The organism is Carboxylicivirga fragile, from assembly GCF_050589805.1.
Classification (GTDB): Bacteria; Bacteroidota; Bacteroidia; order Bacteroidales; family Marinilabiliaceae; genus Carboxylicivirga; species Carboxylicivirga fragile.
The window spans coordinates 1-86,053 of sequence record NZ_JBNGOY010000023.1 but is presented as its reverse complement, the minus strand read 5'-3'; the positions used below and the strand labels follow the sequence as shown (position 1 = coordinate 86,053).

Below are 86,053 nucleotides of genomic sequence, written 5' to 3'. Positions count from 1 at the left end.
TTGATAAATCATTTTGCTAATTACAATGGTTAATGCCGATACAAAAGCACAGATTGATTTTTTTATCAATCGTTTTGGTTTGTAAACGGTATTATATGCAATTCCAACAAACTAGCCCTCGGCTATGCTCGGTCACTAACTTGGATGATAATACCGTTAGTATATTGAAGTGAGCCTTATCTGCGTTTCACTTGAAATGCTCAATCATTATTACAACGGCATTAACCATTGTTATTTTTAAAAATCGTTTAAGAAGGCTCATTTTAAAATACAATTGGTATAACTGATCATCGAGCAACTTATATTGCCTCCACAATATTTGTAATTGATCCCCCTTTCCATACCAGCTTTTTTAAACAAAAAAGCGACCTAAATTAGATCGCTTTCAAATATCTTAGAGAATAGTAATTACTTAATCAAATGTTTGATTTGAGTTGGATGAGATCTGAATCATACGATCGTACTGCTCTGCTGTAAAGTCCTCCTTGAAATAATAATGTTGAGGGTTTACTTTTCTGTTTTTCTCAATCACCTCATAGTGCAAATGCGGTGCAGTACTTGTACCTGTATTTCCAACAAAACCAATCACCTCACCACGCTTTACCTTCTGCCCTTTTTTCACATTAAAGGCATTTAAATGGGCATATAAGGTTTTGTAACCAAAGCCATGATCAACTTCAATACGCTTACCGTAACCACGTACTTCATTAGTTATCTTAGAAACAACACCATCACCAGTAGAATAAATCTCAGTTCCTGTTGGTGCCGTAAAGTCCATACCATAATGAAACTTACGAATTTTATGAATCGGGTGTATACGATAGCCCCAACCTGATGCGGTTCTTCTTAAATCAGAATTTGATATTGGCATAATGGCAGGAACAGATCTTAACATTTCATCCTTGCGTTTGGCTAATTCAATCACCTCATCAAACGATGTTGATTGCACATACAGTTGTTTCATCACCACATCTAATCGCTTGGCTGTTTCCATCACCAATTCGGAATTATCCATATCCTCAAGATGCGTGTAGCGGTTGACTCCACCAAAACCTGCACGTCGGATACTATTCGGAATACTATCGGCCTGAAAAATTGTACGATATATGTTTTCATCGCGTAATTCAATATCATCCAAAACAAGCTCAAGCTGATCAAGCTTTTTATTCATGATATCGTATTGTGACAATAGCTGCTGATTCTCTCTGGTAAGCCTTTTTTCTTTAGGGCTTTCAAAAACATATGGATAGATAAAATACAATACGAAACCCAACAAGAACAGACTCATCAAATAGATTGAGACACGGGCCGAATAGTACTTATAGCCTTTCTCGATTTTATCGTAGCTAAGCGTTTCCGGATTATAACGATACTTAACCTTTGACATACTATATTTCTTTTGCTTCTAAATTTAGAAATTTTTTGCTCGAATCGTCCAAAATTAGGTAAATAATCTAACTTTGCAAGGAATTTTTCTGTTTAGTACCGCTCTGAGCAACGGTTTAAACAAAAATGAAGACCTATAATTGATAAAAATTTAAACAGATATACTATGATGACGGCCTCTGAAGTAAGAAAGAGCTTTTGGGAGTTTTTCAGATCGAAACAACACAAAATTGTTCCTTCAGCTCCTATGGTAGTGAAGAATGATCCCACTCTAATGTTTACCAATGCTGGAATGAACCAGTTTAAAGATATCTTTCTGGGCAACAGTGCCGCCGAAAGTGTGCGTGTTTCAAATTCGCAAAAATGTTTGCGTGTTTCTGGGAAACATAATGACTTAGGAGAAGTTGGACATGACACCTACCATCATACTATGTTTGAGATGTTAGGAAACTGGTCGTTTGGCGATTACTTTAAAAAAGAGGCCATTGCCTGGGCTTGGGAATATCTGACCGAAGTTCTTAAAGTTGACAAGGATCGTTTGTATGTGAGCATTTTTGAAGGTAGCAAAGAAGATAATGTAGGTCGTGATGAGGAAGCTGCTGACAACTGGAAAGAGTGGATTGATGAATCGCGCATCGTTAATGGCAACAAAGCGGATAACTTTTGGGAGATGGGTGAGTCAGGGCCATGCGGACCTTGCTCAGAGATTCACATTGATATGCGTAGCGATGATGAGCGTGCTAAAGTTGACGGAAAATCATTGGTGAATGAAGATCATCCGCAAGTTATTGAGATCTGGAATTTGGTATTCATACAGTACAATAGAAAAGCCAATGGCGAATTAGTGCCATTGCCAAATAAACATGTGGATACAGGAATGGGCTTTGAGCGCTTGTGTCGTGTTATTCAAAAGAAATCGTCGAACTACGATACTGATGTATTCCAGCCACTCTTAAAAAAGATTGGAGAATTATCGGGCTTTGAATATGGCAAAAACGAAGAGGTTGATATTGCCATGCGCGTTATTGCCGATCATGTGCGTACCATTTCATTCTCTATTACCGATGGTCAATTACCATCAAACAATAAAGCGGGTTATGTGATTCGTCGCATATTGCGTCGCGCCGTTCGTTATAGCTACACCTTCTTACAAAGCAAAGAAGCTTTTATGTATAAGCTGATCGACACCCTAATTTTGACTATGGGTGATGCTTATCCTGAATTACAAGCTCAAAAAACTTTGATCGAGAAAGTTATTAAAGAAGAGGAAGAGTCGTTTTTAAGAACGCTTGCTACAGGAATCAATCTACTTGATAAAATTATAGTTGAGACAAAAGCTAAAGATTACAATGTTGTAAGCGGTACTGTTGCTTTTGAACTGTACGACACCTTTGGTTTTCCTTTGGATTTGACGGAACTCATTTTAGAAGAAAACAACCTGGTTGTTAATCGTCAAGAGTTTGAAGCTGAAATGGAGAAACAAAAACAACGTGCAAGAAATGCCACCTCCATCGAAACGGATGATTGGGTTGTGCTTCAACACGATGATAGAGAAGAATTCATCGGCTACGATTACTTAGAATCAGATGTATTTATTACACGCTACAGAAAGATAAAAACCAAAAACAAGGAGCTATACCAATTAGTCTTCAACATCACGCCTTTCTATGCCGAAAGTGGTGGACAGGTTGGCGATACCGGTTATATCCAGCAAGGTGAAGATAAACTTTCCATCATCGACACCAAGAAGGAAAACAACCTGATTGTGCACCTTGCTAAAAAATTACCAGCTAATTTAAATGGTACTTTCAAGGCCATTGTGAATACAACAAACCGTCAGAACATTGCCAACAACCATACAGCAACTCACCTGCTTCACCATGCTTTGCGCCAGGTATTAGGCACACATGTTGAACAAAAGGGTTCGTTGGTACATCCTGATTATTTACGATTTGACTTTGCGCACTTCCAAAAAGTAAGCGAAGAAGAAATTGCTGAAGTTGAAGCCATCGTTAATCAGAAGATTCGAAACAACATTGCTTTGGAAGAAATGCGTGACATTCCGAATTCTAAAGCTGTTGAAATGGGTGCCATGGCACTATTTGGAGAAAAATACGGCGATTTGGTTCGTGCCATTAAGTTTGGAGATTCGGTTGAGTTGTGCGGTGGAACACACGTACAAGCAACTGGTGAATTGGGTTTCTTTAAGATCATATCAGAATCTTCGATAGCAGCGGGCGTTCGTCGTATCGAAGCGCTTTCGGGTGTGAAAACAGAGGAATTCATCCACCAACAATCAATGTTGATTAAGGAATTGCAGAGTATGTTTAAAAACCCTGCTAACCTTAAAAAGAACATTGAAAACCTGTTTGATGAAAATAGCAATATGAACACCCAAGTGCAGGGTATGAAGAAAAATTTCATAGCCATTGAAAAGCGTAACCTAATTGATGGTGCCCACGATGTAAGTGGTGTTAAAATTATTGCTTCTCAAGTCAAGCCTATTCTTGCCGAAGAATTGAAAGATTTAGCTTTTCAGATTAAGACTGAGCTGGATGATTGCATTGCCATACTAGGAGCTGAATTAAAAGGTAAACCGCAATTATCCATCATGATATCGGAAAATCTGATTAAGGAATATGATTTGAATGCTGGAACCATTGTACGCGAGGCAGCTAAGAAGATGCAAGGTGGTGGCGGTGGTCAGCCATTTTTCGCAACTGCTGGTGGTAAAAAGTTAGATGGCCTGGATACTGCCATTCAAGAAGCTTTAGCGATTGTAAAGAATACGATTAACGCGTAAATCAAGATAAATACTAAAAGGAGCGGCTCTTTATTTATGATCTATAAATAAAGAGCCGCTCCTTTTATTTCACACCCTTCAGCTTACTTCGACAGGACCTGGTATTCACCTCGTTTCCCTTCGCATTACTTCGACAAGCTCAGCAAGCGCTCAGGAGCAACTATCATTTAATGCCCTCTGGGGCATCCATATATATCTTCTCCAAACCTTTACTTTCGAGCTTAATTGCCGGCAAAATAAACTTACGTTCTTCAATACCCACATTATTCTTAAAAACAGCTCTGGCCTCTCCTATGTATTCATTCATTCGCTTGCGAGCAACAGCATCTGGCCAATAAGCGGCTTTGGAATAACGCGCGGCAGGCAATACATAAAAACGCTTTTTACCATTCTCGTTTGGTGTATGCACCCATGTTAATTGAAAATCGGCTCCCGACACATAGGTCGAGTCAGCCTCCCTAGTCAGTTCTACCATAGCAATCACCCCTCCATCACACGGTGCCTTTCGTTGATTAGACACAAAATTACCGAGGCTATAAGCCACCATCTTACTCTGCTTATCATCCTGTTTCCAAACCATGGGCTGAACCACGTGCGGATGTGAGCCAATCACCACATTAATGCCCTTGTTCCATAATAATTGTGTTAACTTTTTCTGTTCCGGATTCGGCTTCGTCTGGTATTCCCAGCCCCAGTGCATACAAACAATTATTTCATCCACATCCATTGTTTGGGCTAAGGCAATATCACGCGACATCAAAGCCGTATCAATCTGGTTCACAATATTAGGAGATGAAACTCGAATGCCATTGGTTCCATAGGTATAATTCAACAAAGCCAATCGGAATCCCTTTTTTTCAATAATGAGTGGATTGTTCTTCACACGATCCAAACTATCCTTAAAAACCCCAGTGCGCGGAATCCCTTTTTGATCCAACACTTTTAATGTGCGCTCAAGACCTTTTTTTCGACGATCCACACAATGATTATTTGCCATCACAAAAGCATCAACCCCAGCATCAAGCAAAGCATCGACTAAAGTATCGGGAGATGAAAATTGCGGATAACCCTTATGAGGGGGGCCGGCCAGCGTTACTTCCAGGTTAGCGATGAGTATATCAGCCGCTTTCAAATCTTCTTTAATGTATTTAAAAACGGAGTAATAGTCATATTCACCCGTTGAATCAATACGTGCCGAATTAATCTGCGTATCGTGCCCCATCACATCGCCCACAAAGGCAATTTGTATTTTTTGTTGAGCAAAGACTGATAAGGAACATAGAAATAGAACAAGAAGAATATAACGCATGATTTATTTTTCGATAAAAATACGAAATACGGATAAACTATTTCCTTATTTAATTGTAATAAGGTCAGTAAATTTTAGTGAGTCGTTTATCAATTTGAATTATGGAAAGAAAAATTGCAATAGTATCCCTTTTATCAATCATTGCTATTTTAGCATTATTATCAGTAATATTCAGCAGCTATGGCTATACAACATTTGCTTTAATCCTCTTTCCATACCTCCTATACATTATGGGTAAGCGATATCCTAATTTCAATTGGGTTATTCTGGTCACTGGATTGTTTTTAATCACCACCAGTTCAGTTAACATCATGGCTAACCTTACTGGACACCTTCTGTTTTACTACGAATTTGCAGCCTGCTGTTTTATCTTCTTAATGTCATTTCAGTTCACAGCTGATCCTAAGAAATCGGAAGCACCAGAATAACAAAAAAGCTTATAATCGAAGCTATCGTTAATTTACATGTTTTATTAATCTGGATATAGTCACTTCGTTTAGTTCAACATCTGCTTCAATGTTAAGCGTGTGCAAGCAACCCTTTATTGAAGGCTAATTGTTGTATACTGTGGATTATCCAAATAGCTCTTTTATAGTTTTCATAGATAAAAACATCTTTCCACTATCAGGTAGTTTTATGAATCCATATTTATAATAATACCTTTCTGCATCTTTATCTAATGGATCTACAATTACAGCAAATGCTCCAATACTATCAGATGTGTCAAAACACCTTTTCAATGAATCAATCAAAAGGATTTTTCCAATTCCTTTACCTTGAAAGTTCTTATCAATAGCTAATCGGCCTAAAAGTATTGTCGGTATCGATGAATATGATTTTGGTAATTTCTTCTTGAATGAATCTGGAATCAAATCATTTGAAATACTATTGCTCGACAAAGTGTAATATCCTGTAATCTTTTCTGTTGCTTTATCAACTAATACAAAACAAGCTGAAAGTTTTCTTTTGACATCCTGTTTCGCCTGCTTCCAAAAATAATTATCTAATAAGTCTTTTCCACATGAGAAATCATCTCTGTTGTGCTTGGAATCAAGCGGTTCAGTTAGATAACTCATTAAGAAGTCAATTTGTTATATTCATCTTTAGCAGAAAGCAAATCTTCATTTGGTTTCTGAGGTTTTATCAAAGAATCAAAGAAAATCTCTTTATCGTTTTGTGAGGCAATGACAGTCTCTCTTTCTTCAATAATCTCCTTTGCCTTGTTCTGAACGGTTAATATGACAAAATCAGTCAGATTTCTGTATCCACCTAGTGTCGCTGCTCTCTCAAATAATTGCTTTTGCTCTAATGACAATCTTGTATCAAATCGCGCTTTATCCTGTTTTAAGACTCCCATAATCTAATATTTTAAACAAAGGTACGGAAAATATCCGCAAAAACAGAATAGGTACGGAAATAAACAGTACGATTGATTCTGGTGAGCATTGTGTACAACGTTTGGCTAGATGAAGCGTATGAAATGGCACAAACTACCCTTCCAGAACACCACTGAGCCAAAGATTTGTATTTGTTTTTAACTTTTCATTTCCGAAGCCAAACGATAGTTCATGAGCACCAATTTAAATATAGTCTAGCGAATAATTGACAATCATGAACACCATAAAAATAACGACTCATTGTTTATAAATCAAAGATTTGGCGGTGCTTGCCAACATTACGAATCAACAAAAATCAGATGGCTCACTTATGCTTTATTAGCCATCATTGGTTCCTGGTGTTTATTTATTGGTTCCGTATTTTATACGAATTGTGCATTAAAATGCGCTGAAAGCCATTTTGCTCGTTACTATGGTAAATGCCGTTACATAATCAAAGCGCCTTGATTTTAAGGCGCATTTTGATTAGTAAACGGTATTAATCCTGTTTCTAGACGTTCCAAAATTCGTTTTCTGCTTAAAACAATAATTGTATCTTTTTCATATGTGACTCTCAATCGTTCGTCTATTAATAGATTAAATAACTTTTTTAATCTGCTCTTTTGAGAATATTGAGTGGAGGTGTTGTCATTAAAGTTTTTTTCATAATTCATTTCGTCCAATAAACTTTCAATTATTTTCCTTTCTGATACAATTCCATCTTTATTCTCTATAGTTATAACACCATTACGATTCACAAATGATTGGGTAAGGCCGATAATTATCGGGTATATTAATAGATATAGCAATGTTGATAAAGATAATTCATCAAATGATTTGTCCATTATTACTATTGTAATTAGAAAAAAGAAGCTGCTTATTATAATAAAGTTGAACAAAAACAATTTCATCATATCTTTTAACGAGGCTTTAAAAAGTTTTATATCTTTATTCATAGTTTATTGCTTTTTGCTATCCACTTGTTGCCACGGCCTGCCGTATGGTGTTGTAAGGCGATTTAATCTTACAATCTTTCCATATTGCGCTATTGAAGCGTGTTGTACACTGGGCTTTTTACCAAATCTTCCACCAACGTTTTTTCTTTTCATCATGCTGTTTTTCCTTTATCAGTCCAGTTTTATTAACTTCTAAATGAGGGTTGTTTTTTAAAGTCTCTTGAAATGACCCTCCATGGATTTCTTTAGAGTTTAAGTCAACCGAGAAATCAGCCCATGGTTTTATTGAATTTGTCGGGTCAAATGATTGTCCTTGCACTATATTCTCATCAAGTTTTAAGTCACGAATTCCGTCCCAAGAGATTCTGTCGCTTTCCCAAAATTCACCCGATTGATAATCCAACAACAAAATATGAGTATCATCTGCACAAATTAAACTGCCATCGTTTCTTTGAATCACATTATTAATTGCAATTCCAAATGAGGATTTTGGAGTTTCATTCTCAGTTGACATTACATAGCCCTGTCCTCCTGCAATTACTATTATTGTATCATTGTCTGGGTAATCAAAGATGCCATAATAGTTAGACCAGCCAGGCTTGAAATTTGCAACCCAATCAGTTCCGTCAGACTTGAAAAAACGTACAACATATCCTTCTGAAAAAAATAATTCATTATCAGTCGTTATTGGAATATACATAGGTCCATAAGGTGGTAATCCTTCTAATATTTCAAATCTTTTTTCTCTCATGTTTATTTTACGTGCTGCTGTTTTTGGCTTGTGGCCAACTATGGGATATAAAGCGTACCCCGTCTATCCCTTTTAAAGAATTCGATATCATAGACGTCTTACAACTTTTTGATATACGCCATACATCAGAACCCTTTGACTGCATTAAAACTAAACAAAACATTAGAAATGATTAACACATTGCATTCAATCTAGAATAATTCCAAACAAAAAGCTTAACCGAATAGGCTAAGCTTTTTGTTTGGAATTAACTATCAAACCCTATGCTTCCATACTTTCTTCGCTCGCACTTTTATGGGCTTTTAAGTCAACTATAACACGAGCTGCCTTATAAGTTTGGTAAACTTTAGCATGAGTCATTTCCATCAGCAACATTAGCTTATCTAGCTTATTCTTCACCACATCATCAGCCTGACTAAATAAAATTTTCAGTTCGCGAGTGGCCTGTGAGCGAGTCACTATTTCTCCTCGGGGTGAGCCAATCAATACGGCAAAATCATTTATTTCACTCTCCAATCGAGTTAAGCTCTCGCCACTAACACCATAATCGCCCAAAAAATCAACTACTCCTCTGGCTAATTCCAATATGTTTCGACACACCGACACCAATTCATGATCGGGCATACCTTGTAAACCACTCGGACTTACCGATACTTTTTTCACCAAATCAGGCATCTTATTACTATGCGCATAAACATACACGGCAGCTGCCACCTGCACACATGCTTGTATCATCTCAGCTTCTTCCTTCGTTTTTAACTCGCTCGAAGAAGCAGAATACCCACTTTGAACCTGATGAACTTGCTGAATGTACTTAACAATAGGTTCAAATTCATTGATGCTCTCTACCAGAGCCGGAACGGTACTTAGCTCGGTACGATAAGTACCAAACACCTGATTAATGGCTATGTACATAGCCAGTCGATTACGCTGTTTTGCAGTCATAATAAAAAAGCTTAGTTAATATTTGGGCCTTTAGTCTTTAAAAGCCCTTTTCATCAGTTAATACCATAAAACGGTATTCGTAACACCTATTTAAAATGAAATTTAAAAATTAGTGACTAACAGCTATTTTCTAGAGACTAACGCGGAAATATTGGTGGTTAATTTCAAGTATATTTCTTAACGCGAGTGATTACACCCATCTAATGCATAGCAAATCATCCATTTGGCAACAGGCATCATAGCACTTGGCATGGTCAGCACTAATTTGGGCATCGACAGCATCAATTTGGAAACAGACAGCGCTCTATTTGAGATCGACAGACATCAAAAAGATTTGATTAGCGCGGCACTTGCTTCGATTAGCATCGATTTTTTAATTGACAGCACTAATTTGGGGATCGACAGCATCGATTTGGAAGCAGACTGCGGTCTACTTGAGACTGACTGACATCAAAAAGATACGCTTAGTTTGGTACTGGCTTCGATTAGCATCGTTCTTTTAAAGGACAGCACTAATCTTGGAAATGACAGCATCGATTTGGGAAAGGGCAGCGCCCTATTTGAGACCGACAGACATCAAAAGATATGGTTAGCGCGGCACTGGGTGCATACAGACATTTTATCGCCTTTATTTAGAAAGCAGATATTTGATATCTATTTAACAATTAAACCATGCTCTTTTTATTATCTTCGCCGCTTAATCCATAATCTTAGCATTCATTGAGAAAGCACATTACTCTTACATTCTTTTTTGTTCTACTTTGTATCAGCAGTAAAGGTCAGACAACACAGCAAACCGACGACACCTCATCGAAGCACACTTACCTTACAACCCGATTTCATGGTGGCTTGGTTATACCTCATCATGTTAACATGATGTATTTCCTCGATGACTTTTCGAGCGGCGTAGAAATCAATTATGGCAGAAGCAATTTCTCCGAAGATAGTTGGGAAGGCTTTTTCAATTACCCGGAACTAGGTCTTGGTTTTTACTATGGCACCTTTGGCAACAAAGACATTTACGGTGCTGGCTTAGCCCTGTTCCCATACATTAACTACAATATTTATCGAAACTCCAAGCTATCTATTCAAAATAAGGTTTCGCTTGGTTTAGGTTATGCAACCAAACCTTTCGATATTGAAACCAATACCTACAACACTGTTTTCAGCTCACACCTCAATGCCTATATTGGTCTGGCCTTATTAATGGACTACCGGGTTAGCAAGCACTTTTCGGTCGCCTTAAGCGGATCGCTCACCCACTTATCAAACGGAGCAGCCAGCAAACCAAATCATGGCATCAATACTCTTACAGCAAGTCTAGGTGCGAAGTATCACTTTAACGAAGCTTTAACACCCGATATTGAACGAACTAAACCACCCAAGAGCAAGCAACGTGAAGTGATTATTGTTGGAAGTGTTGGTCGCAGTCAAAGTACCTATTACAATCAAAATTTATATTGGAACGCCAGCTTAAGCATTAATCACTTGTGGCACCTCAACGCTAAAAGAGCAGTGGGTATTGGATACGATCAATTTTATTCAGAAGTAGCCCCGTATGTGTGGACATCAAAAGATGAATATGCTGAAATAGTTGATTATTCAACCAAGGATTACATCTTCAACGGATTGTTCGCCTCCTACAATGTGTTTTTGGGCAATACCACTTTATTTGCCAATGTAGGCGTATACCTACACACCAATATAAAACCACCGCAACCCATTTATCCTCGACTTGGCGTTCGACAAACTTTTGCAAAAAACTTTATTGCTAACTTTAGCGTGAAAGCCAGTTTTTTTCGATCCGAATTTCTGGAGTTTGGCCTGGGTTATCGAATCCCGTATACACGTATTAAAAAATAGTAATGAAAGCAATAAAGCATTATAAAAACATAACACTATTCGCACTCATTCTTTTTTGTTACTCTTGCGAATACATCGATTCACTCACTCAGGATGGTACGTTTATTACGACTCATCAAGATGTGGGAGACATTAAACACATCGTTGTGAACTCCCCCATTCGCATTGCATTACACAATGAACAGAGTGACATTGTAGATATTAGTGGTTACGACAACTTAATTAATGAACTAAAAATAACCTACCGAAACGATTCATTAATCATTGACCACAACAAAAAGGATTATCTGCGGAAAAGCCAACTCATTGAACTGACGGTCTCGGCCAAACACCTGCAACGCGTAACTGCAGAAATGCCAATGGAATTAACTAGTAATCTTACAATTAACTTCAACAACTTTTCAATTGTGATTAATGGGGGTGCGAAATTCTCGGAAGTTAAATTAGACCTAAGTGCTAGTAATGTAAGTTTGAATGTCTATGGGAACAACATTGGCAATTTCTTATTATCCGGCACCAGCCAATCGTCCTCATTTATTCTGGAGGGAAGTGTTAACATCGATGCGCTTGACTTAGTCTGTGAGTTATCAAATATTACACATAAATCAATTGGTGATTGTAAAATCACAGCCAACACAAAATTAGATGTAAAAAGTTATGCTTCCGGAAACATCTATTACAGCGGTGATGCTGAAGTTAAGCACGAACGCCTGCATGTTCCCTATTTGCAATCAACTGGCAATGTTATTAAAATAGACTAAATTGCGCCTATGTCATTTCCAAATGTAAGCTTATTCTTAACCACCTATAATTGGCCCGAAGCACTTTCGCTATGTTTGCAGAGCATAGCTCAGCAAAGCATGCTTCCCGATGAAGTAATTATTGCCGACGATGGTTCCAAATCAGACACAAAAGAATTAGTTGATCTTATTAGCAAAGACTTCCCCTGCCCCATTGTTCATGTTTGGCAAGAAGATGAAGGCTTTCGCATTAACACCATTCGCAACAGAGCCATTAAGGCTGCGAAATACCCTTACATTATTCAAATTGATGGGGATGTTATTCTTGATCCTGATTTTGTGAAAGATCATTTGAGTTTTGCCAAAGAAAATCGTTTTGTCGCAGGGCGAAGACAAGGCATATCCGAAGATGACACCAAGCAATTTTGTAAAACACTCGTTTACCCAAAACTTAAAGCCAAGCGTAGTAAGCTAGTTGCTATGTTGCATCAACAACTGCTTTACAACTCAAAATCGGTACGTGGCGTTAGAGGCTGCAACATGGCCTATTGGAAAAAAGATGCAGAACAAGTGAATGGATTTGATGCCAGTTGGGAAGGCAAGGGACCCGACGATAAAGAATTTGCCATACGATTGACGCATGCCAATGTGAAAATCTACAACCTTAAATACTACGCCATACAACACCACCTTTACCATGGCGAAGAAGGCTTGCTCGATAACTATAAAAAAAACCAAGGGTATTTTGCCGAGACCATAAATCAAAAGCTTATTCATGCAAAGAATGGACTAAAAGAATTGGCCTAAATCAACCTTAAATTTAAAAACTATGATTTTTTTTAACAAAGAAATATTGGGTATAAAAATGAAATACTTAATAATTATTGCTTTGGTATTTCTTATCTCTAAGAATATTTTTGACAATTGGGATAATTTCAAGAGAGGTCTAAATGGAGATACTGAAGTTTCCACTATTGAATAAGTTCTAGAACTTTTAAAAAAATAAGAAGAAAATCACAATTCAACCACTTTGCGGTTGTTATTCATTTGATTTTTTCCCCGGATTCCATCCGAGACTAATCAAATTAATCCCCGCAGGGGATTCAAATCTGTTACTCTATCGTCTCACAAAAATCATTATATTTGTGTAACAACAAGGATTCAGCTATCCTTTTTTATTCAAGTTTATGGAAATTAAAAGAACTTTTGATCTTCTTGATAATCTCAAGCAAGAATTCAACAAGCCGGATATATTGTGCGCCAAAAGAAATGGCGAATGGGTAAAGTTTAGTGTTACTGAATACAGTGAGCAAGCACGACTTTTCAGCCTTGGGCTTTTGGCACTTGGCTTGCAAAAGGGAGACAAAATTGCAACTGTTTCAAACAACCGCCCTGAATGGAACTTTGTAGACATGGGCATGTCAATGGTTGGGGTGGTTCACGTTCCAATCTATCCAACTATCTCCGACGAAGAATACCGATTCATATTAGAACACAGCGATGCGAAAATCCTCATCGTATCGGACCTTAGTTTGTATAAGCGCCTTAAGGTTATTGCATCCGAAGTTGAATCCATCACAGACATTTATACTTTTAATGAAGTGGAAGGTGCCAAAAACTGGAATGATATTGTTCATCTGGGCGAAACAGAAAAAGTAAGGTGGAAAGATGAATTTAACGATCGAAAAAATAGCATTCAAGAAAGTGACTTGGTATCGATCATTTACACATCAGGCACAACAGGAAACCCTAAAGGTGTGATGCTTAGCCATGAAAACTTCATGAGTAACATGAAAGCCTCTATTCCACTTTTCCCACTTAGTCCAAGAGACAATATATTGAGTTTTTTACCACTATGCCACGTTTACGAACGCATGATAAACTACCTCTACCAGGCCAATGGTTGTAGTATTTATTATGCCGAAAACCTGGCCACCATTGCTCAGAACCTAGTTGAAATAAAAGCAACCGCATTTGTGACGGTTCCAAGGGTGATTGAACGCATCTATGATAAGTTGGTTTCTAAAGGTGAGGATTTATCAGGTATAAAACGCTCCATCTTTTTCTGGGCGATGCGACTTGGCGAGCGCTATAGAACCAATGGTAATAACTATCCGCTGTATGCACTTGAATTAAAAATCGCGCGTAAACTGGTTTTCTCGAAATGGCAAAAAGCCTTTGGTGGTAACCTAAGGTTTGTAGTGAGTGGTGGCGCTGCCCTACAACCGCGCTTAAGCCGTTTATTTTTTGCAGCGGGCATTCCTCTTATGGAAGGTTATGGCTTGACTGAAACAGCTCCAGTACTAGCTGCCAACAACACCAGTGCATCGGGCAATCTGATGATTGGAACCGTTGGGCCTGTTCTTAGCAATGTAGAAGTGAAGTTTGAGGAAGATGGTGAAATATTAGCCAAAGGCCCCAATGTGATGCTTGGTTATTACAAGGATCAAAAAATGACAGATGAGGTAATCGACAAGGATGGCTGGTTCCATACCGGAGATATTGGTTGCCTGGTGAAAGATAGATTCCTGAAGATTACCGATCGTAAAAAGGAAATGTTTAAGCTTTCGAGTGGTAAATACATTGCTCCTCAAGCCATCGAAAACCAATTGAAAGAATCCAACTTCATCGAACAAGCCATGATCGTTGGAGAATCAGAGAAATTTGCAGGCTCATTATTGGCGCCTAACTTTGATTACCTTCACATGTGGGCACACGAGCACAAAGTTCACTTTCGCGATAATAAAGAACTGGTGCAAGATGATAAGGTGCAGTCCCTATTCAGAAAAGAAGTAATAAAATTCAACAAGCAACTTGGTGCACACGAGCAAATAAAACGTTTCCGCTTGGTTTGTGAGAACTGGACTTCGGCGTCAGGCGAATTATCTCCTACGCTTAAATTGCGACGTAGAATTATCTATAAAAAATATGCAGATCTCTTACGTGACATGTATGCCTACGATGATGGCGAAGAAAACCGAGGGTCTATTAAATTTGATTAAAATTATTAATCCCGAAGGGATTCAACACAAATAGCCACGGGTACAACCCGTGGTAAATGAGTGGAATAATAGATGAACCCCGAAGTGAGTTCAACCTTGATTCATATAAATTATAAAATACGCATTCAAACCGCAACTTCTTTAGTTGCGGTTTTTATTTCCCCTTATCAAGCAAAGTAAACCGATAAAAGTTATCAGCCCATTAAGCATCAATTTTTCAAAGCCCATCGCCGAGCCAAACCATAGTTTTGAATTATAATCAATGATACCGGTTAATATTGGCGCTAGAATAACAACCAGTGGCACCCACTTATCATTTACCTCAAATTTCGTGAACAGTCCAAATGCATATAAGCCAAGCAAAGGCCCATAGGTATACCCGGCAATATTAAAAATGGTACTAATAATACTATCGTCGTTATAAGCTTTAAAAAGTAAAATCACTAAAGCCAATAATAAACTAAAAGCAATGTGCACTCTCAACCTGGTTCGCTTAGCCTGCTTTTCCGACTTGGCTTGTACATCAAGAATATCTATGGAAAATGAAGTCGTTAATGAGGTTAATGCAGAATCAGCACTTGAGTAGGCAGCTGCAACCAAACCTAAAATAAAAAATACACCTACCGTAGCAGGCAAATGCCCTTTGGTGGCAATAATTGGGAATAAGTCGTCAGCATTTTCAGGAAGAGCTATACCCATTTTAGCAGCAAATAGAAACAACAAAACACCCAGGCTTAAAAACAATAAATTAACCGGCACAAATGAGAATCCGTACCAATACATATTTCTTTTTGCCTCTTTTAGGTTACGACAGGTCAGATTCTTTTGCATCATATCCTGATCCAAACCAGTCATTACAATGGTAATAAATGCACCTGATAAAAACTGTTTCACAAAATGTTGCTTTGATGACCAATCATCAAATTCAAAAAGCTTTGAATATTCACTACTCGCAATGGCATCAACCATACCCACAAAACTCAAATCCAATGCTCGTGTTATCATGACTACCGCAATACCAACACTCAACAACATGAAGAGCGTTTGCAAAGTATCAGTCCATATAATTGTTTTAATACCCCCACGAAAGGTATATAACCAGATTAAGAAAATGGTTAATAGCACCGTTACTTCAAAAGGCACATTGAATGCTTCGAACACTGCAATTTGAAGCACATTGGCCATAAGATATAATCGGGCTGAAGCACCTATGGTACGAGATAACAAAAACAATATGGAACCCGATTTGTACGACCAGAAACCAAAACGTTGATCAAGGTAAGTATATATTGAGGTCAGATTTAATCGATAATACAATGGCAACAAAACATGCGCAATAACCAGGTAACCGAGAAAATACCCCATTACCATTTGCATATAACTTAGCCCCGTAGAACCAACCCATCCCGGAACCGAAATAAAAGTGACTCCCGATAATGAAGCGCCGATCATTCCTATCGATACAATGTACCAGGGCGATTGCTTATTACCTCTAAAAAAGGTTTCATTATCAGCCTTTCGTCCAGTTAGAAAAGATATTAAAATTAACAATGCAAAATAAGCAGCGATAATACCTGCAATCAATAAGGGATTCATGATAAATAAATTTTAAATCCAAATATACATCTTTATCCTTAGCAGCAAACATGCATAGAAGGCAACATCATTTTGAATAATGCTAAAAACAAAAGCAAGAATATCCTGTTCTCTATTTTTATTACCTTTGTTGGGTTTATAAACGACATCTTTTTATGACATCATCATTCCCATCTCGACTTCTTGAAAATGCTGTTGACGAGTTTTCTAAACTTCCGGGCATTGGCAAAAAATCGGCTTTACGACTTGTGCTTCATCTTCTTAAACAAGAGAAAGAGTCGGTATTCAAGTTTTCTGAGTCCATGCGTAGTATGCGTGAAGAAATTGTTTACTGCAAGAGTTGTCATAATATCTCAGATGAGGAAATATGTCATATTTGTGCCAACACCAACCGAAATCACGGCTTAATTTGTGTGGTAGAAAGCATTCGTGATGTAATGGCCATTGAAAACACGCAGCAATTTAATGGCATTTACCATGTTCTGGGTGGCGTAATCTCGCCAATGGATGGCATCGGCCCTGATGATTTAAGCATTGGCCCACTTGAAGAAAAGATTAAATCAGGCGATGTTGAAGAGTTAATTTTTGCCTTGAGCACCACCATGGAAGGTGACACAACTAATTTTTACCTTTTCAAAAAATTTGAAAAACATCAAGTTAAAATGACTACCATTGCCAGAGGCGTTTCGATTGGTGACGAATTAGAATACACCGATGAAGTAACATTAGGCCGATCATTGGTTAATCGCTTACCCTTTGAAAACACTTTATAAGATGAATCCACTGAAATCGATAAATCAAATTAGATTAATATACTTTGTCATCGTAGCTCTTCTGAGCATGTTTGCCATATTCTCGATCTATTTTGTGATAACGTTTGGGCAATTCTATGAAACAGATGGCACCAGCATCAACAATTTAAAAGCACTTTCAATTATACTGGCATTGGCTGGGATTCCTGCCAGTTACATGTTTCACAAACGAAAAGTTGCACACATTGATCGGAGTTTACCTGCCCACAAAAAATTACTTCATTACCGTAATTCTTTTTTCATTAAAATAATTACACTTGAGGGAGTTTCATTAATTAGCTTATTAATTTACTTGATAACAATCCACATCAATCAATTAATTATTTTTGGTTTAATATTCTTATTTCTCTTGCTCAACTATCCAAGAAGGCAAGTTATATTGGATGAACTTGAAATAGACGAATCAGAACTAAAACTTTAAAAACTACTAAAATGCTTATAGCCGTTGACTTTGATGGTACCATCGTTGAACATAGATACCCAGCCATAGGAAAAGAAAAGACATTTGCCTTTGAGACCTTAAAAAGATTGCAAAAACAAGGTCACCTGCTTGTACTTTGGACCATCCGTTCGGGCAAATATCTCGACGATGCCGTGGATTATTGCCGGAGAAACGGCGTTGAGTTTTACGCCATAAATAAAACTTATCCCGAAGAAGTGATTGATCATAGCATGAGCCGTAAAGTTAATGCCGACATCTTTATTGATGATCGCAACGTTGGAGGATTTCTTGGATGGGGTGAAATTTGGCAAGCATTGAATAAAAACGCATCGAAAGAAGAGCGCGACGAATACAATATGCTCTACGAAAAAGCCGAACGAAAAACGTTTTGTGGCTTTATTAAATCAATTTTTTGCAAGTAATTTCATTGCCGACACAATATTCATACCTTTTTGTCTGTTTATACAAAAGCCTATCTGCCCCATATTGTATAATAACACATTACAAAAAATAAATAATGAATATTTCCTTTATCATACCACCATCATTTGATGATAACATGCCAGCTGAACGTTCAGCTGGATGTACTCGGATGGTATATCCAATGCCCAACATATATGAGTTAACCATTGCAGCCATTTTTGAGCGCGAAGGACACTCGGTTACCTATCACGATTATGTCGCTAAAAATAGCTCTAAAGACGAGTTCGAAAAAGACATCAAATCCTTATCAGCAGATGTGTTTTGTTTTTGGAGTGTTAACTTATCAATAAGTACCGATCTTACAGCAATTGAGATAATTCGTCAATTCCATGCGGATAACTGGATTCTTTTTATGGGACCGGCAGGCACTTATTTTACTTCCAAACTTTTAATTGATAATAAAATTGCCATCATTAGGGGCGAACCAGATGTGTCAGCCTTAAATACCATTATTGCAATTGAGAAAGAGCTTCCTTTATCTGAAGTTAAAGGCATATCATTTTTAGATTCGAAAAAAGAAATCGTAAATAATGCGCCTCAACCTTTACTTAAAGACCTGGATAGTTTACCTATTCCTGCCAGGCATTTTATCGAAGATAGAACCTTTCGAAATCCTAAATTAAAAAACTCACCTTATACATCGGTTGTAACTTCGCGCAATTGCCCTTACCAATGTATTTATTGTGTACCTAGCTCCTTAACTTTTGCGAGAGAAATAGAATCGAAAAACAATAGAGGCAGTAAGCCCCCCATCTATTTTCGAACGCCTGAAAATGTAGCTGAGGAATTAAAACAACTTGCTGATAAAGGTTATAAGAGTATTGCCTTTGTTGACGACAACTTCATTTTTAATACCAATCGATTAAAGGCAATTGTTGAAGAATTAAATAAATATGATTTCCATTGGGGATGCCAGGCCAGAGCTGATGCAATTGATGAAGAGGTCGCATCAATATTAGGTAACTCAAAGTGTGACTATATCGATTTAGGCGTAGAATCATTCAATGATGATATTCTGAAGTTTATTCGAAAAGGAATGAATAGCGAACAGATATATGATGCCATAAATTTGCTAAACAAATATAAGGTGCCGGTTAAGCTAAATATTCTAATTGGAACAAGTCCACTCGAAACCGAAGAAACAATTAAAGAAACAGTTAAAGAAGCAAAGAAACTTAAGGTTAGTCAAGTCATGTTCAACATAGTTTCACCATTTCCAGGCACCAAGTTTTATAGCATCGCCAAAGAAAATGGTTGGTTGAAAGAAGGCGAATACCGACCAACAGATGTTCAGCGTCATTCCATATTGGAATATCCGCACATCACAGCAGAAGAAATGGAACGCATATTATTCAAATCAAATTTAAGCTTCTTTCTTCGACCATCAGTCATTTGGAGGCACATTAGCCAATTTAGATCGCTTGCAGATGTCATTAGTGCTTTTAAAGCTTTCAAAATAAAAATGTTTGGATAATGACTTTATCAATAGTCATATTAACCCTGAACTCCGAGAAAATCATTCTCAATTGTCTAAATGCAATAGAGCCATCATGCCCAAATTACGACTATGAAATAATCATTGTTGACAATGGCTCCAACGATTCCACACTCACGTTAATTGAAAGCAATTATCCAGAATGTAAACTCTTAAAAAACAAGAGCAATCTGGGAGTTGCTAAGGCACGTAACATTGGCATTCAAGAAGCAGAAGGTAATTTTCTGTTAATCCTTGATGACGATGTTGTGATGCACCCATTATCCTTAGACAAATTGATAAGGCGCATTTCTCATGACAGCACAATTGGAATGATCGCTCCACAATTATTAAATCCCGACGATACCATCCAGTACAATGGTTTACCCTTTCCTTCAATACTGGTTAAGACTAGGAGAATAATCAGTAAACTATTAGGTAAAAGTATCAACAACCCATACTCTGATTTTATAAATAAGAAGGAACCTTACGAACCCGATTATTTAATTGGTGCTGTTCAATTAATTCGAAAGGAATTATTTGATAAAGTTGGTTTATTAGACGAAACCATTTTTTATGGACCAGAAGATGCCGATTTATGCGTGCGAATACATCAAGCCCACTATAGAGTTATTTGTATTCCAAGCATAAATATGACACATAACTATCAAAGAAGATCGTACAAACTCAAACAGCTGCCACTATTAATAAAACATCTACAATCACTTATCTATTTTTGGTTCAAACATCCTGGCCTCAGGAAGACTTCAAGCAAATAAGCATCATACGACTTGAAAAAATGCAATTCCGTATTCGTAATTTATTTACTAACTTGTAGCAGTTTAAATCCGATTGCCAAATAATTATCAGCCTAAAAATATCTATGAAAGTAGTTGTATTTATTTTTGCATTAGTATTATCAAGTCAACTTGTACAGGCTCAAAAAAATAAGCCTGGCCGAAAGGAGCTTTTGAGTATTTCAAATAACATTCAGCTTGATAATTATTCAGAAGCTGCTCAGCAACTGAAAGATTTACTTCTACAATTTCCTGATGATCCCTACTTAAGTATGCAATATGGTTTATGCTTGTTGAACATTGATTACAAAACAGACGATGCGATTCCACATCTTGAGATAGCAAAAAACTACTATTCGCTTGATGATCGCAAAAATGATAAGGCCATAGAAACACGTTTTTATTTGGCGCAAGCCTATCATCTCAACTATCGTTTCGAAGAAGCACTTGAAGAGTTGATGCGATTGAAAGATATGATTCCGGCAAAGCAAAAATCCTTACTCAAGCAAATTGAACAGGAAATAGCTTACAACGAAAACGCCATCGAATTAAAAAAGAATGCAGTTGACTTTAGAATTAGTAACCTCGGACAAGCCATAAACAGTGAATACGATGAACATAGCCCCGTAATTTCGGCTGATGAATCAACTATTGTTTTCACATCAAACCGACAAGGAACAGGAAGTTACACCTCAGGAGACGGCCTGTTTTATGAAGATATTCATCAAGCTATCTGGCGTGAGGGCAAATGGATACCGGCCATGAATATTGGCGCAAAAATTAATACAGATGGGAACGATGCCACCTGTAGTTTAAGCGCAGATGGACGTACACTTATTATTTATCGTAATGATGGTTTATCGGGTAACTTGTATTTCTCGAATTACACAAAGGATGGATGGAGTACGCCCGAGAAATTTCCAAAACCAATAAATACCGATCATGCCGAAACGCATGGTTCACTTTCGTACGATGGTAATACTTTGGTTTTTGCCAGTGATCGGCCAAAAGGATTTGGTGGAAGCGACATCTACATAAGCAGAAAACTACCTAATGGTCAGTGGGGAAAAGTAATGAATGCCGGACCAACTATCAATACGGTTGAAAATGAAGAAAGTCCATTTTTATCGCATGATGAAAGAACTTTATTTTTCGCCTCGATGGGTCACAAATCAATGGGAGGATACGACATCTTCAAATCAAAAATACTGAACGAAGAAGACAAAAAATGGAGTGAACCACAAAACATTGGTTACCCCATTAACACGCCTGCCGATGATCTTTTCTACAGCCCAACAAGCGATGGACAACGTGTTTATTTTGCTTCGGAACGTGCTGGCGGATTTGGTCGGTCAGACATCTACCTCATTGAATTTCCAGAAACCGACGAACGCACTTTATCCGTTGTAGCAGGTTTTATTTTTACAGAAGAAGGATTGCCCTCTCACGAATCGAGAATTACACTTAGCAAGGCTGATACAGGTGAAGAAATAGGTTACTATCGACCACATCCTGAGAATGGTAAATATGTATTAATTGTGCCAACAGGCGTTGAATACAAAATGACCATAGAAACGTTTAACAAAGTAACACTCACTAAATCATTTAAGGTTTCGGGCCGATTAGATTACTCGAGCCAAGGCAATGCCACATACCTTGATCCGATAATAGTTGAGAACAACAAAATGAAAGACTAAGCGATGGAAAGCTTGTTTTCATCAAAAACAAGCAAGAGATTGTTATAAAAAGATCATAATTAATTATTTTGCGAGATATTATTAAAAAAAGTCATATAAATAGCCAACCCGGTATGATAAAACGAATACTTATTACAGCATTAGCAGTGCTTTTTGTTGCCCAAATAACAAAGGCACAATCCACAACACGCGAAGACAATAAAAAATTTAAGGAAGCAGTTGGACTTTTCCAGGACGAAGCATACGGCGAGGCCATTGATATATTCTCAGAACTTTTAGTCAACGATCCTGAAAATATCAATATCCTTTATAACCTTGGATTCTGCCAATTAAATGCGCAGCAATATGAAGAGGCAATCGTTAATCTTCAAAAAATCTACACTGGCCTTGAGGGAGAAGAGAAAATCAGCGATCTTGGAGTAGATGTTCAAATGATGATTGGTGAAGCAGAGCAATTACTCACCAAACCGGAAGAAGCCATTAAAACCTACGAGGAATTAATCAGTCAATTGGGTAATGAAGACGAACCTTTAATTAATGGTGCGCGTCGTCAAATTGAAATCTGCGAAAATGCCATCGAACTAATGGCCAAGCCAGTCAAATTAGAAGTTCATAATCTTGGTGCTGATATTAATTCAAAATATGACGATCACAGTCCGTTGATTTCTGCGGATGAATCTTTATTAATGTTTACATCAAAAAGAGCATCGAGCTACAGCGAATTACTTCCAAATGGGCAATATGCCGAACGCATTTATTCTTCGGTAATTAAAGATGAAGCCTGGACAAAAGCCAAGTCATCGAAAGAACTGTTTCGCAAACCGGGACACGAGGCTGGCGTTTGCTTATCATCTGACGAAACCGAATTGTATATCTTCAGAAACGACATTAATGGCTCAAACCTATATGTAAGCATGAATGATGGAAGCAATTGGGGAGAACCAGTAAAACTTCCGGCTCCGATCAATTCTCGTTACAACGAAACGCATGCTTCTATTTCTCCGGATAAATCAACACTATATTTCACAAGTAATCGTGAAGGAGGCATAGGTGGGAAAGATATTTATCGCGTTCGTCGCTTACCAAATGGAGAATGGGGAAAAGCCGAAAACCTGGAAAGTTTAAATACGCCATACGATGATGACACACCAATCATCCACCCTGATGGACGTACTTTATATTTTAGTTCAGAAGGACATAATAGCATGGGTAAATTCGACATTTTCTATACTCAATTACTCGAAGATGATACTTGGACTGCCCCAACCAATATGGGTTATCCAATTAATACGCCTGATGATGACTTCTTCTTTGTACCAACAGCAACTCAGAACATAGCTTATTATGCTTCTTCGGGCTACGAAGATAACCTAGGTGGTTCTGACTTATATTTAATTGAATATGAGGAGCCGGAAATTAATCGCTTGGCTGTATTTAAGGGACAAGTAACTAGCGAAGGTGATGCACCACTGGAAAATGTACGTATTTTTGTCACTAAATTATCAACTGACGAAGCCGTTGGCGAATACAGACCTCATCCAGGTACAGGTAATTATGTATTAATACTTGAAGCTGAAGAATCGTACAAAGTAAGATTTGCTGGAGAAGGTTATGAAGCAGTGGAGACAAAAGTGAATGTTGAACGTGAAATGGCTTATAAGAAAAGCACCAAAACAACTACTCTTGAACCAACCGAGCTGACTTATTTATTGGCAGCAAAAGCTGAAGACAAAGAAGCTCCAGGCCAAACTGACATGACTGCACTTGATGTCAGCGATGGTATACCTTATTATACTGTTCAAATTCTTTCGTCTAAAAAACAATTAGGCTCATTTGATATATTTGAGGGATTAGAGCACAACTTGATCAAGGAGTACGATTGTAAGGATGGCTGGTTCCGATATGCTTATAGCATCATTAAAGGTTATAAATCTACCCTCAAAGCCAAACAAAAAGTATTAGACACGGAGCAATGGCAAGATGCCTTCATCAGAGACATCAAGCAATATGATGATATGGTTAAACCTAGCGAAACAAAGAATTAATGAAAAACGATGAGCTTATATTAAGAGCTCTTGAACCCGAAGATATCGATCTACTATATCAATGGGAAAATAACATGGAATTATGGGAGGTGAGCAATACGCTCACCCCTTTTTCTAAGCACCAACTTGTAAAATACATTGAACAAGCACAACTAGACGTTTTTCAAACTAAGCAATTACGTCTGATCATTGAACTTGAAGAAAGCAAAGAAGCTGTGGGCATGATTGACCTGTTCGACTTTGATGGTTTCCATCAACGTGCGGGGGTGGGTATAGTAATCCATTCTAAACAAAGAGAAAAAGGATATGCAGCTGAGGCACTTCAGTTATTTGCAGACTACTGTTTCAACAACCTTGGATTAAATCAACTATACGCGAATATTTCGTCTAATAACCTTGCAAGCATTGCCTTATTTGAGAAAGTAGGATTCAACTTAGCAGGCACAAAAAAAGCCTGGCAGAAAACGAAAAATGGCTTCGTTGATGAGCACCTCTACCAGCTAATCAGGAAGAAGCATTAATATCATCCACATCAGGAATCTTACTCAACAATTGATACTGACCTTTGTCTCCGGTTAATTCTGCACAAAAATGCTGCAGGCCATTTGTAACCAACATGTATTGTACTCTTAAGGGCATATTATATCTGGCAGCCTGATCAAAAACAGCCTTATTAATTGCAACCGATGGAGCTTTGCATTCAATAATCATAGCTGCTCTTCCTTGTCTATCATGTACCACAATGTCCGCACGCTGACTCAAACCATTCACATTAACTGGTAATTCAATAGCTATATGTCCTGCAGAAATTTTTTGCTGTGATATTAGGAAGTGAACAAAGTGCTGACGTACCCACTCTTCAGGTGTTAGTGCGACAAACTTTTTTCGAACGGCATCAAATATTTGTTTCTTATTCCCTTGTTCCTTTAGTCTGAACTGACAAATTGGAAGATTAAGCTTTTGCATCAACGCCTTTTTTTGAACAAAGTAAATCAAATTAGAGAGAAAAAGTTACCTTAGCAGACCAAAATAAAAAATCCCTGGTTTTTCTTCATCAGGAACAACACACCTTACCTGAAGAAAATCCATAATCACATCTTTTAATTCAATGCCTATGAAAACAAAAAAAGAGATTGTTGATAACTGGCTACCCCGTTATACAGGAAGAAAGCTTGAAGATTTTGACGACTACATCCTACTTACCAACTTCAACCATTACGTTGAATTATTCTCAGAATGGTACGATGCACCTATAGTGGGTCAAGGTGGTAATATGCCAAACTGTTCGGCCAATGGCATAACCATTATCAACTTTGGAATGGGAAGTCCCAATGCAGCTACCATGATGGACTTACTAAGTGCCATTATGCCCAAAGCGGTATTGTTTTTAGGTAAATGTGGTGGCTTGAAAAAGAAAAACAAATTAGGTGATTTAGTTTTACCAATTGCAGCTATCAGAAGCGACGGTACCTCTGATGACTATTTACCACCTGAAGTACCTGCCCTACCAGCATTTAGCTTACAACGTGCGGTTTCCAGTACCATCCGTGATAAGGAACGTGACTATTGGACAGGTACCGTATTTACAACCAATAAGCGTGTTTGGGAATACGATGAGCGCTTCAAGAAATATCTTGGCAAGACCCGTGCCATGGCCATTGATATGGAAACGGCTACTATCTTTACCGTTGGTTTTTGCAATATGATTCCAACTGGCGCCTTATTATTAGTTTCTGATCAACCAATGATCTCAACAGGTGTTAAAACAGACGAAAGTGACAAAGTTGTGACTGAGAATTATGTGCATGAACATTTGAAAATCGGAATCAAAGCAATGGGCACAATTCAGAACAATGGTAAATCGGTGAAACACCTTAAGTTTGACAACTAATCATTAAGACTAAGGAAGCTGCGCTTTGTGCTAAACAAAAATTGGAGAATAGCCTTTGCTAAGGTTTACAAAATAGTTAGCAGAATTATTTCATTTAGCTTCTGTCTACTGCCTATCCCGATAGCTATCGGGACTAACAAACTATTAGAATGACTTTTGAGCAGATAATACAAGATTTAAAACAGAAGAAGTACAAGCCCATCTATTTTTTGATGGGCGATGAGGGATATTATATTGATGAAATCACCAATTATATTTCCAATAATGTACTAAGTGAAGAGGAAAAAGGCTTCAACCAAACCACATTGTATGGTAAGGATATAGAAGCCGAAGATGTAATCATGGCTGCGCGCCGTTATCCAATGATGGCGCAACACCAGGTTATTATTGTAAAGGAAGCTCAAAACATTGCGCGCATAGAAGATCTTTTGGTTTATAGTGAAAATCCGCTTAATTCAACTGTTTTAGTTATCAACTATCGATACAAAACACTTGATAAGCGGAAAAAACTCTATAAAAGCATCGCGAAAAACGGCATTCTATTTGAATCGAAAAAACTGCGCGATTACGAAGTACCAAAGTGGGTTAATAGTTATTTACAGTCGAAAGGTAAAACCATTGATGCCAAAGCATCTGCACTTTTGGCTGAGTTTTTAGGAACTGACTTATCAAAAATCACACACGAATTAGATAAGTTGGAATTGGCAATTGGTGCGTCGGTTAAACAAATTACTTCAGCACATATTGAAAAAAACATTGGAGTAAGTAAAGACTATAACAATTTTGAATTACAAAAAGCAGTGCTTGCCAAAGATGTATCCAAGGCCAATAAAATAATTCTGGCCTTTGGTAGAAATCCCAAAGCTTACCCGATACAAGTAACCACGGTTACGCTTTTCTCTTGTTTTCAAAAGCTACTTTCATACTATTATCTGCCAGATAAGTCGAAGCACAGTGTGGCATCAGCCCTTAAGATAAATCCGTTTTTTGTACAGGATTATACCACTGGAGCGCGTCATTATCCGGCGAAAAAAGTAATACAAGTAATTAGCCTGCTAAGAGAATACGACATGAAGTCGAAAGGTTTCAATAGCTCAACCACCGAACCAGGTGAACTATTGAAAGAACTTGTTTTTAAAATAATGCACTAAACACGATAAATGATTAGTGATAAGAGATTATATAAATTGATTAATCCTTAATCTCTAATCGTTAATCTTATAAATAATAGAATGGATATTTCAATCATCATCATCATAGTTGTATGCGCACTGAGTATAGCAGGTTTTAGCCAACTGGAGTTAATTCACAAATACCGATTTAACGCCTATCAGATTAAGCACAAAAAGGAATACATCCGTTTAATTAGTCATGGTTTCTTTCATGGAAGCTGGGGACATTTATTAATCAACATGTTTGTCCTTTGGTCATTCGGAAGGTCGGTTATATATTATTTTCAGCAAAGCTTACCTGGCAATAGTAGCATCGTGTTTTTATTCTTTTTCCTATCTGCACTTGTTATTTCAAGTCTGTACTCGTACATGAAGGAGAAAGATAATTATTACTACAATGCCATTGGTGCATCAGGCGCTGTTTCTGCCTTAGTTTTTGCAAGCATTTTATACGATCCATACGGAATTATTTATCTTTATTTCATCCCCGTTCCAGGCATATTATTGGGAGTAGGTTACTTGATTTATTCCCGAATAATGTCGAAACGAAACATGGATAACATTGGCCACGACGCGCACTTTTGGGGAGCTGTTTATGGGATGTTTTTTCCTGTTATTTTTAATCCTTCGTTGTTGACTCGCTTCTTTCAGGAGTTATTAGCCATCTTCTAAATTCATAAATATGCACAAAGCCGTTTTTATCGATCGTGATGGTGTAATTAATAATGATGAAGGGCATTATTATATTTTTAGACCTGAGGACTTTAAAATAAACAAGGATGTTTTCGAAGGTTTAAGAAGCCTTATTGATGGCGCTTACAAACTCATTATTGTGACCAATCAAGGTGGTGTTGCTAAGGGAGAATATTCGGAAGATGATGTTAAGAAGGTGCATGCTTATTTGCAGGATGAGCTTCAAAAAAACAACATTGAACTAACGGCTATCTACTATTGCCCACATCACAATAGTGTATCAGAATGCGAGTGCAGAAAACCAAAACCAGGAATGATTCTTCGTGCCATTGAAGAACATCAAATCGATGTAAATAAATCCTTTTTAATTGGAGACTCACCTCGTGATATTGAAGCAGGAAAATCGGCTGGATTGAAACAATGTTTTAAAATTGAAGCTAATGCATCCATAATACCAGCCTGTAAATCTATCTTAAACCAAGCAAATGAATAAGCAACAATACATTTGCCTGAATGGCCTTAAAATAAAGGCTGACGAACCTGTCATCTCTGCTTCGAACAGAGCCTTCAGATACGGCGATGCCATTTTTGAAACCATTCGCTGCATACAGCAAGAAGCCCTATTTTTTGAAGATCACTACAGACGCTTATTAAACGCGATGGCGCAGCTTAAAATGAACTGCCATAGCCTACCTCCTCTTGATGTACTTAATTCGCAAATTTCGTCCTTAATAAGTAAAAATAGGATTTTTGGAGATGCCCGAATACGCCTAACTGTTTTCAGAGAAGATGGTGGTTTATACACACCAGAGGGAAACAACACCAATTACCTAATTGAGGCTACGCCTTTAAATACAAATAACTACACTTTAAATAGCAAAGGCATTCTTCTTGACGTATATAAAGAAGATAAAAAACCGACAACGCGCTTTTCTCGTTTCAAATCGGCCAACTCGCTTTTGTTTGTAATGGCAGGCTTGTATAAAAAGGAACAGAATCTTGATGATGTTTTAATTGTGAACGATCAGAATTTGATAATTGAAAGTTTAGCATCGAATCTATATTGGATAAAAGATCAGGTAGTTTATACGCCATCCAGAACATCGGGATGTGTTGAAGGTATTATGCGCGCTCAATTAATTGAAATAATGAAGCAAGCAGACTGGCAAGTACAAGAAGTAGCTGGCGCTTCGTTGGATGAGCTATTAGCGGCGGACGAACTATTTTTAAGCAATGCTATTCAAGGAATTCAATGGGTGGTGGGCATTCAACAAAAACGTTACTTTTGCCAGCTTAGCAAAAAACTAAACCTTTTACTAAACGAGCATGTCACTAATTATTTGATGGATTCTCAGGGAAATTAGTCCATACTTTGTGTATGTCACCAAGACTTTCCATGGATAGTCGCCAGAAATCATCAATTTCACAATTCATAATTACATCGTCGTCTAAATTTGATACGATCCATGAGTTTGATTCAATCTCTTCTTCGAGTTGGCCAGGAGACCAACCAGAATAACCTGCAAAAAACTTCACATCCTTATAGTCGGCCAATCCTGAATTAATTAATTCTTTGATTTTTTCAAAATCGCCACCCCAATACAACTTATCACTAATCTGCACTGAATCTGGCACCTTATCTCCTAGCGTATGTAAAAAATGTAAGGTGTTTGATGAAACCGGTCCTCCAATAAACATCTCTCCTTTAAAGTTAAATAAATCTTCAATCACCTCATCGGGATATAAATCTGATGACTTATTCAAAACAAAACCAACGGCTCCATCTTCACCATGTTCAGTTATGATAATAATGGAACGATTAAAATACGGTCCTTGCAAAAACGGTTCCGCAATCAATATCCTTCCTTTAGCCGGTTTAAGCTTTGGAAGGTGTGTATCAAAAATATTAAAATCTAAACTTTTCATTCCCAATTCCTCCTTATTCTATTATCAGAAAATTAAGATTATTGCTTACAAGCCCCCGCTAAGAATTGAACATCAGATATCTTAAATATGTTCAAACACCTTAATTTTAACATTAATTTACAAATTATTCTGCTTTCCATCAATACCTTGACCTAAATTAATTATTAAATTTCTTTGATTCTTTTATAAATTGAATGTTTCTTGTAATACATTATCTCAATTTTCTATGCTAAAATTCAGTAAAGCCCGGTTTCTATTTCTATTAACATTTACCCTTGTAAGTAGCCTTTCCTTCTCAGGTTTCGCACATAACAAAAAACTAGAGATCAAGCTTCCTCCTGCTGTAATGAAAGGTTTGAAAACCGAAATACGCTTAGAAGGTACGGTAAATGAAAAATTCACACCACAACTCTTAATAAATGGTGTTCGAATTGATTTAAATGAGGATGAAAAAGGCCTATTTGTTGATCATGTATTTGAACAAAAATCAGAAATCCAACTCATCGACACCCATGTTATTACACAAAAGAAAATAAATCCCATTCCTTTGTGGCTATCAATTCTACCGCCTCTTATCGCCATTATTATGGCTTTACTAACTAAAGAGGTTTTTTCATCGCTTTTTGTAGGCCTGTTATTTGGGAGTGCTTGCCTATTTAAATACGCGGGTGCCAACTTTTTTATTGCGATAGCTAAGGGTGGTTTTGCCGTTGTTGATACCTACCTAATGCATGCTTTATTGGATAAAGATCATTTATCAATCATTATTTTTTGCATGTTGATTGGAGGAATGGTGACGCTCATCTCGATGAATGGAGGCATGAAAGGCATTGTAAATATTCTATCAAAATATGCCAAAAGCAGACGATCGGGTCAATTCATAACTTATCTGATGGGTTTGTTAATATTCTTTGATGATTATGCCAACACCCTAGTAGTTGGTAATACTATGCGACCGGTAACTGACAAATTAAAAATATCGCGCGAAAAATTAGCTTACATTGTTGATTCAACATCTGCCCCAATCGCGGCTATTGCATTTATTACAACATGGATTGGTGCTGAATTAAGTTACATTCAAGAAGGTATCACCAGCATTGGGCTACAAACAACGGCCTATGCTGTTTTTCTACAATCCCTCAAGTATTCGTTTTATCCCATTCTAACACTTGCATTTGTTGGGATACTTATTTGGCAAAGACGCGATTTTGGCCCAATGTTAAAATCGGAGAAGCAAGCTGTACAAAACAAGCTTTCATTTAATAAATCGGATAAACAACACAGTCCGCAAATAATGAAAGAGCTTTCGGTATCCGATAACATTCAAGCTCGATGGTTTAATGCGCTAATTCCCGTTTTAGTTGTTATTATTGGCACCATTAGTGGCTTAATTTATACTGGATGGGAAGATAGTGTTTGGAACAGTCATTCCTATTCTTTTACAGGTAAACTGTCACAAACCATTGGCAATGCAGATATTTTTACCGCTTTAATATGGTCTTCGTTAGCAGGTGTTTTTGCAGCACTCGTTCTTACTTCGGCTCAACGCCTTTTATCCTTGAAGGAAAGCATAGAAGGACTTATCAATGGTTTTAAAACCATGTTTCATGCGCTACTGATTCTTTCATTGGCATGGTCCTTAGCTCTTTTAACAAAACACCTGCATACGGCTGATTTCATAACCAACATTTTAGTTGGCATTGAAATAAATCCGATGTTTATTCCAGCACTGACTTTTTTATTTTCAGCGTTCATAGCATTCAGCACAGGTTCAAGCTGGGGAACCATGGCCATTATATACCCATTGATGTTACCAGCAGTCTATAAAATCGGACAGGAAGCTGGTTTGGGTTCAGCCGAAATAAATGCCATATTCTACAATGTGGTGTCCTGCGTATTAGCAGGATCTGTGCTTGGAGATCACTGCTCTCCAATATCTGACACAACCATATTAAGTTCACTTGCCTGCTCATGTAACCACATTCATCACGTGCGAACACAAATGCCATATGCAATAACTGTCGCTCTAATCGCCATACTAGGCGGCACCATTCCGACCGCGTTCGGATTTCCGATATGGATATCCTATCTATTGTGTTTCGGAGCTTTGTTTATGGTGATAAAGTTGATGGGAAAAAGAGTATAATACCAAATGTATTACAAAATGCGCTATAAGCCATTTTGCTAATTATCCCGAGTAATTCGGAACCGATATAACTTTCATACTTCTCACCAACATTAGATAAGCACATAGTGTACTACTTATTTGTGAACTCGCAATTTCAAAATTAAATTTGTGTAATTTCAAAATTTAGTTTATGTAATTTCAAAATTCGCTTGTCTAATATCCTCATTTTATATACTTTTACTAAAGTATGGTAATTAAAAGAAAAATAGCCGCATCGATTCGAAACATGCTGAGTAAATACCCGGTAATTGCGCTTACGGGTCCAAGACAAGCTGGTAAAACAACCGTGCTAAAAAATGCCTTTGCCGACTATCGCTATATTAACCTTGAAAACCCGGACAACAGACATTTTGCAGAAAGTGATCCAAATGCATTTTTAGCACAATTCTCATCAAAAGTCATACTTGATGAGGTTCAGCGGGTACCTTCATTATTTTCATACATCCAAACATTGGTAGATGAAAGTGGTACGATGGGACAATTTATCTTATCTGGCTCTCAAAACTTTCATTTGATGGAAAAAATTACACAAAGCTTAGCCGGACGTGTTGCTATATTAAAGTTATTTCCATTTGATCATTCAGAGTTAAAAAAAGAAAACCTATTAAATGAAGATTATCTATACAACTCAATTAAAGGTTACTACCCTGCTATTTATGATCGAAACATTCCCTCTCGCACATTTTATTCCAACTACATTCAAACCTATTTACTAAGAGATGTTAGCGAACTTGTATCCATTAGAAACATGCGGGCATTTAAACGCTTTATTGCATTATGTGCCACTAGAGCCGGACAGTTATTAAACCTTAACAACATTGCCAATGAATGTGACATCACTCAACCAACAGCAAAATCATGGCTATCGGCCTTAGAGCACAGTTATATTGTTTTTACTTTAAATCCTTATTATAAAAATTTCAAAAAAAGAATCGTAAAAACACCTAAACTCTATTTTTACGATACCGGATTATTGTGCCACCTACTTAAAATACATTCTTCTGAGCAAGTGCACACACACCCATTAAAAGGTATCTTATTTGAAAACATGATGATCGCAGAATATCACAAACAAATGTATCATAACGATACTTTTCATGATACTTGGTTTTGGAGGGATTCTGGAGGGCACGAAGTAGACTTTATAACTGACGAAACTAATCACCTAAAAGCATATGAGCTAAAGTCAACACAAACCATTATGTCCGATTTATTTAAAGGGCTACTCTTTTTTGAAAATATTGCAAAGGATGAGCGTATTGAGAAATATCTGGTATACGGTGGAAATCAAGAGCAAAAAAGAAGTGTGGCAAACATAGTACCATGGAATAAATTTGGCAATCTTTAACACGGTCTATACTTATTATACTGAGGATGACCAAAAACTCTGAAAGCATCCGTTCACTGAGCTAAGTCGAAGTGATTATTAGTTGATAATCAGAATTAATAAAATTTCATCTCGACTACGCTCGATGAGCGAGCTTACTTTTTGGACACCCTCAGCTTTTTTCTTTAATATATCGCTGGAAATTTCTTCGGATCTGACTCCGCCATTATTTCATAAATACACTCATACACATCCTCAGCATTCGGATTACTAAAATAATCACCATCGGTACCATAGGCTGGCCGATGATCCTTAGCTGTAATAGTTCGAGGAGCAGCATCTAGGTTATAGAAAGCTTTTTGCTCTTCAACCACTTTATGCATCATAAAGGCTGTAGCCCCACCCGGCACATCTTCATCGAAGAATACAACCCGATTGGTTTTCTTAACCGATTCGCCAATTATTCCATGTATATCAAAAGGTAATAAAGTCTGTACGTCAATCAATTCAACCGACACTCCAATTTCTTTTAATTGCTTCACAGCTTCCTGAGCAATACGTACACATGATCCATAGGTCACCAGTGTAACATCATTACCTTCAGAGATAATTTCAGGCACGCCTAAAGGTATATTAAACTCACCAATGTTATTTGGTTGCGGTTCGCGCAAGCGGTAACCATTTAAAGGCTCAATAACTAAAGCTGGATCATCACCCGCTAAAAGTGTATTATAGAAACCTGCTGCACGCGTCATATCGCGAGGCACACAAACATATATTCCACGGATGGAATTAATAACCATGCTAAGAGGAGAGCCACTGTGCCAGATTCCTTCTAAGCGATGGCCTCTGGTTCTTACAATAACAGGGGCTTTCTGACCATTCTTAGTACGATAACGGGTTGTTGCCAAATCATCACTCATGGTTTGCAAAGCATACAAGAGATAGTCAAAATATTGAATCTCAGCGATTGGACGTAATCCACGCAATGCCATTCCAATGCCTTTACCCATTATAGTCGTTTCGCGAATACCCGTATCACGAATGCGGAGCTCACCATATTTAGCTTGCATGCCTTCAAGCGTTTGATTTACGCCTCCAAGAAATCCAGTATCTTCACCAAAAGTCACCACCTTTGGATTATGCTCAAAAATATAATCGAAGTTGTCACGAAGAATCTCCCTGCCCGGTACGTTCACCACATTCTTGTCGAAAGCTGGTTTAACAACCGGCACCTTTAGAGCAGAATATTCATCCTCACTATACAACCACGCGCTATAATCCTCACGACCTTGTTCGCTGTATTTTTTCACCCAAGCCTTCAGCTCTACTTTCATACTACTCGGCTTGGTACAGGCCGAACAAAAGTAGCGCAACACCTTTCGAGCAGCACTTAATATTTCTTTGCGACTCAAGGCTAATGATGCTTTTAAGCCAGCAACTATTTTATCAATCTCAGCTTGCTTGATGTCGTTACAGACACAGTCCTTACGTGTAATAATATCCAAAAGCTCTCGACGTTCAGTCTTAAAGGCGTCATTAAATTCGGTGTAAGCTTCCTTTTGAGCCGCCCTCACTTCTTTTAGAGCTTCTCCTTCAACTTTCACTAACTCCTCATCTGTAGCCAGATTGCTTTCTATCATCCACTTACGCATCTGCGCCAAACCATCGTATTCTTTTTCCCACTCAAGTCGTTCTTTGCTTTTATAACGCTCGTGCGACCCACTTGTAGAATGCCCAACTGGCTGTGTCAGATCCTCAACATGAAATAAAACTGGTACATGTTGCTCACGACATTTTTTAATGCCTTCCTCGTACATCTGACAAAGACCAGCATAATCCCAACCTTTCGCATTGTAGATAAGCATACCAGTAGTATCCTTAGGCCCTTTCTCAAAGCCCTTCATCGCTTTACTAATGCTTTCTTTTGTTGTTTGAAACTTTTTAGGAACAGATATGCCATAACCATCGTCCCATACAGAAACAGCCATTGGTATTTGTAGTACACCTGCAGCATTCAAAGTTTCAAAAAAGTGTCCCTCCGATGTACTGGCATCTCCTATGGTTCCAAAAGCCACCTCGTTACCTCCATTGCTAAACTCAGTAAAATCAGCTAATCCAGGATTGTTACGATACAGTTTAGAAGCCATAGCCAAACCAACCAAACGGGGCATCTGTCCAGCTGTTGGAGAAATATCAGAAGCCGTACATTTCATTTCTGAAATACGCTTCCAATTACCTTTTTCATCTATAGTGCGCGTTCCAAAGTGATTATTAAACGAGCGACCACCATTATCAGGGTTTAACTCGGTGCGTGTTTCACCATATAATAAAGCAAAAAACTCCTTTGGCGTTGTCATGCCGGCGGCCAAAATAAAAGTCTGATCGCGGTAATATCCCGAGCGCCAATCTCCTTTTTTAAATTGCTTGGCCATGGCAATTTGTGGAATCTCTTTTCCATCGCCAAAAATACCAAACTTTGCCTTACCTCCCAGCACTTCTTTGCGGGCTAACAAACTCATGTTACGACTTACACAAGCTATTTTATAATCTTCGTTTACTTCTTTCTTAAAATCTTCAAAGCTCAATTCAGCTCCTTTCACAGACATATAATCGAATTTCAATTTGTTACAGTAATCAATTTCTTAATTAACAAAGGTTTGACCTTCGTTAATTATTTTGGGCACTAATCAAACATATGAGATCGTAAGTTTGTTTTCAGAAAACTTGATTTGTTTAATAATGCATCGCTCTATTGTTATTTCAATGCATCTTCGTTTAATTAGGCGATATTATGCTATTTTCTATTAACTACAAAAATAGAGCAAGTTGATGAAAATATTCGAATAGATGCATGAATAATTATTAATTGTTAAAACTGCATTGGTAACTTTTTGCTTACTATTTTGCACCAAGCATGGTAATATTACAGCGTATATTTAGAGGTTGTTTTTTCACCTGTTATGCATAGAATGGAGGCCGTGAGAAACAAATGGTATTTCTTTGATGTTTATCTTATTATGCCACTATTGAACAATTAGTATCTTTACCTTATTACCAAATAAACACAAATAGAAAATATGAAGCGCACTGGTATTCTTATTGCACTATTTATCTTTTGCATGTCGCCCTTTGCACAGCAAAACACCTTCGACAGCCTTAATGTGTTGATTGAAGAGTTGGGTAATTCCTCATCAGATCAGAAACAATTTAAGAAAGCCCAATTATACATTGAGCTGGCTGATGAATATGAAGAACAGAAAGAATTCGAAACAGCGGCGGACAACTATTTAAGCAGTCTGAATATTTTAAACGCCCTTAATGACCAGAGTAAAGATTCTGTCTATCTAGTAAAGCAAGCCTATTGTTACCACCAATTAGGCTCCATGATGTTTGATTTGTACAACTACGACGAGGCCATCGACTATTACACCACTGGAAAAGAATACTCAGCACTTATCAACGATACGCTTCAGCAAGCCAAAGCTAACCTTAACATAGGGCTCATTCACCGTCGCCAAGGTGCTTTTGCAAAAGCCGTACAAGGCTACTACGATGCATTGTCCGTATTTGAATCGATGAACGACAAAAAAGGAATTGCTATTTGCTACTTAAGTATTGGAAGCATCCATCGAGTTTCGTTCCAAGAGGAAAGTGCCATTAAAGCTTACGAAGAGGCTTTGGAAATATTTAAAGAGCTAGGCGACGAATATGGTATTGATGCTTGCAACACCAACCTGGGAATAACCTATAAAAAAGCGGGTAACTATACCAAAGCGCTCGAATTTTACACCAAAGTATTTGACTACTGTGAAAAAAACGGTAACCGTTTACAATTGGGTAGAGCCTATAGTAACATTGGCATGGTGTACGACAGTCTTGATCGACGAATAGCCTATGATTTTCATGAGAAAGGACTTAATATTGGTTTGGAGCTGAACGATTACCCAAACGTTGCCACATCTGCCACCAGTATGGCGTATTGGCATTTGCATGAGTACGATTTAACGAAGGCGAGCAAACACCTTCAGAAAAGCATCGACATGGGGCGCACGGCACTCCAAGCAACCGATTCGATAGAACAACCGTTTAAACGCATTTCTATCTTAGAGGGCTTAATGGAAGCTCATGGGCTTAAAGGTGAGTATAAAGCGGCCTATCAGTATGCACAAATGCGCATGGAGATTAAAGAAACCCTTTATAACAAAGAAAAAGCGGAGGCCATGGAAGAGATCGCCACACGCTATCAAACCGAGAAAAAAGAGGTGCAAATTCAGCTTCAAGAACAAACAATTGCCGCTCAGGATCTACATTTGGAACAAGAGAAAAAGCTTCGAAATGTTTTACTTATTGGGGCTTCTATCCTTTTGATTTTGGCTGTTATCATTTTTAGAGGTTTGCTTCAAAAACGACGTGCTAATGCAGTATTGGCTCAGCAGAAAGAAGAGATTGAGACCATCAATAGCAAATTAGTTGAGTTAGATCGTTTTAAAGAAACCATGACGGGTATGATTGTACACGACTTGAAGAATCCGCTTAATACCATAATCAATCAGGCTTCGAACGTAAAAATTAAGCAGCAAGCCATGCAGATGTTGAATATGGTGCTAAACATCTTGGATATTCAAAAATTTGAAGATGCCTCGATGAATATACAGCCGGAAACAAACCTTCTTTCACAAGCGATTAATAAAGCCATCGACCAAATTATTTTACCTGCCAAAGAAAAAAACATCGCCATTGAAAACACCATACGAACCGATCTAACAATTCTGGCTGATAATGACCTTGTAGAACGTGTGTTAATTAACTTATTGAGCAATGCCATTAAGTACACGCCCAACAATGGGAAAGTGCATTTGATAGCTAAAGAAGAAGGTGGCGAATACCTTAAAATAAAAGTAGAAGACTCGGGAAGGGGTATACCAAAAAAACAGCAATTTAAGATATTCGAAAAATTCGGACAGGTAGAAGCGAAAGATTTAGGCTACAACCGTTCCACTGGCTTGGGACTTACCTTTTGTAAGATGGCCATTGAAGGGCATGGTGGAAAAATTGGCGTTGAATCGGATGGCGAACATGGTTCTGCTTTTTGGTTTACGCTCAAGAAAACGCATACTGAAATAAGTGAGCACCTAGCTGATGAAAGCCAAGATAAAGTGGTTGCTGAAACAAGCATTAATGCCGAACTAATTGCTGAGTATATTGAGGTGCTAAAAACGTTGAAGTATTACGAAGTGAGTAAAATACGAAAAGTAATTGCTGAGATTACAAGCAACGATCCTTCCGTTTTAGAATGGAAAGATAAGCTTAACCAAGCCGTATTGGCTGGTAACGAAGAGTTGTATAATGAGTTGCTAAGTATTTAATTTAATTGGCAGTACCATGGAACAGATTAGAATATTAGTTGTTGATGATGCCTTTGAAAATATCAAAGTTATAGTATCTATTTACGAGAAGTTTTTTCCGAAGTATGAGTTGCTTCAAACAACTGATCCTAAATATGCCCTTGAAATTGCTAAAAATAAAATTCCAAACTTAATTATCACCGATTGGAATATGCCTAATATATCGGGCATTGAGTTGATAAAGCGATTTAAGGATTCGCCAGAGTTAAAGGATATTCCCATCATTATGGCCAGTGGTGTTATGATTAGCAACGATGATTTAAAAACTGCTCTAGATGCTGGAGCAGTTGATTTTATTCGTAAGCCGGTTGATGCCACCGAACTTATTGCACGAACAAATGCAACCTTAAGAATGGACTCATATTACAAGGAATTGTTGGAACATCGGAATAGAGAGTTAACTGAAAACGCCATTACTCTGGTTCAGAATCAAGAAAGCAAACAAAAACTACTCCGAACACTAAAGCTTTTGGGGAATAAAGTTCATAAAACACCTCACATCGCCGAGAATTTGGTTAAGGAACTATACACAAATTTAGAACAAGAAATTGAAGAGGATAATTGGACACGTTTTGATATTTCTTTTTCTAGAGTACACGCCAATTTTTTCAAAAAACTAATTGAATTGCATCCTAACATCTCACCTTCGGAGTTAAAAACATGTGCGCTTATACGTCTGAGTATGCCTATTAAAGAAGTTGCGGCAGCATTAAATCAATCGCCCGACAGTATTAAAACACAGCGACATAGAATTCGCAAAAAGTTAAACCTCGAAAAAGGAAGCTTGGAGACTTATTTGGCAGGATTGTAGAAAGCTTGTTTATATACAAAAAGCAGATAGCACTTATCGCGTTAAATAAAAAAGGATGTAGTATATTTATGGTGCGACAGTTAAAAAAGTAATCATGACCTATAAAATTCTAATCGTTGATGATCAATCGAGTAACCTTGAAACGATTGTTCAACATATTGAGGAGTCGAACGAGCCCTTTGATATTCTGCAAGCTTTACAAGCACAAACAGCCTTAATAATTGCGCAAAACGAATTACCAGACATTATTATTACAGATTGGGAAATGCCTGTAATGGATGGTATTGAGCTCATTAGGGAGTTACGAAAAATTGAACAAACTAAAGATATTCCGGTAATTATGTGCACCGGAGTTATGACTTCATCACATAACCTAAACACAGCATTAGAAGCTGGAGCGGTTGATTATATAAGAAAGCCCATCGATAAAATAGAGCTTATTGCTCGCATAAAGGCTAACCTGCATCTATCGGATAAATACAAGCAAATACAAGCTTTAAATCAGAAGCTTATTAAGCTATCGCAATTTAAAGAAGATATGACCAAAATGCTTATTCATGATCTAAAAAATCCTTTGGTAACCATTTTAAACAGCGAAATTATACCTGAAGACGAACGTGTAGAAATCACCAAATACTCAGGTTATAAAATGCTGAATCTAATACACAATGTACTCGATGTTTATCGCTACGAAACAACTTCGTTTAATTTAGAGAAACAACGACTTATTATACGAGACCTTATTGATAGTGCTCAGAAGGAAGTTAAGTATATATTAAGCGCACGCAATATTAGTTTTGATGTAGATCAAATCTGCGATTGTTCTGTGGAAGCAGATGGAAATATGCTGATTCGCGTATTCTCTAATATTTTATCCAATGCGGTTAAATATGCTCCCGAAAAAAGTGCAATAACTATCAAGTGCTACGAGCTTGATAATGACTTTCTAAAAATTTCTGTTCATAATGCGGGCGATCATATACCCGAAGAGTTGCAAGAAACTATTTTTGAACGCTTTGGTCAGGGCGAAGGCCAACAGCATGAAAATATTTCTTCGTCGGGCTTAGGGCTAACATTTTGTAAATTGGCAATTGAGGCTCACGGAGGTGTAATAGGTGTGGATTCGTCGGAAGGTAATGGAGCAACTTTTTGGTTGACTTTACCTATAAGTGTAAGTGATAAAACAAGTAACAATATTACTTTAAGCGATGATGATAAAGCTGTATTAAAAGAAAATTTACCAGCTCTTCTGAAACTCTCGGTATTTGAGCTATCATCAACAAAAAAAGTATTGCGTGATTTAGAGTCAAAGCTGTCGGGTAATTGTATATGGCTTAAAAAGGCATACTCCGCCATTGATGAATGCAATCAGGAAGCCTTTCTACAGCTTCTAGATAGTATTCGATAATAAATTTTAGTACTTTTATACCGAATTTAATTGAGATAGATTATGTGGCCAGTTTTAATATTAACAATAGTTTTAATGGGAATTGTTTTTGCACTTATGTCGATACGCATTTTACTGCAAAAAAATGGCAAGTTCCCCAACTCTCATATCGGTGGAAATAAGGCTTTGAATGACAAAGGCATTTATTGCGCTACCACTCAGGACAAGATGGCTCGTAAACAGGCTATTACCTTCAAATCACTTAAACTAGATACCGAATACGAAAGCAATACAACTAGTTGTTAACAATTTAATTTGAAAATGATTCAATTTGGAAATATGACAATTATTTCATCTTCAAATTAGCACATCTTCAAATTAACTCATTGACTAATCACTTTACCAAAGCCAGCACTCATTTCTATTTTATAATCTTCGCCATTTTCACCTGCTGATATAAAATAAGCTTCTAAGTTAGCATCTGCTTCTACAATTTGCATGCTCTTTTCAACGCCTAATACCATAAATGCAGTGGCATAAGCATCAGCACTCATGCAGTCAGAGGCCAAAACCGATACACCTAGTAATTGATGATCGACAGGATAGCCTGTGAACGGGCTAATAGTGTGTGCATACTTTTTACCATCTTTCATATAGAAATTACGATAGTTACCAGATGTAGCAAGGGCAATGTCTGAAACACTAATGATCTCCTGTAAATCGCGCTGTAATACCTCAGGATCATCAATTGGTTTATCAATACCAACCTTCCAAAACGTACCTTTCGTATTTTTTCCTTCAACGCGCATTTCTCCACCAATCTCCACCATGAAGTTTTCAATACCTAAGGCTTGCAAATAATCGGCAACAACATCTACTGCATAACCTTTAGCTATGGCACTTCCATCCAGCATTATTCCTTCACGTTCTTTCACCACTTGCTGATCAACCAAGCTTATCGCATCCATTCCAACATCCATCAACAAAGCGTCTATCAATTCTGGTGTAATACTATCTTTTTTAGAGAAACCAAAACCCCAGGCATTAACCAGTGGCGCAACCGTCATATCAAAAGCACCCTCGGTTACTGCTGTTATTTCTTTAGCTTTGTTAAAGACATTTCGGAAATAAACATCCGTATCGGCAGACTCATTTCTATTGATCTTACTTATTACAGAAGTATCTTTATAAGTCGACATAGACCAATCAAAGGCATTCAACTTTTGAGTGATGCCAGCAGATACATCCTCATGATGTTCATAAGTAATGTGATAAATGGTGCCAAAAATTAAGCCTTCGCTTTTGATATATTGCTTTTGCGGTTGGCAAGCTGTAAATATTAGAACTACCGCTAATAATGAAAGTAAACGCATTTTAAAGATTCTTTTGTTTGAACAAATTTACAATATCCGAGAGCATATCCCTTTACAAACGAGCAAAAAAAATCCCGCCGAAGCGGGATTTATATATTTATTCCAAATAATTAGAAATTATTTTTGCCTTCAGCAACGACTTAGTTTCTCTAAAACTTTTATCAAAGTTTTAGAGAAACTATGTCGGGACTAGCCAAATTCAGCTAGGATCCGAAATCATCAAAGTCAACCATCTCATCTGGCACACCAAGATCGTACAGCATTTTAGTTACTGCATCGTTCATCATTGGAGGTCCACATAAGTAGTACTCGATATCTTCTGGCTCTTCATGCTTATTTAAGTATTCGTCATGAATAACCTGGTGGATAAAGCCTGTTGCTCCTTCCCAATTATCTTCTGGCAATGGCTCAGAAAGGGCAATTGTAAATTTAAAGTTCGGGAATTCCTTCTCAATCGCACGGAAATGATCTTCGTAGAAAATCTCTTTCTTCGAACGCGCACCATACCAGAAAGTAGCCTTACGACCCGTTTTCAATGTATGGAATAAGTGGAAGATGTGAGAACGCATTGGCGCCATACCAGCACCACCACCAATAAACATCATCTCACGTTCCGTTTCCTTAATAAAGAATTCACCATATGGTCCGGATACTGTTACCTTATCTCCTGGCTTACGCGAGAAAATATAAGATGAACAAATACCAGGGTTTACGTTTTGGAATTTACCTGCAACACGATCCCATGGTGGAGTAGCAATACGGATGTTCAACATCACAATGTTTCCTTCAGCAGGGTGGTTAGCCATAGAGTAGGCACGATAAGTCGCTTCAGGGTTTTTCATCTTAAGATCGTACATGCCGAATTTTTCCCATTCGCCTTTGTACTCATCTTCAATGATCATATCCTTGAAGTCAACTTCAATCTTAGGCACATCAATCTGAATGTATCCACCCGATTTAAAGTCTAAGATCTCACCATCAGGTAATTTAACCACAAACTCCTTAATAAATGTAGCCTGACCGTCGTTAGAAACAACTTCACACTCCCATTTTTTAATGCCCATTACCTCTGCAGGAATAGCCATCTCCATGTCTTCCTTCACTTTTACCTGACAAGCCAAACGCCAATCGTTCATGGCTTCTTTACGGGTAAAATAACCTGTTTCGGTTGGCAAGATTGAACCTGCTCCACTCTCAACCTGACAGCGACACATGGCACAAGTACCACCTCCACCACAAGCCGATGGAAGGAATATTTTGTTACTACCTAAGGCCGAAAGTAATGTTTGCCCCGGCTCAACTACCAACTCGCGCTCTCCACTATTAATATTAATAGTTACTTCGCCAGAAGGCATCAGCTTTTTCTTAGCGTACAGCAATATCGACACCAACAATAGCACCACAATAAGGAAGATGGCGATACTGGTAAAGATTACTGTACTATCAATTGCTAATAATATCATTTCTTAATCTTTTATCTTTTTACAATTGAATTCCCATGAAACTCATAAACGCAACACCCATCAATCCGGTTACAATAAATGTGATACCTAAACCACGCAATGGAGCAGGAATATCCGAATATTGAATCTTCTCACGAATGGCTGCAATACCCACAATGGCTAATAACCAACCAATACCAGAACCAAGTCCGAATACAGTAGCTTCACCAAGATTAGCATAGTCGCGCTCTTGCATAAATAACGAACCACCTAAGATGGCACAGTTAACCGCAATCAAAGGCAAGAATATACCTAATTGGGAATACAAAGCAGGTGCAAATTTCTCTACTATCATCTCAACCAACTGCACCATGGATGCAATTACAGCGATAAACATGATAAAGCTTAAGAAGCTTAAATCATAAGTAGCAAATTGATTTTCTAAACCAAACAAAGTATCTAACCAAGCCAAAGCGCCTTCGCTCAATACATATTGATTTAACAGGTAGTTGACAGGAACAGTAATACCTAGTACGAAGGTTACTGCCAGTCCAAGTCCAAGTGATGTATTCACCGTTTTTGATACAGCAAGGTACGAGCACATTCCGAAGAAGTAGGCAAATACCATGTTATCAATAAAGATGGACTTGATGAATATATTTATATAATCCATTTTTCTCTTCTTTTAAGGTTACGATTCAATCAAATCTTTATCACGTGAACGCTGCACCCAGATAATGATACCTACAACAATCAAAGCCATTGGAGGTAAAATCATAAATCCATTGTTAGCATATCCCCACTGATAGAAGATATCCGGTACAATCTGAATCGCTCCAAGTCCAGGTAAGGTTAAGAAACCAGTTCCTAACAATTCGCGGAAGAAAGCAACAATAATCAAGATAAATCCATATCCTGCTCCATTACCAATTCCATCGAGTACAGCTGGCCAAGGTTTATTACCTAAGGCAAATGCTTCCAAACGTCCCATGATAATACAGTTGGTAATAATCAAACCTACGAATACCGACAACTGCAAACTCACTTCATAAGCAAAAGCTTTGAGCACCTGGTCAACAATAATTACCAAAGAGGCTACCACTACCAATTGCACAATAATTCGAATACGTGCAGGAATGGTGTTACGTAATAGCGATATAATCAAGTTTGAAAATACTGTTACAAACATCACAGAGATCGACAATACAATGGCGGGCTCCATTTTAACTGTCACCGCCAAAGCAGAACAGATACCCAATACCTGAATGGTAATGGGGTTTTGTGCTCCCAGAGGAGTCGTTATCAGCTTAAGATTCTTAGCTGAGAACAATGGTTCTTTTTCACTACTCATCGTCACAATATTTTAGTTCTTTAAAAACTTTTCATATCCACTTAGGCAGTCTTGTAACATAGCGCCTACTCCAACACTGGTAATAGTACCTCCTGAGATACCATCCACTTTGTGAAGATCGCCTTGTGACTGTCCTTTTTTAACCACTTCAATAGATGCAAACGATCCGCTTTGGTCAAACAGTTTCTTACCTTTAAAAGGATCTTGAAACATAGCAGTTGCAATTTCAGCACCTAAACCTGGTGTTTCACCTTTGTGACCAAAAATAGCACCATAAACAGTGTTCTTATCGTCCTCTAATGAAACATAGCCCCAAATCGGTCCCCATAGTCCTTTACCTCGAACGGGTATTACATATTTAACCGAACCGTCATCCATTTTACATTCGTAAATTGGAAAGGCACGATCAGAATCAGCTTTTTTTACCTCTTTGGCTAAATCAACCGTAAAAGCTTCAGCTCCCAATTTTTTTTCACCATTGTTATTTAATACATAGGCATTCTCACCAATGTATTTCTCATATTTTGCTTCAGCATCTGCTGCTGTACTTTCAATCTGCACCGACATCAGGATGTCCATCTTTTTGGCGATGGCTTCATTTTTATCCTGCATTGGTTTTAACGATTGTGCTAGAAAGGCTAATATTGCCGCTACCACAATCACCATAACAGATGCGTACAGAAATGTGTATGTATTTCCTTGTCTATCCATTTTTCTAATTATTTAGGCAGCTATTTTAGCTCTTTTTAAACGACGTTTAATATTTCCTTGAACCACATAGTGGTCAATCAATGGCGCAAATGTATTCATCAATAAGATGGCTAACATTACTCCTTCAGGATAAGCCGGGTTAAACACTCGAACCATAATGGCCAAGAATCCGATCAAGAATCCATAAATCCACTTACCTTTTTCGGTACGCGTTGCCGATACAGGGTCCGTTGCCATAAACACAGCACCAAAGGCGAATCCACCTAAACAAAGGTGATGTAAAGCGCCTACTTCCATTAAAGGATTAGCTCCCCAAAGGTTGAATAGTAATCCCATTACATAACCACCTGCAAAGACCGAAACCATAATTTTCCAGCTTCCAATACCAGTATATATAAGGATTAAAGCACCAATTAAAATAGCTAAGGTAGAAGTCTCTCCAATGGATCCTGGTATTAAACCAATAAAGCTTTCCATGAGTGAAGCACTAGGTGCACTTCCTGCAGCAGCTTCACCCAAAGCGGTTGCTCCAGAAAAACCATCAACAACACCTTCTCCTTTAGTCAAACCTGATATCCAAACCTGATCACCCGACATTTTTGATGGGTAAGCAAAGAATAGGAATGCACGAGCTACAAGGGCTGGATTCCAGATATTCATACCGGTACCACCAAACACCTCTTTACCAATCACTACAGCAAAGATAGTTGCAACTGCAACCATCCATAGTGGCACATCAACAGGAACAATTAAAGGAATAAGCATACCCGAAACCAAGAATCCTTCTTGAACTTCGTGGCCTCTGATTTGAGCAAACATAAATTCAACACCCAAACCAACACCATATGAAACAACTACAATTGGCAATACTTTAAGAGCACCGTGCCCTACTTGCATCCAAAATGTAGCATCAACTCCCAATGCTATGAAATGTTGGTAACCAACATTCCAAATACCAAACAGCAAAGCAGGAATTAAAGCTTTCACCACCAATGCCATGGTACGTTTCAAATCAACCGCATCACGCACATGAACGCCATTTTTATTTGTGTGATTAGGCACAAAAAACAGTGTTTCAAGAGCATCAAAGGTCGAATGAAATTTCTCAAACTTCGCGCCCTTCTGAACGTGAGGTTTGATGTTATCTAATAAATTTCTTAACGCTTTCAATGTATTCTAGTTTTTAGTTATTAGTCAGTAGTTATTAGTTAGTTTATATTTCTACTGCCTACTGACTTTCGTCTACTGACTATATTAACTTAACTCCTTAATCATCAAATCAATTCCGCCTCGCAATATCGACTGCAATTTTTGCTTCGATGTACAAACGAACTCACAAAGAGCAACATCCTCTTCGGCCAACTCGTAAATACCCAATTGCTCCATTTTGTCAATGTCTTCAACTAAAATGGCACGGAATAAAAATTCAGGAAGAATATCCATTGGCAATACACGATCGTATTCGCCCGACACAACAAATGAGCGTAAACCTCCATGCATATTTGCATCCAGGCGATATTCTTTTTTAGGACACAGCCAACTAAAGTAGCTACGTGATACACTAAACTTGTTAAAGCCTGGTGTTGCCCATCCCATAAACTCGTAATAGTCTCCTTCTGGAATAACTGTTACTTGCGAATGGTAGGATCCAATGTAACCATCATCTTCAATCTGAGTTCCTGTAAGTACATTTCCGCTGATGTATCGTAAATTACCGTCTTTCACATTGTCTTTCACTAAGGTTGAGATTGAAGCTCCCAACTTAGTACGGAAATATCCTTTTTTCTCAACTTCACTACCTGCAAGTACTATCACTCTATTGGCATCGTACTTACCCTCAGTAAATAATTTACCAATGGCAACTACCTCCTGTGGTTGAGTAACCCAAACAACCTCGCCCTTGTTAATAGGCATAGCATTATGAATTTGCACACCAACATTACCTGCTGGATGCGGACCTTCAACAGCATGAACAGTCACACCATTCAAGCCCTTAAATACTTTTGAAGCAGCATCGTTACGAACGCCTATGTGCACATTGTCGCACAAGCGTTTGATAGCATCAATACCAGCTTGGAAAGCTTCTTCCTGACCTGATAAAACAAAATCGTAATCGGGTGCTAATGGCGATGAATCAAATCCTGAAATGAAAAATGCTTTAGGTGTTTCTTCTGGATTAGCGATAACATCGTAGGGACGTTTACGGATAAACGGCCATAAACCAGCTGCTTGAAGTTTTTCAACTACTTGCTCCTTTGATAACTCACCTACCTTGGCAGTTTCAAATTGCTCAGCAGCATCTGCTCCATCTGATTTCACTACAACTTCCAGAATTCTACGGCGTTCGCCACGGTTAACCGCAAGCAACTCACCACTCACAGGTGACACAAATTTTATTTCAGGACGATTCTTGTCGTAAAACAAAACTGTACCCGCTTTCACCTTGTCCCCAACTTTAGCAGCCATTTTTGGTACCACACCATGAAAATCGGTGGGCTTAACTGCAAAATGCTCGGGTAAATTTGCTTGCCCGAATACATTATCAGCTTTACCTTCAAGCTGAATATTCAGACCTTTTTTAATTTTTATTACCTCTGACATGTTTGAAAAACGGTTTTTTATATTTTTAGCTGCAAAAATAGGTAAAATATTGAGTTTTCCACATATATTACAGCCGCAAAAAGAAGTTAAATCATGCTATATTTTTATAATGAACCCTTTTTAAACCTCTTCAATAGGAGAAATGTTTCAGTATTTAGGCAAAACATGTCTCAAATGCTGAAAACATGCTTTTTAATTCTTCTTGGCTTACAAAGTTTACAACTCGAAAGTAAAAATCCTGTAAGAACTTCATCAAACGCGCATACGGTTCAATTGCATAAAAAAGGCTGGGCAATGTCGCAACCAATTATCAACCTAAGAGGCACCGAACAACTCACTCTATCATTTGATGATTTTGCCTACGAAAGTAAAAATTACCAATACACCATTACACATTGCGATTCTGATTGGGAAGTTTCTGATCTAATGCAAACCGAGTATATACAAGGCTTCATGCCCAACCCTCTTCTTGATTATCAGTATTCGTTTAATACCACACACGATTACATTCATTACGAACTCGATTTCCCAAACGATGAAATAAAACTTAAACTATCAGGCAATTACATTATAAGCGTTTACGAATCTGGCAATGAAGACAATCCAATTATAACACGACCTTTTTATGTGGTGGAGTCAGTGGTTCAAATTATCCCACGCATTAAATACACGGCCAATTCAAGCCTGAGATCATCCATGCAGGAGGTGAATTTTAAATTAGTTCACCCCAACTTCTCCATCAACAATCCGCGCGACGATATTAAAGTAATCATTCAGCAAAATGGACGATGGGATAGCCGTAATACGGAGTTGAAACCACTTTTTGTTCGAGCAAATGAACTGGTGTATGAATACAACCGTGAAAACTTATTTGATGGTGGAAACGAATACCGTTGGTTAGATCTGCGTAGCACCCGCTTTGCTGCGGAACATGTTGAAGGCATTAGTTTTCATGATCCTCATTATCATTTTACCTTATTCAAAGATAAAAACAGAGGAGAAAGATCTTACTTTTTCAAAGAAGATTTTAATGGAAAATACTACATTGATGTACGCGAAAACCGCGATCCATACATAGAAGCTGATTATGTATATGTTCATTTTAAGCTACCTGTAGAGACTCCTTTTATTGATGGGGATATGTATGTATCCGGCGGTTTAAGCGATTGGCAAATGAATGCCACAAATAAAATGGAATATAATTTCCAGACACGCATGTATGAACTTACCCTATTATTAAAACAAGGCTTTTATAACTACCAATACTTGTTTTTCGAAAAGGGAAAACCTTATGCCGAAGTAGAGCGTTTTGAGGGAAATTACGGACAAACCGAAAATGACTATACCATATTTGTGTATTATCGCGATATAAGTGAGAGTTACCAACGATTGATTGGTGTTAATATTTCCAATTCGTTGAAGTATACGATGCAGAGTGATTTTTAAATAGCTACTGGCCACTAGCCCCCGATAGCTATCGGGTTAGCTGATAGCTTTTTTTCAAGGCGCATTAACTAACTGACACATTAAGTATTTGATAGATTGACTTTCAATTTTCGGACATCGGACTTTATCAACTAATCATCAATGGTTCTGCAAGCTCAGCGCGCGACTCTTTGCTTTAGCTACTAGCTATTAGCACATCTTCAAATTGACATATTGGTTAATCATTGTACAACAACTCTACCTCTTCGGACTTCGAACGGCGGACTTCAGACTTGATTATCACACCTGAAATTAAGGATCGCACCTTTCCTAAAAGACATAAGTAAAGATGCGATCCGTAAAAGCAAACAACAGACTTCAAATTTCGGACTTCGAACCTTATTGGCTAACAATCACATCAGCCAAATTACAAATCATGACGAAATTCATATAAAAATATTTCGAACACTGATTTTTTTCATACAAACGAATACCTAATTTGCATAGATTTGCTTTTGATGTCGGAGTGATAACTGACAAAAAGCTCATTGCATTTATTTTTAGTAGATAATGTTGTAACTTTTCGAAAGAATAAGACATTGGGCAGAAACAATAGTTAAGTACAATCCTGACAACAAAATAATAACCTTTTATAAAAAACAATAAAGCTATGCCAAAAGGAATTTTTAAGGTGCCTACAGCTACTAATGAACCCATCAAAAGCTATGCACCAGGATCACCTGAACGTGACGAACTAAAAAAAGAACTTGAGTTACTACGTTCGCAAGAATTGGACATCCCTATGTTCATTGGCGGTGAAGAAATCAGAACTGGAAACAAAAAACGCATTCACCCACCACACGAAATTGCACACACACTAGGTCATTATCACCAAGGCGACGAAACACATGTTCACATGGCCATTGATGCTGCTTTAAAAGCACGTCAGGCATGGACAGAATTAAGCTGGGAGCACCGCGCTGCTATCTTCTTAAAAGCTGCTGATTTGTTAGCTGGACCTTACCGTCAGGTTATCAACGCTGCTACTATGTTGGGACAGTCAAAAAATGCGTTCCAAGCCGAGATTGATTCAGCTTGTGAATTAGCTGACTTCTTCCGTTTCAATGTGCAGTACATGACTGAAATTTATGCTGGACAACCAGAATCGGCTGCTGGTATTTGGGATAGAGTTGAATACCGTCCGCTAGAAGGATTCGTATTTGCTTTAACACCATTCAACTTTACTTCTATTGCTGGTAACTTACAAACTGCACCTGCAATGATGGGTAACGTTACTGTTTGGAAACCATCTAAAACAGCAGTATACTCGGCTTACTTCTTGATGAAATTATTCAAAGAAGCCGGTGTACCTGATGGCGTTATCAACTTGGTATATGCTTCGGGCCCTGTTGCTGCAAAAGAAATTTTCTCTCACCCTGATTTCGCTGGTTTCCACTTTACTGGTTCAACTGGTGTATTCCAAAGTACTTGGAAAGCTATTGGTGACAACATTGAAAAATACAAGACTTACCCACGTATCGTTGGTGAAACAGGTGGTAAAGATTACATCATGGCACACAAATCGTGTGATGCCAAAGCTGTTGCTACTGCAATTGTTCGTGGTGCTTTCGAATACCAGGGACAGAAATGTTCAGCCGCTTCGCGTGCTTACATGCCAGCTAGCCGTTGGAATGAAATCAAAGGTTACGTTGAAGCACAAATGAAAGAAGTGAAAATGGGACCTCCTGAGGATTTCAGCAACTTTGTAAACGCTGTTATCGACGAGACTTCATTTGATATTCTTGCAGGTGCTATTGACGAAGCTAAAGCAAGCAACGAAGCAGAAGTAATTATTGGTGGTGGTCATGATAAATCAGTGGGTTATTTTATTGAGCCTACAATTATTCAAACGACTAACCCAATGTACCGCACAATGGAAGAAGAGCTATTTGGCCCTGTTCTTACCATTTATGTGTACGAAGACAACAAGTTTGAGGAAACATTAGACATCCTTGACAAGACATCTATCTATGCCTTAACAGGATGTATCTTCGCGCAAGATCGTTATGTTGTTGAAAGTGCTACTAAGCGCTTAGTTAACACAGCAGGTAACTTCTACATCAACGATAAGCCAACAGGTGCCGTTGTTGGACAGCAACCATTTGGTGGATCGCGTGGATCAGGTACAAACGACAAGGCTGGATCGGCTATTAACTTGATGCGTTGGGTTAGCCCTCGTACTATCAAGGAATGTTTTGTTCCGCCACATGATTTTAAGTACCCATTCTTAGCTGAGTAAATAAAAAGCTTCTAGCTGCTGGCTTATAGCTAACAGCTAGATGAGTTATTTCAATGGTATTAAAGAACAAAATATCCCGCTTCGGCGGGATTTTTTTTGTCTAAGCTAATCTTCAAGGCTTCAAATTTATTACATTTGCACAAAAGCAAAGCAATGAATTGGGCCGGATTTAAAAAATACATACAACCTTTAATAAGCAACAAGTACTTTCTTGCGCTTGTACTTTTTGTGGTTTGGATTGGTGTTTTTGATCAAAACAATTTGCTCGATCGCTTTCGATTGGCCTCACGCATTAACAAACTAGAGCAGCAAAAAGAACATTATCTTACTGAGATTGAGCAAAACAATCGCAAAATGGAGGAACTTCAAAGTAACACTGAGAACCTTGAGAAGTTTGCACGTGAAGAATACCTCATGAAGAAAAAAGATGAAGTTATTTTTGTGGTTGAAGAGGAATAATGATTAATGGTGAGTGATTACTAAAACCTATCACCTAAAACCTAACTCCTAATAGCTAGCGGCTTTAAAACTAAAAAAAATGGAACTGAAAAAGATATTGAGTATTACCTATTACATCGGTATGGCATTGGTTTTTCTGGGTGTATTAATGGGGGTTGCTCATGTTGAGAACCATTACATTGTGCTTCTGGTTGGTAGTATTCCCATTATTGGTGTACGCGTGTACAACCTTATTGTTGGGCGAGTTGAAAATCGTCGCGTTTTTACCATTCTTGTTTATAGCTCTGCTTTTCTTTTACCAGCCGTATGGGCCTTAGCTACAGATAGAGGTTACTGGATCATTTTCATCATGCTAACTGCGGTTATCGACAGCTATGCAAGTTTCAGGCGTTTTAAAAAATAGCTATTCTTTTTCTATTTGACGAAAATACAACAATAATGACTGGGTATCATCGAGTCCTTCTGTCTCCTTACCACTCGACTCTAAAAAATCCAAAGCAAGATCAAATACAGGCACTTTCTCGAAGAAATGAACATGTACGTAGTTTAAGTATTTCACAACCTTAAACGCGTTAAAAATGGCAAAGAATCGCTTGTTGAATACTTCGATGGATGAACAATTCTGATTTAAAGATTCCAATTCAGAATAAAAATCTGAATTCAATAAATAACTTCGTAGCGGGCCACTTAAGTCATTCAATAAGTCTGTATAGCTTTCGTTGGAGATTCGATACATCTTCTCTTTTTCGCAGAAGAAAGCTTTTAAATCAACAAACGCCTGCCAATTATAGCTATAATACTCCTCATTCGCTTCCATCAATGTTGCTACCGATGGACCTGTACCAAAAGGCACCCTTTCAGAAGTTCTTGAAGAAGGATACACACATGTGGTATTTAATTCCGTAAAATGCCCCATTGGGATAACTTTTTGCAAGAAATAGAAATCTTCGCCAGCTTGCTTTCGCGGCATGCCACCTGCCCTAATATAATATTCTGCACTTACAGCAAAACATGACCCTACCGTATGATAAGCATAAGGAAATTCGGTCCATTGCAAAGCTTGCTTATAATAACGCAAATGCAATTCATATTGCATGATGGCTTCACTCTGGGCTGAACTTAAATCATCAATGGGGTGCTCAAAATAAATAGTGCATGCTTTCGTCTTATTCTGCTTGAAAACCTTCAATACTTCCGTAAAGTAATTGGACTCTACCTTACAATCGGCATCGAGAGAAATAATTGGTCCCGTAAAATTAGCTGCATTCACAAAAGTATATGCTGCATAATCCATCCCAATCTTGCGAGCTAAACCAGCACCAGCGCGTTTGTCAGGCAAATTAAAGGCTTTTATTAGAGATAATGTATAACTCTCCGAAAACTGGTCTTTCTGTGATTTTATTGACTCATATAATGCGGCCTGTCTTGTTTTTATTGACACAGGAGCACTTGAAGCATAATTAAAAACCAACACCACTTCAATAAACTCCGCCACGGATGAGGCAGCCACTTCCAATGATTTTAACGTATCAAATAGGTAGTCCTCCTCCAAATAAACGGGTATCACCACCCGTAAATCCATTGCTGTACGCAATTCATTATCACTTTTATAAAGCGGATGTTTCGAAAAGTATTTGTCAAAAATTTTGCTGGACATGATTTTAATTAACAAAAAAAGGCAGAGACTCGCAAGAGCTCTGCCTTTATATCAATAAAAATAAATTTATTTTTTCGATTCAGCGTGACGAGCATTCAAACCTTCAATGATTTGATCAGTAACATCAACACCCTTCGCACCATAAAGTACATTATCTCCTAAAGTGTTACTTAAAATCATCTTATACGGCTTACCTGTCGCAAAAATATCCAAATAGTTAATTAGGGTATCGCGTAACTGACGATTCAATTTTTCCTGCTCACCCATTAACTCATTCGTTAAGCGTTGGTTCAATTCCTGCAATGAACGCTCAGCTTTTGCCAATCTTTCTTGCTCTTGTTCTGCTCTTTCTCTACTTAAGAAACCATTATTTTGAACCTTATTTTGAAAAGCCATTGCATCTTGTTGAAAAATTTTCGCTTTTTCATTGAAATCAGCACGAGAAGACTCTTCTTTATTCATTAACTGCTCATTAACTTCTTTTGCAAAGGTATAATTCAATAAAAGTGAATCGGTATTTATATAAGCTACTGGATATGCACTTCCTTCGGCAACAGCTTGACCCTCTCCATCAGCTTCCACACTTGCTTTCTGACCTGAAAAATGTAATACAAATAATACAATAACTGCGATTAACAATACGCCATTTAAAACTGTCGATAGTTGTTTCATACTTCTCCCTAGTGAATTTTAAATCTTATTTTTTATGGACAACAAATATAATTGATTACCCATCATATAAAAATATTTGTGCTTTTTTTTTGACAATGCTTAGTGGTTCATGAAGCAATATCAATCAAGTTTACACCAGTACACACTTTATCTTTATGAATATTTAGAAAATCTTACGTGAACGGCGCTTATATTTCGAACCGCCACCACCGGTATAAGTTGGTGCACTGCATGGAATGGCTCCACGACTGCTCTTACGTTTAAATATTTGATTAAACCTGTAAATTAAACTCATTTCATTAGCTCCATTACTAAATCCACTGAGTTCTGATAAGGTTAAATCGTAGCTATAAGCAAAACGAACAGGTCCTAGGTTAATACCTAACAGAAAAATTAAGCCATCGTTATTCTGCAGACCACCTTGCGATGCAAAAGGAAGACCTCGATACCATACACCCAACTCCATTGGATTAATATACCAGTAGGTTCCAATATCTAGTTGGTTAAAGCCTTGTTGCAAGCGATAGTTGAATGCCAAGGTTAAACTTTGAGGTTCACGTTTACTACGACCAGCCAAATAACTGTACTTATATCCTCCATAAATGGATGTTTTAACCGGATTGTAGGTCTCAATATCAGTTTGTGAAATATCGTTACGTATGATATTATCCACTGCAACACCAAACCAAAAATAATCGCTATAAATCATACCAGATGCAGCTGCATCAAAGTATTTTTTATTATAATTCTCAGCATCACTACCACTGCCAGGTATATAAACACCATCACTACCTTGATTAGATGGCAAAACAGCATCTACCAGATTCATATTTCGCTCAGCGTATTTAAATTGAATTCCTGGCCGAACGAATATATCACGAAAAACCTCAAATTCATATGCATATAATACGCTAATATCTTGCTTCACCAATTTACCACCACCACTATCATCACGTAATAACATTACACCAACACCACTGCTATAATCTTCAAAAAAATGATCCGCAGCAACAGCAAATGTCCGATAGGTGTTTGGAATACCCGGCCATTGGTCGCGATAACTTAAACTCAATCGACTACCATTGGACAGTCCCGTAAAAGACGGACTTAGATATAACGGATTTGCATAAACCTGAGAAAAAGACACATCCTGTGCCTTAGTTTGTATGCTAAACATACAAACCAAGGCCACGATGAATATTTTAATATATTTTGAGTACCTACTCATAAAAATGCAATTCACTACTTTAGGTTAAAATTAGCTTATCTTATTAATAATATACTACCTGTTTCCTGGAATTCACGACCATTAACAAATCTACCAGAAGCCTTAAATACATAAACGGCTTGCGGCGCTAATTTATTCTGATACATACCATCCCAACCTTCATCAACATCATGACTTTCAAAGATTAATTGTCCCCATCTGTTGAATATCTGAATGTGATACTCTTCCACATCCCTATACTTAGGTTTAAAGATAGCATCATTTCTTTCACCAATGTCACCTGAACTACCATTTCCTCCCGGACGAGGAGCAAAAGCATCTGGGAAACTAACAAATCCACTCATCTTAGCTTCAACAATATCTTCCTGAATAAAGGTATCCTCACAACCATATTGGCTTTCTACCCTTAAAGTGATATCGTAAAAACCAGGATCCTGATATTCGTAAGATGGATTGTGCTCCTCTGAGCTACTTCCGTCGCCAAACTCCCAGAACCACTTAACAGCATCAATTGATAAGTCGTAACATTTAACAGACTCTCCAGGAATATAAACTACTTCTGGTCCAACACTAAAGTTAGCCGTAGGATGATCATGCACAGTAATCATTTCACTATATACTGCATCGTTACCATCTGGCCCTTGCACAGTTAAAATAGCTGTATATCTTCCTGGATCTTCATAAGTATAACTTGGATTACGCTGATCAGATACGCCACCATCACCAAATTCCCATGACCATACGCTTCCACCTACCGAATAGTTCGTGAATTTAACATCCAAAGGATAACATCCTTCACTCACATCAACAGTAAATCCTGCTTCAGGCACCTCTCTATAATCAATGGTTACCTCATCATAAGCTGAACAACCATCCGTTTCAATTGTCCAACGGAATGTACTCTTACCTACTGGTAAATCACGAACAGTTGAATTGAAAAAGTTAACATCATCAAAGGTACCACCTCCGGCAACTATGGTCCATGTACCAGTCAGGCTAGAGCCAGGATTGGCCGCCTGCATCGCATATTCCGGTTCATAGGTAACATCATCTTCTCCGGCAAATGGATTAGCCAGGTTACTTGTAATCTTCACCTCATCTTCTGTTGTACACTCTCCTGATTCGCCATAAGAAATAGTCCATTTGAACACATTCTCACCAAATCCAAGATTGTTTACTAATGTATTGTACTTAGTAGCGTCTTCGAAATCACCTGATCCACTAATCACGGTCCATATTCCTGTTCCTGAAACTGGATTATTCGCGTTCAATACAATGTAGTCATCACATGTATTTCTATCAGAACCAGCTTCAGATTGATCAGGTACCTTATTGGTAATTATAACTTGGTCGGTAGAGAAACAACTACCATTTTGAATTGACCACATTAGGATATTCTCATCAAAACCAAGATTACGCACTGTAGTTTTTGGATCAGTTACATCTTCAAAATCACCGCGCCCGGAAACAACCGTCCAGGAACCAACACCATACTCTGGTGCATTAGCATCCAATTGTGACCAGTCCCTGCAATCAAATACATCAGGCCCTGCATTAGCAATACTAGGTGAATTATTCTCTACGATAATTTCATCCATTAATGTACACTGACCTTGTGTTAATGTCCATCTTAGAACATTCGTGCCAGGATTTAAATTGGTCACTAATGCTGATTCGCTTGTAGGATCATCAAAATTACCAGCACCAGATTCAATTGTCCATAAACCAGTAACCCCTGGATAAGCATCAATTGGATTCGCTTTAAGCCTTAATTGAGGTGTACACAACTCTTCATCTTTACCTGCATAAGGTTCCGGAGGTCTATTATTAATTACAAGTACCTCATCAGACAATGAACAAATACCATTCTGTACCGTCCATCTGAATACATTATCTTTTGATAAACCAGTAACTTCAGTTTTAGGATCATTAATATCGGCAATCGTACCCGATCCGGACAAAACTTCCCAACGACCAACACCAATTGAAACAGCGGTGGCATCTAAAGTCGTCACATCCTCACAAATAGTTTGACTATTGCCTGCATAAGCATCACTTGGTGAATTATTCGTTATGGTAACTTCAGCAGAAGTTTCACATCCCTTATTAAGAATCGTCCATAACAAGCGATTATCACCTTTAGCTAAATTTCTAACCGTTGTATTTGGATTATTCTGATCATCAAATACCGCTTGACTAGATCCACCAATTACAGTCCATGTACCAACACCAGGACTCGCATTATTAGCTTCCAGAATTGTTTCATCACTACAAATTGGTTGATCAGGCCCAACAGCAGCATCAATTCGATTAAAGCTTATTTGAACATCATCAATTGACACACAACTCTGATGCGTAATTGTCCAACGGAAAATATTATCACCAAATGCCAGATTACTAACAGCACTCGAAGGATCGGTAATATCTGTAAATCCACCAGAACCTTCGCGAACCGACCATGCTCCCTCACCAATTGTAGGTGCATTACCTGCTAATACTGCATTTTCGATACACAAGGCTTGATCTGGCCCAGCCAATGATTTAGTTGGGTTATTATTAGTAATTGTAATATTACTTACCGAATTACATCCATCATAACTGATTGTCCATGTTAAGACGTTATCTCCCTGGTCAAGGTTTCGAACCTTCGAATAAGGATTATGTGGCTCGTCAAAATAAGCTGAACCAGAACCTCCAACAACTCCCCATGTGCCTTCACCAGGGAATGCTGTATTGGCTTCTAATAATGCAGTATCAGCACAATTAATCTGATCGAAACCAGCTACGGACTGAATGTAATTATTAGCAATCTCAACATCATCAGACGATGTACAACCATTATTATCAATGGTCCAACGGAAACGGTTTTTACCAGAGCCTATACCAGTTACATTCGAATTTGGATCGCTAACATCCGTTATAATACCAGATCCGCTTATTAACTCCCAGGTTCCAACACCATATTGTGGAATATTAGCTGATAAATTAACATTATCAACACAAATAATTCTATCCTGCCCAGCAAAAGCAGTAGATGGTTGATTATTAATTATAATCACATCATCACTAGAAACACAGCTACCGGATGTTATCACCCATGTAAGCACGTTTCGACCTGGTGCCAGATTTTTCGCCCAGTTTCCTACGAAATCAGCAGATCCTTCACTTACTCTCCATTCTCCAACACCAAAAGTTGGGGTATTTGGTCGTAACTCCATTGAATCGGTACAGATCACCTCATCCTCACCAGCATAAGCAGTTGTAGGCAACATATTAGTAATCCGAACGGTATCTACTGAGCGACAAGTTAATTGTGCTATCTCATATTTCAACACATTCTCACCTTGTGCTAAACCACGCACGAAGGTATTCGGATCCTTTTCATCGTCAAAAGTACCGCTTCCACTAATTATCGACCACGTGGCTCCACCTGTAGCAGGAATGGCAGGAATATTAGCTTCTAACTGATAGCTATCACCACAAATTTCTCTGTCCGGACCAGCATTGGCAGTGGTTACCTTATTATTAGTAATGATTACGTCATCAGTTGAAGAACTGTTGGTATAATAAATAGTCCAACGGAATACATTGGCCCCAGGACCAAGGTCATATACTCTTGTTTTTTGATTGTGAATTGATTCGATCTTACCCGAACCAGTTACAACAGACCATTCTCCAATACCTACATCAGGATCGTTAGCCTGTAAGATGGTATAATCTTCACAGATTTCCTGGTCAAGGCCTGCATCGGCATCAATAGTCTCTCCGTTAGTAATAATCACATCATCAAACTCGGTACAACCAGCGTTATCAACCGTCCAACGGAAGACATTGTCACCACGTCGCAATCCTGACACTTCACTATATGGATCTGTAGCATCAGCAATGGCACCACCTCCTGAAATTAGACTCCAAGTTCCAACTCCAGCTGTAACCGGTGTTGCATTAAGGAAAGTGGTACCTCCAAAGATAATTTGATCAGTACCTGCATTTACCGGATAAGGTGTATTGTTGTTTATAATAACCGTATCTCTCGACTCACATGAGCTATATGTTATCTTCCAAATAAAACCGTTGGCTCCATTCTGAAGGCCTCCAACAAGTGAATGTGGATCATTAATATCAGAGAAGGTTGCTCCTCCAACTCCAGGTAAGACACTCCATTCACCTGTACCTATAGTAGGCGTATTTGCTTTCAATGTTGTAGTTCTACCGCAGATAACAGAATCCTTACCAGCATTTACATATACATGCAGGTTAGTGATCATTATGTCTGCACTTGAAGTACATCCATTTTTAATAATACTCCAACGGAATACATTATCGCCTTCTTGTAATTTACGAACAGTGGTAATTGGATCATTTACATCATCAAACTCTCCTGATCCTGATACAATCGACCAGAAACCTGTTCCTTCACTAGGTAAATTACCAGAAAGCACAGCATCATCAGAACATAATACTTGATTACTACCTACCGTAGCTTCAGTTGGTTCATTGTTAGTGATTATTATTTCATCAGTACTTATACAACCATCTTGGGTTAATTCCCAAACCAATCTATTAATACCGTAATCAAGACCTGATACCGTCGCGGTTGGTGAAAATGCATCATCAAATGAGCCTGCACCTTCTCCAAGTGGAATATACCAACGTCCGGTAACTCCAGATGGAGGCACTGTAGCATCTAATAACAATGTTCCGTCACAAACCGTTTGATCTGGACCCGCATCTACTTGTAAAGTATTATTACGAACAGTTATGTCAGCGTATTTGCCACAACCATTCTTATCTACCGTATATCTAAATACATTATCACCGTAATCCAAGCCAGTTATTAATGTAGATGGCGTATTAGGTGAATCAATAACACCAGAGCCACTAACCAAAGTCCATTTGCCACTTCCTTCAACAGGAGGCACAGCATCTAAGGTCACCTGATTATCACAAACTGCAAGAGAAGCACCTTGTGTAATTATCACATCTGACGGTTCATTATTAATCACTTCAACTTCGCCATAGCTTTCACAACCATTCTGAATCAATGTCCATCGGAATACATTTCTATCCGGCATCATATTAGTTACAGTCGTATTAGCCTGATCAGTCACCGAGAACGAAGCTGTAGAACCAACCGGGAACACTGCTTCCCAAAGTCCAGTTGTATTTGCTGTTGATATTATCGTTCCAGATAAAGAGGTTGAACCATTACATACATTGGTGCTAGCTGCTGTTGCTGTTACCGATAAAGTATTATTTCGAATGGTTACCTCATCGTATACATCACAATCATTAAGCCCTCCGGTACTATTGTTGGTAACTGTCCAACGGAAAGTAACATCGCCCCTGCTCATATTGGTAACATTACTATTATGTGCATTTACATTTGCAATTACAGCATATCCGGCAACAACTTCCCATTGTCCCGACCAAGCAGCATTGATACTAGTTGGATCAGTCGCATTTAATGTATATGAATTTCCACAGTGACTTGGATCATCCGTTCCTGCATCAGCCGTAGGTAATGGATAAACATTAACCACTTGAGTAGCTGTATTAGGTCCATCGCCACAATTATTAACCGCGGTTACCTTAACATCACCAGTAATCACATCCAACATAGGATCTAAATTAACTAAGATGCTTGCTGCTGAGTCATCACCTTGAATAATGAAGCCTGTAGGTAATTCCCAACGGTAACTAGTTGCATTAGCAACAGGATCAACACTAAAGGTAATATCCGTTGATCCTTGACAGAATTCGTTTGGCCCAGTAATGGCTCCAACCGCTTCTGGTAATAATTTAGCTGGGATCCAACGTTCTACTACTTTTCCATCACCACATGCATTTGTAGGATATACGTTTAGATAACCTCCTGTAAAGTTGACATCAAAGTTTAATGCAACGGCCATTGTTCCATTACCCGAAATAATGGTGCTATTGGCTGGAGCTGTCCAAACATATCCTCCATCAGCATCACTTACCGGATCGATGGTATAGGTAACACCAGTTGCCGATTGACAAACTCCGTCTGTATCGTCTGTACTATTAATAGCAGTAATATCCCCTGGTAAGAGGTTAACCGTTACGACAGCCTGAATTAAGGCTCCAGTAGGCATAACACAACCCTTAGCATCAACCACGTTGGTAATTACATAAGTTGTAGTTTCAGTTGGTGAAACAGTCCAATTATAAGTAGAACCACTACTTGGACTCACGCCCATTAGCTTCTCTTCCCCATTTTCTTCGTAAGTAATGGTATAAGGCGTTTCATTTGTTACTAGATCAATAACCAGAACAGCATTATCTCCAATACAAATATCCTGACTTCCTGATAAGCTTACAGAAGGGTTTGGATTCAGAATAACATCTACAACACCGACTCCTGCATTATCGCAAGTATTATCATCTGTTACATTACTAATACGGTAACTTGCATCAGCTATTGGTGTATCAGTAAAAGTAAATGGACTTGTAAGAATACCTGATTCAGTAAAGGTTGTTCCATTATTATCGTCCACCCATGTGATCGTCCATGGTGCTTTACCTGTAAGCGCCACACTTAACTGCACTTCTCCACCATCACAAACCTCGCTTGATCCTGTTATAGTAGCCGTAGCCAAACCATTTACAGTAAGCGCAACTATACCACTTCCTGTACCTTTCAAGCAAGTCGACGTTATCGGATCAGCCACCTTAGTCACTTCGTAATTTCTAGAAGTGTTTGGAGAAACGGTATGTATAAATGGTGTTTGATCAACAGTTACTTCAGTATAAGTGAAACCATCGTAAACAGTTACTAGCAAATCACCTTGTGTTGCGTAATCCCAATTTGTTGTTGTTAAGGCCAAATTAAAATTATCACCATCACAAATGGCAGAGCTACCATCCTGCGAGTTAATGGCCACTTCAGCAACTGGCTGAAGTATTAACTTAACATCGCTCGCCTGACAAGAACCACGATTCGGTGCTTTAGTGTCAAAGTCGGCAGCATGGTCAGTAACAGTAATTGTATAATTACCTACTGGCAAATTAGAAAAGCTAAAGGCTGTATTCTCTAACACATCAGCTTTAGAGTTGTAATAACCTTCAGCACTTACTATCTCGACTAAGTAATATCCCGAAGCGTTTGGACTACCTCCACCAACTAAGACATTTATTTCACCAGTTGATGTTCCATAACAATTCACATCACTTACTTTAGTTGTAGTAATTGTTAATGGTGGATATTCGTTAACTGTAATATTTCTCGAAACTGTTGGAGAGCTAGCATCATCAACAGTTACAGTATAAACACCTGGTAATCTATCAACCAACTCAATACGTGTATTACGCGTATCGATATTTGTACCTGGCCCATTTATTTGAATGCGATAATCTGTATCATCAATTTTAAAACCACCAAAAGGCACTATTATTAATTCTCCATTATCTAAGCCATTACAAGGACTAACATGCATCACCGTTTCAACAAAACCAAGCGCTTCTCCCGGTTCTGAAACCTTAATACCGGTATAATCGAAACTACAGTTATTTTGATCGAAAGCAATTACATTATAGGTTCCTGAACCTAATCCAGTAGCTGGATTGGTTGTGCTAACCACCGTTGCTAAATCACTTTGTTCGTACCATTCGAAGGTATAAGGTGATGCGCCACCTGTTACAGTTACCGCTATTTCACCATCAGTAAACCCAGGTGCTGTAGCATTTGTTACATCAGGGTTAGTCACGGTTACATGTGTAGCAGGTTCACCCACATCAATATCTCCTGAAGAAAGCACACACCCATTTTCATCGGTTATTGAAAGCGTATATGTTCCAGCCAATAAATTTGTAGGATTCGTTCCTGTTGCAGGACTTGGTCCCGTCCAGAAATAAGTATATGGAGCTGTTCCTCCAGTAACCAATACCTCTATTTCACCCAGGGCTTCATCTTTACAAAGATTATCTATGATATTAACTACATTAATATTAATACCATCAGTTGGTTGAGTTATCGTATAAACGTTGGTATAAGTACAACCCAATGTCAGATCTTCTACTACAAGTGTATAGATACCTGCAGGTACATTATTAATTGCAGCTGTAGTATATACTCCACCATTCCAATCGTAACTATAAGAACCGCTACCTCCATTTACAACGGCAGATAAACTACCCGTAGATGCGCCATTACATTTCACATGGTCAATAGCTACATTAACCGATAATCCAGTAGCATCATCAATGGTAAATGATCGTGTAATTTCACAGTCAGTTCCACCGGATATTCTTCCGTCGCGAATTACCACCGTATATGTTCCAGCTGTTAAACCATTTTGATTTTGAACACCAGGTGTAATATAAGCCGGGTTACCATCAGCAGTTGACCAGGTGTAAGTATAATTACTATCACCACCAACTACATCAAAGGTAATACTACCATCGTTATTGCCAGCACATGTAACATCTGTCACCACTACGTTAATCACATCAATGGCCTGGGTTAAAGTAGCTGATAATGTTGTTTGACAACCTGACCTCGCTGGATCGGCATCTGTAATTACAACGGTGTAAGTACCACCCGTTAAGCCACTTTGATCTTTGGCTCCAGCCACTATATTAGAAGCATCACCATCACTTGTGCTCCAGCTATATAAATAAGTACCTGACCCACCACTTGGCGTTAAAACAATAGCTCCATTTGTTCCATCACATTGCGTATCAGTTATCGCTAATGTTCCAGATATAACATCAGGTTCTACAATTGTTACATTCTGAGATGCCGTACATAAGTTAGCATCAGTAACTGTAATTGTATATGTACCTCCAATTAAACCACTTTGATTTTTATCGCCTTGGATGATACCACCACCAGCTGGATTCCAATTGTATGTATATGGCGCAGCTCCACCTTGGATATCTATATTCACATATCCATCACCATCACCATTACAGGTCACATCGCCCTTATCGTCGACACTAATGACAATTGGTTGAGGCTCATTTACATTAATTGTATATGTACGACTACAAGCCGTTCCGTCCGACTCAATGTTATCTGTAATAGTTAAGACATATTCTCCAGCTGTTAATCCACTTAAGTTTGGTGTCGATTCAGAGAATCCTGCATCACCAGTTTTCGTCCAATCATAAGTAAACGAACCACTACCACCTGTTAAATTAATGGCAATAGCGCCTGTTGTACCAGCATTACATTTCACATCGGTAACAACTGGCGCAATAAATACTTCATTTGGTATTGTAATCTCATATGAAGTAGAACAATCATTTTTATCCAATACTTGTACGGTATAAGTACCACCCATACCAACGTCAAATCTTAGATAATCAGCTGGATCAACGGTAATAACCCCTGGTCCGGAAACATTGTATTTGAAATCTCCGCTGGCCGGATCCTGATTACCCGTTCCACCAACTAAATTAAATATCTCGATGGTTCGGATATAAGGATCACAACTCCTAATCAGGTATCGTAAATTAAAGTTAAGTGCTTCACTTGCTTGGTTCACTGTAAATGTTTCAACAGCATAACACATTTGCATATTTATAGCATCACTTACCTGAACTGTATAATCACCAGCAACCAGGGCGGTAAGATCTTTATCCGTTTCATTGGCTGGCGTTATACCAGGGCCAGTCCACAAATAATTTACAGTCGCTCCAACGCCAGTAACATCAAGCGTAATTGATCCAGTAGCATCACCAAAACACTCAACATCAATAATGCTTGCGTCAACTAATATTTCGTTGGCATAGCCTATTACAAAGTCATGCGACACAACACAGCCTCTTCCAGCCGTATCATCAATGGTTAAACGATAGGTTCCTACCGATAAACCATCTTGATCTAATGTATTCGGATCAAAACCTACACCACCATCAGGAGATGTCCAGGTATAAGTATATGTAGGTGAAGCTCCAGTAATGCTAACTCCTGTAATTTTACCATCAGCAACACCTTCACATGTAGCATCCTGCTCATTCCCACTTATATCTATCAACTCTAAAGTGAACGGATAAGTATAAATACACTTGTCAACACTTTGAGAATTTTGATCGTAAACCTTAAGTACATAATCGTCTGGCAATAAACCACTAAACGTTTCCCTTAATGTATTACCAGCCAAATTACTTACGGAACGCACAATAGCTGCTCCACTTGAAGGCTCAAGGGTAATCATGTAGAAATGACTACCTACCACAACTCTACCTCCTGTAATATCGATTTCTAATTCACCATCTGGCCAACCTGCTCCGTCGGCTTCACAAGAAATAGTTTCCGTTATTACCGCCACATTAAGTGCTGCAGGTTGCTTAATCTCATTATTAATAACAGAGATGGTACAATTATTATTATCAGTAACAATTACATCGTAAAATCCTGCATTTAAATTTTCAATTACATCGTTGGTTTGGCCAACTGGTAAGACCACATCTCCTGAACCGTAATTGTAACGATATGGCTGAACACCACCATCAATAACTAATGATAATTCACCAGTATTGTCACCATTGCATGTAACAACATCTATCGGCGCTACGGTTAACGTTAAAGCATCAGGTTCAACAATTGTGTATTCTAATTCAACCGGACACGAGGTACTTAATAAGGTTGCTGTTACACGGTAACGACCTGCATCACGACCTGTAATAATAGGATTGGTTTCACCCGCTATATCAGCAAAGGCTGCACCATTCCACTTAGCCCATTGATAGCTATATCCAAAACCACCTGTCACACTAACTCCGATTTGTCCATCGATGCCACCATTACATGATACATCATTGGTTTGAGCAGGGACCAGACTTATCGTTAACTCGTCAGGCTCACTTAATATGATATCTGTCGAAACAGTGCATGTTCCATTATAGCTTACAGTTGCAGTGTATGTTCCTTGTAAAGCTAAACCACTAATAGTTGAATTAGCTCCAACCGTACCACTTAAGCTATAACCTCCAGGCCCTGTCCAATAGATTGGATAAGCACTAACATCAGTAATACCTTGAACCACGTTTACTTGCAAGCTACCATCGGCAGCCCCAAAACATGAAATTGGTGAATTAACACCTTCAATTACGGTTACTTCTTCAGCTTGTCCTACTACAATTACTTTCGACAATTCTGAACTATTTCCATCCGTAATCTTTATGGTATAACTTCCCGCGTATAGATCTTTAATCTCGTAATTGCTTGCGATAGCTGCATCATTATCAGTAACGGTGCTTCCATCGAATAAAGTACCATCCCATTCAATATCAAAAGGAGCTTTTCCTCCATTGATAATAACTGAAATCGTACCAGTATTACCACCATAGCAGTTAATTACATTGGCAGAAACTGAATAATCCAATGCTTGTAATTCATCAATATCTAAAGTATTTGATGCAGAACATGTAGCTGAATTATCTCTAACCGTATATGTGTAAGAACCTGGCACTAAATTATCGCGTGTCCATAAGCCATCAAATGCAGCTCCATCAGCCCAAGTTATGGTATATGGCGCAACTCCACCAGTAGGTGGATTATCAACCACTATCATTCCATCATTCGCTCCTACAACTGAAATTTGCGTCACAGTCTCTGAAATAACAATAGACGTTGGTTCATCAATAACATAAGTCTCAGACACATTACATGTACTGTTATAATTTACTGTAACCGTATAGTTTCCTGGTAACACGAGATTAGGTTGATCACTTGTTGTTCCTGCTGGTCCCGAAACAGAGAATCCACCTGGGCCAATCCAGGTCATGGTATAATTATTTATATCCGCTGGAAGATGTCCACTCAAGCTTACTTGGAGATGCCCATCTCCTGCACCAGCACATGAAATATCATCCTGAACGATATTATTAATCACTAATTCACCAGGTTGAGCAACAACTATTGAATAAGCTATCTCTGCTCCTTTTGAATCAGATATTTTAACATTATAAGTTCCTGCATATAGATTATTTATTTCGTGATTCGTGTTAATACCAGCACTCGTTCCGCTATCCGTACTTCCATCGAACAACACAGCATCCCACTGAAGATCATAAGGACCAACTCCACCCGTTAATACCAATGCTATCGTTCCGGTTTGGTCGGAATAACAATTTACATCGATAACTGTATATGTATAATCCAAGGCATCAACATCAAGGATAGTTGCCGTGTATGATTCAGAACAACCAGCACCAGCATTATCAGTTATAGTGAAATCATAAGATCCTGGAGCCAGAAGTGATCTGGTCCACATTCCATCAAATGCACCTGCTCCATCAGACCAAGAAATGGTATAAGGAGCAACACCACCTGTTGGAGGGTTGGTCACAATAATCTGTCCATCATTTGCTCCTGCAGAAGATATATGAATCTCTGTAAACGTTGTAGTTACAGCACTTGGCTCATTAATCGTATATGTTTCTGATACCGCACATGTTCCATTATAATTAACAGTAACCGTATAATCACCAGGTAGTACCAAGTTAGGCTGATCACTAACTGCACTGGCCAAACCAGCAACCGCAAATCCACCCGGCCCAGTCCAGCTCATGTTGTAATTGGCCATGTCAGCTGGTAAATGTCCTGCCAACTCAACCTGGATACGACCATCACCTGCACCATTACAAGAGATATCGTCCAATACAAGTTGATTAATAACTAACTCATCAGGCTGAGTAATGACAATATTAGTTTTTGTCATTGTAGCCCCGTTATCATCCGTAATTGTAACAGAATATGTTCCTGCGTATAATGGTTTTATCTCATAATTTGTTGTAATATCTGTATTCGAACCTGTATCTGTACTTCCATCATACAGCGTTCCTGACCAAGCTATATCTAAAGGTGCTTTACCACCAGAAACAGTTACTGCTAAAATACCTGTTTGAGCAGCAAAACAATTAATTGTATTTGGCACCACTACAAAATCAAGTGCCGCCACATCTAATATGGTAACTGGCTGAACAAAAGTACAAGTATTAGCATCAGTAATTGTGTATGTATAAGTTCCGGGACTTAAATTAGTTCTTGTCCATAAGTCATCAAAAGCAGCTCCATCATCCCAAGTAATTGAATAAGGTGCAAGCCCTCCAGATGGTGGATTATCCACAACAATCTGACCATCATTTAATCCCGCTACAGAAATATGTGTCTCGGTATGAGTCGCAGCAATAGCAGTTGGTTCGTCAATTGCTAATGTTAACGATACATTACATGAGCTATTGTAATTAACAGTGACAATATAGTTACCTGGTAATACCAGATTTGGCTGATCACTTGTTGTACTTGCCGGACCTGAAGCGGAGAATCCTCCAGGGCCTGACCAAGTCATGGTATAATTATCCATATCAGCAGGCACATGTCCACTCAGGCTTACTTGCAAGTGACCATCAGCAGCCCCATTACAACTTATATCATCCTGTGTCACTGTATTTATAACCAACTCATTAGGTTGAGTAACTACGATCGGATAAGTAATTACTGCACCTTTCGAATCAGTAACTTTTACATTATATGTACCTGCAAACAATGGCTTAAGCTCATAATTTGTAGTTATGTTATTGCTCGTTCCATTATCGGTTGATCCATCGAATAAAACGGCATCCCATTCAAGATCAAACGGTCCAGTTCCACCCGTCACAACCATCGCTATAACACCTGCCTGATCAGCATAACAGTTAACAGGAGTAACAGTGTATGTGAAATCTAATGCATTGGCATCTAATATTGTAGCTGAATAGGAAACTGAACATCCAGTTCCTGCATTATCAGTTATTGTGAAATCATAAGGTCCAGGAACTAAGTTCGTTCTCGTCCACATGCCATCAAATGCACCGGCGCCATCAGCCCAAGCAATAGTGTAAGGAGCAACTCCACCCGTAGGTGGATTGGTCACAATAATTTGACCGTCGTTAGCACCAGCTGAGGAGATATGATTTTCAATAAATGTAGTTGTTATCGCACTTGGCTCACTTATCGTAAAAGTTTGCGAAACTGCACATGTGCCATTATAATTAACCGTTACAGTATAATCACCTGGTAAAACCAAATTTGGTTGATCACTTACAGCGCTGGCCAAACCAGCAACTGCATATCCACCAGGGCCAGTCCAACTCATGTTGTAATTGGCCATATCAGCTGGTAAATGTCCAGCTAGTTCAACCTGAATACGACCATCGCCAGCCGCATTGCATGAAATATCATCCAATACAAGTTGATTAATAACTAACTCGTTAGGTTGAGAAATAATTGCGTTAGTTATGGTCTGTGATATGCTATTATCATCAGTTATTGTTACAGAATAAGTTCCTGCATATAATGGTTTTATCTCATAATTAGTTGCGACATTGGTATCTGTACCGCTATCAGTACTTCCATCATAAAGCGTTCCAGTCCATGAAATATCATAAGGCGCCGTACCTCCGTTAATATTAACCGCTAAAATTCCTGTTTGGTCGGCATAGCAATTTATAGTATTAGGCACTACACTCACATCAAGTGCCAAATTAGCCAATACAATTACATCCTGAACAAAGGTACATCCTCTACTATCTTCAATAGTAAATGTATAAGTTCCTTGAGATAAGTTATCGCGTGTCCATAAACCATCAGTTGCTGGAGCACCATCAGCCCAAGTTATTGTATATGGGGCAGTTCCTCCTATTGGAGGATTAGCGACAACAATTCGACCATCAGTTAATCCGACAACTGTTATATGATCTACCGAATAGGTAGTGGTCAAAACAGCAGGTTGTGTTACCGTGTAAAGAGGTGATACCAAACTACACAGATTGGCATCCATTATAGTAACCTGATAATCTCCCGCTGTTAAATTAATAGCTTTTGCTTGATCGCCATTTTGAGCTGGAGGCACATCCACACCAGTAGTCATATTTCGCCACTGATAAGTATAAACAGGCGTTCCGCCACTTACAATTACTTCGACTGTTCCATTGGCATTACCATTACAATCAACATGTGTAAGTATCGAATTATCAATATTAATAGCAGCTAGAGGCTCAGTTACAACCTCATCAGGAATGACTTTTATACAGCCATTACTCACATCCCGAACTTTAATACTATATGTTCCTGGTGCAAGGTTTTTAATAGGCGATGCCAACCAAGGCCCACCATCTAATGAATATTGATAAGTTCCCGTTGCAGGAATCGTAGCGAATGTTAATTCCCCATCATTTGCTCCATTACATGTAATATGTGTAACCGTAGCTGTTGTTGTAAAATCAACTGGCTCAGTTATTACTACTGGAGATGAGAGGGCCGATTCGCATGTTGGATTTATGCGATCTCTTACTTTAAAATGGTAAGTACCTGCATTTAATAAAGTAAAATCTGGCGAAGTTTGCCATGTTCCAATTTCCTGACAGTAATAATCGTAATCGGTAACAAGAGTACGGCCAACACCTGTTATGGTAATGGCTCCATCACCTGTTCCGTTACAAGTTAAATGCGTAATTGAAGATGCAAATAAATCAAGCTCAGCTGGTTGAATTAAATTAACCGAAACCACGTCAGTGGAAACACATGTTGCCAATGCAGCATCACGAACTTGAATATTATAAGTTCCTGCTCCAATAGCATTTATAGTATAAGTACCAGCAGGTCCTAATACCCATGCTCCACCATTATAACTATACTCATAAGTTCCAGATCCACCAACAGCGTTAACTGTAATGGTTCCATCAATTGCACCATAACATGTTGGATCTTGAGAAGTAGCCAAAGTGAGCTGAATTTCAGCAATTTCGCCAACCGTATAAGTATTGCTTAAACTACAGATACTATTTGCATCTGTAATATCAACACGGTAATCACCTGCAATTAAATTAATTGCATTGGCCGACTGTCCGCCATCAGCAAGAGAAACTGGCGTATTACTTGGCACATGCGTCCATTGGTAATTATACCCAGGTGTTCCTCCGCCCACTGTAATACTCACCGAACCACTCGCTGTTCCATAACAAGGGGCATCAGTCACAATTGCTGAAGTAATTGCTAATGCAGCTGCTGGCTGACTTATTGTTACAGATAATATTCTATCCTTTTCACACCATTGTACTGGAGCTGCATTAACTCTATCACGCACAGATACTTCATAAGTACCTTCGCTTAGATTAGAGAATACAGGATTAGCATCCCAAGCAGTAATATAATTTGTACCATCGTGCAAACGGAATTGTTTTAATCCAACTCCTCCTACAGCGAGTACTTCAAATTCACCATCGTTACCTCCATTACAACTAACATTGATATGACTTGCCAAAACTTCACTAATATTAAAATCAGCTGGTTGAGTTAAAGTCACACTCAGAATATTTACGCGCTGACATCCGACAGGATCTGCACTTTCAGCAATACTAAATTGGTAAGTGCCTTCGCTTAATCCAGAAAATACATTACTTGCTTGCCAAGCACCACCATCAATTGAGTAAACATAATTACCGCTTCCTCCTGCTCCTAAAAGCTCTATCTGCCCATCATTACCCAAATGACAAGTCACATTTTGAACGATTGGTGCGGTTAAACTTAACTGAACAACCTGACTAACATTCACCACGATTGTTGAACCAGTACATGTTGGGTTATCACGATCGCGTACCCAAACAGAATGATTACCAGCTACTACACCAGCAACTGTAAACTCATTTGTTCCATTATCAATCCAGTCTGCTGGTAAAGCTATTGAAGGATTAACACTTGAAAATTCATAAAATCCGTTTCCACCAAAAGCCTGTACAGTGAAAGAACCGTCTGATCCTCCATAGCAACTCACCTGATTATTAAGTGTTTCTACTAAACTTAATCCTGCAGCAGGTTCAGTAATAATAACATCAGTTCCTATCGTAAAGTTACATCTTGGATTAACAAGATCGCGTAAGTATACCGTGTAAGTTCCTGCAGCTAAACCAGAGAAAGTATGTAAAGTAGGATCCGTTGCATGGTTACTTGGGTAATAATTTGTTCCATCAATACTGAATAAATATTGACCTGAACCTTCCGAAGCTTGCACCATGAATGAACCGTCATTTCCTCCAAAGCATACATTATCAATATGATTCGTTGCCGGATCGTATTCAACTACGGCTAAAGGATTATCCGCAGATATGGTAATATTTATTAATTGAACACAGCCATTGGCATCTGTTACCGTAACACTATGTGTATCAACATCAAGTTCAACAGCTGTAATGGTAGTTTGATTATTCGCCGAAGCTGACCATGTAATATCGTAACCACTTGGGTAAGTCACTAAATCCGTAAAAGGCGTTCCACCTGTAATAATAAGTGTTGCACTTCCTTCACAAGTACCAGGACTTGAACAAGGCACACAACCAACATTAATTCGTTTACTTGCATCTTCACTTACAGAAAGTGCTAACGCAGGTTCAGTAATGTCAACTGAAAGTAAACTTGTTTTCTCACATAGCGATGGAATTGATAAGTCTCTAACTGAGAATACATAAGTATCATCTTCTAGTCCTGAGAAAACAGGATTAGCTGTCCATGCTCCAAGTACCGGACTTTCCATACGATACTGATATGAGCCACTACCGCCTCCTGCTAATAAAGTAATAGAACCATCGTTATCGTCCTTACATGAAACAGGTGTTACGTTTGAGGTCGTCAGCGTCAATTCATATTGTTCAACAGAAACGTCGCCGCTCATTATCGCAGAGCAACCTACTAAAATAGCTCTTACAGTATATGTACCTGTTGCTGTAAAATATCTATCTGCTCCTGTAGTTGTATTATCATCGGTAAAATTAAATGCTCCACTTGCAACAGGCGTATAAGTTGCTGCAGGAATTACCGGATTATTATTTAGTAACAATTCATATTGAACACCAACGGTTGCAGAACCCAGGCCAATAAATACGCCAGGGATGGCCGCATCATTACAATAGGCTCCACCTCCCGTAACTACATGAGTAGTAGCAGGTGCGTCCGAAATAATAATAGATTTTTCGAAATAGGTATCACAGGCATCTGGATTTGTATAATCGTAACGAATCGTGTACGTTCCAGGTGTCATCAACGAAGGATCCAATGTAGCTATTCCATCATCCGCTACACCATTATCTAATCCTGGTCCGCCACCTAATAGAATATAGTTCCCAACTCCAGCTCCAACAACCGGACTAGCAACTAAATTAATTATTGCCGAAGAACTACAAACATTGTCACCATCGTTATACCCTGAAAAAGTAACAGGTGTACTTGCTAGAACCGTAACCGTTTGAATCAAGATACGTTCACATAAATCTCCTGATTTAATAAACTCTACTTGCACCTCATAAACACCCGGCCCAACACCTGGGTCGAGAGTAGCGGTATTGTCTCCATTATCTGTAATAAATAATGAAGGATTGCTATTGTTTGTTGATGAGAATGTTGCAGTACCCGTTGCAGCATCTGCACCATTCAAACTAATAATACTTGTTCCAACATTTTCGCAATAAGTATTATTTAATCCACTAAACGAAATATCTACTTCGGCAACAGTCGCATTACGCGTTGAAGTGGTTGTACATGTAAATCCATTTACCGTATTTGTAACCTGATGAGAAATTGGGTTTTGAGCTGGAGAAAATACAACGTTTGGATCAGAAGGAATAAAGAATGAACCTGCTACTCCATTTCCACTAAAGAAGCTTGTGATATTTGCTGGAGCGACTACTCCATTAGGCGTTAACAAAGCATTCGCATCATTAACACAGAAAGTTGTCTGCTCTACACCACCATTAATTGGGAAGGTAAATGTTGCATCAATTGACTCAACAATCTGGAAGTCCGTTATTAAGGTATTGATACATCCCGCATTATTGTATGTATATATCAAACGATAGGTTCCATCTCCATAGGCATCGAAGTAGGTCTTAGGATTTAGCTTATCATTATTTCCATTAGGAATACCCGATTCAATAGGTGTAACAAAATCACTCGGTTCATAAATTGAGAATGTTCCACCAGCTTGATTAGCTGTTAATGTCTTATACGTATTATCGTTACTACAATAGTTAGCACCAAAACCAACCATGTTCAAAGGTGTACCTATCGTAATAGTAATATTTGCATTACCTGTACAATTGCTTACAGGGTCAACATAAGTAAAAGTAATATTATGAACTCCGTTACCAGCATCGAATGGATTAAACAGAACTGTACCATTAGCCACATCTGGTGTGTTAAGCGCAGCAGGTGTTGAACATGTGAATGTACCTCCCACATTACCACCTGATAAAAGACCTTCTAACAAATAATCAGTATTGTCATCTTGACAAGGATTAGCAGGAACTGCACTATTTATAGTAATTGCTCCATTAGCTAAATCATAAACAATTGTTGTTTCAACATCCTCTGCCACACAACCATTACCATCGGTGTATTCATAACGAATCGTGTAAATATTATTAAACGCACAGTTGGCAGGATTGAATGATAGTGTACCTGCATTTATATCTGTTGTATGTCCAGGGTCAAAACCGGCTCCACCAATTATTGTATACAATCCTGTACTTGAACCAGCTACAACAGGAGGCCAACCCGAAATAGTTTGTGCCCCTTGGTCAGAACAGAAACTTGATGGAATATTGGCATTTGGTGTTGTAACCGCATACTCTACTATTAATATCCCTGTGCGTAAAACCAATGTACAAGAGTTATTCACTACTCGCACCTCGTAATTACCCGCCAGTACATTATTAAAAGTAACACCACTTGCATTAATGGCAGTAATAGTCTGATCAACAGTACTTGTCCCCAGGTTATAAAGTTCATAATCAAGGTTGGCTTGCGAGGCAGCTACAATTATACTTATACCTGTTTCGTTTGAACAATAGTTATCATCAGGAATATTTACTACTTGTGGTAATGGTTGTGTTTCAACCTCTAAGAAGTCAGTTAAAAACTTACTACATGTTCCCACTTCGGCATAAACAGTATAATAACCAGGGCCTAGTGTATTAAAGGCAACTGGATTTGTTCCATTACCAAGCAAACTCAAACCCGTAGAAACGGCAGGTGCCCCTTCATACAAAGTATAGGTTACACCAGCTTCGCCAACAGGAATAATAACATCACCCGTTCCGCAAACCTGACCACTGGTTGTAAATGCCAAATCATCCGGTTCTTTATGTATAGTAATTGAACCTGCTAACCAATCTTCACAAGTATTAAGAGCCGTTACTCTAACAGTATAGAGTCCGTCTGCCAATGTAGTATTTAGATTAAAGAAATTTTTTGTACCAGCAGTACCATCTCCCACTATGGATGCAATCGGTATAGCTACATTTCCATCCAATATTAAATCATAGGTTACACCAGCTTCGTTGGCATTGATTCCAATATTTCTCAACTCATTACTACAACCATCACCACCAACAATATTAATTCCAGTGACAATAGGCGCTTGATCAATATTGAATGAACCAGTCATATATTGTTCACATGCTCTACGTGTCGCCCAAACCTGATAAGCCCCAGGAGCAGTAACCCCTGTAAAAGATATGGCAGTACCTGATACATTCCCATCAACGGGAGCAACAGTAGTGTGAGGTGCTCCGTTAAAATACAAGGTGTAAGTGACACCATCTTCAGAAGCATCTAAACCAAACACATGAGTCACATTGGAACATCCAGCTCCGGTAATACGAGTCATATTCTGGAGATTTGGCATATTATCAATATAAACGATGCCATCCATCAATACAGGTGTAGCAGCATCACAAGGATCAACAGCATATACCTGATAAAAACCTACAGTACTCACATTCCATGTTAAAGTTGTACCATCACCAGTTTGTCGTGATGAAGGTGCCACTTCAACGCCATTGCGTGTCAAATAGTATTCTATATTATTTTGCGAAGCAGGTACATTAACTGTTGTAGCAGTAGGTGTACAAACATCTGTTCCATTTATTGTTAAAACAGAAGGTGTAGCAGCAGGTGTAAAGGTAAAATTAGCCGCCATAGGTAAAACGGAAGATGTTATACAACCATTCGCATCTGTTACTTCCGTTAATTCAATAATGGTATTGGCATTACGTGAACCGCCTAAACTTGTTGTTAAATTACTATTATCACTAACTGTAATAAAACGATCAGGTCGCCCAGATTCTTCAAGTTTTAATGTGTAATTCAATGTTCCACCTGTAATTTGTCTTCTAATGGTAGGTGCATAAGTTGTTAAGCATGTACCTGGTTGAACTGCTTCGAAAACATTAACAATAGGACTTGTTGTGCCAACTACATGTGTGTTTGAAAGTTTCCAACACTGATCATCTGCTGAGGAAGTCATTTTCAATTCATAGGCTCCAACTGCATCCGTAGTTGTAGGATTTATTGTACCCATGAGTGGATCTTCGGCACCATTCCTTATCCAAGATAGATCATAAGCTCCTATATTTCCTCCACTAAATGTTGCACTCAGGGTAGTAGTTCCTCCAACAGGATTTTCACAAATATCTCCACCAACTAACAGCGCATCAGGCAATATATTTTCAGTTACCTGTACTGTATTCGAAATATAAGTGGATCCACAACCATCAACTTCTACATAGTAATCACCTACCTGAGTAATTGGAAAAGTACCAACATCTGTGGCTACCAATCCTCCATTTCTGTACCATCGATATGTATAATTTGTAACATCAAATGGTAATACTTCCAAACTAAGACCAAGTGTATGAACCGCAGCTTGACATGCGGAAGCACCGCCTTGAACACGCACCTGAGTACCTGCAATATCAGAGATCATAATCTCATTTGTCCTTATTTGGCAACCATCATCATCAACAATAACAGCCCAAACAAGATCTAGATTATCATATTCATTCGTCTTTATTTCACTTTCCGACCCTCCTGGTGGCCAACTTCGGTTAGGAACATTAGCAGCCCATACCTCAGAAGTACCATCGGAATCATGAGTTACCCAATAATCAAATGTCTCTAGTCCAAAATCACCATCCCATGGAATCTCAAATAAATGATCCGATTTCCCACAAAGTACCACCCCGTTAGAATTTCCTGATTCATTTAAAAGTGACCAAACACCAACATCCGCAGTTACTGGCGTGTTTACAGTTAAAACATAATCATTTCCTCCCTGGTGATGCCACGTTATGGTATATGTATTCCCCAAAACAAAACCAGAAACAATAGCTAAAGGATCATTGACATTTGTAAAAGTTAGTGCTGGACTTGAACTCCAATAACCTTTATTCCGATGACCATTAACAGGTACCGGCACCATATCGTCAAAAGTATTACCCAATTGTAATACCCCATCAGCACACGCATTAATCTGCGCACTACTATTCGGTATAAAAGCCACAAACAACAATAAGATTAACATCAAAGATGCAATCTTTCCACTTAATCTATTTTTGATTAACGCTTGGGTATATATGCCCATTATATTATTCTTATTGATTAAACTAGTCCCTTTTCGAATTTTTCCTTAAGCCGTTCTACGCAAATCTAACAAAAATTGTTTGCTCAAGCGGCCGTTTTTTTAACAAAAAAACAGAATGTTTCGTACTAAGTAATTAAAATACTACAGCAACCTAAATGCATTACCTGGCAAACATTTTATCAATCCTGCAAACTCAAGTGATAACATACTAGCACTCACCTTACTTATCGGTAAGGAACTTTGCATACTTAGCTCATTAGCTGTTAACTCCTTGCTCGTTAGCAATAGCTTGTATAAAATTTCTTCTTCTTCGCTTTTAAAATCATTAAACAGTCTAGCTTGCTGCGGTTTCGTTTTAGCAACACTCTCCCACCCCAATGCATATTCCAAATCATCAACTCCCTCGATAAGCGCAGCAATATTTCGCTTGATTAAATAATTTCCTCCTTTACTTAACTCAGCATTTACATCTCCCGGAAATGCCAATACATCCCGATTGTAGGATTGAGCAATTCGTGCTGTAATGATCGCTCCACCCTTAATCCCCGACTCAAGAACCAACAAGGCATCAACCATACCAGCTACAATACGGTTTCGACGCACAAAATTTGGCCTATCCGGATTGGTATCAGACATAAATTCAGTTATCAGACCTCCATTCTCTAACATTTGCTTCGCCGTATTGCGATGCAAGCTGGGATAAATCCGATCCAAACCATGTGCCAGCACACCATAAGTACTTAAATTATTCTGCACCGCAGCCCTGTGAGCACAAACGTCAATACCATAAGCCAAACCACTAACAATAACAACATCTGAATAGCGCTTTGCAATATCTGCAACCAATGTTTCACAGTTTATCTTAGCCTGTTCAGAAGCCTTTCTTGTTCCAACAACCCCAATAACCTTAGTCCTATCCCAACAATTAACACCTTTTGTATATATCAACAATGGTGCATCTTCACAATAAGCAAGGCGTTTGGGAAAGCTTTCGGAGGTAAAGAAATGAGCATCAATTGCATGTTTATCAATAAATTCCAATTCCTTTTCGGCACGCTCAATAACGTCTGACTTACGAATTGCACTAGCCGTAATTGAACCAATTCCTGGTATTTTTAAAAGGGAGGAAACACTCTGTTTAAACACATCTTGCTCGTTACCAACATAAGCTATCAAGTTCCTTGCTAACTTAGGGCCGATCCCTTTTATTAGGCTAATGGCAATCTGATATTTTAAACAATCGGTCAAGTTTGTGTATTTATCCGATTAAGATATTGATAAATACACAAACGACAAAGAATTTTCGTCGGAAATAATTAATAATAAGCCAAATATACCTTAAAACTGCCAGGAAAGTCCGGTGGTAACTAAACCAAGATTTGTTCTTCCTACTTCAACCAACATGCAAAAGTCATCGGTCAAGAAGTAACGAACGCCAATAGCTGGTCGGATGCGAAAGCTCAAATCAGATGTTTCAGAACTCTTAAATACTTTCCTTTCTTCATCCCACACGTTCTCTTCACTATTTCTATCCAATTCCAGTAAAAAACCAGCATTTAAGTAGAAATCCCAATCTCCCAGAAAAACAGAATAATTGCTCCACTTTTCAATAAGCCCGGCAAAATGAAAGGATCCAATTCCACCAAAAGCGAGAGTTGAAAATCGATGTACATTTGAATTTAATGTGTCGTTGGTAAATTTATCATGACTAAAACCCAAGGTAACACCAGTGCTCAAGTACTGATTCAAACCATATTCGAGTGTCATGGATATGGGTGGAACTTTAGAGATACTATACCCCGACCAATCGTCTTTATCGCTATAATCAGCAAAGGAAATTTTTGGGCTCAGATACCAATCTCCAACCTTATATTGAGCACTTATACAATGACACATAAGCAATAAACCAACAAGAAGAAGCGAGCGCATCATTACTCTTTAATTTGAGTGTTTAATACTTTTAATATAGGCATTTAATTTGTCGATCTGCTGCGCATTACATGCTCCTAAACCAACAGATGGAAACAAAGCCAACCTTCCATTAACAACCCCACTAATTACCAAGCGTCTTCCAATTGGACCTATACCCTTCGCCAATTTAATTTTCTTTATCTTATCAACGGGTAATAATATGCGCTTATACTGTCTACCGAATGGAAATAAGTTATAGTACTTCACATCTATTCGCTGTTCCGAAGCTTCCACTTCAACATAACAGAATCCCCCAAAATAGAAAACAAGCCCGGAAAGAAGTAAATAAATCCATGCACCTATCTCCAAACTTTGAATGCGTTCATCTAAAATTAAATAATACAAACCGATACATACCACGGCACTTAGAAAGATAAAAGACAAGAGCAAACCAACTGGTGACACTTGTTTTTTATTATTGAATTGAAGATTCATAAACTTTTCTTATTTGTTAAACAAAACAGCATTAGTGACTGAAAATAGTTCAAACATAAATCATTAGCAACTAACGATTCAACATCAGAACAAATACCTCACTAATAAACTGCAACTTATACTTAATCACAACTAAAAACTTATTCTCAATTGGCAAATTTAACTAAATTTGCAGTTCATTTTTAAAAGCAGGTCAATGTTTCCATTACTTTCTAAAGAATCCAATGTTTTCATTGTTGAAAATCTTAAACGAGATATCGAACATCTTATTGAAGGGTTTCCAAAAGACAAAGTCTTTTTATTATCTGATCAGAAGGCCTTTGAACATTGTTTTTCAAAAATTGAAAACGTTAAAGGTTTATCAAAGGATCGAATGGTGATCATTCCTGATGGAGACGACAACAAAGGGCTCCAGACCATTGAAAAAGTTTGGCACATGCTAAGCCATGGTGGTGCCGACAGGAAATCTGCACTGGTAACACTTGGAGGAGGCATGCCTTGCGACCTTGGAGGATTTGCAGCTTCAACCTTCAAACGAGGTATTCAATTCATAAATATCCCAACCACATTGCTTGCTCAGGTCGATGCCTCAATAGGCGGAAAAACGGGGATTAACTTTGAAGGATTTAAGAATGAGATTGGCGTATTTAATCAAGCCAGTGCAGTATTAATTGATACAGATTTTCTTGAAACGCTTGATAATACCAATATTATTTCCGGCTTTGCCGAAATGATTAAACATGCCTTTATTTACTCTTCGAAACGATGGGAGCAATTGAAACAATACGACATCAGCAATCCTGATCTTGCTGCCTTAAAAGATTTAGTGGCTGATTCCATCCGCATAAAAGATCACTTCGTACAGAATGATCCAACCGAAAATCACATTCGCAAAGCCCTTAATTTCGGGCATACTTTCGGACATGCTTTTGAAAGTCTTGCCATGCATCAGAACCGCCCAATCCTCCATGGCTATGCAGTTGCCTTTGGTATGATTTGCGAATTATACCTATCGCACATACGACTAGGATTCCCAATGGCACAAGTCATTGAAATTGCTGATCAATTAGAAAAAATATACGGTCACTTTGAATTTGGCAAAGACGACTATGATGAGTTGTATAAATTGATGACACACGACAAAAAGAACGAAGACAACAGAATTAACTTTACACTTTTAGAGGAAATTGGCAAAATACAGATTAACTGCAGTGCTTCAAACAAAGAAGTAATGGATGCACTCTATTTCTACAATAACCTCAAATAAGAAACACACCTACAATGGCATACCTGTTAAGCAAATCGAACCAGCCAGAACAAATTAACATTTCGCTACCGGCATCTAAAAGCATAAGCAACCGCTTACTTTTACTAAACGCACTTAGCTATAGCGCTCTGGAAATAAAAAACCTATCTGATAGCGACGACACCAGAGTTATGCTCAATGCACTTAATGCGGATAGCAACCATTTTGATGTTGGTGCCGCTGGTACATCCATGCGCTTTTTAACCGCTTTTTTATCAAAGATAGTTGGCGAGTGGACTATTACCGGATCTGAGCGAATGAAACAGCGCCCAATTAAAACCTTAGTTGATGCCCTTAATCAACTTGGTGCCAAAATTGAATACATCGAAAAAGAAGGTTACCCTCCATTACGCATTTTTGGAAGCGCATTAGAAGGTTGCGACCTGGAATTACCTGGCGATGTTAGTAGTCAGTATATCTCAGCCCTGCTTATGGTTGCACCTACTATGAAAAACGGTTTAAACCTGACCTTAACGGGAGACATTATTTCGAAGCCATACCTAAACATGACTTTGGCCTTGATGAAAGAATTTGGCATAACAGCAAACTGGTCGGGTAATACCATCAAAATACCTCAAGCCGACTACAAACCATTAAAAACAAGTGTTGAATCAGATTGGAGTGCTTCAAGTTATTGGTACGAAATTGCAGCTCTTTGCCCTGACATGGAAATAACACTTAAAGGATTAAAGAAACAAAGCTTACAAGGCGACTCAAACGTTCAATTCATATTTGACTCCCTAGGTGTAAAAACACGTTTCTCACAAAAAGGAGTTACGCTTAGCCAACATGGCTCAATGGTTAAAAAACTAAAGTACGATTTTGTAAACGAACCTGATTTGGCACAAACAGTGGCCGTTACATGCTGCTTGTTGAATATACCATTTCACTTTACAGGTTTACAAACCCTAAAAATTAAAGAAACAGATCGTATCTCAGCCCTCATTGCCGAATTAGCGAAATTAGGCTTTGAGCTCACATCAAACAATATCGACAACTTGATTTGGGATGGTAAAAAGAGTAAACTTGAAAATAAAGAGATTTCGATAGACACCTACAAAGATCACCGTATGGCAATGGCTTTTGCACCTGCAATACTAAAAGAGAACAATGTGCTTATTAACGACCCAATGGTTGTTACCAAGTCCTACCCTCTTTACTGGCAAGACCTTGAAACCATTGGAATCAAACACGAAACTAAATAAAAAGCTCTGCGAACAAAACAAGGATGACATCTTTCCCGCTATAACTTAAGAAAGATGTCATCCTTGCTTTCATCATCACTTAACAAAAGCATATAACAAAAAGCTCCGTCAACTTAATGCTGACGGAGCTTTTTAGTATCCATTATCTTATTTTTTAACTTCCGGTATTACTATAGGCATACCCTCATTTAATGAAGCTGTTACCATAGTGTTAATGTATTGGTCCAGTTGATAAAACTGTGCTGCCACCTTAACACCCATTTTCTTCTTATAAAGCTTATAATACTTTATACGTACATCACGACGCTTTTTCTGAAGCTTAATGGCTTCCATTATTTTTGTATGCATTTCGTCCTCACTTAAAACACCTTCAGACTTAATAATCTCGCGCATCAGCTTAATACGTGCATCTGAACTTGGCTTCAACTCATTCTCATAGGCATCGTATATCTCCCAAAAAGGGGCAGCCTCACTTGTGGTCAGCTCTATATTCTGAGCGAAATACACCTTTACCTCCGACTTCAGAATCGATCTCATCAAGCCAACTTCTTCATCTGACATTTGAGCCACAGAAGAGGCAATACTAAACATCCCAACTATGGCGGCTAAAACTAATTTTCTCATTTTAATACGTTTTATTTTTAAGTTTGATTTATAAACAAAAGTAGCAGAGAAATGTTGTACTTTCGTACTTTGACAAGGAAAAAATCACTATTTTCCAGTAATTTTTAAAATAATAAACCTTAATATAACATTTAAACTTATGAAACGAGCCAAGGTATAATATAGACTTGGCGAGTTACATCTGAACTAAAAAAGCAAAACAGATGAGAACAAAAATGAATTTTTTAGCGATAGCAGCCCTAATCTTTATGGTTAATGCATGCTATCCTGGAGGAGCTGAGTATGTTGATGAACTAGACACAACAATCTCAAAGTTTGACCCAAACTACAAGTGGAATACATTAGATGTTAAAACCTACATCATGCCTGAGGCGATTCTTCACCTTAAGGATGGTGATCCTGTTGACGATCCTAATGATGAGTACGATGCTGAAATAATGAAGCAGGTACGCGAAAATATGAACGCACAAGGCCTCGAAGAATACGAAGGAGAAGATCCATCGCAGGCAAATTTAATTGTTGCACTAACTTTGATAGAGCAAAACAACACTGGAGCAGCCTGGTATCCTGGCGGTGGCTGGTGGGGCGGTTGGTACCCTGGCTATCCCGGTTGGGGATGGGGAGGCTACTACCCATGGTACCCTGTTTACTACAACTACAAAACAGGCTCATTCATGATGGAATTAGGCAACATGGAAGCTGCTGAAGATGATGAAGTACCAAGTATTTACATTGGAGCTGTAGATGGATTATTGCAAGGTAGCACTGAATACTTGCAAAACAGAATTGATCGCGGAATCGATGAATTATTCAATCAAGATCCTTTTAACTAGTCACTTAACCTCTTTAAAATAATTACAATGAAAGCTATTAAATATATATTTATTATAGCACTTACCATGGTGACGTTTGGGGCAAGTGCACAGAACAAGACAAACCTACACTACAGTATGGCTGTACCGATGGGAGATACAAAGGATTTCATCGAGAAAACCAGCTTTAGAGGTATGCTTCTTGAATTTGAAAAATTAATTCAGCCAAACATTGGTGTGGGTGTTCAATTAGGATGGAATACTTTTTACGAAGCAAAACCTAGAGCAACTTACCCTCTCGACAATGGAGCAATAACAAGTAATCAATATCGCTACCTGAACACCATTCCAATTCACATCACAGGTAAATACTATTTTGCTGGAGATGATGCTACCATTCGTCCATTTGTTGGATTAGGTGCAGGTACAAACTACACCGAACAACGTAATGACAATGGTCTATTCAGTGTAAAAGATAATGGTTGGGTAATGGCAGTAGCTCCCAAAGCAGGCGCTCTTATTCCGATGAGCTATAGCACCAGTTTATCAGTAAGTTTTGACTACAATATGTCATTTAAATCTTCGAAAGTACCACAACAAAGTTGGTTAGGTATTAATGTGGGGCTTAGTTTCGACTACTAGGAAATATAAATAATGGATGAGCTGTCTCAAAAGTGAATTTTAAATCCAGACAACTTATAGATTAAAACTTAACCTTTATTTCTACCCCTCCAAACCTCCCCTAAAGTGGAGGCTTAAGTCCCCTTCAGGGGATTTA

61 protein-coding genes are annotated in these 86,053 nt (G+C 38.3%); 35 read left to right on the top strand and 26 right to left on the bottom strand.

Features of this window, described 5'->3' with window-relative positions; all coding sequences use genetic code 11:
• Window positions 1-412: 412 nt before the first annotated feature.
• Complete coding sequence (locus ACRD7B_RS11780) at window positions 413-1,387, bottom strand: M23 family metallopeptidase (RefSeq protein ID WP_430824763.1); 975 nt, start codon at window positions 1,385-1,387, stop codon at window positions 413-415.
• A 165-nt stretch (window positions 1,388-1,552) separates the two neighbouring features.
• On the opposite strand from ACRD7B_RS11780, the gene alaS reads away from it, so the two are divergent.
• The gene (alaS, locus tag ACRD7B_RS11775; protein WP_430824762.1) at window positions 1,553-4,189 is read left to right on the top strand and encodes an alanine--tRNA ligase; all 2,637 of its coding nucleotides are present in this window, start codon (window positions 1,553-1,555) and stop codon (window positions 4,187-4,189) included.
• 163 nt (window positions 4,190-4,352) lie between these two features.
• On the opposite strand, the gene ACRD7B_RS11770 is transcribed toward alaS, so the two are convergent.
• Window positions 4,353-5,498 carry a CapA family protein gene (locus ACRD7B_RS11770; protein WP_430824761.1) on the bottom strand — a complete coding sequence of 382 codons (1,146 nt, stop codon included), beginning with the start codon at window positions 5,496-5,498 and terminating at the stop codon, window positions 4,353-4,355.
• A 101-nt stretch (window positions 5,499-5,599) separates the two neighbouring features.
• On the opposite strand from ACRD7B_RS11770, the gene ACRD7B_RS11765 reads away from it, so the two are divergent.
• Window positions 5,600-5,926, top strand: coding sequence for a hypothetical protein (locus ACRD7B_RS11765; RefSeq protein WP_430824760.1), 327 nt, complete (start codon window positions 5,600-5,602; stop codon window positions 5,924-5,926).
• A 144-nt stretch (window positions 5,927-6,070) separates the two neighbouring features.
• On the opposite strand, the gene ACRD7B_RS11760 is transcribed toward ACRD7B_RS11765, so the two are convergent.
• The 5 genes from ACRD7B_RS11760 to ACRD7B_RS11740 form a co-directional block, all read right to left on the bottom strand.
• Window positions 6,071-6,574: a GNAT family N-acetyltransferase gene (locus tag ACRD7B_RS11760; RefSeq protein WP_430824759.1), complete on the bottom strand. Its 504-nt coding sequence runs from the start codon at window positions 6,572-6,574 to the stop codon at window positions 6,071-6,073.
• Window positions 6,574-6,855 (bottom strand): type II toxin-antitoxin system TacA family antitoxin, encoded by a 282-nt coding sequence (locus ACRD7B_RS11755; protein WP_430824758.1) that lies wholly within the window; start codon window positions 6,853-6,855, stop codon window positions 6,574-6,576. Before ACRD7B_RS11755 ends, ACRD7B_RS11760 begins: the two co-directional genes overlap by 1 nt.
• 489 nt (window positions 6,856-7,344) lie before the next feature.
• On the bottom strand, window positions 7,345-7,830 hold the full coding sequence (locus ACRD7B_RS11750; protein WP_430824757.1) for a hypothetical protein: 486 nt from the start codon (window positions 7,828-7,830) through the stop codon (window positions 7,345-7,347).
• A gap of 118 nt (window positions 7,831-7,948) precedes the next feature.
• Window positions 7,949-8,581 (bottom strand): hypothetical protein, encoded by a 633-nt coding sequence (locus ACRD7B_RS11745; RefSeq protein ID WP_430824756.1) that lies wholly within the window; start codon window positions 8,579-8,581, stop codon window positions 7,949-7,951.
• Window positions 8,582-8,842: 261 nt separating this feature from the next.
• Window positions 8,843-9,526 (bottom strand): hypothetical protein, encoded by a 684-nt coding sequence (locus ACRD7B_RS11740; protein ID WP_430824755.1) that lies wholly within the window; start codon window positions 9,524-9,526, stop codon window positions 8,843-8,845.
• Between the two features lie 223 nt (window positions 9,527-9,749).
• On the opposite strand from ACRD7B_RS11740, the gene ACRD7B_RS11735 reads away from it, so the two are divergent.
• The 6 genes from ACRD7B_RS11735 (at window position 9,750) to ACRD7B_RS11710 (ending at window position 15,131) form a co-directional block, all read left to right on the top strand.
• A complete protein-coding gene (locus ACRD7B_RS11735) occupies window positions 9,750-9,974 on the top strand; it encodes a hypothetical protein (protein ID WP_430824754.1) in 225 nt (74 codons plus the stop codon).
• Window positions 9,975-10,246: 272 nt separating this feature from the next.
• Window positions 10,247-11,389: an acyloxyacyl hydrolase gene (locus tag ACRD7B_RS11730; RefSeq protein ID WP_430824753.1), complete on the top strand. Its 1,143-nt coding sequence runs from the start codon at window positions 10,247-10,249 to the stop codon at window positions 11,387-11,389.
• A gap of 2 nt (window positions 11,390-11,391) precedes the next feature.
• Window positions 11,392-12,150: a GIN domain-containing protein gene (locus ACRD7B_RS11725; protein ID WP_430824752.1), complete on the top strand. Its 759-nt coding sequence runs from the start codon at window positions 11,392-11,394 to the stop codon at window positions 12,148-12,150.
• Window positions 12,151-12,159: 9 nt separating this feature from the next.
• On the top strand, window positions 12,160-12,936 hold the full coding sequence (locus ACRD7B_RS11720) for a glycosyltransferase family 2 protein (protein ID WP_430824751.1): 777 nt from the start codon (window positions 12,160-12,162) through the stop codon (window positions 12,934-12,936).
• A 22-nt stretch (window positions 12,937-12,958) separates the two neighbouring features.
• A complete protein-coding gene (locus ACRD7B_RS11715) occupies window positions 12,959-13,111 on the top strand; it encodes a hypothetical protein (protein ID WP_430824750.1) in 153 nt (50 codons plus the stop codon).
• Between the two features lie 205 nt (window positions 13,112-13,316).
• Window positions 13,317-15,131: an AMP-dependent synthetase/ligase gene (locus tag ACRD7B_RS11710; RefSeq protein ID WP_430824749.1), complete on the top strand. Its 1,815-nt coding sequence runs from the start codon at window positions 13,317-13,319 to the stop codon at window positions 15,129-15,131.
• Between the two features lie 141 nt (window positions 15,132-15,272).
• Here ACRD7B_RS11710 and ACRD7B_RS11705 read toward each other — a convergent pair whose 3' ends face one another.
• On the bottom strand, window positions 15,273-16,727 hold the full coding sequence (locus tag ACRD7B_RS11705) for a sodium:solute symporter (protein WP_430824748.1): 1,455 nt from the start codon (window positions 16,725-16,727) through the stop codon (window positions 15,273-15,275).
• Between the two features lie 155 nt (window positions 16,728-16,882).
• Between ACRD7B_RS11705 and recR the strand changes: the two genes are divergently transcribed.
• The 8 genes from recR to ACRD7B_RS11665 all read left to right on the top strand — a co-directional run bounded on the left by recR (window position 16,883) and on the right by ACRD7B_RS11665 (window position 24,998).
• The gene (recR, locus tag ACRD7B_RS11700; protein WP_430824747.1) at window positions 16,883-17,500 is read left to right on the top strand and encodes a recombination mediator RecR; all 618 of its coding nucleotides are present in this window, start codon (window positions 16,883-16,885) and stop codon (window positions 17,498-17,500) included.
• A gap of 1 nt (window position 17,501) precedes the next feature.
• Complete coding sequence (locus ACRD7B_RS11695) at window positions 17,502-17,960, top strand: hypothetical protein (protein WP_430824746.1); 459 nt, start codon at window positions 17,502-17,504, stop codon at window positions 17,958-17,960.
• An 11-nt stretch (window positions 17,961-17,971) separates the two neighbouring features.
• Window positions 17,972-18,403 carry a BT0820 family HAD-type phosphatase gene (locus ACRD7B_RS11690; RefSeq protein ID WP_430824745.1) on the top strand — a complete coding sequence of 144 codons (432 nt, stop codon included), beginning with the start codon at window positions 17,972-17,974 and terminating at the stop codon, window positions 18,401-18,403.
• Window positions 18,404-18,498: 95 nt separating this feature from the next.
• Window positions 18,499-19,938, top strand: coding sequence for a B12-binding domain-containing radical SAM protein (locus tag ACRD7B_RS11685; protein ID WP_430824744.1), 1,440 nt, complete (start codon window positions 18,499-18,501; stop codon window positions 19,936-19,938).
• A complete protein-coding gene (locus tag ACRD7B_RS11680) occupies window positions 19,938-20,717 on the top strand; it encodes a glycosyltransferase family 2 protein (protein ID WP_430824743.1) in 780 nt (259 codons plus the stop codon). The genes ACRD7B_RS11685 and ACRD7B_RS11680 overlap by 1 nt, the downstream gene beginning before the upstream one ends.
• A 104-nt stretch (window positions 20,718-20,821) precedes the next feature.
• A complete protein-coding gene (locus ACRD7B_RS11675; protein WP_430824742.1) occupies window positions 20,822-22,432 on the top strand; it encodes a hypothetical protein in 1,611 nt (536 codons plus the stop codon).
• Window positions 22,433-22,545: 113 nt separating this feature from the next.
• Window positions 22,546-24,477, top strand: a complete 1,932-nt coding sequence (locus tag ACRD7B_RS11670; protein WP_430824741.1) for a tetratricopeptide repeat protein — start codon at window positions 22,546-22,548, stop codon at window positions 24,475-24,477.
• Entirely contained in the window at window positions 24,477-24,998 is a 522-nt protein-coding gene (locus ACRD7B_RS11665; protein WP_430824740.1) for a GNAT family N-acetyltransferase, read from the top strand. The genes ACRD7B_RS11670 and ACRD7B_RS11665 overlap by 1 nt, the downstream gene beginning before the upstream one ends.
• On the opposite strand, the gene ACRD7B_RS11660 is transcribed toward ACRD7B_RS11665, so the two are convergent.
• On the bottom strand, window positions 24,982-25,443 hold the full coding sequence (locus tag ACRD7B_RS11660) for a type I restriction enzyme HsdR N-terminal domain-containing protein (protein WP_430824739.1): 462 nt from the start codon (window positions 25,441-25,443) through the stop codon (window positions 24,982-24,984). The genes ACRD7B_RS11665 and ACRD7B_RS11660 overlap by 17 nt on opposite strands.
• A 148-nt stretch (window positions 25,444-25,591) precedes the next feature.
• Here ACRD7B_RS11660 and ACRD7B_RS11655 point away from each other — a divergent pair, with 148 nt between their 5' ends.
• The 5 genes from ACRD7B_RS11655 to ACRD7B_RS11635 all read left to right on the top strand — a co-directional run bounded on the left by ACRD7B_RS11655 (window position 25,592) and on the right by ACRD7B_RS11635 (window position 29,597).
• Complete coding sequence (locus ACRD7B_RS11655) at window positions 25,592-26,368, top strand: AMP nucleosidase (protein WP_430824738.1); 777 nt, start codon at window positions 25,592-25,594, stop codon at window positions 26,366-26,368.
• A gap of 149 nt (window positions 26,369-26,517) precedes the next feature.
• Window positions 26,518-27,519, top strand: a complete 1,002-nt coding sequence (holA, locus tag ACRD7B_RS11650) for a DNA polymerase III subunit delta (protein ID WP_430824737.1) — start codon at window positions 26,518-26,520, stop codon at window positions 27,517-27,519.
• Window positions 27,520-27,600: 81 nt separating this feature from the next.
• A complete protein-coding gene (locus tag ACRD7B_RS11645) occupies window positions 27,601-28,212 on the top strand; it encodes a rhomboid family intramembrane serine protease (RefSeq protein ID WP_430824736.1) in 612 nt (203 codons plus the stop codon).
• Window positions 28,213-28,222: 10 nt separating this feature from the next.
• Window positions 28,223-28,726 carry a D-glycero-alpha-D-manno-heptose-1,7-bisphosphate 7-phosphatase gene (locus ACRD7B_RS11640; protein WP_430824735.1) on the top strand — a complete coding sequence of 168 codons (504 nt, stop codon included), beginning with the start codon at window positions 28,223-28,225 and terminating at the stop codon, window positions 28,724-28,726.
• Window positions 28,719-29,597, top strand: coding sequence for an aminotransferase class IV (locus ACRD7B_RS11635; RefSeq protein WP_430824734.1), 879 nt, complete (start codon window positions 28,719-28,721; stop codon window positions 29,595-29,597). The genes ACRD7B_RS11640 and ACRD7B_RS11635 overlap by 8 nt, the downstream gene beginning before the upstream one ends.
• On the opposite strand, the gene ACRD7B_RS11630 is transcribed toward ACRD7B_RS11635, so the two are convergent.
• Complete coding sequence (locus tag ACRD7B_RS11630; protein ID WP_430824733.1) at window positions 29,566-30,159, bottom strand: YqgE/AlgH family protein; 594 nt, start codon at window positions 30,157-30,159, stop codon at window positions 29,566-29,568. The two genes, ACRD7B_RS11635 and ACRD7B_RS11630, sit on opposite strands and share 32 nt — an antisense overlap.
• A gap of 226 nt (window positions 30,160-30,385) precedes the next feature.
• Between ACRD7B_RS11630 and ACRD7B_RS11625 the strand changes: the two genes are divergently transcribed.
• Both ACRD7B_RS11625 and ACRD7B_RS11620 read left to right on the top strand, forming a co-directional pair.
• Window positions 30,386-32,305 (top strand): Na+/H+ antiporter NhaC family protein, encoded by a 1,920-nt coding sequence (locus tag ACRD7B_RS11625; protein WP_430824732.1) that lies wholly within the window; start codon window positions 30,386-30,388, stop codon window positions 32,303-32,305.
• A 229-nt stretch (window positions 32,306-32,534) separates the two neighbouring features.
• Window positions 32,535-33,695: an ATP-binding protein gene (locus ACRD7B_RS11620; protein ID WP_430824731.1), complete on the top strand. Its 1,161-nt coding sequence runs from the start codon at window positions 32,535-32,537 to the stop codon at window positions 33,693-33,695.
• Between the two features lie 164 nt (window positions 33,696-33,859).
• Here the strand turns inward: ACRD7B_RS11620 and ACRD7B_RS11615 are convergent, their stop codons facing one another.
• Entirely contained in the window at window positions 33,860-36,283 is a 2,424-nt protein-coding gene (locus ACRD7B_RS11615; RefSeq protein ID WP_430824730.1) for an alpha-ketoacid dehydrogenase subunit alpha/beta, read from the bottom strand.
• 471 nt (window positions 36,284-36,754) lie between these two features.
• Here ACRD7B_RS11615 and ACRD7B_RS11610 point away from each other — a divergent pair, with 471 nt between their 5' ends.
• The 4 genes from ACRD7B_RS11610 (at window position 36,755) to ACRD7B_RS11595 (ending at window position 41,586) form a co-directional block, all read left to right on the top strand.
• Window positions 36,755-39,043, top strand: a complete 2,289-nt coding sequence (locus ACRD7B_RS11610; protein ID WP_430824729.1) for a tetratricopeptide repeat-containing sensor histidine kinase — start codon at window positions 36,755-36,757, stop codon at window positions 39,041-39,043.
• 16 nt (window positions 39,044-39,059) lie between these two features.
• Window positions 39,060-39,893, top strand: coding sequence for a response regulator (locus tag ACRD7B_RS11605; RefSeq protein ID WP_430824728.1), 834 nt, complete (start codon window positions 39,060-39,062; stop codon window positions 39,891-39,893).
• 94 nt (window positions 39,894-39,987) lie between these two features.
• Window positions 39,988-41,301 (top strand): hybrid sensor histidine kinase/response regulator, encoded by a 1,314-nt coding sequence (locus tag ACRD7B_RS11600; RefSeq protein ID WP_430824727.1) that lies wholly within the window; start codon window positions 39,988-39,990, stop codon window positions 41,299-41,301.
• A 75-nt stretch (window positions 41,302-41,376) separates the two neighbouring features.
• Window positions 41,377-41,586, top strand: coding sequence for a hypothetical protein (locus ACRD7B_RS11595; protein ID WP_430824726.1), 210 nt, complete (start codon window positions 41,377-41,379; stop codon window positions 41,584-41,586).
• Window positions 41,587-41,663: 77 nt separating this feature from the next.
• Here ACRD7B_RS11595 and ACRD7B_RS11590 read toward each other — a convergent pair whose 3' ends face one another.
• The 7 genes from ACRD7B_RS11590 to ACRD7B_RS11560 all read right to left on the bottom strand — a co-directional run bounded on the left by ACRD7B_RS11590 (window position 41,664) and on the right by ACRD7B_RS11560 (window position 48,758).
• Window positions 41,664-42,653 (bottom strand): FAD:protein FMN transferase, encoded by a 990-nt coding sequence (locus ACRD7B_RS11590; protein WP_430824725.1) that lies wholly within the window; start codon window positions 42,651-42,653, stop codon window positions 41,664-41,666.
• A 203-nt stretch (window positions 42,654-42,856) separates the two neighbouring features.
• A complete protein-coding gene (gene nqrF, locus ACRD7B_RS11585; protein WP_430824724.1) occupies window positions 42,857-44,116 on the bottom strand; it encodes an NADH:ubiquinone reductase (Na(+)-transporting) subunit F in 1,260 nt (419 codons plus the stop codon).
• Between the two features lie 19 nt (window positions 44,117-44,135).
• Complete coding sequence (gene nqrE / locus ACRD7B_RS11580; RefSeq protein WP_430824723.1) at window positions 44,136-44,768, bottom strand: NADH:ubiquinone reductase (Na(+)-transporting) subunit E; 633 nt, start codon at window positions 44,766-44,768, stop codon at window positions 44,136-44,138.
• A gap of 18 nt (window positions 44,769-44,786) precedes the next feature.
• Complete coding sequence (locus ACRD7B_RS11575) at window positions 44,787-45,446, bottom strand: NADH:ubiquinone reductase (Na(+)-transporting) subunit D (protein ID WP_430824722.1); 660 nt, start codon at window positions 45,444-45,446, stop codon at window positions 44,787-44,789.
• 12 nt (window positions 45,447-45,458) lie between these two features.
• The gene (nqrC, locus tag ACRD7B_RS11570; protein WP_430824721.1) at window positions 45,459-46,157 is read right to left on the bottom strand and encodes an NADH:ubiquinone reductase (Na(+)-transporting) subunit C; all 699 of its coding nucleotides are present in this window, start codon (window positions 46,155-46,157) and stop codon (window positions 45,459-45,461) included.
• A 12-nt stretch (window positions 46,158-46,169) separates the two neighbouring features.
• Complete coding sequence (locus ACRD7B_RS11565) at window positions 46,170-47,327, bottom strand: NADH:ubiquinone reductase (Na(+)-transporting) subunit B (protein WP_430824720.1); 1,158 nt, start codon at window positions 47,325-47,327, stop codon at window positions 46,170-46,172.
• A gap of 84 nt (window positions 47,328-47,411) precedes the next feature.
• Complete coding sequence (locus ACRD7B_RS11560) at window positions 47,412-48,758, bottom strand: Na(+)-translocating NADH-quinone reductase subunit A (RefSeq protein WP_430824719.1); 1,347 nt, start codon at window positions 48,756-48,758, stop codon at window positions 47,412-47,414.
• A 174-nt stretch (window positions 48,759-48,932) separates the two neighbouring features.
• Here ACRD7B_RS11560 and ACRD7B_RS11555 point away from each other — a divergent pair, with 174 nt between their 5' ends.
• The 4 genes from ACRD7B_RS11555 to ACRD7B_RS11540 all read left to right on the top strand — a co-directional run bounded on the left by ACRD7B_RS11555 (window position 48,933) and on the right by ACRD7B_RS11540 (window position 53,344).
• On the top strand, window positions 48,933-50,204 hold the full coding sequence (locus ACRD7B_RS11555) for a type IX secretion system plug protein (protein WP_430824718.1): 1,272 nt from the start codon (window positions 48,933-48,935) through the stop codon (window positions 50,202-50,204).
• A gap of 649 nt (window positions 50,205-50,853) precedes the next feature.
• Complete coding sequence (gene pruA, locus ACRD7B_RS11550) at window positions 50,854-52,482, top strand: L-glutamate gamma-semialdehyde dehydrogenase (protein WP_430824717.1); 1,629 nt, start codon at window positions 50,854-50,856, stop codon at window positions 52,480-52,482.
• Window positions 52,483-52,635: 153 nt separating this feature from the next.
• The gene (locus ACRD7B_RS11545; RefSeq protein WP_430824716.1) at window positions 52,636-52,941 is read left to right on the top strand and encodes an FtsB family cell division protein; all 306 of its coding nucleotides are present in this window, start codon (window positions 52,636-52,638) and stop codon (window positions 52,939-52,941) included.
• 79 nt (window positions 52,942-53,020) lie between these two features.
• Complete coding sequence (locus ACRD7B_RS11540; protein ID WP_430824715.1) at window positions 53,021-53,344, top strand: hypothetical protein; 324 nt, start codon at window positions 53,021-53,023, stop codon at window positions 53,342-53,344.
• Here ACRD7B_RS11540 and ACRD7B_RS11535 read toward each other — a convergent pair whose 3' ends face one another.
• The 7 genes from ACRD7B_RS11535 to ACRD7B_RS11505 all read right to left on the bottom strand — a co-directional run bounded on the left by ACRD7B_RS11535 (window position 53,345) and on the right by ACRD7B_RS11505 (window position 81,328).
• Complete coding sequence (locus ACRD7B_RS11535; RefSeq protein ID WP_430824714.1) at window positions 53,345-54,598, bottom strand: glycosyltransferase family 2 protein; 1,254 nt, start codon at window positions 54,596-54,598, stop codon at window positions 53,345-53,347.
• 66 nt (window positions 54,599-54,664) lie between these two features.
• Window positions 54,665-55,270, bottom strand: coding sequence for an OmpH/Skp family outer membrane protein (locus tag ACRD7B_RS11530; RefSeq protein WP_430824713.1), 606 nt, complete (start codon window positions 55,268-55,270; stop codon window positions 54,665-54,667).
• A gap of 163 nt (window positions 55,271-55,433) precedes the next feature.
• The gene (locus ACRD7B_RS11525) at window positions 55,434-56,498 is read right to left on the bottom strand and encodes a PorP/SprF family type IX secretion system membrane protein (RefSeq protein ID WP_430824712.1); all 1,065 of its coding nucleotides are present in this window, start codon (window positions 56,496-56,498) and stop codon (window positions 55,434-55,436) included.
• A gap of 35 nt (window positions 56,499-56,533) precedes the next feature.
• Window positions 56,534-78,922, bottom strand: coding sequence for a PKD domain-containing protein (locus tag ACRD7B_RS11520; RefSeq protein ID WP_430824711.1), 22,389 nt, complete (start codon window positions 78,920-78,922; stop codon window positions 56,534-56,536).
• Window positions 78,923-79,063: 141 nt separating this feature from the next.
• Window positions 79,064-80,170: a DNA-processing protein DprA gene (dprA, locus tag ACRD7B_RS11515; protein ID WP_430824710.1), complete on the bottom strand. Its 1,107-nt coding sequence runs from the start codon at window positions 80,168-80,170 to the stop codon at window positions 79,064-79,066.
• 90 nt (window positions 80,171-80,260) lie between these two features.
• Window positions 80,261-80,854, bottom strand: a complete 594-nt coding sequence (locus ACRD7B_RS11510) for an outer membrane beta-barrel protein (RefSeq protein WP_430824709.1) — start codon at window positions 80,852-80,854, stop codon at window positions 80,261-80,263.
• Between the two features lie 6 nt (window positions 80,855-80,860).
• Complete coding sequence (locus ACRD7B_RS11505; protein ID WP_430824708.1) at window positions 80,861-81,328, bottom strand: hypothetical protein; 468 nt, start codon at window positions 81,326-81,328, stop codon at window positions 80,861-80,863.
• Between the two features lie 196 nt (window positions 81,329-81,524).
• Between ACRD7B_RS11505 and aroB the strand changes: the two genes are divergently transcribed.
• The gene (aroB, locus tag ACRD7B_RS11500; RefSeq protein WP_430824707.1) at window positions 81,525-82,595 is read left to right on the top strand and encodes a 3-dehydroquinate synthase; all 1,071 of its coding nucleotides are present in this window, start codon (window positions 81,525-81,527) and stop codon (window positions 82,593-82,595) included.
• A 14-nt stretch (window positions 82,596-82,609) separates the two neighbouring features.
• Window positions 82,610-83,839, top strand: coding sequence for a 3-phosphoshikimate 1-carboxyvinyltransferase (locus ACRD7B_RS11495; RefSeq protein WP_430824706.1), 1,230 nt, complete (start codon window positions 82,610-82,612; stop codon window positions 83,837-83,839).
• Between the two features lie 147 nt (window positions 83,840-83,986).
• Here the strand turns inward: ACRD7B_RS11495 and ACRD7B_RS11490 are convergent, their stop codons facing one another.
• A complete protein-coding gene (locus ACRD7B_RS11490; protein ID WP_430824705.1) occupies window positions 83,987-84,463 on the bottom strand; it encodes a hypothetical protein in 477 nt (158 codons plus the stop codon).
• A 203-nt stretch (window positions 84,464-84,666) separates the two neighbouring features.
• Here ACRD7B_RS11490 and ACRD7B_RS11485 point away from each other — a divergent pair, with 203 nt between their 5' ends.
• Together ACRD7B_RS11485 and ACRD7B_RS11480 are read left to right on the top strand one after the other, a co-directional pair.
• Window positions 84,667-85,296, top strand: coding sequence for a DUF4136 domain-containing protein (locus tag ACRD7B_RS11485; protein WP_430824704.1), 630 nt, complete (start codon window positions 84,667-84,669; stop codon window positions 85,294-85,296).
• A 27-nt stretch (window positions 85,297-85,323) separates the two neighbouring features.
• Window positions 85,324-85,917 carry a porin family protein gene (locus ACRD7B_RS11480; protein ID WP_430824703.1) on the top strand — a complete coding sequence of 198 codons (594 nt, stop codon included), beginning with the start codon at window positions 85,324-85,326 and terminating at the stop codon, window positions 85,915-85,917.
• The last annotated feature ends 136 nt before the right edge of the window (window positions 85,918-86,053 follow it).

Excerpts from the sequence above, each read along its gene's own strand:
- ACRD7B_RS11780 (WP_430824763.1), bottom strand. The coding sequence starts at position 1,387 with ATGTCAAAGGTTAAGTATCGTTATAATCCGGAAACGCTTAGCTACGAT.
- alaS (WP_430824762.1), top strand. The coding sequence starts at position 1,553 with ATGATGACGGCCTCTGAAGTAAGAAAGAGCTTTTGGGAGTTTTTCAGA.
- ACRD7B_RS11770 (WP_430824761.1), bottom strand. The coding sequence starts at position 5,498 with ATGCGTTATATTCTTCTTGTTCTATTTCTATGTTCCTTATCAGTCTTT.
- ACRD7B_RS11765 (WP_430824760.1), top strand. The coding sequence starts at position 5,600 with ATGGAAAGAAAAATTGCAATAGTATCCCTTTTATCAATCATTGCTATT.
- ACRD7B_RS11760 (WP_430824759.1), bottom strand. The coding sequence starts at position 6,574 with ATGAGTTATCTAACTGAACCGCTTGATTCCAAGCACAACAGAGATGAT.
- ACRD7B_RS11755 (WP_430824758.1), bottom strand. The coding sequence starts at position 6,855 with ATGGGAGTCTTAAAACAGGATAAAGCGCGATTTGATACAAGATTGTCA.
- ACRD7B_RS11750 (WP_430824757.1), bottom strand. The coding sequence starts at position 7,830 with ATGAATAAAGATATAAAACTTTTTAAAGCCTCGTTAAAAGATATGATG.
- ACRD7B_RS11745 (WP_430824756.1), bottom strand. The coding sequence starts at position 8,581 with ATGAGAGAAAAAAGATTTGAAATATTAGAAGGATTACCACCTTATGGA.
- ACRD7B_RS11740 (WP_430824755.1), bottom strand. The coding sequence starts at position 9,526 with ATGACTGCAAAACAGCGTAATCGACTGGCTATGTACATAGCCATTAAT.
- ACRD7B_RS11725 (WP_430824752.1), top strand. The coding sequence starts at position 11,392 with ATGAAAGCAATAAAGCATTATAAAAACATAACACTATTCGCACTCATT.
- ACRD7B_RS11720 (WP_430824751.1), top strand. The coding sequence starts at position 12,160 with ATGTCATTTCCAAATGTAAGCTTATTCTTAACCACCTATAATTGGCCC.
- ACRD7B_RS11715 (WP_430824750.1), top strand. The coding sequence starts at position 12,959 with ATGATTTTTTTTAACAAAGAAATATTGGGTATAAAAATGAAATACTTA.
- ACRD7B_RS11710 (WP_430824749.1), top strand. The coding sequence starts at position 13,317 with ATGGAAATTAAAAGAACTTTTGATCTTCTTGATAATCTCAAGCAAGAA.
- ACRD7B_RS11705 (WP_430824748.1), bottom strand. The coding sequence starts at position 16,727 with ATGAATCCCTTATTGATTGCAGGTATTATCGCTGCTTATTTTGCATTG.
- recR (WP_430824747.1), top strand. The coding sequence starts at position 16,883 with ATGACATCATCATTCCCATCTCGACTTCTTGAAAATGCTGTTGACGAG.
- ACRD7B_RS11695 (WP_430824746.1), top strand. The coding sequence starts at position 17,502 with ATGAATCCACTGAAATCGATAAATCAAATTAGATTAATATACTTTGTC.
- ACRD7B_RS11690 (WP_430824745.1), top strand. The coding sequence starts at position 17,972 with ATGCTTATAGCCGTTGACTTTGATGGTACCATCGTTGAACATAGATAC.
- ACRD7B_RS11685 (WP_430824744.1), top strand. The coding sequence starts at position 18,499 with ATGAATATTTCCTTTATCATACCACCATCATTTGATGATAACATGCCA.
- ACRD7B_RS11680 (WP_430824743.1), top strand. The coding sequence starts at position 19,938 with ATGACTTTATCAATAGTCATATTAACCCTGAACTCCGAGAAAATCATT.
- ACRD7B_RS11675 (WP_430824742.1), top strand. The coding sequence starts at position 20,822 with ATGAAAGTAGTTGTATTTATTTTTGCATTAGTATTATCAAGTCAACTT.
- ACRD7B_RS11670 (WP_430824741.1), top strand. The coding sequence starts at position 22,546 with ATGATAAAACGAATACTTATTACAGCATTAGCAGTGCTTTTTGTTGCC.
- ACRD7B_RS11665 (WP_430824740.1), top strand. The coding sequence starts at position 24,477 with ATGAAAAACGATGAGCTTATATTAAGAGCTCTTGAACCCGAAGATATC.
- ACRD7B_RS11660 (WP_430824739.1), bottom strand. The coding sequence starts at position 25,443 with ATGCAAAAGCTTAATCTTCCAATTTGTCAGTTCAGACTAAAGGAACAA.
- ACRD7B_RS11655 (WP_430824738.1), top strand. The coding sequence starts at position 25,592 with ATGAAAACAAAAAAAGAGATTGTTGATAACTGGCTACCCCGTTATACA.
- holA (WP_430824737.1), top strand. The coding sequence starts at position 26,518 with ATGACTTTTGAGCAGATAATACAAGATTTAAAACAGAAGAAGTACAAG.
- ACRD7B_RS11645 (WP_430824736.1), top strand. The coding sequence starts at position 27,601 with ATGGATATTTCAATCATCATCATCATAGTTGTATGCGCACTGAGTATA.
- ACRD7B_RS11640 (WP_430824735.1), top strand. The coding sequence starts at position 28,223 with ATGCACAAAGCCGTTTTTATCGATCGTGATGGTGTAATTAATAATGAT.
- ACRD7B_RS11635 (WP_430824734.1), top strand. The coding sequence starts at position 28,719 with ATGAATAAGCAACAATACATTTGCCTGAATGGCCTTAAAATAAAGGCT.
- ACRD7B_RS11630 (WP_430824733.1), bottom strand. The coding sequence starts at position 30,159 with ATGAAAAGTTTAGATTTTAATATTTTTGATACACACCTTCCAAAGCTT.
- ACRD7B_RS11625 (WP_430824732.1), top strand. The coding sequence starts at position 30,386 with ATGCTAAAATTCAGTAAAGCCCGGTTTCTATTTCTATTAACATTTACC.
- ACRD7B_RS11620 (WP_430824731.1), top strand. The coding sequence starts at position 32,535 with ATGGTAATTAAAAGAAAAATAGCCGCATCGATTCGAAACATGCTGAGT.
- ACRD7B_RS11615 (WP_430824730.1), bottom strand. The coding sequence starts at position 36,283 with ATGTCTGTGAAAGGAGCTGAATTGAGCTTTGAAGATTTTAAGAAAGAA.
- ACRD7B_RS11610 (WP_430824729.1), top strand. The coding sequence starts at position 36,755 with ATGAAGCGCACTGGTATTCTTATTGCACTATTTATCTTTTGCATGTCG.
- ACRD7B_RS11605 (WP_430824728.1), top strand. The coding sequence starts at position 39,060 with ATGGAACAGATTAGAATATTAGTTGTTGATGATGCCTTTGAAAATATC.
- ACRD7B_RS11600 (WP_430824727.1), top strand. The coding sequence starts at position 39,988 with ATGACCTATAAAATTCTAATCGTTGATGATCAATCGAGTAACCTTGAA.
- ACRD7B_RS11595 (WP_430824726.1), top strand. The coding sequence starts at position 41,377 with ATGGGAATTGTTTTTGCACTTATGTCGATACGCATTTTACTGCAAAAA.
- ACRD7B_RS11590 (WP_430824725.1), bottom strand. The coding sequence starts at position 42,653 with ATGCGTTTACTTTCATTATTAGCGGTAGTTCTAATATTTACAGCTTGC.
- nqrF (WP_430824724.1), bottom strand. The coding sequence starts at position 44,116 with ATGATATTATTAGCAATTGATAGTACAGTAATCTTTACCAGTATCGCC.
- nqrE (WP_430824723.1), bottom strand. The coding sequence starts at position 44,768 with ATGGATTATATAAATATATTCATCAAGTCCATCTTTATTGATAACATG.
- ACRD7B_RS11575 (WP_430824722.1), bottom strand. The coding sequence starts at position 45,446 with ATGAGTAGTGAAAAAGAACCATTGTTCTCAGCTAAGAATCTTAAGCTG.
- nqrC (WP_430824721.1), bottom strand. The coding sequence starts at position 46,157 with ATGGATAGACAAGGAAATACATACACATTTCTGTACGCATCTGTTATG.
- ACRD7B_RS11560 (WP_430824719.1), bottom strand. The coding sequence starts at position 48,758 with ATGTCAGAGGTAATAAAAATTAAAAAAGGTCTGAATATTCAGCTTGAA.
- ACRD7B_RS11555 (WP_430824718.1), top strand. The coding sequence starts at position 48,933 with ATGCTGAAAACATGCTTTTTAATTCTTCTTGGCTTACAAAGTTTACAA.
- pruA (WP_430824717.1), top strand. The coding sequence starts at position 50,854 with ATGCCAAAAGGAATTTTTAAGGTGCCTACAGCTACTAATGAACCCATC.
- ACRD7B_RS11545 (WP_430824716.1), top strand. The coding sequence starts at position 52,636 with ATGAATTGGGCCGGATTTAAAAAATACATACAACCTTTAATAAGCAAC.
- ACRD7B_RS11540 (WP_430824715.1), top strand. The coding sequence starts at position 53,021 with ATGGAACTGAAAAAGATATTGAGTATTACCTATTACATCGGTATGGCA.
- ACRD7B_RS11535 (WP_430824714.1), bottom strand. The coding sequence starts at position 54,598 with ATGTCCAGCAAAATTTTTGACAAATACTTTTCGAAACATCCGCTTTAT.
- ACRD7B_RS11530 (WP_430824713.1), bottom strand. The coding sequence starts at position 55,270 with ATGAAACAACTATCGACAGTTTTAAATGGCGTATTGTTAATCGCAGTT.
- ACRD7B_RS11525 (WP_430824712.1), bottom strand. The coding sequence starts at position 56,498 with ATGAGTAGGTACTCAAAATATATTAAAATATTCATCGTGGCCTTGGTT.
- ACRD7B_RS11520 (WP_430824711.1), bottom strand. The coding sequence starts at position 78,922 with ATGGGCATATATACCCAAGCGTTAATCAAAAATAGATTAAGTGGAAAG.
- ACRD7B_RS11510 (WP_430824709.1), bottom strand. The coding sequence starts at position 80,854 with ATGATGCGCTCGCTTCTTCTTGTTGGTTTATTGCTTATGTGTCATTGT.
- ACRD7B_RS11505 (WP_430824708.1), bottom strand. The coding sequence starts at position 81,328 with ATGAATCTTCAATTCAATAATAAAAAACAAGTGTCACCAGTTGGTTTG.
- aroB (WP_430824707.1), top strand. The coding sequence starts at position 81,525 with ATGTTTCCATTACTTTCTAAAGAATCCAATGTTTTCATTGTTGAAAAT.
- ACRD7B_RS11495 (WP_430824706.1), top strand. The coding sequence starts at position 82,610 with ATGGCATACCTGTTAAGCAAATCGAACCAGCCAGAACAAATTAACATT.
- ACRD7B_RS11490 (WP_430824705.1), bottom strand. The coding sequence starts at position 84,463 with ATGAGAAAATTAGTTTTAGCCGCCATAGTTGGGATGTTTAGTATTGCC.
- ACRD7B_RS11485 (WP_430824704.1), top strand. The coding sequence starts at position 84,667 with ATGAGAACAAAAATGAATTTTTTAGCGATAGCAGCCCTAATCTTTATG.
- ACRD7B_RS11480 (WP_430824703.1), top strand. The coding sequence starts at position 85,324 with ATGAAAGCTATTAAATATATATTTATTATAGCACTTACCATGGTGACG.